The organism is Rothia sp. HMSC036D11 (genome assembly GCF_001814205.1).
Classification (GTDB): domain Bacteria; phylum Actinomycetota; class Actinomycetes; order Actinomycetales; family Micrococcaceae; genus Rothia; species Rothia dentocariosa.
The window spans coordinates 149,523-250,725 of the sequence record NZ_KV815277.1; the positions used below are offsets into that span (position 1 = coordinate 149,523).

79 protein-coding genes and 1 riboswitch are annotated in these 101,203 nt (G+C 53.8%); of the genes, 23 read left to right on the top strand and 56 right to left on the bottom strand.

Annotation, left to right across the window (positions count from 1 at the left end; all coding sequences use genetic code 11):
• The 3 genes from HMPREF2958_RS01630 to HMPREF2958_RS01640 form a co-directional block, all read right to left on the bottom strand.
• A partial coding sequence (locus HMPREF2958_RS01630; RefSeq protein ID WP_070695976.1) for a YwqG family protein occupies positions 1-847 on the bottom strand: 847 nt, incomplete at its 3' end.
• Between the two features lie 229 nt (positions 848-1,076).
• Positions 1,077-1,913: a YwqG family protein gene (locus HMPREF2958_RS01635; protein WP_013398359.1), complete on the bottom strand. Its 837-nt coding sequence runs from the start codon at positions 1,911-1,913 to the stop codon at positions 1,077-1,079.
• A gap of 193 nt (positions 1,914-2,106) precedes the next feature.
• Positions 2,107-3,162 (bottom strand): ABC transporter substrate-binding protein, encoded by a 1,056-nt coding sequence (locus tag HMPREF2958_RS01640; protein ID WP_083313672.1) that lies wholly within the window; start codon positions 3,160-3,162, stop codon positions 2,107-2,109.
• A gap of 177 nt (positions 3,163-3,339) precedes the next feature.
• Between HMPREF2958_RS01640 and HMPREF2958_RS01645 the strand changes: the two genes are divergently transcribed.
• The 3 genes from HMPREF2958_RS01645 (at position 3,340) to HMPREF2958_RS01655 (ending at position 6,659) form a co-directional block, all read left to right on the top strand.
• A complete protein-coding gene (locus HMPREF2958_RS01645; protein ID WP_070695980.1) occupies positions 3,340-4,545 on the top strand; it encodes a FecCD family ABC transporter permease in 1,206 nt (401 codons plus the stop codon).
• The gene (locus tag HMPREF2958_RS01650; protein WP_070695982.1) at positions 4,542-5,624 is read left to right on the top strand and encodes a FecCD family ABC transporter permease; all 1,083 of its coding nucleotides are present in this window, start codon (positions 4,542-4,544) and stop codon (positions 5,622-5,624) included. The genes HMPREF2958_RS01645 and HMPREF2958_RS01650 overlap by 4 nt, the downstream gene beginning before the upstream one ends.
• 372 nt (positions 5,625-5,996) lie before the next feature.
• Complete coding sequence (locus HMPREF2958_RS01655; protein WP_070695984.1) at positions 5,997-6,659, top strand: hypothetical protein; 663 nt, start codon at positions 5,997-5,999, stop codon at positions 6,657-6,659.
• 71 nt (positions 6,660-6,730) lie between these two features.
• Here HMPREF2958_RS01655 and HMPREF2958_RS01660 read toward each other — a convergent pair whose 3' ends face one another.
• The 8 genes from HMPREF2958_RS01660 to HMPREF2958_RS01695 all read right to left on the bottom strand — a co-directional run bounded on the left by HMPREF2958_RS01660 (position 6,731) and on the right by HMPREF2958_RS01695 (position 15,739).
• Entirely contained in the window at positions 6,731-9,367 is a 2,637-nt protein-coding gene (locus tag HMPREF2958_RS01660; RefSeq protein ID WP_070695987.1) for an HtaA domain-containing protein, read from the bottom strand.
• Positions 9,368-9,628: 261 nt separating this feature from the next.
• Entirely contained in the window at positions 9,629-10,663 is a 1,035-nt protein-coding gene (locus HMPREF2958_RS01665) for a magnesium and cobalt transport protein CorA (protein WP_070695989.1), read from the bottom strand.
• Positions 10,664-10,770: 107 nt separating this feature from the next.
• Complete coding sequence (locus tag HMPREF2958_RS01670) at positions 10,771-11,262, bottom strand: DUF2087 domain-containing protein (protein ID WP_070695991.1); 492 nt, start codon at positions 11,260-11,262, stop codon at positions 10,771-10,773.
• Positions 11,263-11,297: 35 nt separating this feature from the next.
• Positions 11,298-12,242, bottom strand: a complete 945-nt coding sequence (locus HMPREF2958_RS01675; protein WP_048754612.1) for a DUF3800 domain-containing protein — start codon at positions 12,240-12,242, stop codon at positions 11,298-11,300.
• Between the two features lie 159 nt (positions 12,243-12,401).
• On the bottom strand, positions 12,402-13,688 hold the full coding sequence (locus HMPREF2958_RS01680) for an adenylosuccinate synthase (RefSeq protein WP_070695993.1): 1,287 nt from the start codon (positions 13,686-13,688) through the stop codon (positions 12,402-12,404).
• Between the two features lie 290 nt (positions 13,689-13,978).
• Complete coding sequence (locus HMPREF2958_RS01685; RefSeq protein ID WP_070449974.1) at positions 13,979-14,467, bottom strand: DUF4870 domain-containing protein; 489 nt, start codon at positions 14,465-14,467, stop codon at positions 13,979-13,981.
• A 56-nt stretch (positions 14,468-14,523) separates the two neighbouring features.
• Positions 14,524-15,081: a DUF4870 domain-containing protein gene (locus HMPREF2958_RS01690; protein WP_070695996.1), complete on the bottom strand. Its 558-nt coding sequence runs from the start codon at positions 15,079-15,081 to the stop codon at positions 14,524-14,526.
• Positions 15,082-15,205: 124 nt separating this feature from the next.
• Entirely contained in the window at positions 15,206-15,739 is a 534-nt protein-coding gene (locus tag HMPREF2958_RS01695; RefSeq protein WP_246825864.1) for a DUF4870 domain-containing protein, read from the bottom strand.
• Between the two features lie 426 nt (positions 15,740-16,165).
• Here HMPREF2958_RS01695 and HMPREF2958_RS01700 point away from each other — a divergent pair, with 426 nt between their 5' ends.
• Together HMPREF2958_RS01700 and HMPREF2958_RS01705 are read left to right on the top strand one after the other, a co-directional pair.
• Entirely contained in the window at positions 16,166-20,107 is a 3,942-nt protein-coding gene (locus HMPREF2958_RS01700; RefSeq protein WP_070695998.1) for a S8 family serine peptidase, read from the top strand.
• 153 nt (positions 20,108-20,260) lie between these two features.
• Positions 20,261-23,872 carry a S8 family peptidase gene (locus HMPREF2958_RS01705; RefSeq protein ID WP_070696000.1) on the top strand — a complete coding sequence of 1,204 codons (3,612 nt, stop codon included), beginning with the start codon at positions 20,261-20,263 and terminating at the stop codon, positions 23,870-23,872.
• A gap of 338 nt (positions 23,873-24,210) precedes the next feature.
• Here the strand turns inward: HMPREF2958_RS01705 and HMPREF2958_RS01710 are convergent, their stop codons facing one another.
• A complete protein-coding gene (locus tag HMPREF2958_RS01710) occupies positions 24,211-24,681 on the bottom strand; it encodes a DUF4870 domain-containing protein (RefSeq protein ID WP_070628087.1) in 471 nt (156 codons plus the stop codon).
• A 250-nt stretch (positions 24,682-24,931) separates the two neighbouring features.
• On the opposite strand from HMPREF2958_RS01710, the gene nadE reads away from it, so the two are divergent.
• Positions 24,932-25,762 (top strand): ammonia-dependent NAD(+) synthetase, encoded by an 831-nt coding sequence (gene nadE, locus HMPREF2958_RS01715; RefSeq protein ID WP_070696003.1) that lies wholly within the window; start codon positions 24,932-24,934, stop codon positions 25,760-25,762.
• 40 nt (positions 25,763-25,802) lie between these two features.
• On the opposite strand, the gene HMPREF2958_RS01720 is transcribed toward nadE, so the two are convergent.
• Together HMPREF2958_RS01720 and HMPREF2958_RS01725 are read right to left on the bottom strand one after the other, a co-directional pair.
• Positions 25,803-27,263, bottom strand: a complete 1,461-nt coding sequence (locus HMPREF2958_RS01720) for an MATE family efflux transporter (RefSeq protein ID WP_246827980.1) — start codon at positions 27,261-27,263, stop codon at positions 25,803-25,805.
• A 486-nt stretch (positions 27,264-27,749) separates the two neighbouring features.
• Positions 27,750-29,351 carry an MATE family efflux transporter gene (locus tag HMPREF2958_RS01725; protein WP_070696005.1) on the bottom strand — a complete coding sequence of 534 codons (1,602 nt, stop codon included), beginning with the start codon at positions 29,349-29,351 and terminating at the stop codon, positions 27,750-27,752.
• Between HMPREF2958_RS01725 and HMPREF2958_RS11105 the strand changes: the two genes are divergently transcribed.
• Entirely contained in the window at positions 29,350-29,943 is a 594-nt protein-coding gene (locus HMPREF2958_RS11105; protein WP_070696007.1) for a hypothetical protein, read from the top strand. The two genes, HMPREF2958_RS01725 and HMPREF2958_RS11105, sit on opposite strands and share 2 nt — an antisense overlap.
• Before the next feature lie 61 nt (positions 29,944-30,004).
• Here the strand turns inward: HMPREF2958_RS11105 and HMPREF2958_RS01735 are convergent, their stop codons facing one another.
• From HMPREF2958_RS01735 to HMPREF2958_RS01745, 3 genes are all read right to left on the bottom strand, one after another.
• Positions 30,005-30,439 carry a MarR family winged helix-turn-helix transcriptional regulator gene (locus HMPREF2958_RS01735; protein ID WP_070696009.1) on the bottom strand — a complete coding sequence of 145 codons (435 nt, stop codon included), beginning with the start codon at positions 30,437-30,439 and terminating at the stop codon, positions 30,005-30,007.
• Positions 30,436-30,852 (bottom strand): SRPBCC family protein, encoded by a 417-nt coding sequence (locus tag HMPREF2958_RS01740; RefSeq protein ID WP_070696011.1) that lies wholly within the window; start codon positions 30,850-30,852, stop codon positions 30,436-30,438. Before HMPREF2958_RS01740 ends, HMPREF2958_RS01735 begins: the two co-directional genes overlap by 4 nt.
• A gap of 140 nt (positions 30,853-30,992) precedes the next feature.
• Complete coding sequence (locus HMPREF2958_RS01745; protein ID WP_070696013.1) at positions 30,993-31,520, bottom strand: MarR family winged helix-turn-helix transcriptional regulator; 528 nt, start codon at positions 31,518-31,520, stop codon at positions 30,993-30,995.
• Between the two features lie 103 nt (positions 31,521-31,623).
• Between HMPREF2958_RS01745 and HMPREF2958_RS01750 the strand changes: the two genes are divergently transcribed.
• Entirely contained in the window at positions 31,624-32,505 is an 882-nt protein-coding gene (locus tag HMPREF2958_RS01750; protein WP_070696015.1) for an EamA family transporter, read from the top strand.
• A 172-nt stretch (positions 32,506-32,677) separates the two neighbouring features.
• Here HMPREF2958_RS01750 and HMPREF2958_RS01755 read toward each other — a convergent pair whose 3' ends face one another.
• The 3 genes from HMPREF2958_RS01755 to HMPREF2958_RS01765 all read right to left on the bottom strand — a co-directional run bounded on the left by HMPREF2958_RS01755 (position 32,678) and on the right by HMPREF2958_RS01765 (position 35,524).
• Complete coding sequence (locus tag HMPREF2958_RS01755; RefSeq protein WP_070696017.1) at positions 32,678-33,082, bottom strand: hypothetical protein; 405 nt, start codon at positions 33,080-33,082, stop codon at positions 32,678-32,680.
• Positions 33,083-33,159: 77 nt separating this feature from the next.
• Positions 33,160-33,762: a hypothetical protein gene (locus HMPREF2958_RS01760; protein WP_246827981.1), complete on the bottom strand. Its 603-nt coding sequence runs from the start codon at positions 33,760-33,762 to the stop codon at positions 33,160-33,162.
• A 121-nt stretch (positions 33,763-33,883) separates the two neighbouring features.
• Complete coding sequence (locus tag HMPREF2958_RS01765; protein ID WP_070696021.1) at positions 33,884-35,524, bottom strand: Na+/H+ antiporter; 1,641 nt, start codon at positions 35,522-35,524, stop codon at positions 33,884-33,886.
• Positions 35,525-35,891: 367 nt separating this feature from the next.
• Between HMPREF2958_RS01765 and pdxS the strand changes: the two genes are divergently transcribed.
• Together pdxS and pdxT are read left to right on the top strand one after the other, a co-directional pair.
• Positions 35,892-36,803, top strand: coding sequence for a pyridoxal 5'-phosphate synthase lyase subunit PdxS (gene pdxS, locus HMPREF2958_RS01770; RefSeq protein WP_004006448.1), 912 nt, complete (start codon positions 35,892-35,894; stop codon positions 36,801-36,803).
• A gap of 224 nt (positions 36,804-37,027) precedes the next feature.
• Complete coding sequence (gene pdxT, locus HMPREF2958_RS01775) at positions 37,028-37,654, top strand: pyridoxal 5'-phosphate synthase glutaminase subunit PdxT (RefSeq protein WP_070696138.1); 627 nt, start codon at positions 37,028-37,030, stop codon at positions 37,652-37,654.
• A gap of 127 nt (positions 37,655-37,781) precedes the next feature.
• Here pdxT and HMPREF2958_RS01780 read toward each other — a convergent pair whose 3' ends face one another.
• The 5 genes from HMPREF2958_RS01780 to HMPREF2958_RS01795 all read right to left on the bottom strand — a co-directional run bounded on the left by HMPREF2958_RS01780 (position 37,782) and on the right by HMPREF2958_RS01795 (position 43,094).
• Positions 37,782-38,957 carry an ATP-binding protein gene (locus HMPREF2958_RS01780; RefSeq protein ID WP_070696023.1) on the bottom strand — a complete coding sequence of 392 codons (1,176 nt, stop codon included), beginning with the start codon at positions 38,955-38,957 and terminating at the stop codon, positions 37,782-37,784.
• Between the two features lie 373 nt (positions 38,958-39,330).
• Positions 39,331-40,128, bottom strand: a complete 798-nt coding sequence (locus tag HMPREF2958_RS11110; RefSeq protein ID WP_246827982.1) for an ATP-binding cassette domain-containing protein — start codon at positions 40,126-40,128, stop codon at positions 39,331-39,333.
• Positions 40,129-40,159: 31 nt separating this feature from the next.
• Complete coding sequence (locus HMPREF2958_RS11115; RefSeq protein ID WP_246827983.1) at positions 40,160-40,990, bottom strand: 6TM ABC transporter family protein; 831 nt, start codon at positions 40,988-40,990, stop codon at positions 40,160-40,162.
• Positions 40,991-41,157: 167 nt separating this feature from the next.
• Positions 41,158-41,784 (bottom strand): response regulator transcription factor, encoded by a 627-nt coding sequence (locus HMPREF2958_RS01790; protein ID WP_083313674.1) that lies wholly within the window; start codon positions 41,782-41,784, stop codon positions 41,158-41,160.
• Between the two features lie 2 nt (positions 41,785-41,786).
• Positions 41,787-43,094: a sensor histidine kinase gene (locus HMPREF2958_RS01795; protein ID WP_070696025.1), complete on the bottom strand. Its 1,308-nt coding sequence runs from the start codon at positions 43,092-43,094 to the stop codon at positions 41,787-41,789.
• Positions 43,095-43,189: 95 nt separating this feature from the next.
• Here HMPREF2958_RS01795 and HMPREF2958_RS01800 point away from each other — a divergent pair, with 95 nt between their 5' ends.
• The 4 genes from HMPREF2958_RS01800 (at position 43,190) to HMPREF2958_RS01815 (ending at position 46,478) form a co-directional block, all read left to right on the top strand.
• Positions 43,190-44,374 (top strand): ABC transporter ATP-binding protein, encoded by a 1,185-nt coding sequence (locus HMPREF2958_RS01800; RefSeq protein WP_246827984.1) that lies wholly within the window; start codon positions 43,190-43,192, stop codon positions 44,372-44,374.
• On the top strand, positions 44,367-45,125 hold the full coding sequence (locus HMPREF2958_RS01805) for an ABC transporter permease (protein ID WP_070696027.1): 759 nt from the start codon (positions 44,367-44,369) through the stop codon (positions 45,123-45,125). Before HMPREF2958_RS01800 ends, HMPREF2958_RS01805 begins: the two co-directional genes overlap by 8 nt.
• 225 nt (positions 45,126-45,350) lie before the next feature.
• Complete coding sequence (locus HMPREF2958_RS01810; RefSeq protein WP_070520488.1) at positions 45,351-45,806, top strand: helix-turn-helix domain-containing protein; 456 nt, start codon at positions 45,351-45,353, stop codon at positions 45,804-45,806.
• Between the two features lie 39 nt (positions 45,807-45,845).
• Complete coding sequence (locus HMPREF2958_RS01815) at positions 45,846-46,478, top strand: PIN domain-containing protein (RefSeq protein ID WP_070696029.1); 633 nt, start codon at positions 45,846-45,848, stop codon at positions 46,476-46,478.
• Positions 46,479-46,599: 121 nt separating this feature from the next.
• Here the strand turns inward: HMPREF2958_RS01815 and HMPREF2958_RS01820 are convergent, their stop codons facing one another.
• Both HMPREF2958_RS01820 and HMPREF2958_RS01825 read right to left on the bottom strand, forming a co-directional pair.
• Positions 46,600-47,913, bottom strand: coding sequence for a M18 family aminopeptidase (locus tag HMPREF2958_RS01820; RefSeq protein ID WP_070696031.1), 1,314 nt, complete (start codon positions 47,911-47,913; stop codon positions 46,600-46,602).
• Between the two features lie 9 nt (positions 47,914-47,922).
• Positions 47,923-50,385, bottom strand: a complete 2,463-nt coding sequence (locus HMPREF2958_RS01825; protein ID WP_246827985.1) for a CPBP family glutamic-type intramembrane protease — start codon at positions 50,383-50,385, stop codon at positions 47,923-47,925.
• A 217-nt stretch (positions 50,386-50,602) separates the two neighbouring features.
• Between HMPREF2958_RS01825 and HMPREF2958_RS10930 the strand changes: the two genes are divergently transcribed.
• Positions 50,603-54,028 carry a hypothetical protein gene (locus tag HMPREF2958_RS10930; RefSeq protein WP_070696036.1) on the top strand — a complete coding sequence of 1,142 codons (3,426 nt, stop codon included), beginning with the start codon at positions 50,603-50,605 and terminating at the stop codon, positions 54,026-54,028.
• Positions 54,029-54,118: 90 nt separating this feature from the next.
• On the opposite strand, the gene HMPREF2958_RS01835 is transcribed toward HMPREF2958_RS10930, so the two are convergent.
• Both HMPREF2958_RS01835 and HMPREF2958_RS01840 read right to left on the bottom strand, forming a co-directional pair.
• Complete coding sequence (locus HMPREF2958_RS01835; RefSeq protein ID WP_070696038.1) at positions 54,119-55,429, bottom strand: glycosyltransferase family 87 protein; 1,311 nt, start codon at positions 55,427-55,429, stop codon at positions 54,119-54,121.
• A 258-nt stretch (positions 55,430-55,687) separates the two neighbouring features.
• Positions 55,688-56,320, bottom strand: a complete 633-nt coding sequence (locus HMPREF2958_RS01840) for a hypothetical protein (RefSeq protein WP_048752440.1) — start codon at positions 56,318-56,320, stop codon at positions 55,688-55,690.
• A 133-nt stretch (positions 56,321-56,453) separates the two neighbouring features.
• Between HMPREF2958_RS01840 and HMPREF2958_RS01845 the strand changes: the two genes are divergently transcribed.
• The gene (locus HMPREF2958_RS01845) at positions 56,454-59,408 is read left to right on the top strand and encodes a multicopper oxidase domain-containing protein (protein WP_371441425.1); all 2,955 of its coding nucleotides are present in this window, start codon (positions 56,454-56,456) and stop codon (positions 59,406-59,408) included.
• Positions 59,409-59,542: 134 nt separating this feature from the next.
• On the opposite strand, the gene HMPREF2958_RS01850 is transcribed toward HMPREF2958_RS01845, so the two are convergent.
• On the bottom strand, positions 59,543-62,326 hold the full coding sequence (locus HMPREF2958_RS01850; RefSeq protein ID WP_083313676.1) for an ABC transporter permease: 2,784 nt from the start codon (positions 62,324-62,326) through the stop codon (positions 59,543-59,545).
• Positions 62,327-62,362: 36 nt separating this feature from the next.
• Positions 62,363-63,121, bottom strand: a complete 759-nt coding sequence (locus HMPREF2958_RS01855; RefSeq protein ID WP_048752445.1) for an ABC transporter ATP-binding protein — start codon at positions 63,119-63,121, stop codon at positions 62,363-62,365.
• A gap of 136 nt (positions 63,122-63,257) precedes the next feature.
• Between HMPREF2958_RS01855 and HMPREF2958_RS01860 the strand changes: the two genes are divergently transcribed.
• Positions 63,258-64,001: a peptidoglycan-binding protein gene (locus tag HMPREF2958_RS01860; RefSeq protein ID WP_070696042.1), complete on the top strand. Its 744-nt coding sequence runs from the start codon at positions 63,258-63,260 to the stop codon at positions 63,999-64,001.
• Between the two features lie 277 nt (positions 64,002-64,278).
• Entirely contained in the window at positions 64,279-65,019 is a 741-nt protein-coding gene (locus HMPREF2958_RS01865) for a lytic transglycosylase domain-containing protein (RefSeq protein WP_070696043.1), read from the top strand.
• Between the two features lie 127 nt (positions 65,020-65,146).
• On the opposite strand, the gene HMPREF2958_RS01870 is transcribed toward HMPREF2958_RS01865, so the two are convergent.
• From HMPREF2958_RS01870 to HMPREF2958_RS01920, 16 genes are all read right to left on the bottom strand, one after another.
• Positions 65,147-66,376, bottom strand: a complete 1,230-nt coding sequence (locus HMPREF2958_RS01870) for a hypothetical protein (RefSeq protein ID WP_246827986.1) — start codon at positions 66,374-66,376, stop codon at positions 65,147-65,149.
• Between the two features lie 26 nt (positions 66,377-66,402).
• Entirely contained in the window at positions 66,403-67,185 is a 783-nt protein-coding gene (locus tag HMPREF2958_RS01875) for a YiiX/YebB-like N1pC/P60 family cysteine hydrolase (RefSeq protein WP_070696047.1), read from the bottom strand.
• Positions 67,186-67,442: 257 nt separating this feature from the next.
• Positions 67,443-68,237, bottom strand: coding sequence for an ABC transporter permease (locus tag HMPREF2958_RS01880; protein WP_070696049.1), 795 nt, complete (start codon positions 68,235-68,237; stop codon positions 67,443-67,445).
• A gap of 2 nt (positions 68,238-68,239) precedes the next feature.
• Positions 68,240-69,202, bottom strand: coding sequence for an ABC transporter ATP-binding protein (locus HMPREF2958_RS01885; RefSeq protein WP_246827987.1), 963 nt, complete (start codon positions 69,200-69,202; stop codon positions 68,240-68,242).
• A gap of 19 nt (positions 69,203-69,221) precedes the next feature.
• Positions 69,222-70,058 carry a thiopeptide-type bacteriocin biosynthesis protein gene (locus HMPREF2958_RS01890; RefSeq protein ID WP_070696051.1) on the bottom strand — a complete coding sequence of 279 codons (837 nt, stop codon included), beginning with the start codon at positions 70,056-70,058 and terminating at the stop codon, positions 69,222-69,224.
• A 12-nt stretch (positions 70,059-70,070) separates the two neighbouring features.
• Positions 70,071-72,509, bottom strand: a complete 2,439-nt coding sequence (locus HMPREF2958_RS01895) for a hypothetical protein (protein ID WP_141755775.1) — start codon at positions 72,507-72,509, stop codon at positions 70,071-70,073.
• Positions 72,506-73,609 carry a hypothetical protein gene (locus HMPREF2958_RS01900; RefSeq protein ID WP_070696055.1) on the bottom strand — a complete coding sequence of 368 codons (1,104 nt, stop codon included), beginning with the start codon at positions 73,607-73,609 and terminating at the stop codon, positions 72,506-72,508. The genes HMPREF2958_RS01895 and HMPREF2958_RS01900 overlap by 4 nt, the downstream gene beginning before the upstream one ends.
• 120 nt (positions 73,610-73,729) lie before the next feature.
• Complete coding sequence (locus HMPREF2958_RS11240; protein ID WP_210400871.1) at positions 73,730-73,900, bottom strand: thiocillin family RiPP; 171 nt, start codon at positions 73,898-73,900, stop codon at positions 73,730-73,732.
• A gap of 33 nt (positions 73,901-73,933) precedes the next feature.
• On the bottom strand, positions 73,934-74,074 hold the full coding sequence (locus tag HMPREF2958_RS10935; protein WP_168165955.1) for a hypothetical protein: 141 nt from the start codon (positions 74,072-74,074) through the stop codon (positions 73,934-73,936).
• Between the two features lie 31 nt (positions 74,075-74,105).
• Positions 74,106-74,255 (bottom strand): thiocillin family RiPP, encoded by a 150-nt coding sequence (locus HMPREF2958_RS10860; protein ID WP_210400872.1) that lies wholly within the window; start codon positions 74,253-74,255, stop codon positions 74,106-74,108.
• A gap of 197 nt (positions 74,256-74,452) precedes the next feature.
• Positions 74,453-74,614 (bottom strand): thiocillin family RiPP, encoded by a 162-nt coding sequence (locus HMPREF2958_RS10865; RefSeq protein ID WP_141755776.1) that lies wholly within the window; start codon positions 74,612-74,614, stop codon positions 74,453-74,455.
• A gap of 129 nt (positions 74,615-74,743) precedes the next feature.
• The gene (locus HMPREF2958_RS11245; protein ID WP_371441426.1) at positions 74,744-74,953 is read right to left on the bottom strand and encodes a thiocillin family RiPP; all 210 of its coding nucleotides are present in this window, start codon (positions 74,951-74,953) and stop codon (positions 74,744-74,746) included.
• A gap of 99 nt (positions 74,954-75,052) precedes the next feature.
• Complete coding sequence (locus tag HMPREF2958_RS01905) at positions 75,053-75,745, bottom strand: hypothetical protein (RefSeq protein ID WP_070696057.1); 693 nt, start codon at positions 75,743-75,745, stop codon at positions 75,053-75,055.
• A complete protein-coding gene (locus HMPREF2958_RS01910) occupies positions 75,735-77,348 on the bottom strand; it encodes a hypothetical protein (protein ID WP_070696059.1) in 1,614 nt (537 codons plus the stop codon). Before HMPREF2958_RS01910 ends, HMPREF2958_RS01905 begins: the two co-directional genes overlap by 11 nt.
• A 16-nt stretch (positions 77,349-77,364) precedes the next feature.
• Positions 77,365-77,973 (bottom strand): TOMM precursor leader peptide-binding protein, encoded by a 609-nt coding sequence (locus HMPREF2958_RS01915; RefSeq protein WP_070696061.1) that lies wholly within the window; start codon positions 77,971-77,973, stop codon positions 77,365-77,367.
• Positions 77,974-78,000: 27 nt separating this feature from the next.
• Positions 78,001-79,350, bottom strand: coding sequence for a YcaO-like family protein (locus HMPREF2958_RS01920; protein WP_070696063.1), 1,350 nt, complete (start codon positions 79,348-79,350; stop codon positions 78,001-78,003).
• 538 nt (positions 79,351-79,888) lie between these two features.
• Between HMPREF2958_RS01920 and HMPREF2958_RS01925 the strand changes: the two genes are divergently transcribed.
• The gene (locus HMPREF2958_RS01925; RefSeq protein WP_070696065.1) at positions 79,889-80,398 is read left to right on the top strand and encodes an LURP-one-related/scramblase family protein; all 510 of its coding nucleotides are present in this window, start codon (positions 79,889-79,891) and stop codon (positions 80,396-80,398) included.
• A 110-nt stretch (positions 80,399-80,508) separates the two neighbouring features.
• On the opposite strand, the gene HMPREF2958_RS01930 is transcribed toward HMPREF2958_RS01925, so the two are convergent.
• The 5 genes from HMPREF2958_RS01930 to HMPREF2958_RS10940 all read right to left on the bottom strand — a co-directional run bounded on the left by HMPREF2958_RS01930 (position 80,509) and on the right by HMPREF2958_RS10940 (position 90,990).
• The gene (locus tag HMPREF2958_RS01930) at positions 80,509-82,722 is read right to left on the bottom strand and encodes a peptidase domain-containing ABC transporter (protein WP_070696067.1); all 2,214 of its coding nucleotides are present in this window, start codon (positions 82,720-82,722) and stop codon (positions 80,509-80,511) included.
• Position 82,723: 1 nt separating this feature from the next.
• Positions 82,724-85,765: a type 2 lanthipeptide synthetase LanM gene (gene lanM, locus HMPREF2958_RS01935; RefSeq protein WP_070696069.1), complete on the bottom strand. Its 3,042-nt coding sequence runs from the start codon at positions 85,763-85,765 to the stop codon at positions 82,724-82,726.
• A 41-nt stretch (positions 85,766-85,806) separates the two neighbouring features.
• Positions 85,807-86,004, bottom strand: a complete 198-nt coding sequence (locus HMPREF2958_RS01940; protein WP_048754637.1) for a hypothetical protein — start codon at positions 86,002-86,004, stop codon at positions 85,807-85,809.
• 1,008 nt (positions 86,005-87,012) lie between these two features.
• On the bottom strand, positions 87,013-89,178 hold the full coding sequence (locus HMPREF2958_RS01945; RefSeq protein WP_070696071.1) for a peptidase domain-containing ABC transporter: 2,166 nt from the start codon (positions 89,176-89,178) through the stop codon (positions 87,013-87,015).
• 1,650 nt (positions 89,179-90,828) lie between these two features.
• Positions 90,829-90,990 carry a hypothetical protein gene (locus tag HMPREF2958_RS10940; RefSeq protein WP_168165956.1) on the bottom strand — a complete coding sequence of 54 codons (162 nt, stop codon included), beginning with the start codon at positions 90,988-90,990 and terminating at the stop codon, positions 90,829-90,831.
• Between the two features lie 942 nt (positions 90,991-91,932).
• On the opposite strand from HMPREF2958_RS10940, the gene HMPREF2958_RS10875 reads away from it, so the two are divergent.
• A complete protein-coding gene (locus tag HMPREF2958_RS10875) occupies positions 91,933-92,091 on the top strand; it encodes a bacteriocin (protein WP_141755778.1) in 159 nt (52 codons plus the stop codon).
• A 110-nt stretch (positions 92,092-92,201) separates the two neighbouring features.
• Here the strand turns inward: HMPREF2958_RS10875 and HMPREF2958_RS01955 are convergent, their stop codons facing one another.
• Positions 92,202-93,398, bottom strand: a complete 1,197-nt coding sequence (locus HMPREF2958_RS01955) for a cytochrome P450 (protein WP_070696074.1) — start codon at positions 93,396-93,398, stop codon at positions 92,202-92,204.
• A 368-nt stretch (positions 93,399-93,766) separates the two neighbouring features.
• A complete protein-coding gene (locus HMPREF2958_RS01960) occupies positions 93,767-94,042 on the bottom strand; it encodes a type II toxin-antitoxin system prevent-host-death family antitoxin (protein ID WP_070696076.1) in 276 nt (91 codons plus the stop codon).
• A gap of 243 nt (positions 94,043-94,285) precedes the next feature.
• Here HMPREF2958_RS01960 and HMPREF2958_RS11250 point away from each other — a divergent pair, with 243 nt between their 5' ends.
• Positions 94,286-94,573, top strand: a complete 288-nt coding sequence (locus HMPREF2958_RS11250; RefSeq protein WP_070696078.1) for a type II toxin-antitoxin system RelE family toxin — start codon at positions 94,286-94,288, stop codon at positions 94,571-94,573.
• A 160-nt stretch (positions 94,574-94,733) separates the two neighbouring features.
• On the opposite strand, the gene HMPREF2958_RS01970 is transcribed toward HMPREF2958_RS11250, so the two are convergent.
• Both HMPREF2958_RS01970 and HMPREF2958_RS01975 read right to left on the bottom strand, forming a co-directional pair.
• The gene (locus tag HMPREF2958_RS01970) at positions 94,734-96,209 is read right to left on the bottom strand and encodes a sugar porter family MFS transporter (protein WP_070696080.1); all 1,476 of its coding nucleotides are present in this window, start codon (positions 96,207-96,209) and stop codon (positions 94,734-94,736) included.
• Between the two features lie 120 nt (positions 96,210-96,329).
• Positions 96,330-97,331 carry an aldo/keto reductase gene (locus HMPREF2958_RS01975; protein WP_070696082.1) on the bottom strand — a complete coding sequence of 334 codons (1,002 nt, stop codon included), beginning with the start codon at positions 97,329-97,331 and terminating at the stop codon, positions 96,330-96,332.
• A gap of 313 nt (positions 97,332-97,644) precedes the next feature.
• A riboswitch (SAM riboswitch) is annotated at positions 97,645-97,753 on the top strand.
• Positions 97,754-97,830: 77 nt separating this feature from the next.
• Between HMPREF2958_RS01975 and HMPREF2958_RS01980 the strand changes: the two genes are divergently transcribed.
• Positions 97,831-98,742, top strand: a complete 912-nt coding sequence (locus tag HMPREF2958_RS01980; protein WP_070696084.1) for a methylenetetrahydrofolate reductase — start codon at positions 97,831-97,833, stop codon at positions 98,740-98,742.
• A 42-nt stretch (positions 98,743-98,784) separates the two neighbouring features.
• Entirely contained in the window at positions 98,785-101,106 is a 2,322-nt protein-coding gene (metE, locus tag HMPREF2958_RS01985) for a 5-methyltetrahydropteroyltriglutamate--homocysteine S-methyltransferase (protein ID WP_070696085.1), read from the top strand.
• Positions 101,107-101,203 lie beyond the last annotated feature (97 nt).

Below are 101,203 nucleotides of genomic sequence, written 5' to 3' on the forward strand. Positions count from 1 at the left end.
CCGCCAGCTGCTCGGGCGTTATCAGCCAGTTTGCAGAGCCCGCATCGCCCCAGAGGAGTTCCGGGGTTTCTTGCTCTGACTCCCAGTCCGCCTCAGAAACAATGGTCAGCAGGTTCACCGTGTGCCCCTGCAGGTTCTCGTCGAAATCCCGCGGGTCATTCTGAATAAAGTAGGGGTAGCCGCCAATCCGGGAGTACTCATCACTCTCCTCATACGGGAGAGTAAGCTCCTCAACAGCGTTTGCCCGCTGAATCCTCGCCCGCTCGTCGTCTCCGGCGGGCAGTTTATCCTCGGGATACAGCTCGTCCCACACTCGTGCAAAATCGGGATAGTAGTAGTGCGCAGTACCGGTAACCCCCTGCTCGACCACGCTGAACGAGAGCGCAAATTCCACACTCTCCGGTTCGATAGGCCAACCGATCGTGTCCCAGTCGATCACCGGCAGCGGCGCATCCGGGTTCGGCTCACCCACGCTCTCGTAGTAGAGCACCCGCCAGTTCTCTTGAACCGCAGGCTTGTTATAGTCATACCCCCACACGGTGTCGTGAGGATCAATCCAAAATTGAAGCATACCGCTCTTCGGGTAAATATTATTCTGCGGCAGCTCAGCACAGTTAATCTGCGCAATCATGCCCAAGGGCTGGCCGGATGCATTCGTCGGCACGGATTCTTCTACAGGCAGGTACGGCACTCCCCCGAACTTGGAGGCGATCTTCGGCAGCGGCTGCTGCGATGGGGTTGCCGTAATCCTGATAGCCTGCTTGAGTTTTCCCTTATTCATAACGTCAAGGACTCGACGCACCTGCGCTTCGGTGTTTTTCGCCGCGTTCTGCTCGGTGGTATTCATATGTTCCTCCGGGTGGTTGGTTCAGTGCTACAACCATCAGAACACATTTTGCGGTGCCGCGCGCAGAACTTCGTCACTCGTGCGCTCATTCAACGGTGTATTTTTTTAGGAGGCCACACGCTGCATGATTCGGAACATGACTCTAGGCACCCCAAAGATTCAGGGGGTGTGGTGTATCAAGTATCTTGAGTACGCCACACCCCCCTGAATAAAAATCAAAACGGGTCGGTTAGCTGCTCGACCACTCAAAAATCACGTTTGAGAAGTCACCCGCCGCCAGCTGCTCGGGCGTTATCAGCCAGTTTGCCGCGCCTCCACCGCACCACATGAGCTTAGGCGAACCGTCATGAGGCTCGGCCCAGTCCACCTCAGAAACAATGGTCAACAGGTTCACGGTATGCCCCTGCAGAGCCTCGTTGAAGAATCGGGGGTCGCTCTGCACAAAGTAGGGGTACCCGCCGATCTTCGAGAATTCGTCGTTTTCCTCGATCGTGAGGGCGGCACCCTGCGCCTCCTGGTAGCTCTCAAGCTGCGATTCGGGGTACATCTTATTCCACACGCGCGCGAAATCTTCATAGTAGTAGTTGGCGGCGCCGGTAATACCCTGCTCGATCACCTCGAACGAAAGCGCAAACTCGGCCTGCGTGGGTTCAACGGGCCAGTTGTCCTTGGGTTCCACGGCAGGAAGAGTCGTGTTCGGGTCTGGCCTGCCCACGTTCTTGTAATAGATAACCCGCCAGTTCTCCTGGGATGCAGGCTTCGCGGCATCGAACCCCCACGCCTCGTCCTTCGGGTCTATCCAGAATTGCACCATGCCAGTTTTTGGATAGATATCATTCGGCGGCAGCTCTGCACAGTTAATCTGCGCGATCATCCCTAAGGGCTGACCACTGGAGTTTGTCGGCGCCGAAGCACCCATAGGTACATAAGGAATGCCCCCAAATTTTGAGGCGGTCTTTGGCAGCGGGGTCTTAGAGGCGGTTGCCGTGATGCGTACCGCCTGCTTGACGTGGTCTTTATTGAGAGCATCGGCAACATGCTGCGCTTTTTCTTCTAGAGTGCTCATGGACATCCTCCAAGGCGTGGTTAATGGCATGTATTAACCATGAGAACACACTTTTTTATAGTATGCCTTGAATATCGTTGTGGGGTGAAAAACAAATGCATCCGCATACCGCACAATGTGAACCAGTAACAACCACCCCCACCCGGAACCCATGAAGGATTCAGGCAGGGGTGCTGTCGCTGTGCTGCGCATATTAGATGTGCTTATCGATTTCCTCAATTACGCCCAGAGCCGCGGTAATTCCCGCGTTTAGGTAGAACATATCGGAATCTACCTTATGAGCGTGCTTCTCCTTGACCGCCTTCAGGCTTTCCCACAGCGTCTCAGAGGTGAGCTTGGATTCGTCGCCGCCCTGCACGCCGTAGAAGAGATAGTCGCCGTCTGCCTGGTCAAGGTTCTCGGAACTCAGGTCAATCGAGGTCTTGCCTTCCTGCTGCGCGGCGGGGCGGGCGAGGGAAGCATCCTCACAAATGGAACCCACAAACGAAGACTTCGCGTATACGCGGGTACGATCCCCAGCAGTGTAGAGGAAAGAGAAGGTCTTCTCTTTACCGGCCTTCTCGCCCAGTTTCTTGGCTTTATCCTCGTAATCCTTGAGCATCTCCTCAGCCTTAGAGGTAGCACCCAACGCCGAGGCGATCATCAGAAAGTCCTGCTTCCAGTTATGCCCGGTACCCTCGGTCACCACGGTTGGGGCAATCTTTGAGAGTGAGTCGTAAACCTCTTCCTTTTTATTGGTGTTGTTAATCAGGATGAGGTCGGGGTGCAGATTTGCGATAGCACCAAGGTCGGGTTCGGTGCGCTTGCCGACCTTGGCTATCTTATCGAGTTCAGTCGACTTATCGGAGAACTTGGTCTTGAGGTATTCGGGCACGAGGTCGGCATCGTTAGCGGTTGCTGCGCCAATAGGTACCAAGCCCAAAGCGAGAACATCGTCAAGCTGCCCGGTCGAGAGGATAACCACGCTCTTGGGGGCAGATTCAATCTTGGTTTCGCCGCGGAAGTGCTTGACCGTACGCGGGAATTCGCCATCACCTGCGGTCGAACCCATGCCAGAAGGAAGGGCTGAAGGAGCGGGCTTTGCGCTCGTCGATGCAGAGGACACGGATGCGTTGGAATCAGAAGAATTGGAAGACCCGCAGGCGGCAAGGGCGAGGGCGCTGAAGGAGCCCAGGGCAAGCACGCCGAAGGATCGTCTGGTCAATGAACGGTGAGAGTCCCTGTGTTGGGGTGAACTAGTATTAGCCATAGACTGAGGATACCCTTATAAAATAGATAATGCCATATTAGCCCTGTGTTTGCGTAGGATAAATCACATAAATATGTCCTAAATATTATGCGGCTGTCGCCCAGATTTTCGGGCAGCAAACCGGCATAAGACCCCACCACACATAACCTCCCGATCACCACAAGATAGAGTACGCCTATGAGTTCATCGCCCCGCCGGGGTAAACAGCCCGTCACCTCCAGGTCTGACGGGGCAGGCGCATCCGCCCAGAGCACGACGGCGACGCCAGCCGAACAGCCAAGTACCCCAAAGCCTTCGCTATCACGCTGGGGTCTGGCACTTCTGATAGGGCTGGCTCTTTTAGCGGTTCTTATCGTGCTCTCCGGGGCAGTTGGCTCGCGCATGTTTTCCTTCGAGAAGGCGCTCGACGGCTTTCTGCACCCGGATGCCGCCACAATCGAATCAAAACTGATTTGGTTCAAGCGGATGCCCCGCACACTCGCCGCTATTATGGTGGGCACGGCACTGGCGGTTGCGGGCGTTATTATGCAGGCGCTCTCACGCAACCCTCTCGCCGAACCGGGGCTGCTGGGCGTGAACTCCGGGGCGGCTGTTGCGGTCGTTGTGGGCGTCGGCATTTTCGGGGTATCTTCCCCCTTCGTGCAGCTGTGGTTAGCGCTCGCCGGTTCTGGTCTCGCGGCGGGCACGGTATTTCTGCTGGGCCTTATCGATTCCAAGCCGAACCTGGATTCTACCGCCCGCCTGGTGCTTACGGGTGTTGCGGTGAATGCCTGTTTAGGAACGATCACCGGCATTATCACTATGTTCAATTCCCGGGCTTTCGACTCACACCGGTTCTGGGTGGTCGGTTCCCTAGAAAACCGTACCTACGAGCAGGTTTTCGCGGCGCTTCCCCTCGTGGTGTTGGGGCTGGTTCTATCGTTCATTCTTATCGGCCCCCTGCGTGCCCTAGCGCTAGGTGAGGATGCGGCATCCGGCCTGGGCGTGCCGGTCACCCTCGTGCGCGGTGCCTGTATCGTGGCGATTATGGCTCTATGCGGCGCGGCGACTGCGGTGGCCGGACCCATCGGATTTGTGGGGTTAGTGGTTCCGCATGCGGTGCGCCTGCTGGTGGGCACCGATATTGCACGGGTTTTACCGCTTTCGCTCGTCTACGGACCGGTGCTGGTTCTGACCGCCGATATTGCCGGGCGCGTGCTTGTTCTTCCCGGGGAACTTGAAGTCGGTATCGTGACCGCGTTCATCGGTGCACCCGTGCTCATGGTCCTGGTACTTCGGCTTAGTTCCGGGGCGAAAGGCCGCAAGCGCAGCATCCTGGGTGTGAAGGCGGCACAGCACGAACAGGCAGGGACGGCTCCGCAGACGGCGGGAGGTTCCCGGTGAGCCAAACGACGCACACGAATAAGTTCAATGCGGCGAGCACATCCCCGAATCCCCGCAGAAAATCCGGCGCACGACCGACTATTCCCGGGCGGTACCGCACTCCCCTGCCGCGCACACTTTTGGTAATTGCGATCATGGTAGTGGCCGCCTGCATGACGCTCATGTATGGCACCTACAATATTTCCCCCGCCAACGTGCTGAACGTACTTTTTCAGGGCGGCGGCAGCGATATTGACCGGTATTTTATTTTGGATCAGTATCTGCCAAGAATCGTGGCAGCTGCCGTGGTGGGTGCGGCACTGGGGCTTTCCGGGGCTATCTTCCAATCGGTTTCCCGCAACTCCCTCGGCTCGCCGGACATCATCGGCTTCACGGTCGGTTCGGCAACCGGCGCGCTCTCCATCATTCTGGTCGGTTCCTTCGACAATTCCGGCGTGAGTATCGGCATGGGTGCACTTATCGGCGGCTTCCTCACCGCCACCGTGGTGATGCTGCTTGCGGGTATACGCGGCGGCACCTCTATGGGGCAGCGCATGGTACTGATCGGTATTGCGATCAGCGCTATGCTCGCATCGGTCAACGATTACCTGATCACCCGATCCGATCTGGAAAAGGCGGAGGCGGCCAAGACCTGGCAGCACGGCTCGCTCAATGCGATTTCTTGGGCCCAGGTGACAGCACCGGCGATAGCGCTTGCTATTACGATTCCACTGGTGCTGATGCTCACTCGCTACCTGCGCACCCTAGAACTGGGCGAAGATCTGGCGGCGGGCTTGGGCTTACCGGTACGGCGCACGATCAATATTTTGGTAGCCGCAGCAGTACTCTTGGTTGCGGTCGCTATCTCAATGTCAGGGCCCATAGGTTTCTTGGCGCTCGTTGCCCCGCAGATTGCGCGGCGGCTGTGGAATACCCCGGGTGCGGCGATGTGGCACTCAGCGCTTCTGGGTTCAGCCCTGTTAGTGACGGCTGACTATGCAGCATCACGAATTCTTTCACCCTTCCAGATTCCGGTCGGGCTGATGACCGGTGCTCTGGGCGGTGCCTATATGCTGTGGCTTCTGCGCCGGAGTAAGTAGCTTGGGTTTCTAAAAATGTGCGGACGTATCCATGCCGCAGGGGTGCAGGATTTAGTCGCTTTACAGGGACCCTGTCAGACTCGTTCGTACCTCACTCGCCTGACATCCCTAGGCGCTTTAAATCCTGTGCACTTCAGATATTCGATAATTTTCGTGCTACAAAATCAACCCACACAGTTATATTCTAAAAACGATATATAAACTTGTCAGAGCATATATTCCACATTCCCTATCTGGAATATATGCTGTATAAAACCTCTCTTGGCGGCTCGGCACGGTTAAAGTGTCAGGGTGCCTAGGTACCGTCGAGGTATCAGAAAAATACCCCGCACTTTCACGGGGCGGCACCCCACCGAGAGAGGATCAGCACCTATGGCACAGCACCCCCTAAGCGCATCCCGCATCGTTGCAACCGCCGAGGATATTGTTAGCGCCGATCATCAGTTCCTCATGTCCACAGGAACGCTCGTACACCACGAAACCTTCAATATAGAGGCTATTCGCCGCGATCTAGAACAGCTCATTGCCGAGCGTGTTTGTCTACAGGTCGCCCCGGCGTCAAATTCCTGCGCCCGGATGCTCACTCAGCATCGTTATGGCGAGGCCGGATTCCAGCAAAATCTTCACGAATTACGCCGGGCGGCGCAAAACGCTATCCTAATGGTTTTCCCGCACGATCAGCTTGAGATTGGTCTTCGTTTCGAGCGGATTCAGGGCACCAAACTGGCGCTGACGCATATGTATTGCAGCCCTCGTTATGGAGATGCCTGGTATAAGCATTGGGCGCCGCGGGTGCTGCCCTTGGAAGGGTATGCTTTCGCCACCGAGAGCCGCCCGGGTTCTGGCGATTTCAGGATTAATACCGCGCAGTTCCTCAATATGCTGGGCCTGTTGGAGGTCGCCATGATGGGGCTTGACGTGAGTGAATGGGACCTGTGGGAATGCGAGAACCCCAAGGACGCCTGCACCAAATTCAAACGGGAACGCCGGGATGTGCGCCGCCGCATCCGCGAAGATTATGGCATGACCGCTTAGGATTTTCGGGCAGAGCAAAGCTCCCCACCCACCGAACGATGCGGTGCGCGGGGAGCCAGCACGGTTACGGATTAGCCACGGTGTGCGTAACGGTATAGGAACGCCGCCATAGCCTCACGACTGATGCTCTCGTGGGGACGGAACGTTCCGTCATCCCAACCGGTCGTAATCTTGCTGTCATGCAGCCAGGCAATTTCACGGTAGAACATGTTCTGTTCGGGAACATCCTTGAAGGGCGCATTCTGCACTTTAACCGGCGGTTTCCCAGAGTAACGGTAGAAGAACGCCGCCATAGCCTCGCGGCTGACGGGATCGTGCGGGCGGAAGGTCTTATCAGGCCAGCCGGTTGTAATACCTTGCTGCTGGAACCAGACGATTTCCTTGTAGAAGGGGTCGCCTTCCTTCACGTCGGTAAAGGGAGATTCCTTCGGCAGCTGCACCTCAGGCGAGCCGGACATACGGTAGAAGAACGCCGCAATAGCCTCACGTTCGATGCTTTCGTGCGGGCGGAACGTGCCATCGACCCAGCCGGTCGTGATGTTCTGCCCGGCAAGCCAGGTAATCTCGCGGTAGAACATATCGCCTTCGTGCACATCGGAGAACGACTGAGCGCGCTCTGCCGGTTTACTCGGCTCAGGTTCGGTAGGCTTGCTGGGCTCCGGCTCGGCAGGTTTCGACGGTTCCGGTGCTGGGGTCGTCGGGGCCGGGTCAGCTGATTTACTCGGTTCAGGGGTTGGAGCAGGGTCAGCAGGTTTGGTAGGCTCAGGCGCTGGTGCCTTGGAGCTTTCCGATGGCTCGGGAGTTGGTGTTTCAGCCGGTTTGCTGGGCTCGGGCGCGGGTTGCGTCGGCTCAGGGGTTGGTTCCGGGGTCGGATCAGCAGGTTTCGGCTGTTCGGGTGCCGGTGTCTTGGCGGTATTCACCAGGCGGTTGAGCCACAGGTTAGATTCCAGACCGTCATTCTTCTCAACCATCGTGGGGAAGATAATATCCCCATTCGGCAGCTCAAGCGCGTTGTACGACCCGCTCTTATCGGTCGAACGCAAGTCGGAGAGCGGCACATCGTGATCGAATTCGAGGGTCTTTGATATCCAGACCAGGCGGCCGTTTGCGGAATCGACCGCCACAATCTTGTCGCCAGCGGTGAAGAACGAGGCGATCGCCCCCATACCGTGCGGCGCGGTGGAGCTTTCGCGCACCGTTGTGAAGGAAGAACCATCGTACTTGAGAACCTGCACGGCGCTGGCGCTTGCGGCGTAGTTATTCCACCGGTAGACGTATCCGTCTGGAGTGGTCAGCAGTCCGTTGAGGCTGGGTGCCTCTTCCGCATCTTTGGGCTGGGTTTGCTCAACCACCGAAATACCCTGAGCGCTCAGGTGAAGCAGCTGACCGTTCTGAATCTTATTGCCCTCTTCGTTGTACACAGATTTATTGGGGCTGTATAGGAACGATCCGTCGGGCAGCGGCGCAAGCGTGCGGGTGCTTCCGGTGAAAACGTCGCCATAGTATTCGCTCAGGTCATCGGCGTGTGCTACCGAGGGGTCAAAGTCCAGCGGAGATTTGACGGTCTGCGCTTTCACCGTGCCGTCGGATGCGACGTTGACGTACCGCGCTTGCCCGCTGCTATCGGCGGTGAGCACAGCCCAGCTGTTGGTCGCTTCGTTGTAACCGAGCGCCAGAATATTTTCGGATTCGCTGAAGGTGACACCCGCGAAAGTACCCTGAGATACAAGCTTGCCGGATTCATCTACCCGGTAGCGTTCCAAGGCGCGAGTATTCGCGTTCACAAACACGATATCGCCGGTGGCGGGGTTGGCGGCAAAGTGCGCGCTGGAACCCATCGGCAGGGTTGCAGACTCTGTCTGCTGCAAAGTCTTTGGGTCGATGACCGCGTAGCGTGCATCCGCCCCGCCGCCGAAGCTTTTACCTGCCGCGTAGAAAAGATAAGAGCCCGCGCGCACGGTATTTTGCGGATTATTAATATCGGTACCCGAGTTCAGGCTCTCACCCAGTTTATAGCCGCTGCTTTGGGCATCTTTCGCCTGAGTACCGGAATACGAGAAGGTGAGAGCGTCCAGCCCCACGCCGTCTTCGTAGAAGTTCGAGAATGCGTGATTACCTTCGGCGGTGAGATTAGCCGCAACATTGCTCCAGGTGACAACGCCGTCTTTTTCACTCTGCTGAGCGGTTTTGAGCGAGAGCTTCGCCATCGGGATTTCGTGGGGTCCTTCCCACTGCCCGGAGGTGTAATTTTTGGTGCGTACAACCATGTAGAGCGTGCCGGTGCCCTGTGCCGCATCCACCTCGATGCGCGGGTTTGAGAGCGTTAGGTTCAGCGAGCATTCTTCGGGTTTATTGCGGTCGGCGCAGTGCGAGATATATTGAACTTTGCCGGAGCCCTGAAGTGAAACTTGGTTACCGTCCTCGGAAACTTTGGCTTCTTGGTTGGGGAAGGTGAACAGGTCGGTGGAGTTGTAGCTTGCGCCTTCGCTGACCTTGTACGGTTCGCCGATGTAATTGCGGAATGAGGTTTTGATACCCCAGGTGATATTTCCGGTGCTCTGGTTCTGTTCGGCGGTTACCGCTACACCGGAATCGGCGTGAGCGTTTACGGCCAAAAGCGGATTTGCGGGCAAGAGCATTGTGCCTGCGAGAGTGAGTGCGCAGATGCGTCTGAGGGTGCGCTGGCGCGATGCAAACGTGAAAGACATGTGTAATCCTCGTTGATCTATTGAGTTAGGACACCCTTACTGTAGCAACATCCTACCCTTAATACAAAAGAGCTTAACACCACTCTGTGACGAGTTGTCGCTACAAAGTGTTCATACACTACAATACCCTCACTTCGCTGCAATAGAGCGCTAACGACAACATGCAGACCACCGAAAACTCTAGATTTTATTCGATATTTCTAATACTAAATACCGTGAGAATATTTTTAATATACTCTTCTAAAATGCTTAATATTACGGCTAGAACCAGCCACGCTTCTTAAAGAAGAGATACACCACCACACACGCCACCACCATGAGCACGAGCGACGCCGGGTATCCGTAAGTCCACTTCAGCTCGGGCATATCCTCAAAGTTCATACCGTAGATAGATCCAATAATCGTAGGCACCACCAGGATTGCGGCACCCGCCGAAATACGCTTCATATCTTCGTTTTGCTGCTGCGCCACAATCGTATCGTGCACCGTAAGCGTATTCTGCAGGGACGTGCGCAGATCCTCCAGGCGCTCCTTAACCTGCACCACGTGATCCTGAATATTGCGGAACTGCCGCTGCAGCTCATCCTTCTCCTGCGCGATTTCGGTTGCGGTAGCACCCGTATAGGGGCTGACATCAAGTACGCCGTCACGAATCTGCTGCATGATGCGCGCGAGCATCATATCGAGCGGTTTGCAGGCACGCTGAAAATCGGCAACCTGGTTGAGCAGTTCGTAGGTGCGGCGTGACAGTGTGCGGTCGCCAGCGCCGGTTTCTTGGAAGAGCGCATTCTCAATTTCATCGCCGTCGTTTTCGAGCCCTTCGAGCACCGGCATGTAACCGTCTACCGTCTGGTCGATGATGCGGTGCAGCAGGCGTATGGGCGAGCCGTCCGGAGTGGCGTAGATCAGGTTGAAGAGTTCATACACTGCCTGCTGCGGATGTATCTGGTCGTTCACGATGCTCAACAGGTAGTCACGCCCCAAGAACATGTGCATCTCGCCCAGGCGCACCTCTTCTTCGGCATCCAGGTAGATGGCGGGGCGTACCACCGCAAACAGGGAGCCTTCGTAGCTTTCAAGTTTGGCGCGCTGATGCCCGTGCGAGGCGTCTTCGAGCGCAAGTTCGTGCAGGTTAAAGGTTTGCTGAAGCTCGCGCAGCTCCCGCGCGTTCGGGGTCATGTAGCCGAGCGCCACGCTTGCGCCGCCCTCACGGTAAGCATCAAGCGCCTCGGACTGGGTAACCCCCATACGAATGCGGTCCTGCTGCGGATAAATAGCACCGGTTACATACGACATAGGTTAAGTGTAGGGGTAGGCCCCCAGGTGCTAAAAAGAGCCTTTATTCGAATAAAGAGTATTTTTCGCCGCTTTATTGGAATAAAGAGCCTTTTTATGCAGGGGATTTATCGAATGCGCCGGTAGATCTGAGTTGCGGGGTCCCGCTCAAGTATTCCGTGATCCACGCCGTAGCGACGCACCAAGGCAGGGTCATCTGTGTACTGCCTGATGCGCTCGTTCACCTCACGCTCCGAAAACTGCTCGGAGGCAGGAATACTCTTTTGAAGAATCCAACGCAAAAGAGCATTCTTATCCTGCGCACGTGAGGGCCAGGTATGCACTCGTCCCTTGACTAAAAACCGCTCAACATCATCTGTTACCTGGTTTTTCGCGGATTTCAAAAGACTCAAGTAGTCGGAGAATACCTCGGTAACCTGCCAAAGCCCATCCTCTGACTTCTCAATGAGCCTGACTGCTTCAAGACGCGCCAACAGTTTACGATCACGATAGTTAGGCGTTTTCGGCACATCCTGCACGATAACCTTGGCATACATTTCTCGGGATTCACCATTCACCAGTGCAGCTATCACCGGCAAAATGTTTTGCACCTTTTCCATAAGTCAGTTTTACAATTAATACTTTAAAATCATCCCTACAACAGATTTGAAGCCCTGGCGACCTTTTGTAGTGCCTCCCAAGATCCCTGTGAAATATTTGATCCACCTATACTACTCGCAGAAAACTTAGGTCTGCATTCATGAAGGACTTCTGAATTATGAATATCATCAGTATATCCATAAAATTCCATTTTAGATTCATATGTAAATATTTTATTTACGAATAATAATTTCATATCGTTTTCAGGGACATAGTGTTCCCATCCGTCATCCAGTTGATAGAATATAAATTTTGAAAGAAATGCAGAAACCCAATCAGCAAATTGAATATTAGCAGATATAGAGCTATCAATATGCATAGGAGGCTCTACAATTTTATCCATTTCCGGGTATTTAGAGCTTCGTGAGAAAATATGTGCGTACGCCAAACTCATATAGGGCTTCCTTTCATTCTCATTAATCTGATCCATCATCACCATAATATTCTCGTCGCTTGCGACTGCATGACGCGCCAGACGATTTAATACTTGGCGCATAATAAAATCATGCATGTCATCCATCCATTGACGCAGACCTCCTTCATCTCGTTTACTGTATCTATAATCTAGAGATTTATTAATTTCTGGAAAAGTCCCTCGTGGTTTTTCTTTGACAAAATAAAATATTTTACCGCCAAGATAATTGAGTTTATTAACTAATTTCATAAAGTATTTAATATTTTGAGGATATAATTTATATGTATTAACCCTGAATACATCAGATCCTTTAACTTCAAATCGTCCGGGAATGTCAGATTTATTATATTCCTCTCTGTAAAGCCTATTTCTAATACTCACAAAGTACGCTCCAAATTCACGAGCCTTATCATCTGGAATAATAAATCCCGCGTAACCAAAAGCTGGGGAAGTATTGTACTTAGGATGATCTTTAGAAACATACTCTGTCCTAGACCCAATCTCATCAATATATGTCAGCAACATGAAAAATCCTACCTAGCCTTAGATACACGTGATGCCGCAACTTCTAAAGTTACGGCATCCGGAACGGCGTTCTGAGGGGCCAAACCCCACTACTACCGATAATTAATCTACCGGTTTTCAGAACGTTCTGTCAATAGAATCCTTCAGATTATGACGAGCCTAATCCATCAAATCGCGGACCACAATAGTCTGGTCGCGGTCGGGGCCTACGCCGATCGCCGAGATGAGGCAGCCAGAAAGTTCTTCAAGCTTATGCACATACTTGCGGGCGTTCTCGGGCAGCTCGTCCAGGGTTTTCGCATCCGAAATGCTCTCGTTCCAGCCGTCGAAGTACTCGTAAATCGGCTTCGCGTGGTGAAAATCGGTTTGCGTCATCGGTATTTCATCAAAGCGCACGCCGTCCACCTCATACGCCACGCATACGGGAACTTTCTCAAGTCCGGTGAGCACATCCAACTTGGTGATAAACAGGTCGGTAAACCCGTTGATGCGCACCGCCTGGCGCGCAAGCACAGCATCGTACCAGCCGCATCGGCGCGGACGCCCCGTGTTCACGCCGAACTCGCCGCCGGTTGTGCGCAGAAAATCGCCCATCTTATCGAAGAGTTCGGTGGGGAACGGGCCAGCACCCACGCGGGTGGTGTATGCCTTCTGAATACCAATCACGCGAGAAATACGGGTGGGGCCAACACCCGATCCCACGCAGGCGCCCCCGGCGGTCGGGTTTGAGGAGGTCACGAACGGGTAGGTACCGTGATCAACGTCGAGGAAGGTCGCCTGGCCGCCCTCCATGAGCAGGGTTTTACCCTCATCCAGTGCCTTATTGAGCAGCTGAGTAGTATCAACGATCATGGGTTTGAGCCGCTCGGCGTAAGACATGAAATAGTCCACGATTTCGTCTGCCTCAACATGGCGGCGGTTATAGACCTTCACGAGCAGCTGGTTTTTCTGCCGCAGCGCGCCTTCAACCTTTTGCCGCAGAATCGACTCATCCAAAATATCCTGCACGCGAATACCCAGGCGCCCTACCTTATCCATATAGGCGGGTCCAATACCGCGCCCGGTCGTGCCAATCGCACGCTTCCCCAAGAAACGTTCGGTGACCTTATCCATCGTCTGGTGGTACGGTGCCACAAGGTGAGCATTTGCCGAGATTTTGAGTTTAGAGGTGTCGGCGCCGCGCGCCTGCAGACCCTCAATCTCAGAGAAAAGTGCCTCCGGGTTCACCACCACGCCGTTGCCGATCACAGGCGTTGCGTTCTCGCTCAGAATGCCGGCGGGAAGCAGCTTAAGCTCAAATTTTTGGCCGTTCACCACCACGGTATGCCCAGCGTTGTTGCCGCCGTTCGGCTTGACCACGTAGTCCGCGCGGGGTCCAAGCAGGTCGGTTGCCTTACCTTTACCTTCATCGCCCCACTGGGCGCCCACGATCACAACAGCTGACATTCTTGCTCCTCTAGGATGTACTCCCCGCCGTTTCGGCGGCCGTGCGCGGGTTCTTCAAACCCTCTTAGGCACACATTTGTTAATCATAACGCGACCCTGTGAAGGTGCATCTATTATTTAGCGATTGCAACACATTTTTCCGTGGGTTTCTGCGGCGTAAACCCCGTGATTCGGCGGTAAAAGCCGCTTTGGAGGGCCAGCATACAGGATGCGCGCCCGGGGCAACCTGCCGCGAGCGCGCATCCATGAATTATGCCCGGGTATATGCCCCAGGTACCGCATGAACCTTCTTATTTGAGAATCTTGATGAAGGTCATGGGGTAGTCGTACATTTCACCGCGATTAGCCGCGATAGCGCCTAAGATGTGGAAGATAATCATGAGTATGCCGGTGACTGATACCACCAAAAACCATATCGGAGACAGGATGAAGAGGGTGATAACCATCAGGAGGAATGCGGCGGTGTTAATAACCCACATGGAGAAGTTGAAATTGAAGGCGCGGCGCGATGATTCTTTGGTGAATTCGTAGCCGGGCTTGTCTTTGTAGATTAGCCAGAAGATGAGCGGGGCTATGAAGCTCAGCGTGTTCAGCGACAGCAGCATGGCGAGAAGCGATGAGAGGTGCGCGAATATCGCCATGTTTTTTGCGTCCGGGGTAATACCTTGGTGGTTATATTCTGGCCGTTGCTGGCTGTACCCCGGACCCGGCTGTTGGTTATAACCGGGCTGATTCTGGTAGTTCGGCTGTCCGTTGTTGTAGTTAGGGTCGTAGGTCATAAGAACCTCCTCAATGCAGCGTGTTGGGCTGTGTTTTACAGTATATGCCGCCTACCTTAACGCAACATGGGAATCGTGGGGAGAGGATATTTGTAGTCCTCACCGGAATTTGCTTTGACCGCCCCGATAATGTGGAACACGACAGCGGTAACGCCCAAGCCCGCGATCAGAAGCCACAGTATGGGAAACATCGCAAAGAACAGCATAAATGGTTCGCCGGATTGGCTTTGCGCCCCTAGGATGAGGGATATTACCATCAGCAGAACCAGCAGCAGGAATGAACTAAAGATAATGATAACTAAGGTCACACCCAGGTTGAAGGCTCGTGCGGCAGCATTGCGTACCCGCTCATAGCCGGGCTTGTCTTTGTAAACCGCCCAGAAGATCAGCGGAATTAAGAATCCTGCAATCCCGGAAAGATGCGCGAGCATCGCCATATTGTTAACGTCGGTGGGCTGCTGTATCACGTAGACCGGCTGCCCGTAACCCGGTTGTGGATAGCCTTGGCTCGGCTGCTGTGGGTTGTATCCCGGCGGGTATGGCTGCTGGCCCTGGTTAGGCTGCGGATTCTGCTGGTAGGGGTCTTGGTTGGGGTCAAAGTTTGACTGGCTCATGTTTTCACCCGTTCTGTGTGTTGTCGTCTTTGTGTTTCGTGGTTTCGTGTACGAGTTTTACCTCGGCTCTGTCTTCGGTAAGGATTGAGGTAAAACCCTGCCCGATGCACCCGCCGCCTCGGTACTATCGCAGGATAGGCAAGGTGGGCAGAGGGTACTTATAGTCTTCACCAGAGTTTGATTTAACCGCGGCGACAATCTGGAAAATAATCATCAAAACCTGAACAACGCAGCTTATCAGAACCATGAGGGTTATGGGCGCGAACATACCCATGGCACTGGAAACAGCGGTGCTCGGATCGTTAGTCGATGCCATACCGGGTACAACCATCGTAAAAATATAGACAAACCCGCTCAACAGGGTGATAAGAACAATAAGGTATCCCGTCAGCCCAAAATTGAAGGCCCGCGCGGCGGCGCGGCGTGCCAGTTCGTACCCGGGTTTATCTTTGTAGATAGCCCAGATAACGAGCGGAATAATAAACCCACCTAAAAGCCCGGAAAGATGCCCCCACATGGCAACCGTACTGACATCATTGGTTTGTTGAGTCACATATATAGGCTGCCCCGGTGGGTACGGCTGTTGGTACTGTCCCTGGTTAGGTTGCGGGTTCTGCTGATAGGGGTTGTGGTTGGGATCAAAATTTGGCTGACTCATGACAATATTCCATTCTTGAGGCTGCTGCCCCACCCCGTCGGGTCTGATGCAGACTTCCATGCGAGCCGGGCACAGCATCCTTACCGTGCTCGACGATATGAGCAACTCAGCTTCGACAAGGTTTTTATTCGGTGTTTTTGGTCTTTTTATCATAGCGCGCACCATATTTATACGGTAGATTTTTGTGGCACGAATACCGGATGTTTTGAGGGAATATATAGAACTATAGAAGTAAAGAATTTACATTTATGTATAAATTTTATAAATATTTTTGGTGTCCTTGATAAAACTCTAGAGTAAAACTTCTTAGAATTGATAGTGCAAGACACATCGTTTTTTAAAACGCGATGCGCTCGCATATCACACCGAACCATAGTTACCAAAAGTGCTGACTCGGGTTCGACACTATCAAACACAAGGAGCATCATGGCATCCACCAACACCTGGCGGGCGTGCACCCGCATCGGGTTATCGGCGGTTCTAGGGCTCGGTCTTATCGCCTCCACGGCGGTACCACTCAACGCAGCAGAGACACCGTTGAGAGGGCAAGACCCAGACCTGAGAACCTCACAACAGCACACGCAGCAGCAGGTACTCTCCCCCAGCATGCTAAAGGCGCAGGGCACCATACCGGTCTACGTCAAGTTCAAGGGTCAAGGCGCCTATGAGCAGACCCAGCCGCGGGCGGTTCTGCAGAACAGGCAGGCACCCGTGAACGCTCAGGCACAGGTGCAGGCGATCAAGACCCGCGTAGAGTCACAGGCGCAGTCCGTAGCGGGAGAATCGCACGCGAAAGTTCTATACACCACCCATAACGTAATGCCGGGCGTGGCGCTCATGGGCGATGCCCAGGCGATCCGTGAGCTCGCATCCCGCCCGGATGTTGAGCGCATCAGCCCGATCGTGCCGAAATACCGTCAAAATGCGGGTTCCGTCGTCGATACCGGGGCCGCCGAGAATTGGGCGCGGCAAAACACCGGGTATACCGGCAAGGGCATCAAGATTGCGGTGATCGATTCGGGAATTGATTACACACACGCCGACTTTGGCGGGCCCGGCACGAAAGAAGCCTTTGACGAAGCCACGAAACTCACCAATATGCCGGAAGCATCGTCCGGTCTCTACGACCCCGCGAAGTTCTTAGGCGGGTACGATCTTGCCGGTGACGACTATAACGGACTGAACACGGCAGTCCCCGATAACAACCCGATCGACTGCATCAGCGGCGGTCACGGCACCCACGTGGCGGGTACCGCAGCAGGTTGGGGCGTGGATGCGCAAGGCAAGACCTTCCGCGGTGACTATTCCACGCTGACACCTGAGAAACTGGGCGAGATGAAGATCGGTCCCGGTTCTGCACCGGATGCTCAGCTTTACAGTTTCCGCGTCTTCGGGTGCAGCGGTGCCACCAACCTGGTGGGTCAGGCTCTCGATAAGGTGCTCGACCCCAACGGCGACGGCGATTTCTCAGACCGCGCGCAGGTGGTAAACATGTCTCTTGGCGGCGAGTTCTCGCCCGAAGATGACCCGGAATCCTACGCCGTCGAAACGCTGTTCCGCCAGGGTGTGCTCGCCGTTGTCTCGGCGGGTAACGCGACTGGATACAACGGTGTAGGCGATACCTACTCGGACTCTGGCCAGCCCGCGAACGCCATTTCGGCGCTGACGGTGGCGAACTCGGTGGGTTCAACCTACGCCATGGATGCGGCGCAGATTCTTGCGCCCAGCCAGATTGCCGGGAAGATTCCGGGCGACTATTCGGTGGACTACAACTACTCGAAAGCCTCCGAAGAGACCCTGCGGGGTCAAGTCGTTGCGGCGCCCGCATCGAATAAGTTCGGGTGTGAGGCATTCAGCGCCGAAGACGCCGCCAAGCTCAAGGACCGGTGGGTCTTTATCGAGTGGGCAAACGAGGACGGTACTATTTCGTGCGGCTCGAAAGTCCGTTTCGACAATGCGGAGAAAGCTGGCGCTAAGGGCGTCGTCCTGTCCTCCCAGGAAGAGCGCGCCGAACTGGGGATCGCCGGGAACGAAACTATTCCGGGCTTCAGGGTGGCGAAGAGCGCATCCGATAAGGTTCGCGAAGCCGCACAGGCTGGCACCCTAGAGATTCGCCTGGGCGAAGACCTCAAGGGTGGTCTGCGCGTTCAGAGCGGTAAATTTGATGAGCTGACAACCTCGAGCGCACGCGGGTTCCACGGCTCGTACGGGTACACGAAGCCCGATCTCGCCGCTCCGGGGAATAATATTTCCTCTGCCGCCGTGGGCACCGGAACGGGCTCGATTCAGTACACGGGTACGTCGATGTCTGCGCCCTTTGCCTCCGGTGTGGCGGCGCAGGTGTTGCAGGCGCATCAGGATTATTCGCCGATTCAGATCAAGGCGGCAATGATGAACAGCGCAGATCATGACCTGCACGATGCCGCCGGGCATACCTACGCGGTGGATCGCGTGGGTTCGGGGCGCATTGATGCGAAGGCCGCTGTTGATACCCGCGTGCTTCTGTACAACGCGGACCGTCCCGAGCAGGTCTCGCAGACTTTCGGCGTGCTGGAATATGCGGCAGATGCAGGCCAGCAGTCGCTCACCCGCGAGATGACGGTCGAGAATTTCGATTCCAAGGCGCACACCTACTCGATTTCCTATGCGGGAAGCACCGATATGCCCGGTGTTGAATTCTCGATGCCTTCCAGCATTACGGTTCAGCCGGGTGAGAAGAAGAATTTCCAGGTGAAGGTCACGATTGACCCTGCACGCTTGGAGAAAACTATGGACCCGGCGATGGAAAAGACCCAGTCCTCCATCGACCTGAACACGGGTAAGACCATGGTTCCCGAGCAGGCACGGCAGTTTATCGCCTCCGAATCCGGGCGTATTAAGCTGACCGAAGGCGACCAAACCCTGCGCGTTCCCCTGCATGCGGCACCCAAACCGGTTTCGACCATGAAGGTTGCGGGCAATAACGTGCAGGTTCCCGCTGGCTCCTCCCAGACGCGAGTCACGTTAGAGGGCACTGAGCTGAACCAGGGCGGATACCGCTCCCTGCTGGGGGCCTTCGAGTGGGGCGCATCGGTGAATCGTGTTAACCCGAGCAACCTGTGGGTCAGCAGCGATATGAAGGCGAACCTACAGCATGTGGGTGCGTCCTCGAACGCGCCCGCGCTCAAGGAAGCAGGCAAAGACCCGAACGAAGGTACGCTTTCCTTCGGCATCAGCACGTGGAGGAACTGGGATGTGATCTCTGAGGAAAACACCTTCACGGTCAATATTGATACGGACGGCAATAACCGCGCCGATTACGTGCTCAAAACCGACCGTTCCGCAGGGTTGGACTTCCCGATTGTGCGCCTGATGGGCTACAAGAACGGGTCTTTGGAGCAGCTCGCCTACTATCCGCTCAACGGCGCCTGGGGCGATACCGATACAAACATGATGGACACAAACACACTCATCATGAGCGTGCCCCTGAAGGATCTGGGTTTGACGGCTGAGAACGCCCCGCAGATTCGCTACAGCGTTGAGTCCATCACCCAGTACGAGTGGGAGAACGTCAGCCAGACCGACTGGATTACCTACAGCCCCTTCGCCCCGAAGGTGTGGTTCAGCGGTACCGAGTCGAGCATCCCCGGGATTTTCGCGGATGCGCCGGCCACCGAGCTGACGCTGCACCGCGCCTCGGATGCGGGTTCGGCTAAGGCTCTCTTCCTGCACCTGCACAACGGCACCGGAGACCTTTCGGGTTCCCAGGGTGCGAGCGGCGAGCGCGCCCAGGTGCTTCCGGTGAGCGAGCAGAGCACGGAGACCCCTTCTGCCCCGCGCTTCACGGATGTGAAGGAGGGCGATATGTTCTACACCGAGATCGCCTGGCTGGCGCAGCGGCGTATCACGACCGGCTACCCGGATGGTTCGTTCCGTCCCGCCGAGAATACGAGCCGTGCCGCCATGGCGGCGTACTTCTACCGCCTGGCGGGTTCGCCGCAGTTCACCGCGCCGAGCACGCCCACGTTCAAGGATGTGGCTCCCGGCGACCAGTTCTACAAGGAGATTGAGTGGTTTGCGGCGCAGCGGCTGACGACGGGCTATGCGGATGGCACCTTCCGCCCGCAGGATGCGGTTAACCGCGATGCTATGGCGGCGTTCTTCTACCGGTATGCGGGCAGCCCGGCCTTCACGGCACCGGATAAGCCCACGTTTAAGGATGTTGCCCCGAATAGCATGTTCTACCGCGAGATCGAATGGCTTGCCGCGCAGAAGGTGACGACCGGGTGGCCGGATCAAACCTACCGCCCGTTGGAGCCTATCCACCGCGATGCGATGGCGGCGTTCCTGTACCGCTACAACCAGGGCGTGCTCAAGGCTGAGGGTTAGCCCCCCTAATCCGCCCCGCGAGCAGCGGTTTTCGCCCGAGAAGGTGGGAAAATCCTACCTTTTCGGGCGTATCCCCGCTTCTTACGAGGGTTAACACATATTCACTCCGCATCATCTGTACATTGTTACCTTCAAAGGATCAAGGAGTATGATATGCTTCCGAATCATCGCAGACGAGGCGCCTTAGGGTGCCTTGCCGCCGCGACAAGTATTCTGTTAGCGCTTGGCACGCCTGCCAGCGCAGACATAAACCCAGGCGGTATCAACGAAAACGGGCAGTATGTCGCAACCCCCACACCGCAGAGTTCAGATGCGCTCTCCCCCACCATGAAAAAGGCGGAGGGAGATGTGCTCGTCTTCGTTAAGTTCAAGGGTCAGGGTGCCTACGAGCAGACCCAGCCCGACGAGGTTCTGCACAATAAGCAGGAACCCGTTAAGAAGCAGGGTGAGGCCACCTCTATCAAGGAGCAGGTCGAGAATCAGGCTCGCCAAGCGGCTCAGGATTCCGGTGCAGAAATACGTTATACCGTGCACAATACGATGCGCGGCGCAGCCCTGCACGGCGATGCCGAGAAAATCCGTTCTCTTGCCGGGCGGGATGATGTCGAGCGCATCACCCCCATTGTGGCGAAAAAGAGCATGAATGCGTATAGCGATATAGATTCTAAGGCCGTGCAGGCTTGGGCCGAAAGCACCGGGTACACCGGTAAGGGCATCAAGATCGCGGTGGTCGATTCCGGAATCGACTACACCCACACCGACTTTGGCGGGCCCGGCACGAAAGAAGCCTACGAAAAAGCCAAAACCCTGACGGACCTGCCCGATGCCGACTCCGGGCTTATCGACCGGTCCAAAGTGGTTGGCGGCATCGACCTCGTGGGTGATGACTACAACGCTCTCGACGCGGGTTCGACCCCTAAGCCCGATAACAATCCGCTCGACTGCCGTCCTGAAGGGTATGGAACCGGCGGGCACGGCACCCACGTGGCGGGTACCGCGGCGGGGTACGGGGTGAATGCCGACGGCAGTACCTTCCGCGGCGACTACTCCAAACTCACCGAAAACGATCTCAAGAACATGAAGATCGGTCCCGGTTCCGCCCCCGAGGCGCAGCTGCTGAGCATCCGCGTGTTCGGGTGCCAGGGCAGCTCAAACGTGGTGATGCAGGGACTCGACCGCGCCCTAGACCCCAATGAGGACGGCGATTTCTCGGATCGCGCCAATATCATCAACCTGTCCCTCGGCAGCGAATTTTCTCCGGCTGATGACCCTGACTCCGCTATGGTGGATGCCCTCGCGCAGCAAGGTATTCTCACCGTCACGGCGGCGGGTAACGCTAATGAGTTCAACGGCGTGGGCGATACCTACTCGGATTCGGGCAGCCCCGCCAACGCCGCATCCAGCATTTCGGTTGCGAACGCCAACGGCACTATGAGCGTGTCTGATCAGCTCAAAATTGTCAGCCCCGAAAACGGAATTCCCCTTGATTTTATTGACGGCGTCTTTAGGGACTTTAAGTTTATTGATGGTGACTATTCGCTCAATTTCCCCCTCGATAAGGCACCTGCCGATAAACGCACCGGCTATGTCACCCTCGCGCCCGAACGCAACCATGACGGCTGTAAACCCTTCACCCCGGAAGAGGCTGAAAAGATCAAGGGTAAATGGGTGATGCTCGACTGGGAAGTAGACTACACCTACAAGGTCAACTGTTCCTCCGCCGAACGTTTCGATCATGTTGCCCAGGCGGGTGGCACGGGCGTGCTGCTCGTCCTCAAGGACTATCCTGCCCAACAAGGGTTTGGCGGTAACGCCACGATCCCCGGGTTCCGCATTAACACCGCCTTCGCCGCAGACATAAAACCCTACGTGGAGGCCGGAACTTTCAAGGTTGAAGCGAATGAGGCTTATAAGAAGGCAACGCATATTCCTACCAGGCTCGAATTCGGCCTCAATTCTATGAGTTCTCGCGGTCAGCACGGCACCGAAGGATTCATCAAACCCGATGTTGCTGCGCCGGGAGTTGATATTTTTTCGGCGTCAGTCGGCCAGGGCACCGAAGGGGTTTACAACACCGGAACCTCAATGGCGGCACCGCATGTCTCCGGCATTGCCGCGCAGGTGATGCAGGCGCATCCAGACTATACCCCGGCTATGGTGAAGGCTGCGATCATGAACAGCGCAGACACCAATGTCACCAACAATTCAGGATATAAATATGCTGTTGATCGTGTGGGGTCTGGCTTCGTGAACGCCAAGAAGGCGGTCAACGCGAAGGTTCTGGTCTACAATGAGGAAACTCCCGAACGGGTTTCCCTATCATTCGGCGTTCTCGAATATCCTCTCGATGGCGAAGACCATACCGTAACCCGCAATATTGTCGTGCGGAATATGGATTCGGTGGCTCACACCTACGAGCTTTCGTACCAGAATGGTCCCGAAATCCCTGGTTCAGGTCCCGAAGTACCGCCCCTGGTGACCGTAGAACCGGGTGAGACCGTCAAAGTTCCTATCACCTTCTCGACTTACACCCCCTTCCTGGAAAAGACCATGGATCCCACCCTGGAGAAAGAGCAAACTGCCATGGCCTATACTGATGGGCAGTACCAGCCTATTATCTCGGGCAAACGTCAGTATATTGCGAGCGTCTCCGGCCGCATACTCCTTAAGGACGCGAACCAGGACGATTGGGAGGAGCTTATACGCCTGCCCGTTCATGCGGCGCCGAAGCCTATCTCTACGATGAAGGTTCAAGGCTCTGAGATTCAGTTTGAGAATGGTAAAGCCACCGAAACCACCGTCAAACTCGCCGGGCAGGATGTGAACCAGGGCGGCTACCGGTCCATGATGGGAGCCTTCGAGCTGGGGGCTGCAAGCCCGCGCATCCCCACCGAGAATTTGGATCTTCCCTCAAGCCAGAGCATGGATCTGCAGTATGTAGGTGCCGCTTCGGACGCTCCGGCGCTCAAGGCAGCCGGGCAGAATCCGAACGACGGTAAGATCTACTTCGGTATTTCAACCTGGGGTATTTGGGATTCCATGCACCCGGGACGTCAGCTTCAGGTGACGCTCGATACCAACCGTGACGGTAAGCCCGACTACAACCTTGAGGTGGGGCCCGAAAAGGGTCTGGATTACCCACTCGTGAAGGTGTGGAAGGCGAATGGGGATACCTGGGAAATAACCAATCGGTACCCGCTTAATGGCGCTTGGGGCGATACCGATACGAACATCATGGATACAAACGTGATGGTGCTGGGTGTGCCGCTCAAGGATCTGGGTTTGACAGCTGACTCGGCTTCGAGCATTGACTATGCGGTTTCAACGAACACGTGGAGCAATGCGAAGGCTGGCGGCGACTATGTTGATGCCACCGAGAAGATCTCTTTCAACCCGTTCGCGCCGAAGGTATGGTTCGAGGGTGAGAGCGCGGGTGTTCCGGGGCTCTTTGCCGACCGTAACGGCGGCGAGGTAAAGGTGCACCGCGTTGAGGGCGAGAAGCCTTCGGCACTCTTCCTGCACCTGCACAACGGTACCGGCGATTTGAGCGGTCAGAACGGAGCTGCCGGTGAACGCGCCCAGGTGGTTCCGCTGAGCGAGCAGCAGCAGAGCAGTCTGCCGGGTCCCTCAGAGCCTACAGAGTCTCCGAAGGATAGCTCACTGCCGGGCCCATCAGAACCCACGGAATCTCCGAAGGATAGCTCGCTACCGGGTCCCTCAGAGCCTACAGAATCTCCAAAGGCAGATACGTCTTTGCCGAAATAGCGTGCGGAATACGCCAACTATGCGTTAGCACGCTGACCTGGCTGTATACCGATTCCGGTATATAGTCCACACGGTATATAACCAATCACGAATATGCTCTCGGTTCCTCCGGCAGTGAGGGAATCGAGAGCATATTCTTATATTCCGATACTGATATAAAGCCTTGTCCGTGCCTATGTGTGAAGTTTTGGCGGGTCTCTAGCACATCGGTTTCACCACGACAGGTTATCCCGAACGATGAAACAATACCCCCGCAGTAGAAAGCTCTAGGTTTATTAAGAGGCTTTTCACTGCGAGGGTATTGTTATCGACTCTGAAAGTCTATGCTCTAGGCCTTACTAATCTTTCAAGATCTTCAAGGCGGGCAGCGGGTACTTATAATCCGTCTCTCCCGCATTGGCCTTCACCGCGCCAATAATGTGGCATACGAAAGCAGCAATCCCCCATATACCAACAACGATTGCCACAACCACCATGAGAATAAGGGCTACAACCGCAAGTCCACTGCTTTTCCCAGCTACAGCAACTACTGCCAAAATAAGGGGAATGATCATACCCACAATCGTTGCAATCGAAATGGTAATCGAGACGTTGAAGGCACGCGCTGCGGCACGTTTAACAACCTCGTATCCGGGCTTATCCTTATAGATCGACCACATAATAAGCGTGGCGATCCAAGTAAGCAGAATGGATATATGCGCGAACGTTGCCTTGCCCTGCGCATCCGGCGCCTGTCCCGACACCGGCTGAGGCATACCCTGTGCGGGCTGTTGGCCATATTGATTGGGGTCAAAGTTCTGTTGGCTCATGATAGTGTACTTTCATTCGAGGTCTATCAGTGCGATGTGTGGGGTTCACCGAATATTAGGCGAACCTATCCAAGGCTAACAAAAATGCAAATAGTTCCGCCTGTTTTATACACCGCGACACTTTGTAGTATTTCTAGACTAAAAACAATAGCAAATTAGCTCTTTGTAGCAAAAGATTCGGCTAATCTTTTAGATTAGTTGCATTAACTTTCGTTCCCTCAGCAAAACGGCGCCCGCGTACACTAGAAATATGCGTGAACTTCAGGAAAAAATCGTGGCACAGATGGGTGTTCGTCCCAATATGACCGAAGACCAGGCGCGTGAGGAAATACAGCGGCGCGTACAATTCCTCTGCGACTACGCGAAAGCGACCAGCACCCGCGGATTCGTGCTCGGCATTAGCGGCGGCATCGATTCCACACTGGCGGGCAGGCTCTGCCAACTCGCCAGCGAAAAACTCAACGCTGAAGGATACCAAGCTCAGTTCATGGCGGTGCGCCTGCCCTATAAAACCCAAGTCGACGAAGAAGACGCACAAAAGGCCCTCGAATTCATCGCCCCCGACCGTGCCGTCACCTTCAATATTGCGGATGCGGTCGATGGCTTCGACACCGCCTACACGGCTGCCGTGGGCACGCCCATCAGCGACTTTAACAAGGGAAATATTAAGGCGCGTGCCCGCATGATTGCCCAGTATGCGCTCGCTGGCGACCCGTCCCTGCTGGTCGTCGGCACCGACCACGCGGCGGAATCCGTGACCGGTTTCTTCACGAAGTTCGGCGACGGAGGGGCGGATATACTGCCGCTGTCCGGGTTGAATAAGCGGCAGAATCAGCTGCTTCTGAGGGTTCTGGGCGCATCCGAGCGGCTGTGGGCTAAGCCGCCGACAGCCGACCTGCTTGACGGTATCCCCGGGCGCACCGATGAGGACGAACTCGGCATCACCTACCCGCAGATCGACGACTACCTGGAGGGTAAAGAAATTGACCCCGCCGTCGCCGAAAAGCTAGAGACTATCTACCTGCGCAGTCGGCATAAACGCACGGTTCCAGTGGGTATCGCCGATACGTGGTGGAAGTAAACCTTGGGTGAGGCTCGTTGCCTGGCGGCTTATTCTGTGCTTACGCTTTTTCAAGCTGCCGGATGCGCGTGCGCCCGCTCGCCCAAAACAGAGCCACCCCGAGCGCGCACGACCCCATCTGCGTGACAGGGAAAGCCCAGGTGAGGCCGGTAAATCCAAAAAGTGTATCTCCCGCGAAGACCGTGACGAAAAAGAAAACGCCCACGCTCGCGGTCAAAACTACCGCCGCCACGCCTTTACCGCAAGCTTGGAACCAGGCGACAAGCAGCATCACTAACGCATAGAAAACGGTTGAGAAAAGCAGGGCGGTGAGTACCTGGTCCCCCGCCGTGATGATGCTGGGTCCGCCCGCAAGATACAGCGCCCAATCGCGGAACGCCCAGACCGGAATCGAGAACACTGCCGAGGTTCCGACCGAGAGCAGCACCGCGACCTTGAGTGCGGCACGCAGACGCTCCCGATTCCCCGCACCGTAGGTATATGCAAAAAGTGGAATACTGCCCATGCAGATACCTGTACATAGGGTTTGCGGAACCATGATCAGACGGATCGAGACGCCGAAAGAGGCGACCGCCGCATCGCCGTATTTAACCGCCAGGTTATTGAGCACCAGGGCCGAGACAACGAGGAAAAGACTCGATACCATTTGCGAGGACCCTACAGAGAGCACGGGTTTAAGCACGTCGGCAGAGAGCGTGAAATCCTTGAGCGACCACGAAAAATTCTTGCTCTTCGCGGTCAAAAACAGCATGTAATAAATAATGCAGGCGACGTTTGTCCCCATGAGAGCCCAGCCAGAGCCCGCCGCGCCCATGCGTAAAACGCCGATGAGCAGCACATCCAGCACGAGGTTGGCGAGTACTCCCCATAGCAGGCCGTACATGGATTGTTTGGCGTACCCTTCGGCGCGCACCAGCTGTTCCAGGGTAAACATACACATCCAGGGCGGGGCACCAAGGAACAGCACGGTCACGAACCAGCGAGTCGGTTCATAGGTGGCACCACCGGCACCCATCAGCCGAGTGAGCGGATCGACGAAAAAGATCCCCGCTACCGCCAGCCCTACGCCGAAGATTAGAGAAGCATAGACAGCGAAAGAGGTAACTGCGGGAATGCGTTCGGTGTTGCCCTCGCCCAGCAATCGTGCCGTGAGGGTGGATGCGCCCACCCCGAAAAGTCCCGCCAGCGCGGTAATGACGCCTACCACCGGGAACCCGAAGATAAGCGCGGCGAGGTCTTCAACCGTGCCAAAGTGCCCCACGAAATAGGAATTCACCACGTTGTAGATGGCGGTGATCGCCAGCCCGGTTGCCATGGGGATACCCAGGGCAAGCAGGGCGCGCATCACCGGGGCATCTTTGAGGAAGTAAATGTTTCGGGAGTCTTCACTCAGGTTGTTTTGATGAAGAACTTCGCGGGAAAGCTCGTCTGCACTTGCCGTCGATGCGGTACCCCCAGCAACCTGTGTTTCGGGTACACCGAGATGCTCGGCCTGGGGCACGGTGTACCTCCTTATAGGGTAATGGTCGCTGAACGTAGGCGGCGTGCGAGCGCATGGAGTATAGGCATATAAGCCTGACAAGGGTATATACCCAGTCTGGAATAATCCTGCGGCATATGTATGTGCCATGCAATAACCTCACATGGCACCAATACCGCAAGTTTTTCCTTATATGCCGGTAAACGCATATAACCGGTTGGCTCTCCCTGAGTGCGGGGCTGCCGCCTCGCTTATCATACACGGCTGTGCCCGTGTGGGGCATATGCAGGTCGTTCCATGACGGAATAACTTCTGATACTGCTCTGCACGGCAGAACCTTATATGCGGTTTTGAGCATATTATTCGAGCTGCTTTATCTGGCATATACCAAAAAGCGTTATACAGCGGTGAAACTCTGTTTCCAGGGTCCACCGCTATATAATGCTTCGGGCATACACTCAGGTCAGAGCGTTTTCACGGGTGCGAATAACAGAAAGTGCAGACCCGCTACTCAGACTCAACCTTAATCTCGGTCACGCCGTGCTCAGGGGTGCCCGATGCGGGCGCATCCTTCACCTTAGTACCGCCGGTTGCGAAGAACAGGATCACGCCCAGTACGCACGCCGAAATCTGGGTGAAGGGGAACGCCCAGGTGAGGCCGTCGAAGCCGAACCACATATTGCCGAAGATGACTGCGGGGAAGAAAAGCAGGGCAATGCCCAGGGTCATGAGCGTGGCGGGCAAGCCTTTACCGGCGGCCTGGAACCACGAGACGAACACGATGCTCACGGCGTTGAACACGGCGGCAAGCATGAGCGCGACCAGTACTTTCTCGCCGGTGGCAACCAGCGAGGAGTCGCCCACGAGTTCAAGCAGCTGGCGACGGAATATCAAAACGGGGGTGGTGAAGATAATGGAGGTTGCCACCGATACCATTGCGGCGGTTTTCAGCGCCGAACGTACTCGGTCTCGATTGCGGGCACCGTAGGCGTAGGCGAAGAGCGGAATACCGCCCATGCAGATGCCCATACACAGCATTTCGGGTACCATGTTTAGACGCATCGCCAGCCCGAAAGCGGCCACGGAGTCGTCACCGTATCCTGCCGCAATATTGTTGAGCACCAGCACGGAAACGGTCAGGTTTGCACTCTGAATCAGTTCGGCGGCGCCCACGGCGAACACGGGTTTAATAATGTCGCCAGCGATCACAAAATCGCTGGGTTTCCACGAAAAGTTGGGACTCTTGCGAATAAGGAACTGCAGGTAATACACCATGGATGCGGCGTTTGCGGCGAGCATCGCCCAACCGGCACCGGCGATACCCCAGCCGAGGACCGCAATCAGCAGAACATCGAAAATTGAGTTGATGACGACGCCCCAGATAATGCCGTACATAGACTGTTTGGCGTAACCTTCAGAACGCACCAGCTGTTCCAGGGTAAACATGCCGACCGAAAACGGCGCACCCACAAAGAGCAGGTGCACGAAGGTTTTGGTTGGTTCAAAGGATGACCCGGAAGCGCCCATCAGCCCGGTAATCGGGTCTGCGAACAGGAACCCGGCAATGGCAACCACCACGCCACAGGCGAGCGCGGAGTACAGGGCGAATGAGGTTACGTTGCGAATACGTGCCTCATTGCCTTCGCCCAGCAGACGCGACGCCAGGGTTGATGAGCCCAGGCCGAACACACCCGCAATCGCCATGATGATACCGAAGACAGGTACGCCGTATCCGGTGGCGGCGAGCTCTTCGACAGTGCCGTAGTGCCCCACAAAGTAGGAGTTAATGACGTTGTAAATGCTGGTGATCGCCAGACCTGCCGCCATGGGGATACCCAGGGCAAGAAGCGCCTTGAAAACGGGTGCGTCTTTGAGCAGGTAGATGTTTTTGGGATCGTCCATATTGGGTATCCCGGGGCCTGTATCAGGTGCGGGCACAGCCGGGATGGCGCCAGTGGTGGAGGGTACGGTTCCTGTCACCGCCGGAACTGCACCGGTGACGGGCGGGTTCGCCTCGGACGGCGCTACTGTGCCAAGTTTTGCTGCTACGTTGGGTTTGTCTGCTGCGCCGGTATTTTCGGGCAGGGAATGTTTAGGTTTATGTGTCATGAAGATGCGTTTCTCGGTCTGTGGAGTGCGCCCGTCTCTGGGGCGGCATGGCTCAGGTAATATCGGTCAGCGCTACATGCCGGATGCGGGCAGGGGACTCTATTGTACCCGTTTCCTGTTGAGAAGTAAGCCCTTCATCTCGTTGCTTTTCCTCCCGATCCTCTCCCCTGCTTCCCCCTCTAACCTCCCACGCAAAAAGGCTCTTTATGTGAATAAAGAGAGTTTTTCAACGTTTTATTCACATAAAGAGCCTTTTTACACGCTAACGCTTTCAAAGGGGCACATTTTCTGCGTAAAGTATGCGGTAAAGTTATTAGTGCCCTCTTCCCGGAATGAGTCACCGGCACAGTTTGCAAATTTACATTCCGTGATGACTTTCGGGGCGGATGAGCTGGAGCACCGCAGATTCCGAGCGCGCGAGGCACCAAATCTGCGTGCGGAAGGCGCGCAAGCGCGAGTAGACATGTCTCTCTACGAACTAGTAGAAACGGCTCAAGCGATCCTCGTCAGCTACATTCTGATTGATGGATCAGCTCAAGCCGTTTCACATGTTGTAGGCTTTATCTCAGCTTGGTTTAAGAGCCTGAGGTAATACCCTACTCACAGAGAGGGGCTGGCAGAAGGCACTCTCCTCCCGGAGAGAAATGTCCCATTTACCTCTCAAGCGCCGCCCGCAGATCCGCCATAGTTGTCGAGCGCATTGTACCGAAGAATTGTGCATCTACCTGTTCGACAGCGGGAATCGCCCGAATCGCAATATCCTGCCCCGCGTCCGTGAGAAGAACATTCTTTGACCGCCCGTCTGTAGGGCTTGAAACACGCTGCACAAGCTCGCTTTTCTCTAGGCGCCGCAGCACGTCAGAGACCATTTGTGCATCCATACCAGCAGCTTTAGCAATATCGATCTGTTGTACAGATTCGGTCTTTTGAGTCAGCCAGTAGGCGCAGGCGAGAATCACGAACTGAGTCTGCGTAACACCCAGCGGTTCCAGGGCATCAGCTACCGCTCGCTGCCATCGCTGGGTTAGTTTCCACAGTACAAACCCCGGGCTGTCAGCACCAGGGTTAGCAAACCTGCTAACACTCATGATGCACGCGCCGCCTTAATAAGCTCGTTCATCTGGGCGGGAAAATCAGAGCTTATACCAGGCCCTATGTGTGCACCTATGGTATCTGCCTCTTCCCCTGTGATTTCTAGGGTGTGAGTAATGCGTGTGCCTTCCTTGACGGGCTCAAACTCGTGACGGAAGATCAGGATTAGACCGTTAAACGGGGTCTCGTCGGCGTAGCGCTTTTCAGGCACGAACTCGGTGACCGTTGAGATGACCTGTTCCTGACCGGCAGGAGTCATTGCGATGCGTGTACCCACTGCGAGTTCCCGTTCAGGTTCAAAATGGTCGCCGCCGGGCAGGGTAAGTTCTCCACTGTGCACCGCAATAAAGGTGCGCCATAAAGCCGGTATGCTGACATCAGTAATCTGAGAATGCTGGGTGCTCCACATCGCGTATTCCCCTTCTTACGAGAGTGTTATGTTCCATTGCGTATATTAGTAAATACATTGATTATCAATGCATTTACTAATATATCAAAAAGCGTCTCTCAGAGGAACCATGAAGCATGGTAGCCTAACGCGGCACTACCCTAGCCCTTCTTCGCATCCTCCAGCACCTGCATCAGTTCGGCGAGGCCTGCATCCAGCTGACGGTGTGTCTCAGCGGGCAGCTTTTCCAGAATACGCCGCTCGTTTTCCACGTGTTCGAAGACGACTTTTTCTACCAATTCACGCCCGGCGCCCGTCAGCTTCACGAGCATACTGCGGGCATCGTCCGGGTTAGGGATGCGCTCAATGAGCCCGCGCTTCTGCACCTTCTGCAGGCGGGTTGTCATAGTGCCCGAAGTAACCATGAGCGAAGCAAAAAGCTCGGTCGGGGTCAGAATATAGGGCGCACCCGCACGGCGTAACGTCGCCAACACGTCAAAGGCGCCATTACTGAGATCATAGGCAGCAAAAACCTCGTCAAGACGCGGCGCGAGCAGAATGGAGCATCGCCTAAGACGGCCAATCAGGGCCATATTTTCAGAAGCCAATTCAGGGAGTTCACGTTTCCACTGATCAATAATGACGTCCACGGCATCGGGGTGGATACTGCGGGAACGGGCGCTCGACATATTCCTCCTAAAATCGACTCACGACTATTTTATCTTGCTTTCAAGACAAAAAGCGATTAGGATTTATCTTGAACTCAAGGCATCTATCCGACTGCGAAGAACTATGAAAAACCGTCTTCCTCTGCTGATCATCACGGCGTTCGTCCCCATGGTTTGGGGATCAACCTACCTCATCACCTCCGAGTTTCTGCCGCCCAACCGTCCCTTCACCGCCGCACTGATCCGCGTGCTGCCAGCAGGGTTGCTGCTACTGCTCATCACCCGAGAGTTCCCGCTCAAGAACGAGCTGGGCCGAATTATTCTTCTCGGCACCCTCAATATCGGTCTATTCCAGGCGATGCTATTCGTCTCTGCGTACCGCCTGCCCGGCGGACTGGCGGCGATTCTCAGCTCAACACAAACTATTTTCGTCCTCGTCCTCACCCGAACAGTTGCCAAGAAAGCGACTCCCGCTTCGGCATGGCTTGCCGCACTTATGGGAATTATCGGCATTATTCTGTTGGTCGCATCCCCCAGCACCACCTTCGATGTGATCGGTATTCTTGCGGCGCTCACCGGGGCTGTCGCCATGGCCTGCGGAATTTTCTTCACCGCCTCAGGAACATCGTCTCTCTCGACTCTCGCCATGACAGGATGGCAGCTGCTCGTGGGCGGAATATTCCTGCTGCCCATTGCCCTGCTGACCGAGGAACCGCTGCCACCGCTGACCGCCGCGAACATCGGTGGATACGCCTTCCTCTGCCTGGTGGGCACCGCGCTCGCCTACTGCGTGTATTTTCATGGACTCTCGAAGTTGCCACCCGCGGTCATTGCATCCCTGGGACCGCTCAGCCCAGTCACCGCCTTTATCCTTGGCTGGATTTTCTTGGGACAAAACATGACACCGCTTTCGATGCTCGGCTTCGTGCTGGTACTGACCTCAATAGTGGGGGTACAGCGCGCGATGATGGGCGCTCGAAAAGCGACTCTTTCCCACACAAAATAGTTTTCTTACCGTCACACACACGATATAAAAAGGCTCTTGATGCGCATAAAGCACCAAGAGCCTAAGGTAATTGTTCTACCCGTAGAGAGGGGCCGGCAGTTGGAGCTACCGATTTCTCTTGCCTTTACTCATAAAGATGGAACCAGCTTAGCATACCGCCCCAGCGCGCCGATTAGCTATCAGTCGTCTTAGGCGGCTCAGCGTCATTCTTGGCTGTTTCCTCTTTGGTTTCAGCCGCCTGTGAATTCCTCTCAGCACGGGCTTTTTCACGCTCCGCTGCCTCGCGCTTGGCCTTCGCCTGCTCGTAGAGCTTCGCCGAGGATTTGTTGATACCCGTACCCTGCCCTAGGGACGGATCGTTCGGGCGTTCCGCTAAGATCAGGGTTGCACACACTACGAGGGTGACCACAAAAACCGCGCCCGCCACACCTAAGGCCAACACGAGGTTGGGGTGGTTGCGGGTGCCACCGGTTGCAAAAATAAATACGGCGAAGAAAGCCGCTACAGCCAGAGCAGCGGCAACCAGCAGGGGACCTTTCACCTGCGCTTTAAATCCGCGGGGGCGTTCTTCAGCCACTCGTTCCTCCTCTTGTGTGTGTCTAACCAGTGTACGCGCCGTTGCAATACACCTCTAAAACCTGGGTGCTATATGAACTAAGGTTTTGTTCGGTCAGCGCTCGCTTTCTCATTCGGACCCAGAGAACCCACCAGCAGAAAAACGCCGATAATTAGCGCCCCGCCGCCGGGAACTCCCAGGGTCGCTTTCGCCCCTATCTCCCCCACAAACGGCAGAAGTAAAGCAACCGCAAGAAGCACGCCCCCTTCCAGAGCCCAGTCGCGCCACACAGCCACCGCGCTACGGTAGCGCATCCCTAAGAGCAGCTTAATCAGCCCCGGCAGGCCCGAACCGGCGCATACCGCCAGAATAATAAGAGCAAGGGTATCCGGTATTATCACGAGTAAAGCCCCGGATGCCGCCTGCACGAGTGCCGCCGAACTGAGCGATGCGCTCGTCGCGGGCCCGTAGTGCATCCCGCAGGCCGTGAGCGCGTGTGAGGTGCCGAGCGCGAGCATCCAGAGGCCCAAAAGTATTTTGGTGAAAACATTATCAGGGGTCTGCACAAAAACGGTGATAATCCCAAAGATAAGGTATATCAGCGCGTGCAGCATTAACGATGCGCGCCCTTGCGCGGTACCAACAGCGCGCGGAACTTTTCCGCTCGGGGGCGGGGTCGATGCCGAGGGTTTCGTGCTCACGTGTACCAGAATACCGCGCAGCACCCTAAAATCCCGCATAAACCCCCGGGAGCATCCTTAATATTCCATATACGGAATATAGAATACACCCGGGGTTTAGCACTTCTGGAGCCGTTCGGGGCTACTCCAGCTCAACCGGGCCGAGCACGCGAGCCTCCTCAATATCCAGGATTTCCTGAATCGCGTGGAGCACATTCATGTCGATTGTGCGCTCATTACGCAGGCGCTTGAGCACACTGCGTTGCTTCTCCAAATGCCGCAGACGCAGCTCTTTCTCAAGGTCGCTCGCTTCAATAATGCGGCGGGCTTCTTCCGGCGCGTTCGCACCGTCTTTACGAACGGCGTGCAGGTTGCGGTACATACTCGCGTTGTACATCTGTTCATCGGCAATGCGGTCGATAATCCACTGTGGTGCACCAATTTCCTGGCCGATCTCAGCCACAGAGTCGAAGGACTCGGCAATGATCGTGCGCACTGCTTCATTAATCTCATCTTCTTCGGTGGTATCAACCGGAATTTTCGCCCACCTAATAACGAGCGGCAGGAGCATCCCCTGAACCACCATCGACAGCAGAACCACGCCCGCAACAATAAAGATAATAAAGTCACGCGCGGGAACATCAGTCGGCACGGAGAGAGCCACCGCGAGGGAAACACCGCCGCGCAGTCCCGCAAAGGTACTCACTACACGGCCACGGAAAGTTGTGCGCAGCTGCTTCTGCTTTTCTGAACGGTCAAGGGCACGAATAATACCGATCGAGACGTGCAGGAAAATAAAACGCGCCGCAATGGAAACAAGCCATGCCACCACAATCACGGCGAACGTCAAAGCCCACGCATAGTTGTATTCACGAAGAACATCATCCACAGGCGCAGTGGCGCTGGGCAGCTGAACACCCACGAGCACGAAGAGCGCACCGTTCATGACATAGGAGACAAACGACCAGATGGGCAGACCGTAGAAACGGTTTTGGGGTTTGATGGTATCCGGTCCGCGATAGGTCAGGTAGAAAGCGGCGACCACCACAGCCACCACTCCGGAACCTTTCATGCCCTCAAAAGGCTCGATCTCTTCAGCCAGGAAGAAAGCAATAAACGGCACGGTAAACATGAACACGCTGAAGTTCATGGGGTTGCCGATGTGCGCACGCAGCTTATTCGCACCCCATCCGACGGCCAGGCCAACGAGACTTCCGATCAGGAACGAGAAGAAGAACATTCCGGATGCGGTCCCCAGGGCCAGTTCATGACCACCCGCAAGCTGCAGGGCGAGTGCGAAAAGAACTAGGGTGGTGCCGTCGTTAATGAGTGCTTCCGCTTTAAGGGTGGTGATGGAAGATTTGGGGAGTTTGCCGTTGAGCGTTGCCACGGCCACGGCATCGGTAGGGGCGAGCGCCACGCCGATAATCAGCGCCACATGCCACAGGTAGACGCCCATAAATGTGTGAAGCACCCAGGCGATAACGAACGCCGTGAAAATTACGAGCACCGTGCCCGAGAGCAGAATGCCGCGCAGACGGGCGCGCACCTCACGCCAGGAGGTGTTTCGGGTCTCCCAGAACAGCATCACGGGCAGGAAGATTTCGAGAATCACGTGCGGGGGCAGCCCGGTCTCGCGCACCTCGTGCATGGCGTGAACGGGGATGAGCGCCAGCACAAGCCCCATGAAAATGAGCATAATGGCGGGGGTTATCCGTATTTTATGGGCGAGGATATTACCCAGAAGAATTGCCAGCGATAGGGCAATGATGACTTCAAGCACGGTGATGCTCCTTGATGTGTGTTGGAGATTGAAGAGGAATAAACAGCGCCAGAATAACACCTGTGAAGGCGCGCATATTCCAACATATCACGGGTAAAAATACGGGGCTTTATGCTGAACGGCACTCTCTTCGCGGTGCTGTACTTCTAGGTGCAAAAGACGCGCGAATGTAAGATACCCCGTGCAGGGGTGCACACCGAGCGGTCTAGTTATCTGTTCTATAGGAGTCGGCTTACGAGGCTTTATAGCGCCGCAAACCTCACGAAATATGACGATTCGTGTCATGCAGACACAAAGATGCGCGCGCATCCGCAGAAATTCCGTCGCAAAGTGAGCGTCCATGCATCGAACGTGAGAAAATGGGGGCATGACTGAACAGACTAATTCCCCAGTAACCGGCTCCCCGCTCGTGAAGCGCGGGCTTGCCGACATGCTCAAGGGCGGCGTTATTATGGACGTCGTCACCCCCGAACAGGCCAAGATCGCCGAAGATGCTGGTGCCGTCGCCGTCATGGCGCTTGAGCGCGTACCCGCCGATATTCGTGCGCAGGGCGGTGTGGCCCGTATGTCCGACCCCGATATGATTGAGGGCATCATTAACGCCGTCTCGATTCCCGTGATGGCGAAGGCGCGCATCGGGCATTTTGTTGAGGCGCAGATTCTTGAAAGCCTCAAGGTGGATTACATCGACGAGTCAGAGGTACTCTCCCCCGCCGATTACGTGAACCACATTGACAAGCACCAGTTCACGGTGCCGTTCGTATGCGGCGCCACCAACCTGGGCGAGGCGCTGCGCCGTATCGCCGAGGGTGCCGCCATGATCCGCTCGAAGGGTGAGGCGGGCACCGGTGACGTCTCGGAGGCGACCAAGCATATCCGCACCATTAAGCGCCAGATCGCCGAGCTGCAGGGCCTGTACAACACCATGCCCGACGAGCTGTACGTGAAGGCGAAAGAACTTGCCGCCCCCTACGATCTGGTGCTCGAAGTTGCGAAGACCGGTAAGCTGCCCGTGGTCATGTTTACCGCCGGTGGCGTGGCAACCCCCGCCGACGCAGCCATGATGATGCAGCTGGGCGCGGACGGCGTATTCGTCGGCTCCGGCATCTTCAAATCCGGCAACCCCGAGGCACGTGCCAAGGCCATCGTGAAGGCGACCGCGTTCTACAACGACCCCGAAAAACTGGCGGATGCATCGCGCGGTTTGGGCGAGGCCATGGTCGGCATCAACGTTGCCGATCTGCCCGCGCCGCATCGTCTGGCGGAGCGCGGCTGGTAAGTATAGGCCGCCACGTGGCGGATGCGTGCTCGCCGATCGGTATATTTCGGATCAGGCGAGCGCCCGGCCAAGGCATGCAGGGGGTGAAGCTCGATGCGGGCTTCGCCCCCCCCCGACTCTGTTCAGATACGTTATCTGCTCGGGTGAGTTTGGTGCTCTCAAACGCAGCCCGCAACTCAACGTTCTACACTGTGCGCAACCTCGTGTTGCAGAAAGATAGGCTCATGAGCGAGACTGAGGTTCTTCCCCCGGCTGCCCTGCCCGGTGCGGGCAAAACTGTGGGTGTTTTGGCGCTGCAGGGCGGTGTCGCCGAACACGCGCGCATGCTCGAATCACTGGATGCGCAGGTGGTGCTCGTCAAAAGTGCCGAGCAGCTGGCGAACCTGGATGCGCTGGTTCTGCCCGGCGGCGAATCTTCCACGATTGACAGGCTGACCAGGATTTTTGGACTGCGTCAGCCGTTGATTGAGGCGATTTCGGGGGGCTTGCCGACCCTGGGAACCTGTGCCGGGCTGATTATGCTCTCGACTGTGATTGACGATCCGGCTCCGGGGCAGCAGTCGCTCGGTGTTTTGGATGTTTCGGTTGGGCGTAACGCCTTCGGCTCGCAGGTCGATTCGGCGCAGGTTCATCTGCCGTGGCTTACACCCTCAGGTGAGGAAGTCGTGATCGATACGGCGTTTATTCGCGCGCCGATTGTGACCCGCGCCGGTGAAGGCGTGCAGGTGGTGGCGCATCATGAGGGCAAGATTGTAGGTGTGCGCGCCGGGAACATTATCGGCATTTCTTTCCACCCGGAAGTCACAGGCGATACCATCGTGCACGAGGAACTGCTCTCGCTAATTCGGTAGGCCCTTTCCCGTCTCTCCCCTAGTATAAAAAGAGCCTTTATGTGGGAGAACAAAAGTTATCGGAACCTATCGGGGGTTATCGGGATTTTTAAGATAAGTCCCGATAGGTTGAGATAACTTCGTGCAGCTACTGTGCCGACCGCTTAATGAACCGGTCCATCCCCGGAACCGTAAAAGCGATCCGACCATATGCGGGGCTGTACAGTACACCTTTCTCAATTAAGGATGCGCGGCGGGCACTCAAAGACGTTGTAATAGATTTCATCCGGCTGGATACCTCTGAGACCGGCACAGAATCTCCTTCTTCCTCAGACATAAGATCAGCGACCGCCACCAAGTAGTGTTTCTCAGATTCTGTTGCCCTGTTCCACCGCGTCATATAGAATCCGCGGTTTAGTTCTTCCCAGCCCAGGGTGACGCCTACACGAACATCATCCTCAGTGATATTGCCCGCGCTGGCACAGTCCCAGGCATCCCGCCCAAACTGCTGAATGAAATAAGGGTATCCGTGGGATTGGTCCACAAGTTCTGCAAGCGCATCCTGCGTGATACTACCGCCATTTTTAGCAATAGGATCAGCATAAGCCAGCCTGGTCTGATCATCATTGAGACGCTCTAAAGGATGGTAGCTAAAGAGCCTTTCGGCGTAAGTCTTAATCTCGCCCAGTTTCGTGGGAACTGAAGGCAGTCCAGCTCCGAAAATATAGAATGGAAGCTCTTTTTGCCCGGCTTCATGCTGGGTTGTCAACAGAATATCGAGCATCTCGTGATCAAGATCTTGAATCTCATCAATGAAAATACCCACACCAGTACTAGGCGTTTGGTCTTTGAGTTCCCGAGCCATAGAAAGTAGTGTCTCTGGAAGATCAAAGTCTAGAAGACCCGTTGTATCGGAGTGGTGCGTATCAGCTTTAAGCACGACGGAGGCTCCGGCAAAACCAAGCGTCGCTGATAGAGAGGCGACATTCGATAAGAGTTTCTTCCAGTGGCTTTGCTGTTGGTAGCCTCGAACAGCTAGGGCAAGTTCTTTACCCAGGCGGGTGCGAACTTGAGCATACGCGTTCTTCCCCATTCCGCTTTCCAGAGAGATCGTTACCCATCCGGCACGTTTTGCGTCTTCCTGCAAACGGCGCAGAAGCACGGTTTTACCCATCCCGCGCAGCCCGTAAAGCATCATGCCGCGGCTAATAGCCCCTATCTCGGTACGACGCAGGATATTAGTAAACGTATTAAGCGGTTCTTGCCTACCCGCAAATTCGGGCGGAGTATGCCCGGCACCCGGGCGGAATGGATTAAGAGTCATGATCTGCGGAAGCCTCCTTAGATTTTTAGTCTACAGGAAGTTATCGGAACCTATCGGGGGTTATCGGAATTTTTAAGATAAGTCCCGATAGGTTGAGACAAGCGGCAAAACTAGTTATCCCCGGATATCCCTTTTTGGGGATATCTAGGGATAAGTTGGGATAACTTACCGCGCAGCCTTATTTTCCGAGGCGGTTGCAGAAGCTGTTGTGCTTTCCAGACAAAGGCTGTATCTCCCCTCTCCACCCTAAGAGTCATCACGGGGGTATATTTCATAGGATGTTCCGTGTGCTCTACCCCGGTGAAAAGGGTTAATTCAACTTTACCGCATGCTTTACAGGTAAAACTCTCTCATTCTTAGACTTCGCGCCGCGTTAGAGTTCAATGACGGTATCGTCCTGCCGAGCGGGCGCATCCTCATCGTGGGTGCTCACCAGCACGATTGCGGTATGGGCCGCTCGTTCAATCAGTTCCCAGACGCGGGCACGGGTAGGCGCATCCAGCCCGGCGGTCGGTTCATCGAGAACCATGACGGTCGCGAAGCTCAGGGCTTCCTGCTCATTCAAGGTTTCGGCCGCCGCCAAAGTACGTGCCAAGGCGATACGCCTGCCCTCTCCCCCGGACACGCTGCCGTTCTCACCCGCGACGGTGTCATGACATCGAGCACCACTAGAGGTAAATTCGCTTAGCCCCACCGCCTGCAGGTACCGGTCGCATATATGCACCGGAATGTCGCGCCCAAACGCCACATTCTCATGCGCGGTACCAACCAGCAGCCCAGCCTCCTGCGGCAGGTAGACAACCCGAAGAGTGCCTTGCGGCGCGCTCATCGACATATAAGCGGGGGTAGTTGTCGCACGCACGCCAAGAAGCCGTTCTAAAAGCAGACTTTTTCCCGCGCCGGATGCACCACGCACCCAACATGGGCGACCAGGCTTCACCGTATATACACCATAAGATGTTTCACTCAGATTGCGTGCATCCACGCGGAGGGAAAGCTCACCTGTGGTTATGACATAGTCGATGAGATACCCCGAATCTTCAGCGGAAAAAGCGGCTATTTTATGGTGCGCCTGCCGGTAACGCTCCGCCGAAACCGCTATGGTCGATACCCCAAACCCAACGGCTTGGAGCGGACCAATTGCCGCCGCGCACACTCCTATGAGCGCCACCGCAGTACCCGTAATCTGCGCCGGAGAGCCTTCACCGAATAAATACGGTTTTGAGCACTATTGCGAGCAGGCATAGAGCCAGCATCGCGCCCTGCCAGGTGTGTAACAGCATGGTGTAACGGTAACTTTTGAGAGCTTTTGCTTCTACAGGCAGGCGGCCTTGGGCGTATCGGTCGTGAAGAAAGGGAGCCGCCCCAAGAATTCTGCTCTCACGCCAGAGACGAAGCGTGTTTTCCAGGGTACCGAAACTGCGCATTGAGCCGTCAAAGAATTCGCCCTGAAACTTCTGATGACGCGCGATCAGCGGCATGCTTCCAGCCAGGTAGAGAGCTACAAACCCGCAAAATATGCCTAGCTCCGGCACGCCACCCATCACCAGAATCGAGACAGCACCGGCGATACAACCAACCCCGGCGGGCAGAATTGAGAGGTACAAGGTGGCGAGGGTTTCGCGAATGGATGCGGCCTGCGCATCGACAGCATACGCAATTTCGGAGGCACCTAGTGTAGCGCGTGCGCGCGGGTCGGCGCCGATGCTGGTGACGAGCGCATCCGCCATATGGCGCGATTGCATTTTCTGCTCAATGAACCCGTAGGCAGGGTAGAAAAGATACCGAAAGCTCTGCCCGATTAGCCACAAAATACTGTAAAGAATCACGAGGATGGCAAGGTTTTGACGCCAAACATAGGGGTTTTCAAGGGTGCGCTGAACACCATAACCCAGCAGAATGGGGCAGGCGATCAGAGCGAGCGCAGAGATAATGACGGCGGCCAGTACGCTAAGGTTTTTCGGGAATGATACTCGCCAGGCTAAAGTCATGACGCGAGCACAAAATACAAAATATGGTTTGAGGTATTTCACCGAGTTCTCTTTCTCTCCCGCTGCTCGATGCGGCGGGAGAATGTATTGTCGGTATGTGTGCACCTAGGCACGGTATAACGGTATATATCGTACACTTTCCTGCATATTCGTAGGGTTAAAACGTACGATATGCAGGCAAGTGTACGACTTATGGCGAGAAGGCGCGACTAAAGCCACCCGTTGTCGCGGGCGATGCGCACCGCCTCATGCCGGTTAATGGCGTCAATCTTCGCCATGGCCGCCGAGAGGTGGTTACGTACCGTTCCCGAAGACAACCCGAGCATCCCCGCAATTTCTTTGACGCTCCCGGCGGTCTCGGCAGCGCGAAGCACCTCGGTCTCACGCCCGGTCAGCGGTGAGGAGCCCTGCCATTTTGCCTCCTCAGCCAGCACCGAATCGACCACACGCAGCCCCGCCGCTGTACGGCGAACCGCCTGCGCCAGCTGCGATGCCGTGCCATCTTTCACCACAAACCCGCTCGCCCCGGCCTCCAGGGCGCGGCGTAAATACCCGGGACGGCGAAAAGTTGTCAGAATAAGCGAACGCACCGGCACGCCCGTCTGTGATCTCAGGCCCGAACGGGCAAGTTCGGCGGCCGCCTCAATCCCGGTGGCACCAGGCATTTCAATATCAAGAAGCGCCACATCCGGGCGGGTTTCACGCACGGCAGACAGCACCTCATCACCGCGACCCACCTGCTTGACCACCTCAAGATCAATTTCAAGATCGAGAATCATGGCAAGCGCTTCACGAATCATCTGCTGATCGTCGGCAAGAAGTATTCTCAGCGGCACGGCTACCCCATAATCTCGTCGGTCTTCTCGTCCATGCTGATGCGGATGCGGCACCCATCCCCCACACCTGCCACAGGAGCCTGCTGCAGCCAGTGTTCGGGCGCGTTCCCGAGTGTAAGGGTGCCGCCTGCGTCTTCGATGCGGGTGCGCAGACCGGTGAGTCCGCTCTTACACGGGGCATCACCAATTCCTATACCGTTGTCGGTAACCTCTAACCCGGTGGAGTTCAGCCGCACGGTGGCGTAGGTGGCGTGAGAGTGCCTCACAATATTGGTAACGGTCTCGCGCAGCGCCCAACTGAACAGGGAAGAGTTCATGCCTGCGACGTTCGCGGCGGTTGTCGCATCGGGCAGGCTCGCCTGTATTCCGGCGGTTTCCAGGGCGCGCGAGGATGCCAGAATCTCACCTTCGAGGTCGGGAACGCGCAAACGGGTGACGGTGGAATGCACCTCCGCAAGGGCTTGGCGGGAGAGCTGGGCGACCTGCCGCATCTGTTCCTGCGCGGCGGGGGCGTTGGTTTCCACGAGTTTTGCGGCCAGCTCGGCCTTGAGGTTCACGATCGTGAGGGAATGCCCCAGAACATCGTGCACATCGCGGGCGATGCGTTCACGTTCGCTGAGGATACCGAGTTCTTTTTCAATCGCCTTGTGTTCCCGGCTCTTGTGCATGCTGCGCCCCACGAAATAGGCGATAACGTAGAACATGGTACAAATATTGAGGATAAAGAACCCGTTAAGGGCTTTATCTCCCGCTAGGGCGGGGAACGGGATGGTTGGCGAATCGTCGAGATACCCCTGCCCCACCACGCCGACAAAGTAGTTAGCGGTGAAGACTACCGCAATACTAACAGCTGTTTTTACCCCCAGTTTGAAGGGTACGTGCACATTCATCAGCCACAGCGCCACCCACAGGGGGGATGCGGTATAAAGGAACCCAGCGGTGCCTTGAGGGTACAGCGCAGAGATGATAGCAATCGGCACCATGACCGCCAGAGTCCACAAGAACGTGCGCAGCACGGGGTTCTTGACGGGAATAAGCCGCGGCATTGTATTCGCGAGGAAAAACATCACCCCGCATGTTTGGTAGCAAAAATAGTACTCGAAAAAATGGTCCCGAATGGGTTCTTCAGATTCGATAGCAAGGCGAATCAGCCCGCTCATCGACAGGTTCAGACAGGTTGGCCAGATAAGGCTTCGTGCAATACCCGATTTATCGAAGAATGGGGCATCTGCGCTACCTGGCTGAAGGCGGCGGTTCTCCGGCGTATCCGCATCACGCTGAGAGACATGCGGTGTGCGCGTCGTTGTCATGCTCGCTCCGTCGGTACTCGCTGCCGAATAATGTATCCCTATCATAAATGAGGCTCTTTGAGCATACACCGGCGAGCGGAAGGAGCCTATGTTAAATGTCATGGATTGCCGAACCGATTTCAAGGTCGATTTTTTGGCGCGAGGATGCCCTAGCCTGCACCCCTGACGAATGTCACGGGTACGCCGAAAAAACGGGGATACGCTATTGCATATTCGGTGTTCACGACAAGAGCATAAGGCAGGTTGAAGCACCTATGGCAGGTATCTCTGGTTCCTCCTTACCCGAGGGTGTATCCACCGCGAAAACGCAGGGTGGACTTATCGTCACGGAGTTATGCAAGTCATTCGGCAAAACCCGTGCGAATGACGATATTAGTGTGCGGCTTATACCCGGGGAGGTAACGGCGCTGATCGGTCACAACGGTGCCGGGAAAACGACGTTTCTTCACCAAATTGTGGGGCTAACAAAGCCGGATGCGGGGAGCATCATGTACGACGACACCGACCTCATTGCCCACCCGGCGCAAGCCCGGCAGGTATGCGCGATCATGCCACAGGTCGCATCGTCCCTGGAGGGAATAACCCCGCGCCAGGCGATAGCGACGGCGGTTCGCATTCGCGGGTTGAAGTCGAAGCAGGCGCAACGGGCCGTTCAGAAAACTCTCGATACTCTCGATTTAGGGGATTGGGCGGATAGGCCGGGACATAAGCTCTCGGGCGGTATCAAGCGCTTGACCTCATTCGGTATGGCGGTCACCGCGCCCGCCCCCATCTATCTCTTCGACGAGCCCACGAACGATGTCGATCCGGTGCGCCGTGAACTACTGTGGACGATGCTGCGAAGGCGCGCCAAGCAGGGGGCCACGGTGCTGATCGTGACCCACAACCTCCTAGAAGTAGAGCGCCATGCCGATAGGTACCTGCTATTTAATAAGGGGCGGCTAGTTCGTGATGAACCGACAAGCGCGTTGGGTTTGGCGGAAGCAAAAAGTACGCTTTCAATCACGGCTACCCCGGAGTTCCTTCAAGAACTTCGCAGCGTGCTAGATGTAAAAAAATCATCCTCACTAGGGAATATGCCAGATACGGAATATATCGAAAAGCGCATAGAAGGCGACTCCTCCATCCCTCGGGAGTTTACCGTCACCCTGAGTACCGATGCGCTTGAGCTAGCCTTACCCCATGTACTTTCAGGAATTCGTGCGGGATGCGTCGAAAGCTACCGCATAGGCTCGGCATCTTTGGCCGATAACTATGAGGAGATGATTAACCATGACTAGCGCCCTCGTTCCCTCACGAATTTCGACGGTACGCGCCACGGTCGAGCTGATCCGCTGGTCGCTGATTCGTAACGCCATCAATGCGCCGCTTTTTGCGGTGGTGCAGGTCCTTTTAGCGTTTGCACTTCTTTATGGCATGTCTTTCTTCATGCCGCATCTTGACCGGAATTCTGCAGAATATTTGGCGTCCGGTGCGGTAACGGTGAACTTCATTTCTATGGGGTGTGTAATAGCTCCGCAATTTATTGCTGCCGCTAAGACGAACGGCATGTTCGACTATCAGCGTTCCCTTCCGGTCCCGCGCCTGGCGATTCTGGCGGCAGATGTACTCGTTTGGGCAGTTCTCGCTCTTCCCGGCATTATTGCGGGCGGTGTAGCCGCGAAGCTCAAATTTGGTTTTGATGTGAACCTGAATATCGGCGCTATTGCCGTTGTGTTCGCGCTTCAAGTTGTTATGGCGGTATTAGGGTTTATGCTTGCGTACTGGGTTCCAGCGTCACTTCTGACTATCGTGACGCAGTCTATTACCTTCATGGTTTTGCTGTTTGCACCGATTAACTACCCGCCCGAGCGGCTGCCCGACTGGTACGTGCACGTTCAGCAATTCCTGCCGTTCGTGCCTGCGGCAAACCTTGTGCGAGCCGCCCTCTTCGACATCGGCCAGATACAGATCGTGGACGTAATAGTCGTCGGTTTTTGGGGCCTTCTGGGATGCGCATCCGCACTGTGGGCCCTTGCCCGCAGGGACTAACATGATGTGAATATTCTCCACGCTCAGGGTCTGCTCGGAGGCACGGGCACTATTTCTGCGATAAAAGTAACATTAATCCATATACGAAATATGCGAAATTTATTTTCTTTTATTTCATTTATTCCTGTAGACTGTAGAGCACATACCCCAGCGTTGCAGATGCGCTGAACCGAATGTAAGCGCATGCGGGGTACCTGTACGTGATATCTAACAGCGAGGTACATCATGACCACTTCAACGCTGACCCGTGCGGATTTAAACGACCCGCAGCTACGCGAAGAAGTACAGAAGCTCATCCCTGGTACTCGTAATGAGCATGGAGATACCACTGAAGTCTCGTTCTTTCTGCAAGTACAGGGGAAGGACTCGGAGGAACTTGGCCCTAAACTATCGGGGTTGATTCGTGAGCTTATCGCAGCCGTTCGTTCCGGTGAAGATCTGGCTATAGTCTCCCAGGCGCGAGTATTTACCACGACCGCCGCCGCGAAAGAACTGGGTATATCACGGCCGACTCTCGTAAAAATGATCCGTAACGGAGAAATTCCCGCACATAAGGTAGGCTCGCATTTCCGCATTATGCGCGAAGATCTGGAATCATACCAGCGCGCCCAATTGGAGCGCCAGAAACAGGCACTCATGAAAATCTGGGATATAGAGGCAGAACTCGGAATTCGCGAATAATTCAGATGTACGCCCCGTTACTTTGCTAGACTAAATAGCATGAGCAACGGGGCGACTTCTATTCTTCTAGATACCAATATTCTGCTGAGTAAAACACTCAGGGATTGGATACTTCTTCCTAACCAGATACTAAATAAAAAGTACTTCGATATACACACAACACAGAATATTCTCGACGAGTGGGGGTACCACTGGCTTAGAGAAAATCCAACTGGAAATGACGCTGCACGGGTGAAGGTTAGAGAGCAGATAGGTAAATCTGTGTTCGTGTTAGAAGGTTACCCTATCTCCTCAATACAGGGATACCCCGATAAGAACGACCTTCATATACATGCGGCAATGATGGAGCATAATATTGACTACTTGGTCACCAACGACAAAGCTCTCTTGGATTACTGGGAAACGAGCGAAAATACCGACGAGCCCTTACCCTATGTAACCATCAGCGCTGATGATCTTCTCATGACCTATGCAGAAAAATCTTTTGGCAGAGCAGATAGAAATTCTCTTGTTATGCGAAAGGCGGATCTCGCAGAAATATATTTATTCCAAGAAAGATATTTCATTTATAAATATGGCGAATCAGATTTATGTGGGGCGCTTGAAAGAGCTGATGCTCCTCGTTTTGCTCACTATTTACGGCATCATATAATCCCACATCTGCCTGAGTGACCGATTCTTTGCCCTCCTAAAAGAGCCTTGATTGTGAATAAAGCATTGGAAATATCCTCTGTATTCACGATCAAGGCTCTTTTTATTACCACCCCATGGAAGGGGTGAAAGAACACGGCGTCTACAACCGGTAGAAGCCTTCCACCGCGCGGGTCAGGTATGCCATATCGTGAACGTGGCACATTTCGCGCATCGAATGCATCGACAGTAGTCCGATCCCCACATCGATGGTGCGCATCCCCAACCGGGTGGCGGTGATAGGCCCGATCGTGGAACCGCAGGGCATATTGTTATTCGACACGAACTCCTGGTAAGGAACGTCCGCCGCCTTGCACGCCGCCGCGAAAATACCGGCACCCACCGCATCGGTTGCATATCGCTGATTCGCGTTGATCTTCAGCAGCGGGCCAGCACCGGGAAGCGGGCGCACCGTCGGATCATGATGCCCCTGGTAGTTCGGGTTCACCAAATGCCCGGCATCCGCCGAAAGGCACACCGAATCGGCGAGCGAGCGGCGGTACTCATCCTGGCTCTCTCCGCGAGCCTGCGAGAGCCGCACCAGCACATCCTCCAGGAACGGACCGGCGGCGCCGCTGCGGGTTTCAGACCCAATCTCTTCGTGGTCGAATCCTGCAAGCATCACGGTATGCGCTGAGTCTTCGTCAGCATTCTCGGCCACATAGCGTTCCAAGGCGCACAATCCGGCATGAACCGACGAGAGATTATCCAACCTGCCCGAGGCGAAAAACTCTCCGTCTCGCCCGAAACGGCGGGGTTCCTGCGCATCTGCAAAGAGCACATCGTAACCGACGATCTGTTCCGGATCTACCGGACCGCCCTCGTCGATGGTCTGCTGCGCCAAATAGGCGAGCACATCGTTCTCGGTATCGTCCACGCCCCAAATGGGGTACATATTGAACTGTTTATCGAGGGTCAGCTCATTACGTTTATGGTCCAGATGAGGGGCCAGCTGCGGCACACGCGCTAACGGCCCAGTCACCACATAGCGGTCTTGAAGGGTGCCGTCTTCCCGAAGTACCGTCAGGCGCCCGGCGGCGCGCAGCTCACGATCCAAAAAGGAATTAAGCAGTGCGCCACCGTAATTTTCGACGCCCATCTGATGCCATCCTGCCGCTGTCACCGACGAACTCGGCTTGAGCTTAAGCGACGGCGAATCCGTATGCGCACCCAGCACCCGGTAACCGCTCGCCTTCTGTGCCCGCCGACCGCCAGCCCAAGCGATGATCGCGCCGTCACGCATCACAAAATGCCTGCCGACGGCAGCCTCATTCTGCCACGGCTCGGTTTCGTTCAGCTCGGTAAACCCCGCCGCCTGCAGGCGCCGTGCCACGGTTCGCGCCGCCAGATATGAGACGGGCGAATTGCAGACGAACTGGGCGAGGTCTTCGATATTTTTGACGGCATCAACGGTCATACTATGCGCCTACTTCTTGGGTTTGGGAATGACGGGGAACGCTGAGGTCCACGGTGAAGCGTCGGTTGATCCCTGCTTATGCGATTGTGCGGCTTCCGGCGAGATTTTCGGAATCGGAGCGGTAGCCCAGGGAACCTCTGAGGTGTTCTGGGATGCCTCCCGCTGAGCCCGCGAGGTCTGCGAGACTGCAGCCGAGCCGTCCGCAGCCGCCTTCTTCGCGGCAGATGTGCTCTGCCCGCTTTCCTTTTGCCGGGCGGTTTCTTTCTGCTGAGCAAGGGCCTGAGCTTTGGCACGTTCATATGCTGACAAGGCATTTTGCACGGGAATGCTCATTGTGGAGGTATCCGGCGCGTAGTTCTTCGAGGAAGGGTTCTTCGTATCGTCTGCCTGCGCAGTGGATGCGCTAGCGGCTTCCTTCTGCGGCGCGGCTGCATTCGATACAGACCCCTGTGCCCCGGAGGCACGCACCGAAGAATCGGCCCGATTCGAGCCCTGCTGAGTCTTCTGCGCGGAGGCGCGCGCAGCTTTCTGCGCCGCATCCAGGTCTATGCCTGACGGAGCCTTTTCCGATGCTGCGGGGGCAACCACGGCAGGCTTGAGCTCATCGGCGATAGTCCTCGCCTGTGCAGACTGCGCGGGGTTATCGGCGATCTGCGCTTCTTTCCCGGTCGCGCGGGCTGCGGTATTCGCGCTCGTCGGACGCTCAGCCTGTGCTGATTCGTTAGTGTGTACCGGCTTTTGAGGCTGTGCCGGTTCATGAGCCTGTGCCGGTTTGGTAGTTTGCGCCGGTTTCTGGGACTGGGCTGACTCATGAGTCGGCACAGATTCATTGACCGATGCAGGCTTACCGATCGGCGCAGACTTATTAGCCGACGCCGAACCGTGAGCCGGTGCCGAACGTTCGGGCTGCGCGGGGGCAGAAGCCTTGGCCGACGTATCATTCTGCTCGCTCTCGCGGATGCCTTCCACAGGCTTCGCGGCAGTTGCCTGCGCAGCCGGTTTCTCCGCGCTATTCCGCTCGGACGCACGATGCTCTTCAGCCGTTTGCGGGCTGGCGGGGGCAGACGGAGACGCCGATTTCGCCGAAACATTATCCTGTGCGGGCTTGGCATTATCAACCATAGGTGCAGCAGGTTGTACAGGTTGTGATTGTACCGGCGCCTGCGATCCTTGCGGTGCAGAAGCAGAGGTATCAGCAGCAGGTGAAGCAGTAGCATTTTTCACGGACATACCGGGCTGCACAGCCGCATGCGCAGCGCCCGGAGCCGGTGCTGCGGTGGCTGGCACATCTGAGGAAGAAACGGGCGCTTCCACACCCATTGACGCACCCTCAGCCGAGGAGGCGGCAGCCGCATCCTGGCTCTGATTCAGAGCGGCTTTCCTCTTTTGCCGGTAGGTGTACATGTACACAAGCCCGGCGAAGGCAAGCTGCAGAATAAGGGCCTGCACAAAGTCAAGCGCCTGAGCCTCATGATTCGCGTCAAAGGGGTCAGCCAGACCCAGCAGCCCAAGGATGATACCCGAAATATTATTCGCAATATGCAGGCCGATACCGGCTTCAAGACCACCGGTGTACCAGCACAAGAACCCGGCGATCAGAGCCATCGTCAGCACAGAAAGCAGACCCCACAGTCCGTAACCATGCAGCACCATAAAGATAGGTGCCGGAATAATAATTGCCCAAGCGGGGTTCTTCAGCCACCGACCCACGGTCTGCATGAGATAGCCGCGGAAGAGCAGTTCCTCGGCGTAGCACTGGAACGGAACTATCAACAGAATAAGCACAATGTACAGCCAGAACATGCCGGAATTCAGCGGATGCACGCTGTTCTGCGTGGTCAAAGAACCAGCCAGAACCAAGTTCCCCACATTGTAAAGACCGAAAATGAGGAACCCAAAGCCTAGGAAAACACCTAAATAGGACCACCGCATGCGGCCCGCAATGGAGTGAATTAGACCTAAGGGTTTGAAGTTGGTAATCAGGCGCGCAATGAAAATCGCCGGAATCACCGGAATGATGCTGATAAAGAACGTGATAAAAACAAGCGGGGTCTTAAAAACGTTCGCGTAAACACGCTGTAGATCGGTCAGGTGATCGTAGGGGACGCGCAGCATCACGGCGAATGCTAGCAGCGCAAAGCTCACAATCAGCAGGAGCACAAAATAGATGCTGGCAATCAGCAAGCCTTCAAGAACCGGGGTGAACCAACGCGCACGCGGGTTCACATACGATAACCGGTGATAGGGCAGTTCGCTAGCGCGTTCCAGAAGCTCCTTACGGGTAAGGCGGTTACTCCTGTAATACTCAGCGGAGGCGAAGGTAGACTCAGCGCCGTACCCGTAACTTTCTGCCTGATGCGGGCTCAGCATCGTGGGCATATTTTGGGTATTAGTAACTGCGCCAGGTGGTTGGTTTGTTGGAATGAACTCAGAACCGTGATGTCCGGGTTCCTGCTGGTGATTAGTGCTCATAGTATCCATAATAGAGGGGACCCTCCCCCGAATGTCACACCGGGGCCATCTGTGCGGGTTGCCTTACGGTGTAATAATTTACCTGCCTATGAACTTTTCGGGCTTATATTTTATGGGAAATATGCCATAATTTGAGGGTTACCGTAGTTTAAAATTTGAGGCTACTCGTGCCTACGCTTCCGGGTGTTTTTGGCGCCAGTAGTGAAGGAAGGTTCAGATGGCTCTCGTCTTCAATCCGCCCCCAAATTGGCCCAAACCGCCTGCCGGGTGGTCTCCTACCCCGACGTGGCGGCCCGATCCCGCATGGGGTCCTGTTCCCGAAGGTTGGCAGCTGTGGGTTGAGGAGCCCGAGCCTGAGAATGAGCAGGCACCCTCGACGGCGGAGTCTTCATCTGCCGCATCGGGCTCTTCTGAGGGTTCTTCCAGTGTGAAGCCCTCGCCATCGTCAAGCTCTGAGCAGAGCGGTGAGTCTGCGCAGGCTTCCGCCCCGAAGCAGCGTACCGCGCCGACCATTTCCGAACAGTTTGCCGAGCAGAAAACTTCCCATCAGCAGACCCCTGAGCAGAAGACTCAGGCGGAGTCTACCCACGCTCAGGATGCAGCGTCCGGGGGTTCCGAGCCGCGCGAAGCCGCGGGTGAGCGTGCGGGCGCATCCGGTTCGGGTGCAGCGGCAGGCTCTTCGTCCGAGTCGCAGGTGCGTTCCGAGCAGAGCACTTCTGAGACTCCCGTGAACCGTCAGAGCGGCACCGCCGAGGCTCCAAAGCCTCAGGTTTCGGAGCCTACCCGCGAGCCCGCTCGCGATACCCACAATGCCCCGTCCACGCCGGAGGCAAGCGCACAGCAGCCGGGAGTCGCGCAGGGTTCGGGTGTTTCTTACGATGCGCGAGAGCCCCTCAGCGACGCACAGGATTCTCAGAGGTCCGCGGGTTCTGCCTCTGCAGCAGGTGCCGAACGACCCGAGGCTGCACGACAGGAGCCTGTATCGTCAGAGTCCGCACAGCAGCAAGTTCCTTCACGCGAGTCGCGCCCCGAGCAGTCTTCGGATCAGTCTCAGGGTGAGCCTACGGATGCGCGCCCCCAATCCGATGCGCGCGATTCGACTGATTCGCGTGGTGCCGAGGCTCAGGTATCTTCCCGACCGGCTACTCCCCCGCGCGGCACTTCCCAGGTTCCTCCCACGCAGCAGCGTTTTGAGGGGCAGCCTCAGACTCCCGTGAATCAGCAGCAGTCGGGCTTTGCCGCGCAGAGTTCTCAAGAGCAGAACGCTCAGAACCGGGGTCAGCAGGCTCAGCCTCAGCAGCCCGCGCAGTCTCAACGCGTTACTCAGACCCAACAGCCCGGGCAATCTCAGCAGCCGCAGTCTTACGAGGCCCAGCGTCAGCAACAGGATTCTACACAGCGCCAGCAGAGCTTCAATCAGCAGCAGGGCTCTGGCTCTGATCAGCCTCAGCAGGATTTTGCGCAGCGTCAGTCGAGTTCAAACGTTTCACAGTCTCAGACACCGGGAAGCGGCTCCCAGCAGCAGGGATTTGCATCGCAGAATTCCCAGCAGAATTTTGGTGCTCAGTCTCAGCAGGACGCACAGTCACAGCAAGGCTTTAGCGGTCAGGCTCAGCAGAATCGGGCGCCTCAAGCGCAGGGTTCGCAGAACCAGCAGCAGCCTCGCGGGTTCGATGCGCAGGCTCCTCAGCCTTGGCAGAATCAGCCCGGGCAGCAGTTCAGCCAGTCCCGTGAGCAGAATCAGGCTCAGCCGCAGCAGCCCGCACAGTCTCAGCAGGGGCAGCAACCGCAGTCTTACGAGGCCCAGCGCCAGCAAGAATTTGCCCAGCGCCAGCAGCAGGATTCTACCCAGCGCCAGCAGCAGGATTCTATACAGCGCCAGCAGAGCTTCAACCAGCAACAGCAGGGCTCTGATCAGCGTCAAGGTTTTGCGCAGCAGAACCAGGGATCCGAGCAGCAGGGATTTGCCGGGCAGAACGCTCAGGAGCGAAGCGCTCAAGCGCAGGATCCGCGAACCCAGAGTACCCAAAGCCAGGGCGCTCAGAACCGAGATACCCAGGGTCAGAGTGCCCCGAACCAGAGTTCGCAGGCGCAGCAGTCCCAGAGTCGAGAGCAGCAGAGCCAGCAGGGGTTCGCTCAGTCGCAGTCTCAGCAGCAGCAATCCGGCCAGGTGCGGCCCGGACAATCCCAGTCAGGATATTCTCAGTCCGGTCAGCCTCAGCAGGGGCAGGGTCAGTCCGGTCAGTCGTACCAGGGACAACAGCCTCAGCAGGGGCAGGATCGGTCACGCTCGGGCTTTGGTGCGGGTGCCGCCGCTGGTGCTGTCGCAGGCGCCGCAGCGGGCGCGGGTGCAGCGGCCTCCTCCGGGGCGGCGGGCGCATCCGGCGCTTCGGCTCAGCAGCAGGGTTCTCAGAGCCAGGGCGTGCAGGGTCAGAGCGCGCAGAGTCAGAATGCCCAACAGGATCAGAGCTCTCAGTCGGGACAGAATCAGCAGCACTCGGTGCAGAACGCTTCCAACCAGCAGGGTAACCAGTTCCAGGGGCAGGGTCAGCCCAACCAATTCCAGGGCTCGCAGTCGCAGCAGAACCAGCCTCAGCAGGGTCAGTACCAGGCCGGTCAATCGCAGCAGTTCCAGCAGCAGAACGGTGCTCAGAATAATAACGTTCAGAACAGCGGTTTTGCTCAGGGTTCGTACAATCAGAACCAGTCGAACCAGAATCAGCAATACTCCGAGTCAAACACCTCAGATGCGCTCAACGGGTTCACTGCGGCGGCAGCATCCGGGTTCAGCGATTCACCGTATGCAAACGGTCAGACTCCCTTCAACCAGCCCGAGAAGCCGAAGCGCCCGTTCTTTGCGACTCCCGCTGGGTGGAGCGTCATCGCCGGTGCTGTGGCGCTGTTGATTATTATCATTCTGGTGCTGATTTTCACCCTGCCGCGCGGATCTTCCAATGCAGCAGCATCGGAAAGCCCCGCCGAGTCATCATCGGCAGCCTCGGCATCGTCAGAGAGCTCGGCAAGCTCATCGCCCGCCGAGCTGAAGACTGTTGAGGCGAAACTGCCCAGCGGCGACTTCAAGGAGTACAAGGGCAAGGATAAGCAGACCATCGATATCGAGAAGCCCAAGGGCAACGATTCGAAGGCTATCGTCTACTACGAGTTCACCCCCTCCAAAGAATCCAATTCGCGCCACTCCTTGGAGGGACGCACGGGGGACGATAAAACTTCCAGCTTCGCTCTGTACACCTCCGCGCTGACCAAAGATAAAATCTCGGGCACCCTGTGGATGGACTTGAAGACTTCCAGCCCCACCCGCAAGGTGAATGTCGATAGTGAGGGCGAGTGGCTTATTCGCGTCTACGATGCTTCCTCCGCACCCAAGATTTCTAAGGGTGAGAAGATCAGCGCCGCGTTCAACTCCTACGCCGTGATCTACTCGGGCGGCTCGGGTACCTTGGAGGCTGGCTACGAGCGCAGGCCGGTAATGAACCTGCGCGTGATGGATGCGGCCCGCTCGAACGATGTCATCTTGGAATCCAGCACCTCAGAGTTCCAGGGCACCGCGAAGTTTGACGCCTCCGAAGATGTTTACTTGGCGATTAACTCCTTCCAGGGCACCTGGAACGTTGGTATTCGCTAGGTAGCCGATAACTTCTTGGTCTAAACCGAGATAGAGAAGACCCCCGCATCGTGATCAACGATGCGGGGGTCTTCTGCGCGGTTCGCAAGGCTATGCCGAGTTCGGGGCGTTTGCCGACTCTGCTGCAGGTTTGACCGAAGCGCTGCGTGCTTTCGGGGTGAGGGCCGCCCACCCCCACAGCAGAACGGTCACGATAAAGAGGCACACGATCGGCGTGCCGCCCAGCGCAACACCCGGCGCAGCCAAGAATTCGAGCCCGTTCATATTCCACTGAGTCATGCCGCCGAGCACGCGCGGGGAAATATAGAGCCCCACAACGCCCACCCAGGTCAGGATGCGCGCCACAGTCATCGCAGCGGGCGGCAGGTATGTGAAGAACTCGCCGAATGCATCCACAATAAGCACGAGAATCAGAAGCGGCAGAAGCACGTTATGATGCGACCAGCTGATCGGCGAGAGGCTGACCATGAGGAACCCGGTCACCGCAACCTGGGCGAGAACCTTGTTGCGGCGTTCGAGCTGATAGAGAATCGCGGCGGTGAGCACGACGGAGAGCACCGCCAGCAGGTAGAAACAGAGCTTGGCGGCGGTTCCGTTCAGCCCATAGTGCATAAGCCAGCCCTGAATCGAAATATTATCGACGAAGTTAATATCGCCCACACGCGAAGGATCTGAAACCGCGTGGAACCAGTACTGCGGGGCTTCTTGCGGCAGTAGCACAAAGCCGAGGGCAATGGTGGCGAGGAAGGTTGCACCGAGGGTGATAATGCCCTTCCAGTCGCGGCGCACCAGCAGAATAAGCCCGAACACGAGCGGAGTCAGTTTCAAACCGCCAGCGATACCGATAAGTACTCCGCGCGGCACACGTGTTGCCGGGCGCAGAAAATCGGCAAGAATCAGCACCATAATGATGGGGTTAATCTGCATAAGATCGAAGGTACGCCGCCAGGGCCCGCAGAGCATTACCACTATGGTGAGTGCGGCGATCGTGCCGTAACGCCCGAGCTTATCCTGAAGCGGTAAAGGTCGGCCATGTGCATTGGCATAGGAGTACATGATGCTGGAGAGCCACCAGGCGGCGGCGGTCGTAATAAGCACCATAATCGCCATACCCACCTTGAGCGGTATGAAGGCGAACGGCAGGAAGACTAGCGCCGCAAAGGGCGGGTAGGTGAACGGCAAATCCAGCACGCCGATGCTCACCATAGCGCGCCCATAAAGTTCTTTGTCGAAGCCTTCATTATCGAAAATGGTCATGGCACCCATGCGGTAGATCGAAAAATCTAGACCGCCGTAGGTGTTCACGAAGGCTTCAAAAATATAGCCGCCCACCACCATGAGGATGAGCGCCACTACTGCAAGTTTGCCCAGAACCGGAGTCTGGGCGCGGGATTCAGTCATGGCGTATTAGTACCTGTCTTACTGAGCTGAAGTTCTCGCCCTTTAGTGTAGCGTGGATATTCTGTTCGCCGAAAGATTATATTCCCCTTCGGGCATATACCCAGATGAGAGCCTGCCTTTCTGGGGCGACAGATGCTTACGTTAAATATATTGATTGGGTCGCAAGAGGCACACACCAATCGCTGATGTGCAGCGAATGCGGTTCCTCCTCCTATGCGAACAAGCTACCCACGATATATTCCAAATACAAAATATATACTAGTCAGAAGTATTTTCCGAAGATTTTTCGGGCTCAGGTTTCGTGCTGTCGTGAGTCTTACCCTGAGAACTCTGCCCAGAAGACCCGGCGCCTTCACGCGGCTTCACCTTCGCCACCAAGTGCGTACCGCGTTGAGCTCGGGCACGCCGCAGTCCATGACCTGCCGATTTTGCTGCCGCCGAAGATTTCGCTGCGGGTTTTTCATCGGTTTTTACGGAGGCGGCATCGTCGCTGCCCTCGGCGGGCGCATTTTGATCGGAAGACTCGGAGGCTTCGCTATCGTCCTGAACCTTCGCCTTCTTGGGCATCTCGGCGATGCGCACCGCAACCTCTAAGGCAAGTACCGCAAACGCCGCATAGTAGACGATAATCGAGGGGTACAGATAAGGATTTTTCTGATTTACCCCCACCATCGTGACGGCGAAAACTGCCAGCTCAAGGACCACCACCACAAGCTGTTTGGCAGACCCGCCCGGATTCCTCATCATCAGGTACAACGCCATCAGCGTAAAGAGAACGGGAAAGAAGATCTGCCCCGCCACCGCCATTCCGTCTTGGTCATAAGCGTAAATAGCGAGCGCTTGCATTACGGCGGCAACGGCGGCGAGGGGGGCGAGAGTCAGATACTTCATAGGGCTATTCTAGCGTTTACCACTCGCCGGTACCGTACTGTATGACGGCTCACGCAAAGCCAAAATTCGCATGATTCGGGCAATATAATGGAACTATATGCACTGTGACTAAAAGCGATCGAAAGACAACACCGTGAGCGAGAATCCCCATAACCCCACTTCCTCGGGTTCTGACTCAGAAGGATCAGCCGGCCGCGATACCGGTCGTGGCGGCGCATCCTCAAAGCCGAGCGCGGCGCAAAGTTCTGCACGGTCCGGGGCCGATGTTTCGGGTTCCGGCAACGATGGACTCACGATTGGGATGCGCCCCGCCGAGCTCCCCGGCGCCTCGCTAACGCCCGAGGAGATTGCTAAGCGCGCCTCCGGTCGGGGCAGTTGGCACCGCCGCGCATCGAAGCCGGTATCGTACTGGATGTTTGGCGTTATTATCGCGGTTCTGGTGCATCGCTTTATCCCCAAGGGCGGCTGGCTGATCGTGCATATGGTGACTCTGGGGCTGATTACGAATTCGATTCTGATCTGGAGTCAGCACTTCACCGAAGCGCTCATGAAGATTAAGATTCCTGATTCGGCCCGCGGTATTCAGGTCACACGTATTTTTGCGCTTAACGGCGGCATTGTGCTGCTGATGGCGGGCATGATTCTGCAGGATCTCATGCCGCAGTTCTATCCCCTGACGGTTGTCGGGGCGCTGGCGGTAGGCGCTATGGTCGCCTGGCATGGCTATGCGCTTCTTCGCCAGGTCAAACAGGCGCTTCCCTCGCGGTTTGGCGCTACGATTCGTTTCTATATCGCTGCGGCGTTCCTGCTTCCCGTCGGTGCCGTACTGGGCGCGATGACGGCACTGCCTGGTTTGCGGGGCACGCTGCATTCGCAGTTTATGCTCGCGCATGAGGCCGTGAATGTTCTCGGGTTCGTGGGTATTACGGTGGTTGGTACCCTGATTACGTTCTGGCCTACGATGCTGCGCACCAAGATGGTCGAAAACGCTTTGGGAACCAGCGTGCGCGCCCTCATACTGATGTGCGTGGGCGTTGGGATTACCACGCTCGCTTCACTCTTCGGGATGCGTCCCCTCGCGGGCGCGGGCCTGCTCGTGTATCTGCTGGGGCTGCTGATCGTGGCGTGGGTGATGGTGCGAACCCTTCGCACGAAGCGCCCCACCGAGTTCCCGCCAATGTCGGTGGGTGCAGGTTTTATCTGGCTTATTATCGGCGTGGTGTGGACTGCTGGCTTGGTGTTTACCACCCCGTTTGAGGAGCTTCGCATGAGCGAGGTTACCCCCATTTTCGTGGCGGGTTTCCTGCTTCAGGTGCTTCTGGGTGCTATGAGTTACCTGCTCCCCCAGCGTATGGGCGGCGGACCCGCCGTGGTGCGCGCATCCAATAAGGAGTTCAGTAGGCTTGCCGCCGGGCGTGTGACGGTTGTGAACTTGAGCCTTATTATTTTCATGCTGCCCAATGCGCTTACGGGCTCTTGGGTGAAGGTCGCTGTCTCTGCCGTGGGTGCGCTCGGTTTGGCTTCGTTCCTGCCGTTTATGGTGCGCGGCGTTAAGGCTTCGGTCAATACCCGTAAAGAGATGATGGCGGCGCGGGCGCGCGGTGAGAAGCCTGCTCCTGTTACGGATGTCAAACAGGAACCTGTGAATCATACCCGGCAGACCCTTTTCGGTGCGCTTGCGGTGATTCTGGCGCTGACCTTGGGTATTGCGGCCGATCCCAGCTCGGTAGGATTCAACTTTATAGGGGGTTCTACGGCGACCGGCACGGGGCAGACCACAACGCTGAAGGTCAAGGCAACCTCAAACTACCGGTTTACGCCCGATACCGCGCAGGTTCCGGTGGGTAACCGCCTGGTGATTGAGGTGACGAACGACGATCAGGGCATGACCCACGACCTCACCTTCGCCAACGGTGCGAAGACCGGAACGCTGAACCCCGGTGAGACGAAGAGTGTGGATGTTGGCGTGGTGACCTCCGACCTTGAGGGCTGGTGCTCGGTTGCCGGGCACCGCCAGCAGGGCATGGTATTTCACGTGAAAACCACCGGTAATAATCTGCAGGCGAACGGGCATCACGGGGGTGGTTCCGGCGGTAATAACGGGTCAAATGGCTCGGGCACAAACACGAATCTGCTGACCGCGCAGAACGCGAATATTGATATGCATGCCTCCCCCGGCAAGGACCATGAGCGCCGTGATCCGGTGCTGCGTCCCGTGCCTGCGGGCGAGAAACGTGACGGTAAGACCGTGCACAAGATGACCATGGATGTGCAGGAGCTCGACCGCGAGATTGCACCCGGGCTTGACGTAAAGGCGTGGACATTCAACGGTTCGTATATGGGCCCGGTGCTGCACGGTAAGCTGGGCGATGTCTTCGAGATTACCCTGGAAAATAACGGTTCGATGGGGCATTCGCTCGACTTCCACGCGGGCATGGTTTCGCCCGATAACACGATGAAAACCATTGCCCCGGGCGAGAAGCTGACCTACCGTTTTGAGGCTACCGGCTCTGGTATTTGGCTGTACCACTGCTCGACCGCGCCCATGAGTCTGCATATGGCGGCAGGCATGTACGGTGCCGTCATTATCGACCCGCCGAATCTGGAACCGGTAGATCATGAGTATGTGATGGTTCAGAATGAAACATACCTGACCGATACGGGGCAGACCGCGGCTGACGGTAATAAGCTTGCCGAAGTTTCCTCTGACGGCATTGCGGCGGGCACCCCCTCACTCACCATGTTCAACGGGCACGCCACCCAGTATGTGAATCAGCCTTTGGAGGTGAAAACCGGCGAGCGCGTGCGCATCTGGCTGCTGGCTGCGGGACCGTCGAAGGGCATGAGTTTCCACGTGGTCGGCTCGCAATTTGACACCGTCTATAAGGAAGGCGGCTACCTGCTTCGGGACGGCAGAGATCCGTATGGGGAAACCGGCGGTCACTCGCAGGCCCTCGATTTGGATCCAGCGCAGGGCGGGTTCGTTGAGATGCAGTTCCGCGAACCCGGCACCTACACGTTCGTGAATCACCAGTTCGCCGAGATGGAACGCGGCGCCATGGGCAAGATTAAGGTGACGGATAAGTAGCCCGGGCTGCCGGGGCGGCAGGCTCATCGCTGTCGCTTCCCTGCTTTCCCCCTACTGTCTTCCCAGACTTTTGTCATGGTTGTGGTCCTTTTCAAAACACAACCATGACAAAAGTCTGAGCTCAGCGGTACTAGCTAGCTGCCGAGTCCTTCCACCGGAGACATCCGAGCCGAGCGTGCCGCCGGCAGAGCGGATGCAACCAGCGTCGAAGCAAGACCCACCAGCAATATCAGCGCCAGACCCAGATACGGCAGATCCGGGACGAACTCTACCTTTTGGTCGGTCGCAGCAAGCACCACCTTTGCGCTCACGCTACCGATAAAGACGCCCCCAAGGATACCCAACGCCACCGCACCGAGGGTGATTAGTACCGCCTCCGCCGAAATCATGCGGCGCAGCTGCTTGCGGGAGAGCCCTAACGCACGCAGCATCGCATTCTCGCGGCGACGTTCATTGACCGAGAGAGTCATCGTATTTGCCACGCCGATCACCGAGATCACCACAGCGAGGGCGAGAAGACCCAGGGTGATCCCCAGCATAACCGTCAGAACCTGATCGAGCTGACCGCGCTGTTGCAGACCGCCGGTGAACTCGTTGCCGTCATTAGCCTTATTAAGCTGATCCTGTAGCGTGGAATTCTCAGTAGCGGTCAGCGGGGATTTAGCGTGTACCAGCACCATAGTCTCCGCCCCGGCTGAGGGTTTCATTCCCCCTGAGGCAGCGGATGCGCCCCGCTGCCCCTGCGCGGCTGAGCCTTGGGGCTGTTCCCCAGCTTCTCCGGGCTGCTGCAGGGTCAAGGGCTGCGGGTCATCCGGGTTCTGCAGTTTAGCACCGGTGGTTGGGTTCACCACGTACAGATTCACGATCTTACTGGTCGACTTAATAGGCTTGAGTTCGATCTCTCCTAAGGGTCCGCGTGCCTTCAGACGGGTGGAATCGTCAAAGCCCGCATCTTTATACAGGGATTCGGGCACAAGCACGGTGTTGTCTTCAGTCGGGTACTTTCCTTCAGCCGGAATAACTTTGGCGAAGTCGTCCTGGCTGAGCGCCACCATACTCGCGGTGTTACTCATTGGCTGGCTGCCGTCTTTCGACGTAATGGTGTACTCTAGGGCACCGGCGGCTGGAGCCACCGCAACGCTTTCGACATTCTTAATCCCCTGCACTTTATCGGCAACCGAGTGCGCCTTGGCAAGGCTCTCAGCCCCCGTGCCGCCACCGGTCCCGTAGGTTGCCGTCGCCGAGACGGGATAGGCACGGTCCATAGATTTCGCCGTAGATGCGGTCATAATGGAGTACCCACTCAGTACTGCAGACACCACGAGCACACCCACCAACACGGCACGCCCGGTCGAAACCGTGCGCTTGGGCGAGCGCAGCGCGTTAGCGACCGCCAGATTCCCGGTCTGAGAGCGGATCACCGAACCAAATACGCGAATTAGCGGCGCTAACAACCATGGCAGGAGTAAGAAGATGGCAACACCCAAAAGCAACGCCGCAACCATGACTAACAGTACCCCAACGCTGCTTTGTTGCACACCTGCATCCGATGTGCCGGTCAGACTCAGCGACCGCCACACTGCCGCTGCTCCTGCCACGGCGGCGATCAGTCCCAGGATCAGACCCGCAATGCCCGGCTTCTTCACGGCTTGGGCGGTACCCTCCCCCAAGGCGCTGATGGGCGAAATATTCAGGGCGCTACGTGCCGGAGCGAGCGATGCAATAACTGTCACGAGCGTGCAGACCACCACACCCACAATGAACGCCAGCGGGTCATACGAGACCATGAAATCTTTAAACAGCACACCGACGAGCGCTGCGACCGGGTAGACGAGCGCAGCGCCGATAGCGGAGAAAATAACCCCCACCACGAGCGCCTCAACTAAGAGCATGCGCACCAGGGATTTCCCGTGCGCGCCCAGAGTACGCAGTAGCGCCAACTCGCGGATGCGTTGACCGACCAGCACTGCGAACGTATTCGAGATAACGAAAGATGAGACCAGCAGGGCGAGCGCCGCGAACGCCCCTAGAATCACACCGATAAAGGCAAAGAATTGTGAGGTTTCTTCTTTGAGATCCTGCAGGTATTCCCCGCCTGACTTCACCACGGGTTCGGTATTCTGATCACCGGTAGCTAGCTTTTTCTGCAGCTCGGTGCGTGCGTGGGCGTCATCGTCACCTTTGAACTGGACGAACGTCATGCTAGGGTGCGGTAGCTGTGCTGCCTCCATAGATTTCGGGTCAAGCTGTTTGAGCGCCTCATCTGCCGCGTTCTGATAGGAGGTACCACCAATATAAACGCTATCGTTTGAGAATGAGCCGGAGAACCCGGTGTCGAAAATACCAGCAATGGTGTATTCCTTAGTGGCACCGGTATTAGGGTCGGTAATAGCTGCCACAACATCCGGTGAGGTCACCGTTGAGCCAAGGTGCAGGTTGTGTTTTTCAGCGAATTCTTTTGAGATCAACAGCTCTGTGTCTGTGCCCGGCAGTTTGCCGTCAATGGGGAATGGGAAGAGCTCGGTGTCGGTGGGAGCCGGTGTATACCGCACCTTTGCTGAGTTTTCTCCGGTGCCGAGTTTACCCTGCCCGTCATATATGACCCAGGTGCGCTGAACCGAAGGGTCGTTGGTGATCGTGTCGAGATTTTCGGGCGTGAGGTAATGGTTCGCCGTGTAATTATTTGGGTTGTTAGTTCCAGCCGAGAGGACCACGTTATCGTCCTCTGAGAGCGCATCTCCTATCGCGGCATCCATAGTTCCCTGTAGCGAGCCGAGGAGCACAATAATGGCGGCGATGAAGAATGAGGCAACCGCTATACCGATGCCGGTCAGAACGTACTTACCTTTAGAAGCGCGTAGGTTAGAGCGCGCCACCGTATTCAGAGATGTATTAGTTCGTTTAGACATAGTAGACATGCGGCTATTTCCCCTCCTGTTAGACGTGCGAGTGCTTTACCCTTCCAGCTGCCCCATTGCCTGCAGCACAGCATCATGCGTAGGATTCAGCATCTCCCCAGCAATCGCACCGTCCTTTAAAAACACCACACGATCAGCATACGAAGCAGCATGCGCATCATGGGTGACCATCAGAATCGTCTGCTTCTGCTCAGTGGCGGCATCCCGCAATAGCCTGAGCACCTCAGCACCCGAATTTGAGTCAAGGTTACCGGTGGGCTCATCAGCAAACACCACCTCCGGGCGCGACAGCAGCGCACGTACAATAGCAACACGCTGCTGCTGACCACCTGAAAGCTGTTCGGGGCGATGACCCAACCGATCCGACAGACCGAGGGTTTTAACCAGATATTCACGCCAGGTCGGATCCGGCTTCTTGCCCGCCAACCCCAGCGGTAAATCAATATTCTGCCCGGCGGTCAGGGTAGGCACCAGGTTAAACGCCTGGAAGATAAACCCCACGTGCTCACGCCGGAACTCGGTCAGCTGGTTATCCCTCTGCCCGTACAGTTCGGTGGTACCAATACGGATGCTGGTCTCTGGAATATGATCAGGAGTATCCAGTGTGGCAAGGGTTTGCATCAGCGTTGATTTACCCGAGCCCGAAGGACCCATAATCGCGGTGAACTTACCCCGCTCAAAATCAATAGTGACATTATTCAGGGCATGCACAGTCACCTCACCCCGCCCGTAGGTTTTGAACAGGTTTTTGGTGGATACCGCTGGAGTTTCAGCGGTGGTTTCTGTCGTAGTCATATTCTTAATTGTTACAGTTACCCACCGCAAAACCCTGTATTTATACCGGAAGGGAAAACCCCTACATATTTATAGTTTCCACGGATACCATTAAAGAAAAACCCTCAGTGCTTACACCGATGGCGAGGTAGACTCCGTGGCAAAATTTCGTAAATACGCTCTCATAGCACTAGCGATTGTAGCGTTCTTGACCCTGATGTTCCTGCTTTATAAAGGTACGCAACGGAACGAGGCTACACCCGACAGAACGGCGACACCTAGCGTATCCACAAGTCCTGCGCCGGTATCGAGCGCCCCGGTACAGACCCCGCAGGTTTCTGAGCAGAGCGCGCAGGCGGCACCCGCACCGGAACAGCCGCAGCAGTCGCAGGGAGCGCAGGATTCGCCCTCGGAATCTGCTTCGCCCTCCGCAACAGATACCGCCAAACCGTCGCCGAGCACTTCATCTGACGCTGGGCAGGAACAGCATAAAGCCGATGCTACAAGCGCCGCCCCCAGTGCCAGTGGGTCTGCCAGCGCATCCCCGGGGAAAGAACCTACATGCCCGGAGGACGTCTCCTACCAGCAGGTGGCAGATGGAGAGGCTGACTGCACATTTGACTATTCCAAGGTACGCCTGAAGACCATGCAGGAGGCAGAGCAGTACGCGCGTAAATGGCTCTACCCCGAACCCGGCACCTATATTCAGGTGCGGGATTACCGCGAGGCTAAGGTCAAGATTCCGGGTATGGATAAGCCACAGAGCGTATTTGTTGTTCGCGCGGTCGCGCGTTCTTCGGGGGATCAAGGGGGTAGCGGAGCCGTCACCTGGAGTGTTATCTGGCCCAACGGCTACTATCTCACCAGCGATGACCTCCCCGACGGTATTGAGGCTCGGTAGGTTCTGGTCTGTCGGTTCTTGCGGTGCGCATGCGCTCTCGTGTTAAAGTTTAAGCGGTAGCTAGAGGTGAGCGATTCTTCGCAAAAGTCTTCCGAGCGCCAACTCTTGAAGTCACACTCAGGTGTGGCTTCTCGTATTTAACAGCTTGCCTCTGAATAAGCCGCAGTATGCCTATAAGCCATACATAATTCTATATATCTAATTTTCGCCGAAATTATAGCTTTCCGGTCCGTGAAAACCGCGCCAGCCGGGCTTGCTGGGGTGCTAGGCTAGAGGAATGGCGAAGAAGAGCTCACTCAAGACCGCATCCGGCAAGAACATCTTCACGAAAGTGACCGCCGGGGCGCTGGCGCATTGGCAGATTATTGCCTCCGCGCTGCTCCTGGGTACGGGTGTGGTGGGGCTCGCCGCCACCTACGACGACTACTGCGGTATGACCGACTTGACCTACGCACCGGAAGAGGTTCACGAGGATCTCCGCAAGGCCGGGCAGACAGCGAATATCCGCCCGGGTGTGATCGCGGCACAGCTTGAAACTGAGAGCCACTGGCACATCAATGCGGCTTCGAGCGCGGGTGCCCGGGGCGTAGCCCAGTTCACCGATGAGGCTTGGAAGGATTGGGGCAACGGCGGCGATATCCTCGATCCGCACAATTCGATTGATGCGCAGGGCCGCTACCTGGAATCGCTCAAGAAACGGCTGGGCAAATACGCCCACAATGACGACGAGGTGCTTGATCTGGCGCTTGCCGGGTACAACGCTGGCCCCGGCGCGGTCGAAAAGTACAAGGGCATTCCGCCCTTCCCCGAAACACAGAACTATGTGCAGAAGATCCGCGATCTTTCCGAAACAAAATATAAGCTGACCTGCACGCCGGACCACAGGTTTAAACAGTCGCAGATTGTGCGCATTGAAGCTCAGGCTTCCAAGCAAGACTCCACCACTCCGGATGCTCTCGCCGCAGGCTCTATGCATGCCGTAGTGCCGTCTTCGCGCGCCGGGTCTAAGGAAAGCTAAAACCGCAAGATTCTTATTCATAGATTTTGCGGAAGAATTCCGCCGCCCAACAGGCTTAGGCTAAAGTACCTGCGGCGCGCGAAGGCAGGGTTTGGGGCTCACAGACCCTATGGATAAGCCTTCTTATTTATAGCTTGAGAAGCTCTTCCTCGTTTGTGACCACCATGGCATATGTAAATTGATGCTTCGACAGGATAGCCTTCATGTCGGGGAGTTCTTTTTCTTTAATCAGCTTATTCTCGTGAAGGCTGTATATGCGCAGAGTATCCTTATTGTCCGTTGAGTTTATGTTGTAGAGATATTTATCAGACCAATAAAAGAGACCCTGATCTTTCGACCTCTTATAGTCTTTAAGGGTGAAATGGCGGGTATTTTTCCCGGTTTCTACATCTGTAGAAATAATAGTCCCATCGCCCGACTGCCACCATACTTCGTGGCCGATTGCATGGTAATGCCCCTCCTTCGACTGCCACATATCACGGTTTACGCGCACTGCATGGTCGCCGCTTATAGGAACTTCATGTGCCTGACCGGTATCTGTATCAAATACCTCAAGAGCCGATCCCGTAACATCTTCTGAACTGCTCCTCTGCGGGTCGCTGCCGGGAGGGTAGGTATCCCTTATGATAACGACTTTATTCTCAACACACGTGATGCCATCGATTCCTTCATTGGGAAGAGAAAACGCATGCTCGGTTACAGGATCATCGGAAAAGTTAGGGTATAGGCGAATCAGTTTAGTCGGTTCGTTTTTATCTTTTGTATCGCCTTGGTTCTCTTTCTGCTTCTGCCCAAGAGAATTGTGTGATTCATTATTGACAGTCCATACACTGCCATTAGCGCACCGTGCAGGGTTCTTAATACTACGGTTCGAGGTGTGAACTTCGGTATTCTGCCCATCATGGGTGACTATTTTATAAATATAGGAGGTTTTATCTTCGGTATATCCAATATTCTTGGTTGCGATAAATCCACCATTATCCAGTCCCCATACCTCCTCGTTATACACAGACTCGTATTTCCTGTCGTAACCTTGCAGTGAGTCTCCTAAAATATAATCCTTCTTCTTATCCCCGAAATAAAGCTTATTATTATAGTAGTCAATTTCTGAGGTCTGAGATCCTTCATTTGACAGCTTAGTCCACGAGTTGGTGTGCGGATCGTAGAAGCCCACACCTCCTCCAGGGTCCTTGCTTTCTCGGTAGTCACCAGCAACGGAGACCGCTAGGGCGCTATTCTTCAACGACTCTTCCGGGCTCTTAGATTCTTGAGCCTTCGGCGTGCCACACGTCGTAAGACATAACGCGAGCAGCACCCCAAGGGCGGCAAATTTTGCACCCGGATAAGCCGCCATCATCTTTTCCCTAGTCCCCATATGAAGGCCTACTCCCTAGTTTCGTACTCATGAGCCATTGGAGAATCGGCGATATCTTTCGGGTATACGCCTGGTCCACCATCGGCATCAAGATCTATATTGGAGTCTGCATTCTTATATGAAGCCCACACTAACTGCGAGCAGTTATAGTTGTCTGAGTTTACCGACTTATTGGCGAAAAATATCCAGTTGTATCCTTTGCCAACCTGCTCCTCGGCAAAAGTAGCAGCTTTATCTTTCTCAGAGCTGTCTTTGTCATCACCCACATAATACTTATAAGCAGGAGCTGGCGCATCTACAGACTCAGAGTCGACACGACGTACACTAGGTGAAGTAGCCTCTACGTACTCATTTTCAGAAACATAGATACCATTGTGCCCATGTTTAACACCTATTGTGCTGTTAGAAGAGTAAAAAACATCTCCCCTGTGCCGTGCTCGCCCCATAGAAACTTTATGACCACTATCATCCGAGCCACCGCTCACAATCTGAGGGACTAGGGCTCCACCGTTATCACCCGAAATGTTATCAGCCTGAATATGCTCTCGTGACTCTTGAGCCACCTGTGATACCGCAGCATCGTAGCTGATATTTCGTTCTTGCGCCGTCTTTTCAAGGCCCTGCCTGACCAAGGTACGGTCACTCTCCTGGGAAGAATCCAGACCGGCGCTAGAAACAATCTCGTCAAAATCTTGAGATTCTGTAGTTCCTGCGTATACGGGAGACGTGACCCCTGATAGAACTAGAACGACAGCAGACGAAAAAATTAAAGCATTATTACCGTGTTTCATTTCTTTCCCTTCACGCGTTAAAACAACTAGGTACTGAAAAAGAGGATTCAATAATGTACTTACCACCTACATACCATATTTAAATAAAGTGAATAATATTCAACTTTTACTGTGCTCTCTTAAGCTAACACCTTCCACAACTAGCGTAAACCCTCTATGAAGTAACAATTTGATAAAATTATTCACAGTAGAAGTTAAAACAAATACCACTTGAAGCACAACCACACGAACGAACCTTCACAATTGTGTATATCTGATTAGTCACCTGCATCCCATTTGAAGATAAAAATTGCTGCGAGTACAGCGATAACGGCTGACCCTCCTACGACTGCAAAGTCAAGACCCAAACTATGCCTTTGTGCGGAACTGCCGGATACCCAGAACAACAAATCACCAAAATACGTGGTGGGAACCCAATCTAGAACTTTAAGTACGTTGTCGGGAAGAATGGTAAAGGGGACCCCAACGCCAGATGTAAAAAGAATAATCATCTGGATCAACGTTGTTATATTAGCCGCTACCTGTCCGCTATTTATAAGCGAACCTAGGATATACCCCAAACCCAGGAAAAGCATGCAGGAGGGTACAATCACGAGAACGGCTCGCCCCAATGCTTCTATATCGGTAACATCAAAAATAAGCCCTACCAGGATAATTCCCACGCTGAGGACGACAGCAACCACCAGACGCACCAACAGGTGAGTCAAAATGAATGTAGTACGCGAAACCGGTGTGGTTCCAAGAACCCGAAGAGTCCCATGCTGACGATAGTCTGAAATGGGCGTAGCAGTGAGAGTCATACACGTTCCGGTGAGAGCCAAGCACAGCCCCATAGGAACAGTCATTGTTGAAAAGTCAAAGCCTGAGCCGCTCATGGTGTCTTTAAGAATCTTCCCCATTCCTAAAAACATGCCAAACATAATAAATGGGAAAAGCATCGTAAAGTAAAAGTTAGATGCATTACGCGACATCTCGCGCCAATGCGTTAAGAGAAGTTGAGTGGTTTGGGTGTTTTTGGAGTACTGATGAGTTGTAGTGGCAGCGAGGCTCATGATTAAGCTCCTTCCGAATTGTTCATGTTATCAACAATATTTGTGCCAGTTGCAGCAAAATACGCGTCTCCTAAAGTAGGATGCTGAACCTGAATTCCTTTAGCCTTTCCAGTACGCGATAAGAATGCCAATACATCATCGGTTTGGGCGGATGAAACCGCCGTAGCTCCCTTTGAATCTACAGTTATCTTTCCAAACTCTCGCAGTATCTTCTCTTCTTCAGCATCTAACGGGGATATGAGTTCGAAGCTCACATAGGGACCACCGCAGAAGTGCTCAATGAGTTGTTCTGGACTTCCGCTTTGCACGCACTCTCCCTTATCAATAATTGCGACAGACTGAGCAAGTGCATGTGCTTCTTCCATGGAGTGTGTTGATAGCACAATAGTTGTTCCTTCTTCACCCCACTCTTTCAAAACGCTCCATAGCTGTTGCCGTGCCCGTGGATCCAGTCCAGTTGAGGGCTCATCAAGAATTAACAGTTCAGGCTGACTCACCATGGCCAAAGCCACATTCAAGCGCTGTCGTTGTCCTCCTGACAGCTTGGTAACTTGCCTTTTAACCAAATGATCGAGTTCTAAAGACTCCAAAATACTCCCGGTAGAAGCACGGGAATCCGGGTAAAACGATGCCCACAAACGGAGTATCTCCCCTACCCGCAAATATTCGAAGACTTTTACTTCCTGAGGTTGGATTGCCACTCGTGAGTGTATTTCCCTGTCCGCCTTCTTTGGGTTAACTCCCAATGTACGAACAGTTCCACGGGTTAAAGACCTAAGCCCGACTGCAGTTTCCAGGGAAGTTGTCTTACCAGACCCGTTTGGCCCCAGCAAAACATGAATCATGCCTAGCTCAAGCGCTAGGTTGATTCCTCGCAGAGCTTCCACGGTGCCGCCCGGTGTCTTATAGACTTTCCACGCATCCACCATCTCGATTGCATATTCCGTGCCATACTCTTCATGCATTCGTATACCACATTCCTTATCAGTCTGCGTTTGAAGATGAATCTTTTTGTGCTGCTAACATAGCCGCAAAGCACTCCTCTAATGGATTAAGACCAATACGGTTAATATCCATATGGACTATGTCTAGAGGAAAATTCTGAGGGGCGACTATCTCACCACAAACATATTTACGAATCAGTTCAGCTGACGAAGCCGCAACATCACAGAGCTTGGGTTCCAGGAAAGTATTAGAAATTTGTAACTTCACTGATATATCTGAGATCTTCTCATTTAACTTTTGCGGACTTATGCCTGCGTATACTAACCGGGTCCTCCACCTATCCGCAATCATGTATGGTAAGTTCATTTCTATATTCATATTAACTAGATTATTTTGTACTGCAGATATATAATGAGCTACTTGAACAGCCCTTTTCTGAGCTCCCCAATTCCATATACGCATATATGTACAAGCTAGAGAGCTATCTTGGAAATGTTGCTCTACATGCTTCATGCCCTCTAGGCCCCCATATTTTTCTAGTTCTGGGGAGTAAACATCCAACGTTACACCACGGCGAGAACCTACCTGACCTGTCATTGGATCAAAAATAATACGTTCCATCTTTTGAGGAGATACAGCTTTTAAACTCTTCCTGAGCATAGGTAGAGTTGTATACCATGCGTCTACATCATTTGTATAACCTTTAAGACGTATTCGTAGATGATGACCTTGAAAGTCCATGTAACGTATAAAATGCCAACATTCTACGCCAGATAACTGGTTCATCCAAGCTACTAATACTGGCAACGTGGCTCCCACATCGTCTGCACTGCCAGTATACGTTTTTAAGTACAGCCAGTCTTTAGTATTAGACATTAATACACCTCCTTACAACATTTCCTTGGGCCAATGTACTGCTACCGCCAGCTCACTGACCCTAGGTTGTCCCGCAGAATCACGATATGGGTATTGGTCAGGGGATGGCAGAGCTTCAGTAATACGAATAGCTTTGGTACGTGGAGATATCCATTGAGTCAATACCATAAGGCTGATATTGGAAGTAAAGTCTACAAAAAGAGGTTTTTGAATAACATCAGTAGTACCTCCGCTTGACCCCAACTGCTGCACATATGCAAGGCGAGGGATACCATATTTCTTACGTAAGTCATACCAGGAACGCATAGTGTTTGTTGAGTCCAGACATCCTAATTTAGAAATAGTGTTGACAGTCATATACCATGATGCTCGTCGGGTCACTAAACGTTTTCCCGCAGTTTCACGAGGCTCATGAATCACTTGATAGTCCGAGAACTTCTGCCTCCCTGCCTTTAAAGTTGCTGCGGCATCACTCAATGGCGGGAAACGTACCCACGGGTCAGCAAGTAAAGCCACCCATCGGTAATAGGAATTCAGAATATGCTGCGGTGTTATACCCAAATAAGCTAGTCCAACTGGACCGTCTATATCACACAGTTCAAGAGTGTTAGTATCTATGTCATGTCGCAGTGTTAAATCTTCTAAAGGAACTCCTTGTGCGGATATAGGCTCTCCGGGTAGTTGCAGTTCAGGAAGCAGACCGGATGAAACTGCCTGGCCTGTATTGCAATCAGCCCAAACAGTCATTTCAAACACTCGATGTGTTTCCCACTGCTGAGTAATATCCTGAGCTGCTTGTTTTTTAAAATCTTCCCCAAACAAACGTTGTACACGTGCCAGATAAGCACCAATACCGTTTCCTGTGCCATTGACAACTGTCATATGGTTTGGGCTATTAATATCTTTAGGGTTAGATGCAACAAACTGCAATAAAATACCCAAATGACGTGGAGATGCAGTAGCACCACCGGGTAGTTTTGAACGTTCAAACGCTTTTTCGGCGCTAATCTGATAATCCTGTTGTTGCGCCTGGAGGAGCTCAAAATCTCCATCTCCGTCAACGGCTAGTGACATGCAAAATGACAGGGGCGTCTTACACACGCCCCCAGCTCCGTATATGCTCACAAACCTCTGCACCATCAAGTCATATACGTGTGATCGATACACCCAAGGGGACATATTATCGCTTAAATCTTTCAGATCTTCTTGAACATACCGCATCGTCATATAATCAGGAATTTCATCCGTTGTTTCACAGTCTTCATATAACAATCCACTAGGACGCTCTCCTAGTTCCCCGTCGGGATAAACTTTTTGAGCAAGATTGTTCAACTCAGTCATTATTTCAAGACGACAGTTAAAGTTATTATTTTCAGGCTTTTGGATAGAGTTATTAATTTTTTCTATATCTGTTGCCTGAATTTCATAGATCCCCTCTGGAAATGTTTGGGCGATAACCGAAACTGGGCTTCCGACATGACGATCCCACGGTACCTGAATACGTAAACTACCCGACTCCAGATGACGACGCATACGAGTAGATAAGGATTTACGGCTCAAAGTATCTAGTGAGAATATTTCTGGATACCCCTCAGGGGCCCACTCAGCACCAATAACTGTCTCATCACGATATATAACGCCGTCCTGATGAACATTATGTGGAATTAACATTAACCTTTCATGTCCCGCACTGGGTACTACACCCTGTGGAGATGGATACAAAACCAACTTGGGATGTGGACGGCGATCCTGCCCAGCAAGCCCTAGAAGCCCACTCGCTAGGTGAAGCGAAATAGTCTGTACAGATCGACCCTTACCTGTACAGCCCGCGAGATTCACGGTAGTCAGCCTAGCAAATGGGCTAGTTTTTAAACTAGCTCGAGTTACATAATTATAAAGAGTACGTTGTTGCTTAAGAGCCTCTGATTTTTTACGTTTATTCTTCTCCTTGCCAGAGGTTACATAGCTCACAAACTCGGGAGAAGCAAGGGAAAGACTAGACATAAAAGATTCGTTGTTCAAAGCAGAGTTTAAAGCAGAATCAACTTCCTGAGAATGAGCTTCACACAGATCGTCAATACGCTTCTGAATTTCAGCAATATCATCTACACACCGACGCCATGTAGAAAAAACAATAGATATATCGTCGTCCGCAAGATAGCTATACATTACCTCTGCCTGATCGTCACTAATAAACTTCCCAGAATATACTTTACGTTTGATTCCAAGAAGCTGTCGCCGCACAGTATTGTCCGTAATGCTAGGGATAATGTTATAGAGCAACTCTATAAGCTGATCAGTAGTCTTTGATAATTTTTGCTCAACAACTAAAAGATCGTTAAAAGAAGACTCAACGGACTTAGGGGACAAAGGTAAAATATCAGCTGGTAATCCTCCTACACGTACTAAAGTGTAGGTACTCCACATGGAAGACTCGGGCAACATATTCACGATACACCTGCTACTAGTATATGTTGAAATGTTAATATTAAGTTATAAATAAATGCACATATAACAACCGCCGCAAAAACATAGGATAGCACCGCATACAATATATAAAATTTACGCTGCCGCTTCGAAATATTGCGTACATATACTGGAGTCTCCGTGCGAAATATTTTCGAATACAATAAAACGTGCGAACGACCCCTGATATCAACAGCTCCCATTGCTGCCTCGAGAGCAGATACAGTATCTGATGGAGCAAAGGGATTTAAGTTTGCTAACAAAAGCAAGAACTGGTAGCCAAGCAAAACAGTTGACACTTGGTATATAAAATCGCTTGAGTTCAAAGCAACTAAAGCTGTACAACCCATGATCCACCCATCATTCACCATACCGGCAAGCGCAATAGCTACCCTTGGCGAACGATCCCTAATGCGGTATGCATCTGTACGATCAACATATGCAACTGGTATCACCCAGAACATAAGAGCTACGCCTAAACCACGGATTGGTTGACCATAAACACCGCTCACTATTCCATGCCACGATTCGTGAAATAGTATTGCAATTAACTGTACGAACATAGCGGTAAATGCTACAAGAAGTATCCTATCAATAGGAATACTCCTTATATTTGATGCGTGCCCACTAAAAAGCACGTACATACCAAGAATATATCCAATAATAGATGCCCATATCGCTAGAGCTAAGGGGGCTGGTTTGTATATCGGACTTATCATCCTCACCAGAGGGCTTAAAACTTTACCAAACTGCGGGGCGATTAAATAACGTGGTAAGAGACGTTCCATGCCTTTACGAGGAGGACGTTTTGCTATACCACCCACAAGAAGGTGTTTATCCTCAAGGTTCTGAACAAGAGTTGCAATATGTTCTGCGGTTATATGAGCAGAGGTAATAGATTTTGAATTAATCTCTACTGCGATGTCCTCTGGAGTTTTTTGACCATCAAAAGTTTTGACAACTGTAGCCGCAAGGTTTCCTATACGATGGTATGTTCCTATAGATGAATCATATAAAAGATTCATCCCGTCCATGCCAGATATTTGCTCCACATCTTTACGGAGCATTGGCGCTTCAACAGCCATGCTATTTAATCTACCTTTTCTACCAGCCAACAGTTTTTACAAAAAAATTTTTAGTGTTCGGCTATTGTGCCAAAGGTGATGGCACAATAGCCGAACGGAAGGCACTGCTACTAACCGTTTTTAATCACCCAACGTCGACGCAGTACCGGCACTAGCTAAACATGCTCCCGGACATGATGCAGAGCTATAGGTACTCGAGCAGAAAGTACACCCGAGCGCGTTTCCCTCCGGCATAGTTTCGACGTCACCCATCAGCTCACTGGCCTTAAGGTCAATATTCTTCATATCCATTAGAAGTTCTCCTTTCTATGTAAGACAGATCCTCTAGCCCAAGCTATAAGCGGTGGAGGCAGAGGCGGCAGGACATGATGCACAGCTAAAACTGCTAAATGATGCCAATGCGTCCCACTCTGCCATATATTCAACACCTTCGGTCAGCTCACTGACCTCAAGATCAATATCCATTAGAAATTCTCCTTACATCCGTAGACTTAGACTAGCCCAGACTACTAGCGGTGGAGGCAGAGTTAACAGGACATGATGCACTGCTAAAAGTGCTAAATGATGCCAATGCGTCCCACTCTGCCATATATTCAACACCTTCGGTCAGCTCACTGACCTCAAGATCAATATCCATCTCACGCATAAGCACCCTCCTTTCCATCATCTTCATACATTTAAGCTATACTTACTATCCGTGAAGAGCTATCGTGTATAGCTATACAGAATCTGTATACTGGCAGATTTGTTGAGCTGCGGTGCTGGTAAAGCTCATATAAGTCAATAAGCTTTACCAGCACCATCAACTTTATCTAGACAAGCTCCTAGATACCCACTAACAGACTAGCTAGCGCTCGATGCGGTGCTTGCCGTGGACGCAGTAGAAGCTGGGCATGAAGCAGATGCAGCGCATGCAGCGGATGCCCAGCAACCAAGAGCATTCCCCTCAGGCAGTGCTTCAATCTCAAATTCGGAACCAGTCAGATCAACAACAGCTGATGACATAAATAATCATCTCCTTCTTTGAGGAAGTTAGTCGTAATGACTAACATATACTTTCAGATTCGACCAACAAAGTTTGCTGATCTAATTACAGATAATGTGTATTCACACATATACCTGCCTACGAGTTACTTATCCATAACTCGAAGCTGTAGTAAAACTAGAAGCGGAGGAGGCAGGACACGAAGCTGAACTCGCACTAGTTGACGAGGCGAAAGAACTAAGTGCATTACCTTCCACCATAGTCTCAATGTCATTCATCGAATCGGTAACTTCGAGATCAATGCTTTTTGAATAGCTCATGATTTCCTTTCTTTCACGTTCATTTATCACGTTTAGCATTTCAATCAAGCTATGTAATAACCTGACATAAAACTGTTACACCAAACAATCCTCCTTTCTTTTAAGGGGATCTTTACGATCATTGAGGTAAACAATATTTTATTCATACGCTGGTGCTCCTACAGTAGTAGCAAACATCTGCTGACGACTAGTCCCATCAGATTTAAGTATCGTGCGTACCGCAGCTGGTATAAACCCAGCAAAGACTGTTCCGACAAGCCCTCGTGAAACAAACTGTAAGTGAAAGTTATAAATGACTGAAGCGCATCGTGTCATAGATACCCTATAACCATGGGTACCTCCCCAGGAGTCAGCCTGATCGAGATTTGCGGCCGCCGATACGATTGCACCCGCATGAGCAAATTCTTTTTGAACCCCCAAATCTTCCCAGTGATCTTCTGGTGGCAGGCTCCCAACTTGAGTAACATTTTCACTGCTCACCCTATAGATAGCAGAAGGTAAATCCACGCTGCGGAATGCAAATACATAGCATTCAAGAGGGATATCCTGAGCGATTACTCCCCAATCCGCTACATCTTGCTTAAGCGAGTTTTGCACCTCACTCATCCGAGGGAGAATCTCAATTCCGCGATTTCCATAGTGCAGAGAAGAAGAACGGCTTTCCAAAGTGGTTCGTAAATCCATCTTTTGAAGAACATCTTGAGGAACTCGTATATGTTCTAAAGGATTCGCAGTAGCGCAATAACGTTCCGCAGCAAGACCGTCAGAAGTCGCAACAGGGTTATCGAAACCCCGTATTATCTTACGCATTAGATCATAGTCAGTCCGCATTGGTACCTCCGAGTTGTATCACAGCAGTAACAGGTTCACGCTCCGGTGTAGCATCACAGGCAGCACATAGCTTCTGCTCATCCCAACGGGCTACTGGATACCATGGAATCCCTACATCTTGACAAACTAGACGTGCTGTAGTGACGGAGCAACCAGCGTCCTGGAGACATACGCGAAGAGCAAACGAACCATATTTCTGGGCAACCTTGTAGACATTACCAAAAAACACAAGAGTGACAGGAGAATCTGCAATTGGAACTTCTGTGTTTAGCCGTTTAAAGGAATGATCACTCTCAATGTATGCATAAGTACCTGCTGGCAAAATAGTAGGATCTGATATAACTACCCGCACACCCACAGAACCGATATTTCCACCCGCCGCTGTCCAACGACGGAGTTTCCCTGCAGATGATGGATCTTGAGGCCGCAAACCAGCACTATAGTAAAGAACAAGTGATAAAGTTTCCGCAGTTAACCCGTGCTCAGCGCCCATAAGCTCAGGATTTGGAGTGGGGATCTCTACAGGCTCCGCACTGGGAAAGTTCCTAAATTGATGCTGAAGCTCCAGATTCGATGGTTTATAGTGCGCTTGATGTCCTTTCATATCTACAAATTGGCGTGGAGGGATTGCTACCGACTGCTCATATCGCGCAGCAAGTGTAGGTTCAGGCGCTATTGCCCCATTCGCAGAGCCACAAGTCGGACATCCAGCACGAGTAGCTGAGGCATATGACGTATTCTCAAGTGTTTCAAGGTCTATCACGCACGTATCATTAGGTAAATAACTGGCATAGCTACGGCTCACCAACCCAATAATCTGATGTGCGCCTATTCCCAAAGCGAGGTGGATGTTCGCTTCATCTGTCCCCTCTGATGAAGCGTCAAAAGAACTAGTCCTACTTGCAATGGCACAGTTAAGGCAAGGGGTAAATGATGGGTCTACGTAAGGGCCAACTTCAAGCCTCTGCTGGGTAATAGCAATGCGTATCAAAGGAAGACCACGGTCCCAAGCAATAGTAGAAACAGCTAAAAGGTCATCATCGTTTTCTGAAGTAACCAGCGCTATTATGAGATGAACGGCAGGGTCATCAATACTTTCAGAGACCTGAACTCCGCTCTCATTTAAAATACGGGAAAACTTATCACTCAGTTTTTGTGAGCCAACTATGCATACAGTAGTTGTTTGCAATGCTTTGATTGCGTGACTCCAGTGAGGATTCACTCCTGTTGCATCCCCCAGACGGGAGAGCATAGTTACCATCTCACTATTACCGCTTGTAACATCCAGCGCTGCCTTCTCATCCTCAAGTAGACCACAAGTCCACAGAAAAGCAACAGCTTTGAAAACAGCTTCCTCAGATATCTCCATCGCTTGGGCTATATCACTATGGTTACGAGTACCATCACATAATTGCAACAGGGTATCCAGCTGTTCTTCAGCAAATTTTCCTGAAAGCACTTGAGGCTTAATAACCCCAACCAAAAGCTTTCCTGTTTCATATTGTTTTGCAGCCACACCACGACGTACTACAGGACGCACAGGAACCAGAAGTTGTTGATCATACTTGGCTGCTTGCCCAATAGTTTCAGCAGTAAGTGCCATACTGATTCCTCCCTTATTAAACCAGATCTTTCAGAGCAACAGTAGGATGTCGTCGAGATGCAAATCGTCGGCTACATCGCGGACAACGGTCTACAGCCACTGTTGTTGCTCTACGTGTTGTTCCATTCACTAGATCAAACATATACACATCGGCTCCGAGCGATTCTAAGGGTTTATTTAGACTCATATCTTTGAGCGCTTTGCCCAGCATACCTATAGCAGTTGAAACTTCTGCTACGCCGAACCCCTCAGGGAGATCTAAACTGTTATCCAACACAGTATTTATATTCTGCTGATGCTGCATCATCCGCCGTTTATAACAGTCATAACAAGCGGTATAACCAGGGCGCACAACTGGACCACATACGATACTAGTAGTCTGCAGCTCTAACCCTAGGGTGGGGATGCCGCGCTGAAAACCAACCATATCAATACGGTCACGCGCCTCAACATAGTGTCCTGACCAAATAGAGATAATAAGAGACGCATAAGGGATCTCTGCAGGATACAGATGATCGTTGACCTCAAGCACAGTGCAATCTTTTACATCAAGTTGCTTCAGTACCTCACGACCAAAGCATCCAGCATATAGAATCACTGCCTCAGCTGGTATTAGATTGGACATAATACCCTCCTTTCTTTCCATAAGGCTTTATGCAAATGGTTGAAGTTCATGGTTAAGATGCGCCTCGTCGTGCACCCTGCGTCCCATAATTCTGGGCACATCATATAGACGACGTGTATTTAAGTACCGTGCGTTATGCACGAATGATAGAGGCATAGCCTCAGGCACTAAAACTTTCACCACGTGCATGCCGACTTGCCGCGCTTCATCTGTAGTAATATCAACGGCAATAACTTCAGCTCCTACGCTCTCGAGCTGATTCACTACCCACTTAAGTGGGTCAGCTCCCTCAGCAGGGCGCTTCCCAACATCGTCGAGAGAGATACTGGGGCGCTCTCCTTCAAGAAGGAAATCAAAAACATGTCGGCGCCCTATGTTTCCTTGGTATATAGCACCCCCTATAACAGACACTCCTTCTTTGTGGGGTTCTTGCTGAGAGTTACTCTGCGCATGAGCTTTAAGTGCAATACGTAACGAACTTAGCTCCCGGTATATTTTTGCAAGAGCATGTTGAGGATCGATATCACAGGTAGCAGCTACTATCTGCGATAACACAGGATCGTACTCCGAAAGTTGCACCGCGTATAGGACAGGAACCCCAAAATCCGTAGTAGCGTCAAAAACCTGAACCTCAAGGTTTGTAGAATTAGCAACCTTGTAGTATTCTAAAACATCTTTTTGAAGCTCATCTTGATTAATGGTCACTCGAGGCAAGCGCATTTTTTGAAGCCATGTAAGAGAGATAGAATCACGCTCTATAACCTCCAACAAACCTCCGAGTACAGCATCCTTAATACTAGAGTGTGCCGCACTTCCAGTAGATATACTGTGAGTGAAAAGCTCAGAACGCGAATACATAGGAAACCGTAAGTAAATGGTATTTGCTGGCACATACACCTCTTGTTGCCGTGTGAGAGACCATGCCTTCTGCCAACGAATAGGCAACCTTGGATCATATGCAACCAGGCTAGCATCAGACGAAGAGAGTTCTGAGGCAGAACACTGTGGAAAGCGACTTGGACTCACAGCAGCATCGCCCAGTTCATCTTCACGTGCAAAGACTAAAGAGTCTGAATCCCATGAACAGGATGTATAACGCTCAAGAGACTCTACGATAGATATATCTTGCGCCCGCTCGGGATCAATAGCTCCACCTGCCCCGTCAAAATTTCCCTGCGACGAATCGTGGCTCCAATTACGTTGAGTTTCTAGAACACTTGAAGGGTCATCTAGCGTTGACGTGTAGATCGAGAACTGAGGATCTCCCTCCGCTGGATATAGAGGAATTGTTTGAGACACAAGACCATAGGGAGAACATAACTGCCGCACCCTGCGTAGCGGGATCGAACTAGGTTCTTTCAAATCACTGAAATACATACATCCTCCGCTGCAACAATACCGAAACCATTTTTAGGTAAATGAAAATGAACCAATAGTTACAACCCTGCCAGATCCTCAACCTGAGATTCAACCCTACTTTTGCACGTTTTGTGTATTTTCCAAATTAAGAAAATTTTTTCATAATACCTTAAAAATGTATCTAATTTTATCAAATTTCATCTAAACATAAATTTTACACATAAAATTTCATCTCTTGTCGAAGGGGCATTTATTTTCCCTGCATACTTTTCTTCTCTTCTATGCTAGAATGCAGCGGATATACGACGGCTTCGCACCTTATAACATGTATATACCAATATTTCAACCATGAATGCTCACATGGCACTCCGATCCTTTATTGCTGTATAGGAAAAGAAGAGGCATTGTCTGAACCTGAAGTATTCTAGATTTAGTACAGAGGATAAGTGTTGTTTTGGCATCTAATAGATACACATCCTGCTAACCACCTCTCATACCATGTAGTTATTTATCGCCTTTCTAACGCCCTCACATCAGATACAAAAGGATTACACCCATGATTACTCTCTACGCCAAGTCAAAGATGGTTAACCCCGAATACCGGTACAACATCCTCAACACTGATTTCAAACCAGTCTATGAAACCGATGGCAGGCTCCGTCTCGGCGGAAAAAGCGTCGTCTTCACTAAGGCAGATACCGAAGAAAAAGTCATCACGGTACACCGCGAACCCGATATAAAACACACCTACACCGTCGAGTCCGCAGACGGTAGCACCGCAGCCACCGTGAAATACACTGATTGGAAGCCCTTCCGCCCAAAGTTCAGCGTTAAAACCTCCGATGCGGAGTTCATCATGGATGGAAGCGCATGGGTCAAAGGGTTCGAGATTCACCGAGAAGATCAGGTGGTAGCAAAGATAACCCGCCCAGGACTCGGAGTTAAATACGGTTATATTATTGACATCATGGACGAAGCATTCCACGATGTCACGCTCGGATCATTCATAGTACTCTCCCACTACATCGGCGGCAGGCGCAACTACGCGGTTCCTATCGTCGGGTAATTCACCCTCCAAACCGCCAAGTGGGAACGTATAGTTTGCAGTGGGAGCGAGGCTGTTGAAACACTCGCACAGAACGCCCACGTGCACCGCGCATCCAACAGAGTCGTGAGCTACGAGGTGAACATTCCCAAGCCGAAGCCGTGGCGAGAAACCTTCGTGGGGGGCCACTGCGCCCAAATGTACCCCGCCTGGCTGCTCTGCTCCTCCTGAGAATAAAGCTCCCGGTAACGGCCCTCAACCATCATCAGGTCATCGTGGCGTCCGCTCTGAATAATGCGCCCATCCTCCATGACCACGATATTCTCGGCGTTGCGCACCGTTGAAAGCCTATGCGCCACCACAACCTTCGTACACTGATACTGCGCAATCAACTCCGTCACCTGCCGCTCGGTCGCGGTATCAAGCGCGCTGGTCGCCTCATCCAACACCAAAATGCGCGGATACCGCAGCAAAGCGGTCACAATCGCGATGCGCTGGCGCTGACCGCCCGAGAAGTTCTCGCCGCCGCTCGCCATGATCGTATCGAAGCCCATCGGCAAATCCTTCACAAAATCCAGGATGCCCATCGCAAGAATACTCTCCTCGATTTCTTCACGGCTGCGCCCGTCATCTAGGCCTGCTGTGAGGTTATCGTAGAGACTTCCCGACCTGGTTTGCAGCTGCTGCGGCACATACCCAATATGGGAACGTAACTCGTCCAAAGAATAATCTCTAACATCGATTCCGCCCACACGAATAGCACCCGAAACCGGGCTGTACAACGAACACAACAGCTTAGCCAAGGTACTCTTACCCGAACCCGACGAACCCACGAGAGCAACATCGTGGCCCTCCGGCACGCGCAGCGAGATATCCGTCAGCACAGGTTTATTACCACCCGGATACGTAAAATTCACGTTCTCAAGGTCAAGGTCACCATCAGCAATATCGGTGACAGATCCCGTGCTCTTCTCCGGTTCATAGCGCTGAATATCCACGATACGCGCAACCGCACGGTCCACCGCGATAATGCTCATAATGCCAAACATCGTCGAAGCAACCGACGAAAACAGCAGCGCAGAAATACCCTCGGTCGCAATAGCCTGACCGAGCGTGAGCGTTCCATCATTCACCAGCGGTATCGACGCCAACAGCAGAATCAGAGGACCGCCCAGCTGCACCACGGATGCGGCTGACCCGAGCACACCCTGCTGCAGCACCATGCGGCGGCGCATTGACGCCAGCGACTGCATATAGGCTTCGCGCCAGGTGTTATAGGTGGGCGTTGAGGAACCCGTCATCTTCATGGCTGCAATGGTGTTGATAGCGTCAAGCTCAACCACCTGCGCTTCGGAGGCGTGCGCATACTCGGCGTCAAGCGCCTGGGAGGTGGGGCGCGCCGTGACGAACCAGATCAGCATCAGCACGGCAAGAACCACGAAGGTGATTATCAAAACCTGGCTCGATTGCTGGGCGATAAAGATGAGAATCACAATCATCGTGCCGATGTTAATCACGAACTCGGTCAGGCTTGTAGACAAGAAGTTGCGCAGCGTGTTCACGCTTGAAAGGCGGTAGAGAATATCGCCCGGAGAACGCAGCGCGAAATAGGTCAACGGCAGCCTCAGCAGCCTATCGAACATATTGCCCAAGAGCTTATATCCGATGGACGAGACGATACTCGCCAGCGTTGCGGCGCGTGCAATGGAAACCAGGTAGTAGCCAATAACACCGACTACCACTCCGATCGTTGTTTCCACGACGGTGTTTTTTGCGCCCCTGAGCTGCGCATCCACCACGGTTTGGATCACCATGGGCACGGCAAAGGTAACGCTATAGGTGATGATGAGAAGCAGCAGGAACAGCGCGTACTGGCCGAACATTTTCTTCGTGAAAAAGGTGCCCAACTGCCAATCTTGAAAGACACTGCGGGATTTCTTTTTGAAATCTTTCCGCGGAGACGGCACCAGAATACTGCCGGAAAAAGACTCTTCAGCCTCCTGAAGATCCATAACCCGCATTCCCGTGGAGGGATCCATAATATGCACGTGATCCTTACGGATGCGCACCAAAACCACGTAATGGGAATTGTTCCAGTGCAGAATAACCGGCTTGCCAATATCTCGAAGATGTTCGAGAGAGGGCGCCCTGAAGGCTTTGACCTCCATACCTTCCTCAACGAGAAGGTCGCGCACTTGGCGCATCGAGAGGCCTTCACGACCGGGTTCGGCAATCAGGCGAAGGTCTGAAATAGTCTGATAGCGCCCGTAGTGCTGCAGGACGGACGCCCCCACGCCCAGCCCGCATTCGGTCTTCGCCGCCTGAAGAACAGCAGGAAAACCCATACTATCGAACCTCGAACGGCTCGGGGATAAGAGGGCTGTACGGGCGAGTATTCTCTGCCCGGCGAGCCAGCCAGGACAGCACACCGGAGGTACCGACCATGAACGAGGGAGTCAGCGAGTAGCGCACGGATTTATCGTCGAGGACTGCCCGAATATCCGATGCGCTGTAACCGTTCTCGATGGCATCCCGGATAGCCTCTGCGCACGGCACGTCGGGGATCCGGTCGGCTATCCAGGCGAGTACATCTAGGGTACCGAAGTCGCCGTGACATAGGGTGAGGTTGCTTCGGGTGCCGGTGCGGAACGCATGCTGTACCGCGCGGTCGAGGTCGGTGCGGCTGGCGAGTTCGGGCATCCACAGGTGCAGTGCCGCGAAGGCGAGGGCGATGCCCGCGCTGCCGGAGCACCAGGTGCCGCTGGCATGCTCTTCGCCGCTGTCATGCTCGGTGAGCTGGGCCCGCCATTCGTCCCCGGTGTTGAAGTCGTTAAGGCGGCGCAAAAGAATTTCGACGGCTTCGCGAGCACGTTCGGGTGAGGGCATCTGGTGGTTCCAGCGGGCGAGCGCGAAGATTGATCCGCTGATTCCGTAGGCGAATCCGCTGCGGTGCCACCAGTTTTCTTCTGTCATGCCGGCGATAATGTCTTGGGCGTGCCTGTCTAATACCGCCAGCAGGGCCGCGCGGTCGGTGGCGAGGTTATAACCCAGGAGCATGGCGGCAGCTCCTACCTGGTAGTCCAGGTACCCGGGCATGGGATGCTCAACCTGCGCCAGGCGTGCGGCGGTGCGGTCGCCAACCTTGACGGCTGCCTCAGCAAAATGGGTATCCTGAAGGTTTTCTGCGGCGGCGGCGAGTACGAAGGCGATGCCTGTTTCGCCGCAGGATATGCCGTCGCAGGTTTCGGGGGGAATGCTGAAAAGCCTGTCAGCGAAGACGTCTTGCGCGATGGGGTCTAGTACCCGGCGGGCCGTCTGCGTGTATTCCGGTTTTTCGAGCATCCGTGCAGCCTGGGTGAGGGCGAGTGCAGCCCCGGTTGAGCCGGTGTAGAGGTCTATGCCGAGGACTTCGGTGTTCCATACGCTAAGGTGCTGCTGCCACAGGCCGGGGGTGGGTGCCAGCCAGGTCCAGGCGTCTTCCTCTCTGCCGCCCGGGTGGTTCGTCGCTGTTAGCCGATCGGCAATACTCTCGCAGAGTTCTCGTTCATGCTGCACGTTCTGCCTGTTTGACAGTAGCTCTGCCGATGCGTCCGCGAGTATGCGATCCGGCGGATAGGGTGATACGAAGGCTGACCAGATCTGTTGAATCTGCTCTTCAAGGTTTGCTTCGTCGAGGGCGGCAATATGTTCCAGGGTTTCATCGAGCGCGCTGCTGTCGATGGTCAGTCCTATAGCGTGCCCGTCGAAAGATATGATCTCGGAGCCATCTGTGCGATGCATGAAGAAGGGAATGTCGAACCGCCAGAGGGCTTCTACTTCGGCCTCGATCATCTCAAGGGGACGGTTATTGCTCAGCGTTGCGGCACGCAGCGCGATTGTGGCGAAGACGTCTTCGGAAGCCAGCGCTTCGGGGCTGCTGAGCATTTTGAGGATTCGGGTGTAGAACCTGGTGGATTGCAGCAGGGCACGCAGCGTCAGCCCAGAGCAATTCGTGCGAACTATCTCGGTCATGATTTCGCGATGCTCGCAGACCCACCGGTACATTTGCGTGAATCCGCGTTCGAAGGCACGGGCGCGGGCTGCCTCAGAAATACGCCGCTCCTCTGGGGTGCTGGCGTTAGCTTTTTCGGCGCGATCTGTGTCTTCCGTGGTCGGGTTCTCTGGGCTGGGTTCACGGTTGATGCGTGCCACGGCATCGTCACGGAAGGGATTTGCGACGGTTACCTCGTGGAAGGGGTTCGTCCCCTGTTCGCCGTGCAGGAAGCCTACATCGCGGAACCCTAGCGAGATATCGCGGCGTGTGCGGCGGGTAGGCAGAAATGCGCTGCATGCGATTCCGCGCAGCCAGCGCAGGTAAACGCTGCCTTCGGGGGGACTCTGAATATCCTCCGTCAGAATATGCACGGGGTGGAGAATCGTTTCAAGGTCAATCGGAACGGGTTCCGTACGCAGAGGTATCAAATTCTTGGCGTGCAGGTCTTTAGCCTGCAGGGTGTAGAGCAAAGCCGCCAGCCGTCCGCAAGCTCCAAGGAAATCTTCGGCATAAAAGTCTGCGTCTTCACGTTTAATAAACTCCATGAAGCCATAGCCCTCACCCCGAATCACACGGGCTGCACGCATCGAAGGAGCCCCCTGCGCGGCGAGGTCTTGAACGATTTTCCAGAAGACCCATTCGCCTTCAACATTGCGGGATTTGTAGACCACCATGCCCTGGGTAAATTCGAGAAGGCAACCGGCGCGTCCGCCGCCGTAACGGGTTCTGGGCAGACCGAAGGATTCGAGTTTGAGGGGTTCGTCATCTTTGACGTTAAGAAGCTCGCGAATATCATCTTCACGAGCGCTCACGCGCTCAAAAATTTCGGCAATCATCGCATGAAACTGCTCAATAGTCCTGCCGTGAACGCCGGGCAGAAGCGGGTAGCTTGCATAAAAGTCGTCACTAAATTCTTCGCCCCAACGTCGGCAGTAATCTTCATACCGTTCTTCGGGGGTACTCCCGTGCAGAAGTCCCTGCGAAGAGATCTTTTTGATGTGCGCAACCAGCGGTCTGAGGTAGAAATTAGTTAAACGCGCGGTCAGGTTCTCCAAAAACTGACTAACTAGGAGGGGAAGCCGCGACGGTGCGGCGTAACCCGATGCGGCAACAGCACGTTCAACATTGTCACGCTCACTCTCGGCAAGCTGGGCGATGAGCGCGTGAAACATGGAGGGTTCGGCCGTCGGCCCCAGTGCTTTGAGCACCGGAGCCGACAACCGTACGATAGACTCGGAGTCGGGAGTATTGGATGCGGTACCCAAACGTTCTAACAACGAAGTGCTAGATACATACGTTTCTAGGCGTCGGAATTGCTCATCATCCAGTTCAGGAAGAAGTTCCCTGATTAACACCTGGTATCTCCTTATCTATCGTATTTACTTATTCCCCGGACTTAGGAAGAGCTGCCGCCCCAGAAGCCAAAGCCGAAGTTGTAGTTACCGCAGCCGTTACCGCAGTAGTTGCCGCCGCCGCCGTTGCCACCGCCGGTGGAGCCGCCACCGGAGAAGCCGCCGCCGCCGTGACCGCTGCCGTTAACCTGGTCCAGGTCGAGGTCCGAGATCTCTTCCAGGAGCGTGATATCCTTAGCCATGGTTATCCTCCTTAAATATTCCTGATCCGTTCAGGAATAGTATTATCGGTGTTTAGTTTGATGCTGAAGACATCAAACTATTCTCTGACTGGGTTCCAGGTGTTTGCTTTTCCACAGTATTCACCTGGAACCCACTACCCTTCCTTACGGCGCACTAACGCCCCAAGAAAAGGAAGTTTGTAAAATTTGTTACTTATTTTCTGTAGCACTACAAACATAGCTATTAGACACAAGCTGTCAGAGCTATGTCATCTAAATTATGTGGGGATGCCGCGTGTGCTACAGGTGCCAAGCGACAAAAGCCTCACATCTCCATTGACTATGAACTTTCGTCGCGGGCTACGACATATTAGGGGTGGTGAGATATATCTTCTATTCTCATCATGCGGCAAGGTCATGGAACAAAGGTCCTTATCAGAGTCGGTTTTCTCTCTATTGAAATCGGTGACTCTACAGTAACAACTTGATAAACGTGTTTCAAGATGTACTCTAGGGGTCAAAAATTTATCGTGCACTCATTAAGATGGTAAATAATATTGACGTCAAGTATTTTAAACATATTTCAAAATGATAGTCATTACGATTTTGGGCTGTAATTTCAAGGGATTTGGTTAATTTACTCAGAAAATAAAGCGCCTGGAAAGTTTTTTATTATTTAAAATAAATTTTGTTTTTGTATTAGAAAAATAATTTTGAAAAAGTTTTTGTAACGGTTTGGTATCATTTTTAAGATAACAAAACCATTAAAAATTCCCGAGAAATCTGAGTATTGTTGCTTAGAAATTTAAACTTTATGGGTGAAATATTATGCGGTTTATAGAGAACTTGCCGCGCTGGTTTTTGAGAAAGCATCAAAAAAAATTTGGATGCTGTCGCCCAGGCAACACGCTTGTGCGACAGCATCCACGTTTTTCGGTTGCTCTACGGCTCAGGTTATTTACTCGTGCGAGCCGCTGCGCATATCCATAACGACTTTCCCAAACCGCAGGGTCAACTATGAGGAATCGTCTATGCGGCTATTGGTGATGTGTACTCCTCGTGGCTGCTTTTCTCTTCTTGGTAGTACAAATCCCGGTACCGACCTTCCACCGAGATCAGTTCCTCATGGGAACCGACCTGCATCACGCATCCGTGTTCCATGACCACGATCTGCTGGGCATTGCGAATTGTCGAAAGCCTGTGCGCCACCACAACCTTCGTACACTGATACTGTGCGATGAGTTCCGTCACCTGCCGCTCGGTTGTGGTATCTAGAGCACTGGTCGCTTCATCCAACACCAATATCCGTGGATACCGCAGCAGGGCGGTAGCAATCGCGATGCGTTGACGTTGACCACCCGAGAAGTTCTCGCCCCCGTTGGCCATAATCGTGTCGAACCCCAGCGGTAGATCCTTGACAAAATCCAGGATGCCCATAGCGTAGATATTGGCTTCGATCTCCTCACGGCTGCGCCCGTCATCCAGACCCGCCGTGAGGTTATCGTACAGGCTGCCCGTCTTGGTTTGCAGCTGTTGAGGCACATACCCAATATGGGAACGCAGAGCATCCAGCGAGTAATCACGAATATCGATTCCGCCCACACGAATAGCACCCGAAACCGGGGTGTACAGCGAGCACAACAACATAGCAAGCGTGCTCTTACCAGACCCGGAGGAACCGACGATCGCGATATCCTGCTCTTCCGGCACCGTTAGAGATACCTCCGAGAGGACCGGAGCCATACCACCCGGATACGTGAAACTGACATTGTCTAGTTCAATATCGCTATCAAACACATCCGTAACGGTTCCCTCATCCTGTTCGGGTTCGTAGTGTTGAATATCTGCAACACGTGTAATTGCACGATCTACAGCAGCAATATCCATAACGCCAAATATCATGGCAGATACCGATGAAAACAATAGAGCAGAAATGCTCTCAGTAGCGATAGCTTGACCTAAGGTCAATGTTCTATTGTTGATGAGCGGTATTGAAGCCAACAGGAGGATCAAGGGACCACCCAGCTGCACGACGGCTGCGGCAGACCCAAGCACGCCTTGCTGCAGCACCATGCGGCGTCGCATCGACGCCAGCGATCGTAGATACGTTTCACGCCATTTGGCAAAGGTCGAAGTCGCCGAACCCGTCATCTTCATGGAAGCCACGGTGTTAATGGCATCAAGCTCAATCACCTGAGTTTCAGAAGCCTGCGCATATTCATTGTCAAGAGCCTGGGAGGTGGGCCGCGCCGTCAAAATCCATACAATAACCAGCATGGCAAGAACTACACAGGTCATGAGCAAAACCACGCCGGACTGCTGAGCGATAAAAGTGAGAATAACGAAGAATGTGCCAAGGTTGATGACAAACTCGGTCATCTTTGAGGCAAGGAAATCCCGAAGCATGTTGATACTCGCCAGCCGGTAGAGAATATCCCCGGGAGAACGAAGGGCGAAGTAGGTCAAGGGCAGTTTAATGAGTCTACCGAATAGGTTTCCTGAGAGTTTGAGACCCACATTAGAGACGATGCTCGCGAGAGTTGCAGCACGTGCGATAGAAACCAGGTAGTAACCCAAAATCCCTACAATTACGCTAGTGGTTATTCCAACAACTATATTTTCCTCACCCTTAAGCTGGGCATCCACCACGTGCTGAATCACCATAGGCACAGCAAAGGTCGCACCATAGGTGAGGGCAAATAAACCAACGAAAAGAGCATACTGACCAAACAGCTGTTTCGTCAGAAAGGTACCTATCTGCCAGTCTTTGAAAACGTTCCGGGATTTTTTCTCGAAATCTTCCCGCGGAGTCGGTATCAACACGCTGCCAGAGAAAGATCTTTCTGCTTCCTCCAGACTTATAATTCGATTCCCGATCGCAGGATCCATAATCTGCACACGATCTTTGCGGATGCGCACCAGCACCACATAGTGGGAGTTGTCCCAATGTAGGATAACGGGTTTCCCAATATTCCGTAGTTGTTCCAAGGATCCTGCCTTATAGGCGCTAACCTCCATACCTTCGGATTTCAAAAGATTACGTACTTGGGCTAAATTGAGACCTTCACGTCCCGGTTCCATAGCCAGACGCAAGTCTGAGACCGTCTGATAGCGCCCGTAATGCTGCAGGATAGAAGCGCTCACGCCCAGACCACACTCGGTCTGAGCTGTCTGCAAAACAACAGGAAAAGCCATTACTTGATACCTTATGCTTCGGTGGAGCCGGGAATAATCGGAGTATACAGCCGCGTGCTGTTTAGTAGAACAGGTTCAACCGGATGATCTTCGCGGTCTAAAATTTGTGGCTTGCTTCAAAATATGTATTTGAAGCAAGCCATATCATGATTTAAAACAATTCGCATATTAATTCATGGGTACAAGTCATATATTTTATAGAAAACTAATACCGATACCCCAAAATACACTATATTGTTTATTTATCATGAAAAATCATTAGGTGCAGTAATACCAATATGTGAAGAAGCTCATATGGGAAGTCCGGGACGGATCATTACACCATGATGCCTTTCCTCCACTAATCAGGTTAAGGTCCTGCTCAGTGAGCTCCTCCAAAGGGGCAACATCCTTACGCATACCACTTTCCTTTCAATCTTGGAAGCGTTAGGGCAAATAACCCTAAACAAATTATCAACCACACAGGATTCCCTAAAAATAATCCCTAAATATCTTCAACTGAATCTATTTGGTTGATGGAATTAAATCTAGCAAGCATAGGGAAAGTATTCAAGAGCAATATTAGATAGTTTAAGACAATCTAAAAAACTGCAAGAAATAAAATTTATTTTATTTGTAAACAATTTTGAACTATGATTCAAGCAGTGTTCAGGCTAGGATGTCAAGGAAAATCAAAAATTAAAAGAATACCTCCAAATTTTAATAACGACGTTTAAATACCAAAAAAACGAACATCGCACAATAAGGTTAAAGTCTAAAAATATTTTTGAAAAATTTTTTCCACACCGTGAGGGTTATTCATTTGTGTGTTGCTATAGACAGCAGATTAGCCCATGCACTACGGAGAACACCTGGTGATACAAGCCAGGGGCCTGCGATAGGTGTATGACAGTACTCGTCAGCATTTGTTCACGCACTAGATGAGCATGCGGTGGTGGTTGACTGACGGTTCAGTGACTTGCCTTCTATGGGCAGCTCTCCGGGTGGTTTTTCATCAGTATGAGTAGTCCGAGTCTTTAGTAGCCTTACTCGGCCACAACATCTTCCGGAACCATGAATTTACCAAGGTAATGGTGTCAGTAGGCGAAGATGTCATGGCATACTCCTGACAGCAGGATCCATCGCGATCACAATCCCGGAGGTATTCAGCAAGGCTTACGGGTTAGTAGGTATGGCTTGTGGTAATACGTATAGCAGTATTGTTTATATCTTGTGAAGGATACAGCTGATTGTGATTTGGGGAACTTTGAATCGTTTAGCGAGGGTTTCTCCGACCTGATTTTGTCGTATATACAAGAGGGTGGTTTTCAAAACCTTGACGATGGCTTTACCAAGGATGCAAAAAGTTACACAGCATGGTTATCCATTATTGTGTCGTCGGATGTGTAATCACGAAGATCAGATACCTGCGGGCACTTGTCTTTCAGGTGCCGCAAGTCCCAGCACTCCCACCAGAGAGTGTTCGGAGTGTTCACGGTCGTACACAGACTCACCTTCCGGATCCAAGACCACCCTAGATGAATAGCTCTCATATTTTTAAAATTATCAAAATAAAATGCCAACCAGTTCTTCTTAAAGAAAGCCTGGTTGGCACTCACTAAATAACATTAAGGAAATATTTTCGTCATTCTTAATGTTGATTTTTTGATACTACTTGCACTTACGGTAGTACCAAAAAGTCTCAAGAAGACCGGCTGGAGGCCACTCAGACCCTTCAACTCGACCCTTCATGTTCTCACAGAACCCCGCACCATTTACGTTGTCAAGTTCCTGATCGGTAATCCCTTCCAGAAGAACAGCATCCTTGCGCATAGGTTTTCCTTTCAACTTTTAAAATTTTTAGGGGTGGGATGTTTTCTAAAGAAGTATCATCAATTTTCACAAACTAGATACGTATAGTTAACATCCATAAAACACCCTATTGAACCGACAGCAATACAGAGAATTCATCAAATCCAATATTTTACTGTCACATTAAACCTAGCAATCTCAGAAAGGTAAGTTCAAGAGCACTTTTATATAACTTAAAATATTCTAAACAAATACACCAAGTGTAATTATTTCATATGTAATTTATATTGAACATCAATTAAAATCTATGTTCAACCCAGAATTTCAAGGAAAGGTTGAAATTGATGGTATCCCCCCAGATTTTAATAACACTGTTTAAACACCCGAAATTCGAACATTGTGTATGAGAATGGGAAGTTAAAATATTTTTTAAAAATTCCTTCCCTCCCTGAACCATATACGCTAATTTATAACAGAATTATTAAATTACCCAGATTTACTGGATAAACTCACAAAAATTAATAAAAATTTAAGCACATCTAACGTGAATAAATGGATTTTTCTTCGTAGTGTATGCCTCTTCAGCTTCCCTAACCACCTATTACATTCGCTAGCCCCCGGACAGAGGTTCCCTTCCCCACTGTCTCAATATTATTGTGGCTCTTCTACTTTTGGTAAAAGTGAACGCTCGTGTGTTTGGTATTGGTTATATTTTTGATTACCCCCGAGCCCGTCGTATCAGTATCTATAACAACCCTTCCAAACGTATTTTCTGGTCGAGGGCATTCTTGAAAACAGCTTTGTAAAACTGCTAAATTTAAATAGCTAATAAGAAAGAATATTAATATTTTTATTATATCTTTTTAAGGTTAGCTGAAAAGTATGAGTAGTACAGAAATTATCAAGCCTTATCTATACTGCTCATAATATACAGATAATTACTCTAAGTGATAGGAGAAATGTATGAACCAGGAGATTACACTCCTAGAAGAGATCACCGACCAGGAACTGGCACAGATAAGTGGAGCAGGAACCTGCGAGAATCTCAAAGCTCGTCTAGATGGGAAGAAGTGGCCTCCGGCTACTCTTGCGGAATCTATTTTTTATCGTTTGAGCTGCTAATAGTATCGAGAATCTTCATTAAATAATCTATAGTCAATTATTTAAATATTTTTAGCGAGGATTAGTCCGGGGTCATGGTCGCATGGTCTCGGACTAACCTTTATATTTTTCTACCCAAACACCACCCGGACCGTGGAGTAACCCGAGATCGGGTAGGTCGCGTTCTCGGTGGCGGGTGCATCCGACTCGTCACCAGGAACAATACTCTCGGTCGCCTTCAGTAGCTCCTCCATGAGCAGGCGCAGCTCCAAGCGGGCCAGCGGCGCACCCGGGCAGACGTGAATACCATCGCCATACACTAGGTTGCGGGACTGGTCACGATGCGGGTTATAGGTGAGCGCATCCTCGAACGCGTCTTCGTCACGGTTGGCACTCGACCAGTTAATCGTCACCCGCGAATTAGCCGGAATAGTACGCCCACCCAACACGGTGTCTTCGGTAGTCACGCGGCGGTTTGTCACCAGCGGGTCTTCAAGGCGCATAATCTCCTCAACCGCGGCGGCGATCTCCGCATGCCCCTCCCCCAGTGAGTCACGCAGCCGCGCTTGCTCCTGCGGGTTGCGCGCCAAAAAGTTCACGATAATCCCGGCGCACGCCGAAACGGTCGAAAGCTCCCCCACCGTCCAGTTACGAATCAGGCTCACAATCTCTTCATCAGTCATGGTGCGCGGCTCTTGACCGGGCAGCTGCACGGTGTCGGTCAACAGCTCGGCGGTCACATCCTGCGGATTACCGGCGGCAGCCTGCTCGCGGCGCGCATCCAGAAGCTCACGAATATAGGTGTCAAACTCAAGGGCGACCTTGCCGATCTGCTCGCGGTCGCGGCGCAGCGTAGCCTCGCGGTTCTTCTCAATCCACTCGATCAGTGGCTTCTCAAGGCTTGCGGGCCAGCCCATGAACGCGTTCTGGATGCGCATCGCATAAGCCTGCGCGAACCCATCCATCACATTAACCTCGGTGCCGCGCGGCAGATCAGCCACCAGGTTCTTGACGACCTCACGGATTTTCGGCTCGAACTCATTCAGGCGTTCGGGGGTGAAGTATTTGTCGTTCACGGCGCGGAACGTTGTGTGTTCGGGCGCATCCATACCGTTTGGCACGGCGATGTGCCTAGTCGAGACGACATTCGAGTAAATTTCGGGATGATCGAGCACGTGCTGCACATCGGCATTCTTGAACACGGAGTAGCCCATGAACTCGTCGTGCGCTACGGGGCAGCGGCGGCGCATCTCGTCATAAGCGGCCACCTGGTTCTTCTGAACCTTCTCGCTGCGCAAATCCCAATCATTTTTTACGTTGTCTGCCACGACTTTCTGCCTTCTAGAAGTCACAGGTATGTGGGTGCCGTCAAATATGCGCGACTGTGCGCTATCCGTGGAGTCGGCAGCGGGAATATCGCGCGACGGCACCACAACCGAAGGATAGTTATAACATATTTGACACTATCACTTATCCCTCGCCCTCGCAGGATAGGAGTGCCTTTGCTGAGTGGGGCTGCGGCATGGCCAGAGCCGCCAAAGTACATGTACCATACGTACACAATAGTGGCTTGCAACCTTCTAAGGAGATTCTTCCCTGAATAGCAGAGGCTCATAGAATATAAATGCCCGAGCTATAGATGGCTAAGGATGTTTCCAAAGCCGTCCAAGCTCGGACATAAACCCTAACAGGTACGTTATTCGTTCTTCTCTAGATAGTCTTCTAGAGAGATCCTGTACCCATCGTCTTCGGCACGAGCCTTCCGCAGTGCCTCAATATCGAGTAGTTCTTCGTATTCTTCCAGTAGTTTCAGATCGTCATAAGAGACGATAGCTGCGACAGTCTTACCGTTGCGGCTGATGAGGGGCCGCTCACCACCAAACGCAGCTTCATTGATTTTAGTACCGAGGTTGTTGCGAAGCTCTTTCAGTGTTGTTACTTCGCGCTCTATGTTGGGAACAGCGGTAGTCATGGTTTTTCTCTTTAGCACATTTAAGCTCAAACCTGCTTCCAAGGGACTTAAAAATGTATGTCCTTAATGAAGCTCTAGAGCTTAATTCCTTCTGTCTGTCTCGTCATTACAGTGTAGTACACACATGAGCCATTATGCAACAAGTGTACACTTTGAAAAATATGTGCTATTATTTCTGTGATATTTATCATTACACTAGTACAAATATCCGATATGCTGGTTCTTCTATAGGAGAGAAGCTTCATGAAAAAATACAGGGTGCAGCTCACAAAGCAAGCTGCGAAGGATCTTGACAAGATACGGAAGGGCGACAAGAAGACTTTCGAAAACATACGCCTTCGTCTCCTAGACCTCAAGATGTATCCTCTACCCCAAATTCCAGGTAGTCCTCTTGCAGTTAAGGAGTTACAGGGTCGCGAAGGTTTCCGTATACGAGTTGGCCAATATCGCATACTCTATACAGTTAATGAAAATAAGATACTCGTCGAAGTCTTCCGCGTAGGCTCCCGGGGCGATGTATATAAGAAATAAGCAGTTAACCTCAAATTCTCATGAAGCAGACGCTGTGTTATACATCGAGATTAGACTTTCCACTCCAGAATACTGCTATTAGTAGAACTGTCGTTCTTCACAATAATTCCGCAGGATGATCCTTCAGATGTGCATCCAGAGCATAAGGAAACTCTATGCCTTATTTCTTGAACGGGTAGGCTGCGCCCGAGATAACGCCCGCCTCCACGTCCTCCAGGGTTTTGCCGCGGGTCTCGGGCAGGTTACGCCACATGAGCACGGCAATCAGCACGTTCACCACCATGAACCCGAAGAAGGATCCGGTCAGTCCCAGCGCCCCCAAAATAACCGGGAATACGAGGGAAAGCAGACCGTTCATCATCCACCCGCAGAATGCGGAAAGGCCCATGCCGACCGCCCGCACCCGAAGCGGGAACAGCTCGCTCATCAGCACCCATGTCGAAACGTTCAGGCAGGTCTGCATCGACCCCACGAACCCGACCACAAGCGCCAGGATAATATAGGGACGCGCGGGGCTGCCTTCCGGCAGGAGCATAGACGCTACCCCGATCAGCAGGTGGAAAAACGCGGTCAGCGAATACCCAGCGATCACCATCGTGCGGCGGTTCACACGTTCCATCATGCGCAGCGAAAAGATTGAGCCGACCACGGCGATAGCGCCCGGCGCGATATTCGCGATGAGAGCCGAACCTTCGTCAAACCCGGCCTCTTTAAGCACCTTAATGCCGTAGTACATGATCGAGTTAATACCAGTGAGCTGCTGCCCGGCACCTACCAAAATACCGACCAGCAGAATCCGCACAAACCATTTTTCACGCAGGATTTTACCCGTGCTGCCCCTAGTCTCCGCGCCGATTTGGGTGCGCGTTTCCTCAAGCGAACGCGCGATGTCCGCGATTTCGGCATCAGCACGTTCGGCGGGGCGGATGCGCCGCATAATGGCGCGCGCATCCTCAGTGCGATCCTGCGCGATAAGCCAGCGTGGGGATTCGGGCATGCGCAGCATACCGATGAAAAGCGCGAGCGCAGGCAAGGCGCAGACGGCGAACATCCACCGCCATACACTGTCGTGTTCACCCCAGAGGTTGCCGATGATGGCGTTCACGATGAACGCTGCGAACTGCCCACCGACGACCATGAGTTCGTTACGCCCGGAGAGTGAGCCGCGAATTTCGTAGGGTGCAAGTTCGGCGAGGAATACAGGCACGACTGCGGATGCGCCTCCCACAGCGAGCCCGAGCATCGTGCGGCCCATCAACAGTACAGCAATGCTGGGGGTGAAGACGCATGCGAGCGCGCCCGCGATGAAGAGGATTGAGAGTCCGATGATGGTTCTGCGCCGTCCGATGACATCTGAGATACGCCCGGTGATCATGGCTCCGAGGGCGGCAGCGAAGGCGAGGGAGCCTGTGACCCAGCCTTGAATGGTGTTGTCCATGCCGAGTTCGCGGCTCATGGGGTCGAGGGCACCGTTGATAACGCCGGTGTCGTACCCGAAGAGGAGCCCGCCGAAGGTTGCCACCAGCGCGATAACGCCTAGGCGGCGGGTGTGCGCGCCCTGCCCGAGCGGGGGTAGTGCACTGGCGCGGTTCGGCGGCTCGGTGGTGATGCTCATGCGGGTATTTTTGTCTTTCATGAGGGGTCTTGTACGGCACAGGTTGAGAGACCGCACAGTCTTTAAACGCTTGCTGGCTTGGGTATATTCCCGATTAGTTATATTTCCAGCTGGCTATATTTGCAGTGGCGAAGGAGATTGTTAGAAAAGCGCGATGCTTTCGGGCGCTGGAAAAATCTCGTTGAGCCGCACCAGTTCGTCATCGTTGAAACGCACGCTTGCGGCCTGCGCGTTTGCGTGTACTTGTTCGGGGGTGGTTGCCCCGGCAATCACGCTAGCGACGGGGTTCTGCTGTTTGAGCCAAGAGATGGAGGCTTGAACCTCAGAGATTCCCAGATCGGCACAAAATTCGCGGTAGGCATCGAGTTGTTCCCAGTCGGCTTGCGCAAGTACCTGCGCTTTGGAATGCGACAGACGTGACCCTGCAGGGATACTGTCGCGGCGGTATTTTCCGGTCAAAAGCCCATTGGCAAGCGGGAAATACGGGAGAACCCCGAGCCCGAAGTGGCGGGCGGCGGGAAGAATTTCGAGTTCGGCACGGCGGTCAAGCAGGTTGTAGTGGTTTTCGGCGGCGATAAACCGCTCAGTGCCGAGTTCGCGGGCGAGATGCTCGGCGTGGGCAAGCTGCCACCCCGCAAAGTTGGAGTGCCCCAGGTAACGAACCTTTCCGCTGGTCACGAGCGTATCTAGAGCAGATAGGGTTTCTTCCAGCGGGGTGTTCGGGTCGGGGCTGTGGTAGAAATACAGGTCAATGTACTCGGTTCCCAGGCGGCGCAGTGAACCTTCGACGGCACGCATGATGTATCGGCGTGAGCCGCGCGCATCCCAGTCGTTGCCGTTGAGGGTACCGGTGGGAAGCCCGAATTTGGTGACGATGATCAGGTCATCACGGTTGAGGTTGAGTTCGCGCATCGCGGTACCGAACATGGTTTCTGACAGCCCGGGTTCGGCGCCGTACAGGTCGGCAATATCGAAGAAGCCGATGCCAGCGGCGACTGCGGCGGCGATAACAGCGTTGGTGCCTTCCTGGGTTTGAGTGGGGGTGCCGGGGCGTCCCAGGTTGTTGCAGCCGATTCCGACGGAGGGCACGACCAGCCCGGAGTTCCCCAGGCGTGCATATGCGGGAGATTCGATGCGTTCCATACATTTACTCTACCGTGTTTGACAGTGTATGGTCGCAACATGACGTTCGCGGCGCTCTGCAATTCCCTCGCGAGCAGATAGTATTTCGATGAGCAGATAACATTCCGCTATCTGCTCGTCGAAATATTATCTGCTCGCGGCTAAACTTGCGGCCAAATCAGGTGGAGGTTTCAACGCGCTGACCCGCATCGCCGCGAACCCGTATGACGTAATGTTTCGCCGCATCCCACAATATTAAGCGGTTATGACCGCTCGACGACATGTGCCGACATATTCTTGCTGGCACCGCGCATCCTGCCTAGAATAGGAACGTTATCTATCCAGAGCGACCGAGAGATCTGGCTCTTAGACGTCGCAGCAACCTCGCCAGCCTCCACCCATGGGGTGGACGGACAAGGTGCTCCCGCCAGAACCGATAGAAGTGAATTCCCTTCGCGTCTTGCTAAGATTCGGCGTACCTTCGGGCACGCTTCTATCGGGTGAACACGGAGGAATGAAAATGACGACAGTTCACCCGGCTCTTTCTTACGAGCTGTATCCGCCACGGTCGCACGCAAGCTGCGATTCCCTGCTCAAAACCATCACCGAGCTTGAGCAAACCAACCCGGATTACGTTTCCGTCACCTATTCGGGCGATGCGCAGCGCCGCCAAAAGACGCTGGCTCTGCTCGATCATTTGGTACATGAAACCTCGCTGAACCCACTGGCGCATCTAATCTGCGTGGGGCATTCCGTGGCTGATTTGGAACGCTCGGTTCGTCTGATTCTGGGGCTTGGAGTACGCGGGTTTTTAGCGCTGCGCGGCGATATTCCGCCCGAAAACGCGCGCCCGCTTGAGCTACCTTTTGCCCGCTACCTGGTGGAACTGATTCGCAGGGTGGAACGTGAGGATTTCGCGCATCTTGCTGCGGGGAAGGTGTCGATTGGGGTTGCGGCGTACCCGCATAAGCACCCCGAGTCTTCCTCGCTTCTTCAAGACATTGAGATTCTGCTTTCAAAGCAGCGTGCCGGGGCGGATTTCGCCATCACCCAGGTTTTCTTTGAGACCGAGCGCTATTCGGGGCTGGTAGATGCTGCGCGCCTTGCCGGGGTGGAAATGCCCATTATTCCCGGTATTATGCCCGTTACTTCGCTGACTCGGCTGACGAAGCTGTGCGAGCTTGCCGGGCTCGAAGTGCCGCGCGAGCTGGCGCATCGCCTGGAAACCGCGAGCGATCCGCGCGAGCTGCACCGCATCGGCGTGGAACATGCGCTCGACCAATGTCGCAAGGTGCTTGATGCTGGCGCCCCCGGCCTGCATTTCTTCACATTTAACGAGCATGAGGCTGTGCTGGACGTCCTCGAAGAACTCGACGTTCCGCGCTACTCGAACCGTTTCAAACTCCCCCTAAGCGATCTTCAATACCTCTAAACTCCCCTTTTATTTGACACCCTCCCACAGTAAGGAACTAGGATGACCCGCACCCCATTCCCCGCAGCAACCATCGTCGGTTACCCCCGCGTGGGCCGTTTCCGCGAGCTGAAGAAGGCACAGGAAGCGTTCTGGAAAGGCAAAATCACGCAGGATGAGCTGCGCCAGGCGGCCGCAGATGTGCAGCGCACCTACTATGACCGTGTGATCGAACGCGGTCTTAGCGCCACCGATTCGTCTATCCCGGCGACTTTCTCGTACTACGATCAGGTGCTCGACGCCGTGCGCCTTTTCACCCTCGTGCCCAAGCGTCTTGCCGACGCCAAGGATGCGCGCGGCCTGCTCGATCTACCCGGGTACTTTGCTCTAGCGCGCGGCACAGAGACGCTGCCTCCGCTGGAGATGACGAAATGGTTCGATACGAACTACCACTACCTGGTGCCCGAGATCGGTCCGGATACCGAGATCACGCTGAATCTTGAGGCTATCGACGAGCAGCTTGAAGTCGCCAAGGAGCACGGGGTGACGGTGCGCCCGCAGCTGGTCGGCCCGCTCACTCTGCTTCTCGGGGCGAAAGCCGAGCAGGGTTCGCCCGAAGGATTCACACCGCTGGATCGCCTAGACGATTTCGTGAAAGCCTACCGGCAGGTACTCGCCGAGCTGGCGGAGCGCGGCGTGCAGTGGGTGCAGCTCGACGAACCCGGCCTGACCGTGGACCGCGACATTCCCAACGCCAAAATCGCCGAATTGGTGCGTAAAACTTACACCGCGTTGGCAGCCGAAACGAACCGTCCCGCAATCCTGGTGACAAGCCCCTACGGCAATCTGCGCGAGAACCTGCCCGCGCTGTTAGACACCGGTATTGAGGCTCTGCATCTCGACCTGGTTTCCACGCTCTACGATGCCGAGGCACTGACTGCCTTCAAAGACTCCGGCGTAACCCTGGTGGCGGGTGCCATTAACGGACGCAATATATGGCGTGCCGATCTGCGAGCGCTTCTGCACGCACTCCAGAACATTAATGGCGGCGAGGTGGCGGTCGCGTCCTCAACCTCGCTGCAGCATGTGCCGCACGATCTCGACCTTGAAGACCCCGCCGATGTGCCCGTAGACGGTCTGGCTTTTGCCGACCAGAAAGTCGCCGAGATCGTGACTCTTGCCCGCGGTCTTGCCGACGGTGAGTCTGCGGTTGAGGCAGAGTTGAAGACCGCCGACGAAGCGCTAGCACGTTTCACAGCGGATCCGCGTAAGCATAATGCGGCAATCCGTGAGCGTGCCGCATCCGTGAAACCGCAGGATTTTGAGCGCCCCGAACTGAAGACCCGCCGGGATGCCCAAGCCGATCTGAATCTGCCGAAACTGCCGACCACAACCATTGGTTCGTTCCCGCAGACCGGCGATATTCGCCGCCACCGTGCAGAGGCGCGTGCCGGTAAAATCACGCAGCAGCAGCTTGACGAGTTCCTGCGTGAAGAGATCGCCTCCGTTATTAAACTCCAGGAAGATTTGGGCCTGGATGTGCTCGTGCACGGTGAGGCCGAACGTAACGACATGGTGCAGTACTTCGCCGAGAATTTCGATGGTTTCGCCACGACGAAGCACGGCTGGGTGCAGTCCTATGGTTCACGCTGCACCCGCCCATCGGTGCTGTTCGGCGATGTGAAACGCTCAGGTGAAGGGCTGCGCGGCGAGGCCGTGACCGTGCCCTGGATTTCCTACGCCCAGTCGCTCACCGATCGTCCCGTTAAGGGCATGCTGACCGGCCCGGTGACTATTCTGGCTTGGTCGTTCGTGCGTGATGACCAGCCGCGCGAGGAAACCGCGAATCAGGTGGCATTGGCGCTCGCCGACGAAATCGCCGATTTGGAAGAGGCGGGCATCCGCATCATTCAGGTGGATGAACCGGCACTGCGTGAGCTTCTGCCACTGCGCCGTGATGAGCAGCCCGCGTACCTGGCGTGGTCGGTGAATGCGTTCCGCCTGGCGACGAGCGCGGTCGAGGACAAAACTCAGGTTCACACCCACCTGTGCTACTCGGAATTCAACGAGATTATTGATTCGATTAATGCCCTGAATGCGGATGTGACCAGTATTGAGGCGGCGCGCTCGCATATGGAGCTGCTGGCGGATATTCCCGAAAGCTATGTTTCGGGGCTGGGACCGGGCGTGTGGGATATTCACTCGCCGCGTGTGCCTTCGCAGGCCGAGGTTGAGGAGCTGATCCGTGCCGCGATTGGGTACGGAACCATCTCTGACCTGTGGGTTAACCCGGATTGCGGTTTGAAGACCCGCGACTACGAGGAGACGAAGAGGACACTGGAGAACGTGGTGTCCGCCGCGAAGAAGGTTCGGGCAAGCCTGTAGTCTCTGACGCTCCGCCCCTATAAAGTGCCTTAATTACAGGCTTAAACAATCACAATAATTCCGCGAGCAGGTGGTTTTTGGTTCGAGCAGGTAGGAA

Coding starts and splice junctions, on each gene's coding strand:
- HMPREF2958_RS01635 (WP_013398359.1), bottom strand. CDS start 1,913: ATGAGCACTCTAGAAGAAAAAGCGCAGCATGTTGCCGATGCTCTCAAT.
- HMPREF2958_RS01640 (WP_083313672.1), bottom strand. CDS start 3,162: ATGGCTAATACTAGTTCACCCCAACACAGGGACTCTCACCGTTCATTG.
- HMPREF2958_RS01645 (WP_070695980.1), top strand. CDS start 3,340: ATGAGTTCATCGCCCCGCCGGGGTAAACAGCCCGTCACCTCCAGGTCT.
- HMPREF2958_RS01655 (WP_070695984.1), top strand. CDS start 5,997: ATGGCACAGCACCCCCTAAGCGCATCCCGCATCGTTGCAACCGCCGAG.
- HMPREF2958_RS01660 (WP_070695987.1), bottom strand. CDS start 9,367: ATGTCTTTCACGTTTGCATCGCGCCAGCGCACCCTCAGACGCATCTGC.
- HMPREF2958_RS01665 (WP_070695989.1), bottom strand. CDS start 10,663: ATGTCGTATGTAACCGGTGCTATTTATCCGCAGCAGGACCGCATTCGT.
- HMPREF2958_RS01670 (WP_070695991.1), bottom strand. CDS start 11,262: ATGGAAAAGGTGCAAAACATTTTGCCGGTGATAGCTGCACTGGTGAAT.
- HMPREF2958_RS01675 (WP_048754612.1), bottom strand. CDS start 12,242: ATGTTGCTGACATATATTGATGAGATTGGGTCTAGGACAGAGTATGTT.
- HMPREF2958_RS01680 (WP_070695993.1), bottom strand. CDS start 13,688: ATGTCAGCTGTTGTGATCGTGGGCGCCCAGTGGGGCGATGAAGGTAAA.
- HMPREF2958_RS01685 (WP_070449974.1), bottom strand. CDS start 14,467: ATGACCTACGACCCTAACTACAACAACGGACAGCCGAACTACCAGAAT.
- HMPREF2958_RS01690 (WP_070695996.1), bottom strand. CDS start 15,081: ATGAGCCAGTCAAACTTTGACCCCAACCAAGACCCCTACCAGCAGAAT.
- HMPREF2958_RS01695 (WP_246825864.1), bottom strand. CDS start 15,739: ATGAGTCAGCCAAATTTTGATCCCAACCACAACCCCTATCAGCAGAAC.
- HMPREF2958_RS01700 (WP_070695998.1), top strand. CDS start 16,166: ATGGCATCCACCAACACCTGGCGGGCGTGCACCCGCATCGGGTTATCG.
- HMPREF2958_RS01705 (WP_070696000.1), top strand. CDS start 20,261: ATGCTTCCGAATCATCGCAGACGAGGCGCCTTAGGGTGCCTTGCCGCC.
- HMPREF2958_RS01710 (WP_070628087.1), bottom strand. CDS start 24,681: ATGAGCCAACAGAACTTTGACCCCAATCAATATGGCCAACAGCCCGCA.
- nadE (WP_070696003.1), top strand. CDS start 24,932: ATGCGTGAACTTCAGGAAAAAATCGTGGCACAGATGGGTGTTCGTCCC.
- HMPREF2958_RS11105 (WP_070696007.1), top strand. CDS start 29,350: ATGAAGATGCGTTTCTCGGTCTGTGGAGTGCGCCCGTCTCTGGGGCGG.
- HMPREF2958_RS01725 (WP_070696005.1), bottom strand. CDS start 29,351: ATGACACATAAACCTAAACATTCCCTGCCCGAAAATACCGGCGCAGCA.
- HMPREF2958_RS01735 (WP_070696009.1), bottom strand. CDS start 30,439: ATGAGTGTTAGCAGGTTTGCTAACCCTGGTGCTGACAGCCCGGGGTTT.
- HMPREF2958_RS01740 (WP_070696011.1), bottom strand. CDS start 30,852: ATGTGGAGCACCCAGCATTCTCAGATTACTGATGTCAGCATACCGGCT.
- HMPREF2958_RS01745 (WP_070696013.1), bottom strand. CDS start 31,520: ATGTCGAGCGCCCGTTCCCGCAGTATCCACCCCGATGCCGTGGACGTC.
- HMPREF2958_RS01750 (WP_070696015.1), top strand. CDS start 31,624: ATGAAAAACCGTCTTCCTCTGCTGATCATCACGGCGTTCGTCCCCATG.
- pdxS (WP_004006448.1), top strand. CDS start 35,892: ATGACTGAACAGACTAATTCCCCAGTAACCGGCTCCCCGCTCGTGAAG.
- pdxT (WP_070696138.1), top strand. CDS start 37,028: ATGAGCGAGACTGAGGTTCTTCCCCCGGCTGCCCTGCCCGGTGCGGGC.
- HMPREF2958_RS01780 (WP_070696023.1), bottom strand. CDS start 38,957: ATGACTCTTAATCCATTCCGCCCGGGTGCCGGGCATACTCCGCCCGAA.
- HMPREF2958_RS01795 (WP_070696025.1), bottom strand. CDS start 43,094: ATGACAACGACGCGCACACCGCATGTCTCTCAGCGTGATGCGGATACG.
- HMPREF2958_RS01800 (WP_246827984.1), top strand. CDS start 43,190: ATGTCATGGATTGCCGAACCGATTTCAAGGTCGATTTTTTGGCGCGAG.
- HMPREF2958_RS01805 (WP_070696027.1), top strand. CDS start 44,367: ATGACTAGCGCCCTCGTTCCCTCACGAATTTCGACGGTACGCGCCACG.
- HMPREF2958_RS01810 (WP_070520488.1), top strand. CDS start 45,351: ATGACCACTTCAACGCTGACCCGTGCGGATTTAAACGACCCGCAGCTA.
- HMPREF2958_RS01815 (WP_070696029.1), top strand. CDS start 45,846: ATGAGCAACGGGGCGACTTCTATTCTTCTAGATACCAATATTCTGCTG.
- HMPREF2958_RS01820 (WP_070696031.1), bottom strand. CDS start 47,913: ATGACCGTTGATGCCGTCAAAAATATCGAAGACCTCGCCCAGTTCGTC.
- HMPREF2958_RS01825 (WP_246827985.1), bottom strand. CDS start 50,385: ATGAGCACTAATCACCAGCAGGAACCCGGACATCACGGTTCTGAGTTC.
- HMPREF2958_RS10930 (WP_070696036.1), top strand. CDS start 50,603: ATGGCTCTCGTCTTCAATCCGCCCCCAAATTGGCCCAAACCGCCTGCC.
- HMPREF2958_RS01835 (WP_070696038.1), bottom strand. CDS start 55,429: ATGACTGAATCCCGCGCCCAGACTCCGGTTCTGGGCAAACTTGCAGTA.
- HMPREF2958_RS01840 (WP_048752440.1), bottom strand. CDS start 56,320: ATGAAGTATCTGACTCTCGCCCCCCTCGCCGCCGTTGCCGCCGTAATG.
- HMPREF2958_RS01850 (WP_083313676.1), bottom strand. CDS start 62,326: ATGTCTACTATGTCTAAACGAACTAATACATCTCTGAATACGGTGGCG.
- HMPREF2958_RS01855 (WP_048752445.1), bottom strand. CDS start 63,121: ATGACTACGACAGAAACCACCGCTGAAACTCCAGCGGTATCCACCAAA.
- HMPREF2958_RS01865 (WP_070696043.1), top strand. CDS start 64,279: ATGGCGAAGAAGAGCTCACTCAAGACCGCATCCGGCAAGAACATCTTC.
- HMPREF2958_RS01870 (WP_246827986.1), bottom strand. CDS start 66,376: ATGATGGCGGCTTATCCGGGTGCAAAATTTGCCGCCCTTGGGGTGCTG.
- HMPREF2958_RS01875 (WP_070696047.1), bottom strand. CDS start 67,185: ATGAAACACGGTAATAATGCTTTAATTTTTTCGTCTGCTGTCGTTCTA.
- HMPREF2958_RS01880 (WP_070696049.1), bottom strand. CDS start 68,237: ATGAGCCTCGCTGCCACTACAACTCATCAGTACTCCAAAAACACCCAA.
- HMPREF2958_RS01885 (WP_246827987.1), bottom strand. CDS start 69,202: ATGCATGAAGAGTATGGCACGGAATATGCAATCGAGATGGTGGATGCG.
- HMPREF2958_RS01890 (WP_070696051.1), bottom strand. CDS start 70,058: ATGTCTAATACTAAAGACTGGCTGTACTTAAAAACGTATACTGGCAGT.
- HMPREF2958_RS01900 (WP_070696055.1), bottom strand. CDS start 73,609: ATGGCTGTTGAAGCGCCAATGCTCCGTAAAGATGTGGAGCAAATATCT.
- HMPREF2958_RS11240 (WP_210400871.1), bottom strand. CDS start 73,900: ATGGATATGAAGAATATTGACCTTAAGGCCAGTGAGCTGATGGGTGAC.
- HMPREF2958_RS10935 (WP_168165955.1), bottom strand. CDS start 74,074: ATGGATATTGATCTTGAGGTCAGTGAGCTGACCGAAGGTGTTGAATAT.
- HMPREF2958_RS10860 (WP_210400872.1), bottom strand. CDS start 74,255: ATGCGTGAGATGGATATTGATCTTGAGGTCAGTGAGCTGACCGAAGGT.
- HMPREF2958_RS10865 (WP_141755776.1), bottom strand. CDS start 74,614: ATGTCATCAGCTGTTGTTGATCTGACTGGTTCCGAATTTGAGATTGAA.
- HMPREF2958_RS11245 (WP_371441426.1), bottom strand. CDS start 74,953: ATGCTAAACGTGATAAATGAACGTGAAAGAAAGGAAATCATGAGCTAT.
- HMPREF2958_RS01905 (WP_070696057.1), bottom strand. CDS start 75,745: ATGCGGACTGACTATGATCTAATGCGTAAGATAATACGGGGTTTCGAT.
- HMPREF2958_RS01910 (WP_070696059.1), bottom strand. CDS start 77,348: ATGGCACTTACTGCTGAAACTATTGGGCAAGCAGCCAAGTATGATCAA.
- HMPREF2958_RS01915 (WP_070696061.1), bottom strand. CDS start 77,973: ATGTCCAATCTAATACCAGCTGAGGCAGTGATTCTATATGCTGGATGC.
- HMPREF2958_RS01920 (WP_070696063.1), bottom strand. CDS start 79,350: ATGTATTTCAGTGATTTGAAAGAACCTAGTTCGATCCCGCTACGCAGG.
- HMPREF2958_RS01925 (WP_070696065.1), top strand. CDS start 79,889: ATGATTACTCTCTACGCCAAGTCAAAGATGGTTAACCCCGAATACCGG.
- HMPREF2958_RS01930 (WP_070696067.1), bottom strand. CDS start 82,722: ATGGGTTTTCCTGCTGTTCTTCAGGCGGCGAAGACCGAATGCGGGCTG.
- HMPREF2958_RS01940 (WP_048754637.1), bottom strand. CDS start 86,004: ATGGCTAAGGATATCACGCTCCTGGAAGAGATCTCGGACCTCGACCTG.
- HMPREF2958_RS01945 (WP_070696071.1), bottom strand. CDS start 89,178: ATGGCTTTTCCTGTTGTTTTGCAGACAGCTCAGACCGAGTGTGGTCTG.
- HMPREF2958_RS10940 (WP_168165956.1), bottom strand. CDS start 90,990: ATGCGCAAGGATGCTGTTCTTCTGGAAGGGATTACCGATCAGGAACTT.
- HMPREF2958_RS10875 (WP_141755778.1), top strand. CDS start 91,933: ATGAACCAGGAGATTACACTCCTAGAAGAGATCACCGACCAGGAACTG.
- HMPREF2958_RS01960 (WP_070696076.1), bottom strand. CDS start 94,042: ATGACTACCGCTGTTCCCAACATAGAGCGCGAAGTAACAACACTGAAA.
- HMPREF2958_RS11250 (WP_070696078.1), top strand. CDS start 94,286: ATGAAAAAATACAGGGTGCAGCTCACAAAGCAAGCTGCGAAGGATCTT.
- HMPREF2958_RS01970 (WP_070696080.1), bottom strand. CDS start 96,209: ATGAAAGACAAAAATACCCGCATGAGCATCACCACCGAGCCGCCGAAC.
- HMPREF2958_RS01975 (WP_070696082.1), bottom strand. CDS start 97,331: ATGGAACGCATCGAATCTCCCGCATATGCACGCCTGGGGAACTCCGGG.
- HMPREF2958_RS01980 (WP_070696084.1), top strand. CDS start 97,831: ATGACGACAGTTCACCCGGCTCTTTCTTACGAGCTGTATCCGCCACGG.
- metE (WP_070696085.1), top strand. CDS start 98,785: ATGACCCGCACCCCATTCCCCGCAGCAACCATCGTCGGTTACCCCCGC.